We start from the raw sequence: 114868 nt of genomic DNA, 5'->3' as shown, positions 1-114868 counted from the left end.
AGCAGCCTCGACGTACCCGTCACCCCCTCGGACGGACTGCCGCTGCGGGACCGGCTCGTCGACCTGGTCGACCAGATCCGCCACCGCGGCCAGGACACCAACCTGCACCGCCTGCTCGCCGGGCTCCTCGGCGAGGCGGTGTACCGCCCGCAGCTGGTGGAGGCGTACGAGAACACCGCGGTCGCCGCACGGAGGGACGCCATGCGGCAGGTGCTCCGGGACGGGCTCGACAGCGGCGAGCTGCGCCCCGGCCTCGACGTCGACCAGGCCATCGAGCTGCTGACGGGGCCGATGCTCGCGCGGCTGATCCTGCGGCAGCGGCCGGTGGAGTCCGCCGCGTTCGCGGAAGCGATCGTGGACACCTTCCTCGACGGCACCCGGACCACCCCCGCACCCCGGTAGGCGGACCGCGCCCACCGGACCCGGAACCAGCGCCTCGGCGCACGTACTGGTCGGCCGCGCATCCGCGCAGCGCCATCCGCCCGTCCCCGCGGACGGGTCCCGAACCGCCTCCCCACCCAGGAGCCGCAACCATGAAGTTCCTCTTCGACGACCCCGCCTTCGACTACCAGGCCTTACGGGCCGCCGGCTACGCCGACTTCGGCGGGGCCCAGCTCGGCGAGATCATCGCCGTCGCCTCGCGTATCCCCGGCGGCGACACGGACGCCTGGCGGCGTGAGTGGACCGCGCTGGCCGAGCGCGTCCATTCGCTCGCCACGGCCGCGCTCGCCCAGCACCGCACCGTCGACGCCCGCGCGGCCCTGCTGCGCGCCCACACGTACTACCGCACCGCCGAGTTCTTCCTGCGCGACGACCCGCTGCACGACCCCGAAGCGGCGCGGCTGATGCGGCTCTCCAAGGAGACCTTCGCCGAGGCGGCCGCACTCATGGAGAGCCCACCGGAGTTCGTCCGCATCCCGTACGGGGACGGCTCGTTGCCCGGGTACTTCTACCGCGCCGACGACTCCGCGGGACCGCGCCCGACCCTGATCCACCACGGCGGCATCGACTCCACGCTCGAAGAGGGCTACTTCTTCATCGCGGCCGCAGCCCAGGCGCGCGGCTACCACGTCCTCTGCTTCGAGGGGCCCGGGCAGGGCTCGGTGCTGCGCGAGCAGGGGCTCACCTTCCGGCCGGACTGGGAGGAGGTGGTCACTCCCGTGGTGGACTTCGCGCTGGCGCAGCCGGGGGTGGACCCCGAGCGCGTCACGCTGATGGGGACCAGCCTCGGGGGGCTGCTCGCCGTCCGGGCCGCCGCGTTCGAGCACCGGCTCGCCGGGTGTGTCGCCCATGACGCGGTCTGGCAGCTCGGGGACGTCGTGTGGCTGCCGCCGTTCGTCCACGAGTGGGTGGAGCAGGGCTGCGACGACTTCGCCAACCCCGTGATGTACGGGATCGCCGTCCAGCAGACTTTCACGCGCTGGCTGCTGCGGCAGGCGATGTGGACGTTCGGGGCGGAGAGTCCGTCCCAACTGCTGCGCCGGATGCCCGCGTTCGGCCTCGCGGACGTGGTCGGACAGGTGCGCTGTCCGGTCCTCGTGCTCGACGCCGAGGAGGACATGTTCTTCGCCGGTCTGGAACACGCGAAGAAGGTGTACACGGGCCTCAACGGTCCCAAGACCCTGCACGTCTTCACCGCCGACGAGGGCGGGGGAGCGCACTGCCACTCCGGCTCCATGACCCTCTTCCACGACCGCGTCTTCTCCTGGCTGGCCGAGACCTCGCAGCCCGTGGCCCCGGAGCCCGAACCCGCGCCGTCCGTCTGACCGTTCACATCCGCACGCCCGAGGCGGGCGGCCCGGGGGAGACCCGGGCCGCCCGCCTCGGGCGCTCTGTATACGTCGCCCGGAATTAATAATCGAATTCCCGCTGATTGGTGGCCGAAATGGTTCCTGGGTGCTGCGCTCCAGGTGTTAGCGCCCCTTTAATGGTTACGTAACGACTGCTCGACTACGATGTTTATCGGCAATCGCGTGCATCTTGGGCGCGAGAGCCTGGGGTGAACGGGGAGATCCGAACTAGTTGAATGCCCGGCATGCATTCAAGGGGGTTGCGTCACGTGTCCCTGTCCTATGCACGATCGAGTCATCCGCTGCGCTACGAGGTACTGGGGCGGCTCCGGGTGACCTGCGGCGACGTCGATCTGACGCCGGCGCCACCGAAGATCGCCAAGCTGCTCGCTCTGCTGACGATCCGGGCAGGGGAGACGGTACCGGGCGACAAACTCGTCGCGGAGCTGTGGGAACAGCATCCGCCGCGGTGTGCGGCGGCGAGCCTGCGGGTCTATGTGTCCCAGCTGCGCAAGCTGCTCGGCACGCCCGGCCGGGCCTCGCCCATCGTCACTGTTTCCCCGGGTTACATTCTCGACGTCAGCCAGAACCAACTCGATGTCCGGACCTTCGAGAGGCTGTATGAAAGCGGCCGGGCCCGATACCTGGCCGCCGACTACCTGGCCGCGTCCGAATGTCTGAGAAATGCCCTCGCGATGTGGCGGGGGCCGGTTCTGGACGGCATGTCGGGGTCGTCGGAGATCAGCTCTTTCGCCGCCGTGGCGGACGAAAAACGGCTGAATTGCATCGAGCTGAATATTGAATCCGCCCTGGCGCTCGGCCGCCATCACGCCGTGATAGAGGAGCTCAAGGGACTCGTCGTCCAGCACCCGCTGCGCGAGCCCTTCTACCGCCAGCTGATGGCCGCCCTCTACCGGGTGGGCCGGCAGGGCGACGCCCTGGGCGTCTACCGCAGCGCCCGGCAGGTCATCCGGGAGGAGCTGGGCGTCGAGCCGGGCCCTCCGCTGCGGCTGACCCAGGAAGCCATCCTGCGCGCCGATCCGGCCAGGCTGGAAGCGGTCGGCGTGACAGCGTCGGCACGCTGACGCACTCCGCACTCCGCACTCCGCACCCCGCACCCCGGGCCCTGGGCCCCGGGCCCTGGCCCCGGCGGGCCCCGGCGAGCCGGCTCAGGCCGTTCCCTGAGCCGGCACACGGCCGGCGCGAGCCGTCACCCGAGTCACACGAGCACGAGTCACACGAGCACAAGTCACACGAACGTGAGCCTCGACCGCCCGGTCCCGGCCCACAACGCCTCTTTACGGGCTCCGTAAGTGGCATGGTGGAGAGTGGCAATCCAAGGACCCGGGCCCCGGGGAGACATCATGATCGGCCGTTTCCAGCCCGACCGGCAGCTGACCGCCCGCATGCTGGTCACCCTCTTCCTGCTCGGCCTGCTGTACGTGGGGTTCGTGGCCGCGCTGCTCGTCCTGCTGAAGTCGGCGGTGCTGGTCGTGGTCATCGCCGCGGCCCTGCTGCTCGGGCAGTACTGGTTCTCCGACCGCATCGCCCTCTACGCCATGCGCGGCCGCCTCGTCACCCGCGAGGAGCAGCCCCAACTGCACGGCGTCATCGACCGGTTGTGCGCCACGGCGGACATGCCCGTGCCCCGGATCGCGCTCGCCGACACCGATCTGCCCAACGCCTTCGCCACCGGGCGCAACGCCGACCACGCCATCGTCTGTGTCACCACCGGACTGCTCAGGCGCCTGGAGCCGGAGGAGCTGGAGGGGGTGCTGGCGCACGAGCTCTCGCACGTCGCCCACCGCGACGTCGCAGTGATCACCGTCGCCTCGTTCCTGGGCGTGATCGCCGGGCTCATCGTCCGCTTCGCCTTCTACTCCCAGATGTTCGGCGGCCGCCGCCGCGCCGACCAGAACACCTTCGCCATCCTGGTGGCCGTCATGGCGGTCTCGGCCGCGGTGTACGCGCTGAGCTTCCTGCTGATCCGGGCCCTGTCCCGGTACCGGGAGCTGGCCGCCGACCGCGCGGCCGCCCTGCTCACCGGCCGCCCCTCCGCGCTCGCCTCGGCGCTGACCAAGCTGGACGGCGACATCGCCCGCATCCCCAGCAAGGACCTGCGCACGGCCAGCGCCTTCAACGCCTTCTACTTCGTGCCCGCCCTCGGAGCCGGCGCCTCGCTCTCCCGGCTCCTGTCCACCCACCCCACCCTGGAACAGCGGCTCGACGGGCTGGCGAAGATCTCCGCGGAGCTGGGCCGCCCGGCATGAGCGGCACCGCGCGCCCGGACCGTACGACCGTACGACCAGAGCCGGCACGACCGTACGACCAGCGCCGGCACAGGACGGAGTGACTGATCCGCATGGGCTTCCTGGACATCCTGCTCGGGCGGACCAAGCCCGTCGCCCCCGACCTCGACCGGCTCTTCGCGGTGCCCTCGGCGGCCGTCACCCTGGAGGCGGCGGCCGGATTCACCCCGACCGGACGGGGCTCGGTCTGCTTCACCACGGTCGAGGGCGGGGCCTTCACCCGCATCCGTGAGGACGTCGGGGAACTGCTCGACGCCGACACCGAACGGGCCGGCAGCCCCGTGGAGTTCAGCCGCGACGAGTACGGCTACACCTGGCTCCTGTCGCGGCGCGGGCCGGCCGATCTGACCGCGCTCGTCGGCGATCTGCACGCGGTGAACACCGCCCTCCAGGGCAGCGGCTTCGGCTCCCAACTGCTGTGCTCGCTGGTCGGTTTCCAGGACGGCGAGGGGCAGGCACTGGCGCTGGTGTACCTCTACAAGCGCGGCACGTTCTACCCCTTCGCCCCGCGGCACGGCGAGAAGCGCGACAGTGCGCTGGAGCTGCGGGTCAAGGCGGTGCTCGCGGACGACCTGCACATCGAGCAGGACCTCGCCCGCTGGTTCCCGGTGTGGGGCGCGCCCGGGCTGTGAGTGGGGGTCCGTTCAGGCGGACCGGTAGCCGCGTTCGCGCACGACCTCCGGGGCGAGCCGGGCGAAGGCGCGGGCGGCGGCGCTCTGATACGCGCTCTCGCGCCGCAGCAGCGTGACGGTACGGGCGGGCAGCGCGGGCGAGAGCGGCACCGGCCGCAGGGACGGATGGTCGTCGGTGACCGCGTCGGGCAGCACGGTGGCCAGCCGGGTGCCCCGGACGATCTCCGTGAGGGCCTGGACGGAGTTCGCCTCCACCGCGATGCGGGGCCGCACGTCGTGGGCGGCGAAGTAGGCGTCGATATGGCCCCGGGTGGCGAAGTCGGCGCTCAGGAGGGCGAGTTGATGGTGGGCGAGCTCACGGGCGGGCAGCGGCCGCTCCCCGGGGGCCGACTCCGCGGCCACCACCAGGCTCAGCGTCTCCGTGAACAGCGGTGACCCGGTGACCCCGGGCGCGTGCGTGCCCTGGAAGGCGATGGCGAGATCGATCTCGTCGGCGAGGAGCCCGGACTCGATGCGGTCCTGGGTCAGCTCCCTGACCTCCAGGGTGATGCCCGGGTGGCGGGTGTGGAAGTGGGCCACCAGCGGGCCGGTGAGATACGCGGTGAACGTCGGCGTCACGGCGAGGCGCAGGCTTCCGTGGGAGAGGTCGGCCACGTCGTGCACGGCCCGCTCGGCGGCGGCCAGGTCCCGCAGGGCGCGCCGGGCGTGATGGGCATACGTCTCGCCCGCGTCGGTGAGCCGTACGGTCCGCCCCGTGCGGTCCAACAGCTGTGCCCCCACCGTGCGTTCGAGCTGCTTGACCTGCTGGGAGAGCGTGGGCTGCGAGATGCGCAGCTCCTCGGCGGCGCGGGTGAAGTTGCCGTGCTCGGCGACGGCGAGCAGATAGCGCAGATGACGCAGTTCCGGAGCCATGGGCAAACTATAGATGAGACCAATAGCAGACATGGATAGCACGTCTTGGACACTATAGAAGCAGGTCATGCATGGTGGATCTCGTCAGCCCCACGGGGCCGACAGCCACCGAAGGGAGTGACATGCAAGACCTCACCGAGGGCGTCGCGCGGTTCCGCCGGGACGTCTTCCCGGCCAAGGCGGAGCTCTTCGCCGCCCTGGTCGGCACCCACCGGCCCACCACGCTGTTCATCAGCTGCTCCGACGCCCGCGTCGTGCCCGAGCTGATCACCCAGAGCGAGCCGGGCGAGCTGTTCGTCATCCGCACGGCGGGCAACCTCGTCCCCGCGTACGCCCCCGGCCCCGACGGGATCGCGGCGAGCATCGAGTACGCGGTCGCCGTCCTCGGCGTCACCGACGTCGTGGTGTGCGGGCACTCCGCCTGCGGAGCGATGACCGCGCTCGCCGAGGACCACGACCTGGAGGGCCTGGCGGCCGTCGCCGACTGGCTGCGCCACGCCGACGCCTCCCGGGCGCGCACCACCGCCACCGGCGCGGAGAAGGTCACCGCCCTGGTGCGCGAGAACGTCCGCGCCCAGCTCGCCAACCTCGCGACCCACCCCTCGGTGGCCCGCGCGCTCGCCCGGCACACGCTCACCCTGCACGGCTGGGTCTACGACATCCCGTCCGGAGCCGTCGAGGAGCTCGACACCGCCGGCAGCCGCGCCCGCGCCGCGGCCTGACTCCCTTCACTCACCCTGTTCGAAAGGAACCACATCACCATGCCGCACGCCCAGTTCGACCCCGCCGCCCGTCAGGCCCTTGCCGTCGCCGCCGTCGAGGCCAAGGTGCGCAAGGACCTCTCCTGGCAGCAGATAGCCGACGTCACCGGTCTGTCGGTCGCCTTCGTCACCGCCGCGGTGCTCGGTCAGCACGCCCTCCCGGCCGACGCCGCGAAGGCGGTCACCGAGCTCCTGGGCCTGGACGACGACGCCGCGATGCTGCTCGCGACCATCCCGACGCGCGGCTCCATCCCCGGCTCCGTCCCGACCGACCCGACGATCTACCGCTTCTACGAGATGCTCCAGGTGTACGGCACCACGCTCAAGGCGCTGGTCCACGAGCAGTTCGGGGACGGCATCATCAGCGCGATCAACTTCAAGCTGGACGTGAAGAAGGTCGCCGACCCCGAGGGCGGCGAGCGCGCGGTGATCACTCTGGACGGCAAGTACCTGCCGACCAAGCCGTTCTGACCGGACCCCCACCGGATACCGCCATGGGCGGCGGATCGTTCCCCACGACGACCCGCCGCCCCTCTCTCTCCTGCCCTACGCCGCGTGCAGAGCCAGCGTGGGGAGAGCCGTGCCGCCCGTACCGCCGGATACAGGCCCGGGGGAGGGGGGAGGACTGACGGTGCGGGTGACCTTTTCCCGGGCTGCCGAGCCCCTGCGGCATAGGTGAGCGTGGAGCCGCGTGCGGTCCCGGGTGCCCTCCAGGGGCGCGGGCGGTGTCGTTGTGCGGCTCCGCCGCGTGGGCGCGAGCAACCCATCGCCGGCCCGCAGTCGACCGATCACAGAAGCAGCAAGCGCTCAGTCGCCGTCTATCAGCCGCTGCAAGCCCGGCGCATACAGATCCGCAACCCGCTCGGCCGGGGCAAGGTTGCCCGCACCGGGGCGGTGCAGGCTCAACGTCGCGCCGAGGCCGAGCAACTGCCCCGCGATCAGCTCGGCCCGCAACTCCCGGTCGCGCCCCGCGAGGATCGCGGCCAGGCGCGCGGTGACCTGCTCGCGGAAGCGGTCGCGCAGCAGCGTGCGCTCGTCGTCCCGGCCGAGTGAGAAGACGACGCGCAGCAGCGGGTCGCCGCGGAACTCGTCGCGCAGCCGCAGCATGGTGAGCACCAGGTGCCGTCCCAGCTCGGCGGGCGGCGCCGCGAACAGCTCGTCGGCCACGGGCTGGAAGTCCGCGACCGTGTGGAACAACTGCTCCTTGCTGCCGAACCGCTTCACGATCAGGGACGGGCTGACCCCGGCGTCGGCGGCGATGCCCCGCAGGGTCACCTCGGCGTAGGCGCGCAGGGCGAAGGCGCGGCGCGCGGCCCGCAGGATGGCGTCGCGGCCGGTGCCCTGCTCCGGGGCCGTACTCTCCACAGGGGCGGTGGTCATCTGCCCTCCTGGGTCGCGGGCACCGATGTCGTCCCTCCGACCGTACCGGGCGCGGCCGCCCCGGCGCGCTCCGGCCGCCGCGCGGGCAGGAACGCCGCCGCCACCAGGGCCGCGAGCGCCGCGCCCGCCGCGATGAGGAAGATCAGCAGGTACGCGTGGAGGGTGGGGGCGGTGCGCCCCGCCGCCACGAACGTGACGTTGGCCAGGACCGCCGTGACCACCGCGCTGCAGCACGCCTGTCCCACCGAGCGCATCAGGGTGTTGAGCCCGTTCGCGGCGCCGGTCTCGCTCACCGGGACGCCCTGCATGACGAGGGCCGGGAGCGCCGAGTACGCGATGGCGGTGCCGGCCGAGACCACGGTGGCGCCGGCCACGATCAGCCAGAGGCTGTGGCTGGTGAAGAAGCGTACGACGTAACCGACCGCCATGACGCAGGCGGCCAGGGCGAGGGCCGTCCTGGGGCCGTACTTCGCGGATATCTTCGCCGACACCGGCGACAGCGCGACCATCGAGAGGCCGCCCGGCAGCAGGCACAGACCGCTGACCACGATGGAGGCGCCCAGGCCGTACCCGGTCGCCTTCGGCTCCTGCACCATCTGCGCGGTCACCAACGAGTTGGCGTAGAAGCTGAATCCGATGAAGAGTGCGGCGATGTTGGTGAGCAGCACGGCCGGCCGTGCCGAGACCCGCAGGTCGACCATCGGGGATTCGGTACGCAGCTCGTAGCGCCCCCAGACGAGGGCCACCACCAGCGACCCGGCGAGCAGGCCGAGTGTGGGCACCGAGGTCCAGCCCCAGTCGGCGCCCTGGGTGATCGCGAGCAGCAGGCCGACCAGGGCGGCGGTGAGGCCGAGGGTGCCGGGCACGTCGAAGCGGCCGGGGGTGCGCACCGGCGACTCCGGGACGAGCCGGAGCACGAGGAGCAGATCGAGGACGCCCAGGGCCGCGGACGCCCAGAACATGGTGTGCCAGTCGAAGTTCTCCACGACCAGGGCCGCCACCGGGAGCCCCACCGCGGCGCCGATGCCGAGCGTGGAGCTCATCAGGGCTATGGACGGCAGCACCCGGGCCGGCGGCAGCTCGTCGCGGATGATGCTGATGCCGAGCGGGATGACGGCGAGGGCGGCGCCCTGGAGTGCCCGGCCCGCGATCAGTACGCCGATGTCGGAGGTGGCGGCGCACAGCACGGACCCGGCGGTCAGCACGCCGAGCGAGGCGAGCAGGACGCGCCGTTTGCCGTACATGTCACCGACCCGGCCGAGGACCGGGGTGAAGACCGCGCCGGTCAGCAGCGTGATGGTGACGAGCCAGCCCGCGGCGCCCGGGGTGCTGCCGGTGAGGGCCGGGATGTGCGGCAGCAGCGGCACGACCAGCGTCTGCATCACGGCGACGACCACACCGCAGAAGGCGAGCACGGGCACGACGAAGCGGGTGCGGGGGTCGTGGGCGGGGGTGGCTGTCGCCGCGGTCATGCTGCTCCAGAGGCCGGTCGAGGAAAGGGGTGCACAAGCGTTCACCCCCGCCTAGGGTAAACGCTTGTGCACCCCCGTGTCCCGGCCTTCGCCTCCCCGGCCCGAACCCACCGGACAGGCCCTAGGCGCGTGGCGGCGTCGCCAGTCGGCCCAGGGTGTCGATCACCGCTCGGGACGCCGGCGAGCCCGGCTCGATGAGGGTGTAGTGGCCGGTGTCCGGCAGCACGACATGCTCGGCATCCGTATGCACCGCGACGTAGTCCGTGAACTGCCCCAGCGGCACCTCCTCGTCCACCGCCCCGTGCAGCACCACCGTGCGCACCCCCGTGGTGCCCTTGCCGCGCAGCAGTGTCAGCGGGTCGACCAGCGGGAGCCTCGCCTCGGCCTGGTCGGCGCCGCCGAGGAGTTGCAGGGCCGCGCCGTCGCTGAGGTCGTCGCGGATCGTGGCCGCCAGGTCGGTGAGCGGGGCGAGGCCCAGGATCGCGGCGGGCAGCCGGGTGGTGTACCAGGGCGAGCTCTCGGGCAGCAGCCCGCGCGCCCCGGCCCACAGGGCGAGGTGGCCGCCGGAGCAGTGGCCGGCCAGGACGAACGGCCGCCCCTGCGGGATCGTGTCCACGGCCAGCGCGATGTCGTCGAAGGTGGCGGGGTAGCCGCCCGCCCCGCCCGACCTGCGAAAACCCGGCAGGACCGTGGTGAACCCGTGCTGCGCCAGATGCGCAGCGAACGGGGTCAGATGCATCCGGTCATAGCGCCAGTAGCCGCCGTGCAGCAGCATCACCATCGGCGCGTCGGGATCCTCGGCCGGCCACAGGTCGTACACCTGGTGCGGGTGCGAGCCGTACTTGCGGTGTACGGGGGCCAGCACCGGGCGGATGCTGAGCACCCGGCGCTCCTCCTCGGCCGCGAACGCGGAAGGGGTCCTAGACATGGCTGCGCGCCGTCCAGAGCTCGGGGAACACGGACCTGTGGGCGCGCTTCTCCAGCCACGCCACACCCGGGGAGCCGCCGCTGCCCGCCTTGGCGCCCATCGCCCGGCGGGTCGCCAGCAGATGGTCGCTGCGCCAGCGCAGCACCAGCTCGGCCACCTCGGTGAGCTCCTCGCCCAGGCGCACCAGCGGGTCGTCCTGCGGCCCGGCGTAGATCTGCCGCCAGACCTCCTCGACCCAGGCGTCCGGCTGGTACGGCTCGGTGACATCCCGCTCCACCATGTGCTCCGGAACGGGCAGCCCGCGGCGGTACAGGAAGCGCAGCACCTCGTCGTAGAGCGAGGGTTCGGCCAGCGCCTCCTCCAGCTCGGCGTGGACGGCCGGGTGCCCCCGGTGCGCCTGCACCATGGAGCGGGACTTGTCGGCGAGCAGGAACTCCATGTGGCGGTACTGCGCCGACTGGAACCCGGAGGCCTCGCCGAACGCCGCGCGGAACCCGTTGAACTGGGCCGGGGTCAGCGCGGCCAGCGGTGCCCAGGAGTCGTTGAGCGCCCGGTGCGAGCGGCGGCTGCGGCGCAGCGCGTCCATGGCCTGCTCCAGGTCGTCCTTGCGTAACGCGTCCCGAGCCGTGCGCCACTCGTACACGACGAGGGTGAACCACAGCTCCATCACCTGGGTGGTGACGATGAACGCCATCTCACCGGGGTCGTTGGAGAGCGGCCGCTGGAGGGTGGACAGCAGCGAGGCGTGGATGTAGTCCTCGTACGGCGTCGTCCCCTCGAACCGCGTCTGGGGCGCCTCCTCGTCGGCCGGGGGCGTGGCGAGGGCGCTGGTCTGCTCGGTCATGGGTCTCCGTAGGTGGTGGGGCGGGCGGGGGGGGTCAGACCGGCATTCCGATGTGCGCGCCCCCGGTCGCGTCCAGCCACTGGCCGGTGACCCAGCGCGCGTCGTCGCTCGCCACGAACGCGACCACGTCGGCGATGTCCGACGGGCGGCCGATCCGGTTGAAGACGGAGGTGGCCGCGTACGCGTCCAGCACCTCCGGCACCTTCAGGGTCGGGTTGATCTCCGTGTACGTGAAGCCGGGCGCCACCGCGTTCACGGTGATCCCCCGCGCGCCCAGTTCGGGAGCGAGGGCGAGGGTGAGGGCGTCCAGGGCGCCCTTGGTCATCGAGTACGCGGAGATGTTCGGCATGGCGATCCGGGTGACGCCGGAGGAGATGTTGATGACGCGGCCGCCGTCGCGCAGCCGGCCGAGGCCTTGCTGGATGACGAAGAAGGGGGCCTTGACGTTGATCGCGAAGAGCCGGTCGTACTCCTCCTCGCTGACGTCACCGATCCGCTTCGGCAGGGTGATCCCGGCGTTGTTGACGAGGACGTCCAGGCCGGGCCGGGCGCCGTACGCGGACAGGCCCTTGTCGAAGGCGGTCCACAGCGCCTCGGCGTCGCCGGACACGCCGAGCTCGGCGCGGAGCGCGAACGCCCGGCCGCCCGCCCCCTCGATCTCGGCGACGGCCTCCTCGGCGGCCTCGGTGCGGTGTCCGTAGTGGACGGCCACCAGGGCGCCCTCGGCGGCCAGCCGGAGCGAGATCGCTCGGCCGATTCCCCGGCTGCCACCGGTCACCAGGGCCGTCCGGTCGCTCAGCCTGCCCGTACTGGTCATGCTCCACACTCCTGTGATCTCGGGGACCGCGCGGTGGTCGGCGCGATCCGGCTGCTGCGTAAGGCCGTTCGGGGTGGCGGAGCGGATGCTCACGCGTCGAAGTCGAGCGCTATCTCGTCCGACTCCGGGCGGGCCCGGCACGGCAGCGTGTAGCCCGCCGCCAGCTCCGCCGCGCCCAGGGCGTACTGACGGTCCATCACCGCGCTGCCCCGGACCACCTTGGCGCGACAGCTGCCGCACAGGCCGTCGCGACAGGAGTACGGGGTCTCGGGCCGGGCGCGCAGCACCGCGTCGAGCACCACGCGGTCCTCGGGCCGCATCACCGTCTCGGTGGTGCGGCCGTCCAGGCGGGCGGAGATGAGACCGGTGCGGCCCAGCGGCTCCGGGGGCGGGGCGGGCGGAAGCCCGCCGCCGGTGGAGAAGAGCTCGAAGCGCACCCGGGCCTCGTCCGCGCCCCACCGCGTGAGCGCCTCCCGGACGGTCTCCACCAGCCCCCACGGCCCGCAGAGGTAGAAGTGGGTGCGCTCGTCGGGCTCGGCGCCCAGCAGCGCCAGCAGCTTGGGCAGCCGGGCCGCGTCGATCCGGCCGGAGAGCAGCTCGCTCTCGCGCTGCTCGCGGGAGAGCACGTGCAGGACGAAGAACCGGCCGATGTGGGCGTCCTTCAGGTCGGTCAGCTCGTCCGCCAGGAGCACCGACTGGGCGCTGCGGTTGGCGTAGACGAGCGAGACCCGGCACCGGGGGTCCTCCCGCAGTGCGGCCGCCGCCATGCTCAGCAGCGGAGTGATGCCGCTGCCGCCCGCCACCAGGACGTGATGCGCGCCGGGTACCTCCGCCAGGCGGAAGTCACCGGTGGGCGGCCCGAGTTCGAGGGTGTCGCCGGGGGCGAGCTCCGTGGTGGCGTACTCGGCGAAGCCGTCCGCGCCCAGCCGCTTGACCACCAGACGCAGGCCCGCCGGGTCCCGGGGCGGCAGACAGACCGAGTAGCTGCGGCGCAGCTCGCGCCCCTTCGGCCGGTGCCGTACGACCACGTGCTGGCCCGCCCGGTGTGCGAAGGTCTCCGCGAGCGGGCCGGGCACGGCGAGGCTGATCGCCACCGACTCGTCGCCCACCTCCTCCACGGCGGTGACCGGCAGCCGGTACCAGCCGGTCGCCCGGCGGGCCGGCGCTGCCGGGGGAGCGGCGCTGGTCGTCGCTGTCGTCATGATGGTGCGTCACATCGCCTTCAGATGCGCGAAGGTCTCCTGGCACGCGGTGCACACCAGGACGGCTTGGCAGCGGGTCGCCCCGAACGGGCTCTGCGGCCGGGTCGCCACCGAGCCGCAGTGCGGACAGGGCACCCCCAGACCGACCCGGACCGACAGCGGAGCCCTGGCGGGGCCCGGCGGCACGATGCCGTGTTCGGAGAGCTTGCGGCGGCCCTCGTCGGTGATCCAGTCGGTGGTCCAGGCGGGCGAAAGCACCTGCCGCACCCGCGCGTCCGGGTGGCCGCTCTCGGTGAGCACGGCCCGGATCCCGGCCTCGATCGCGGGCATGGCCGGGCAGCCCAGGTAGGTCGGGGTGATGACGACCTCCAGGGCGCCGTCGTCGGCCGCCTCCACCGCGCGGATCACTCCCAGATCGGCCAGCGAGATCATGGGGAGCTCGGGGTCGGGCACGGTGTTCACCCGGGCCCGCACCTGGTCGGCGTCCAGCCGGGGGGCGCTCACCAAGTGCCTCCCGGGTACTGGAGGCGTACGGACTGGAGCTCGGCGAGCAGCGGCGCGAACGCCTCGGTGTGCAGGCCGTCCCGGCCGCCCGTCGCCTGCCACGCCGGCCTGGGCAGCGTGAGACGCGCGTCGTCGAGGACGGCGGCGATCTCCCGCTCCCACTCCTCGCGCAGCCGCGCCGGTGCGACGGCGGTCCCCTCCGCGTCCAGCCGGTCCACCAGGGCGTCCGGCTCGAAGAGTTCGGCCGCGTACGGCCACACCAGGTCGAGCCCGGCCTGCATCCGGCGGCGGCTCTCGGCGGTGCCCCGGCCCAGGCGCACGGTCCACTGGTCGGCGTGCATCTGGTGGTACTCGACCTCCCTGGCCGCCCGGGCGCCGAAGGCGGCGAGGGTGTCGTCGGAGGTCTTCTCCAGGGCGCTCCACAGCAGCCTGCTGTAGTGCGCGTACACCAGCTGGCGGGCGATCGTCACCGCGAAGTCACCGGACGGCAGCTCCATCAGGAGCGCGCTGCGGAACTGGCGCTCGGTGCGGTGGTAGGCCAGGTCGTCCTCGCTGCGGCCGGTTCCGTCGAGCTCGCCGCTGTAAGCGAGCAGGGTGCGGGCGTGGCCGAGCAGGTCCAGCGCGATGTTGGCGAGCGCCAGGTCCTCCTCGATGGTGGGCGCCCGGGTCACCAGGGCGCACAGCCGCTGGCACAGCACCAGCGCGTCGTCGCCGAGCCGCAGCGCGTAGGCGGCGAGGCCGGGGTCGGATGCTCCGGCCGCGCCGGACGCGTGGTCGTCCGGCCGCGCGCTGTCCGTGGCCGGTCGTGCGGTCTCCGGCGCCCCCGGTGGTGTGCGTTCAGCCGTCATGGCCGCTTTCCTCGTTCAACGGGATGTAGTGCTCGGGGTACCGGTACGGCTTGTGGGCGGCGTTGCTGAAGAACGGGTCCTTCTCGCTCGGCGAGGCGGCGTGCACCGCGTCCGAGCGCACCACCCACACCGAGACGGTCTCGCCCCGACGGGTGTACAGATCCCGGGCGTTGGCCAGCGCCATGTCGGCGTCGGCCCCGTGGACCGAGCCCACGTGCTGGTGGGCCAGGCCCCGGCGCGGCCGGATGAACACCTCCCACGGCGTCAGCACCCGTGCGGACCGCTCGCTCATGACACGCGCCTTTCCTCGTCGTCCCGTTCCGCGTACTCCCCGTCCCCGTCGGCCAGTTGAGCCGCGTAGGCGTCGACCGCCTCGCGCACCCAGGCGCCGTCCTCGTGCGCCGCCACCCGGTGGGCGAGCCGCTGGCGGCTGCACTGCGAACCGTCGCCGAGCGCGCCCCGGAACAGCTGCCAGTCGATCGGGCTGAAGTCGTAGTGCCCGCGCTCCTCGTTCCAGCGGATCGCCGGGTCGGGCAGGGTCACCCCCATCCGTTCCGCCTGCGGCACACAGTTGTCGACGAACCGCTGGCGCAGCTCGTCGTTGGTGTGCCGCTTGATGCCCCAGGCCATCGAGCGCTGCGAGACGGCGGCGCCCATCGCCGCGGTGCGGTCGTCAGCGCCGCCTGCCACGGTGTCCGGCGGCCCGAACATCAGCGCCACCGCGGGCAGCCACCAGCGGTTGACGGCGTCCTGCGCCATCTCCTTCTGCGCGGGCGTCCCCCGGCACAGCGACCACAGCACGTCGTAGCCCTGGCGGACGTGGAACGCCTCCTCCTGGCACACCCGGCGCATCGCCCGGGCGTACGGACCGTACGAGGTGTGGCACAGCGGTGCCTGGTTGACGACGGCCGCGCCGTCCGTGAGCCAGGCGATGGCCCCGGTGTCGGCCCAGGTCAGGGCCGGATGGTTGAAGGTGGCGGCGTAGCGCTGGTGCCCGCTGTGCAGCGCGTCCAGGAGCTCGGCGCGCGACACCCCGAGGGTCTCCGCCGCCGAGTAGAGGTAGAGCCCGTGGCCCGCCTCGTCCTGAACCTTGGCCAGCAGACTCGCCTTGCGGTGGAGCGAGGGGGCCCGGGTGAGCCAGGAGCCCTCGGGCTGCATGCCGATGATCTCGGAGTGCGCGTGCTGGGAGATCTGCCGGATCAGCATCCGCCGGTAGCCGTCGGGCATCCAGTCCCGGGGTTCGATCTGCTCCCCGGCCGCGAGCAGCGCCTCGAAGTGCGCGTTGAGCTGCTCCACGCCGTCGACCACCCCTTCGTCCAGGACCGCCGCGGTGGCGGTGCCTTCACAGATGAAGAGGTCTGACCTGGGGCGTTCAATCCCTTCGTCCGCTCCGTTGGCCCGTGACGAAGGTCACGCGCACCCCGGGGAGTGTGCGGCGGCGGCGGCGCCTCTCTCTTCGGTAGTCAGTGCAACGAGAGGGGTACGCCATGAGCACCATCAGGACGATGCTGGTCGAGCTGACCGGGACACCGGAGTACGCCGAGGTCATCGGCGACGACGAGGACCTCAGCGCCAGCGGAATCGACTCCGGGGACCTCGTCCGCCTCATCCTGCTCATCGAGCAGCGCACCGGCATCGAGGTGACGGCCGAGGACATGGAGGGCCTGTCCACCATCGCGGACTATGAGCGGTTCATCGCGGACCGCGACGCCGCCACCCCGCAGCCGGGCGCCGCCTGATGTGGCTGACCCAGTTGGCGGAGCGCAACCGCCAGTGCTTCCCGGACCGGACGGCCCTGGTGGACGAGCGCCGCTCCGTCACCTGGGCCCAGTTCCACGACCGGAGTGTCAGCCTCGCCCACGGGCTCGCCGGGCTCGGCATCCGGCGCGGTGACCGCGTCGCCGTGCTCTCCCTGGACCGCATCGAGGTCCTGGAGACGTACTTCGCGCTGGCCCGCATCGGGGCGCTCTTCGTCCCGCTCAACCACAGCCTGACCCCGGCCGAGGTGACCGGGATCGTCGAACGCACCGGCGCCGTCGCCGTGATCGGCGAGAGTGCGCTGCTGGCCCGCCACCCCGACCTGCCGGTGCGCACGCGCGTCCGCCTGGACGACGAGGCGTTCACCGCGCTCGGCGCCGAGGGCGGACCGGCGCTGGATGACATCCCGGACGACGCCCCAGCGGCGATCCTGCACACCTCGGCGACCACCGGCCAGGCCAAGGGCGTCACCGTCGACCACGCCTCCTTCCGGGCCATCGCGCTCGGCTGGCTCGCCGTGGCCCGGCCCGCCGACGAGGTGGTGCTGGTCAACTGCTGCCCGCTCTACCACGGCAGCATGGTCGTCTCGCTGACCTACATGGCCGCGGGCGCGACCGTGGTCCTGATGCCCGGCTTCAAGCCGCAGACCGCGCTGGCCGCCATCGAGACCCACCGCGCCACGCACGTCTGGCTCGTCCCGCAGATGCTGCGCTTCGTGCTGCGCGCCAAGTCCGCCGACACCACCGACCTTTCGACCCTGCGCGAGATCCTGTACGGGGCCGCGCCCATGCCGGCGGACATCTACGCCGAGGCGGTCGAACGGCTCGGCTGCGGATTCCGGCAGGTGTACGGGATGACCGAGGTCGGCGGCCCGTTCGTCACCCTCGGCCCCGACGAACACCCGGCGCCCGGCGCGGTACCCGACGTGATCCCGGCCGGCCGGGTCATCCCCGGTATGTCCGCGCGCGCCCTGGACGCGCAGGGGCACGAGGTCGAGCCCGGCGCCATCGGGGAGATCTGCGTCCGCGGTCCCGGCCTGATGCGCGGCTACTGGGGCGACGAGGCCGCCACCGCCGAGATCACCGTCGACGGCTGGATCCGCACCGGCGACCTCGGGTTCATCGACCGGGCCGGGCTGATTCGGCTGATCGACCGCAGCAAGGACCTGATCATCCGGGCCGGCCAGAACGTCTACCCCTCGGAGATCGAACGCGCCCTCCAGGCTCACCCGGCGGTGCGCGACGCGGCGGTCGTCGGGGTGCCGGACGAGGACTTCGGCGAGGTCCCGCTGGCGTACGTCGTGGCCGAAGAGGGCACCGGCACGGTCGAGTTGCAGGCGCATCTGGCGCAGCGGCTGGCCTCGTACAAGCGTCCCCGGCGTATCGAGTTCATCGACCAGGTGCCCCGCAACCCGGCCGGGAAGATCATCAAAAAGCTGCTGCGGGCCTGAACCGGCGCCGCGCACAGGGGGCCGGTCGGCGACGCCGACCGGCCCCGACTGCTCTGCTACGCCTTCGCGTTGACCAGGACGGCCATGTTCCCGGCCGGGTGCTGGTTGTCGTGGATCAGCTGGTGCGCCTTGCCGATCTCCTCGAAGCCGAGGGTGAGCGACAGACACGGGTCGAGCAGTCCCTGGTCGATCATGGTGGTCACCTCACGGGCCTCGCGGGCGTTGGAGACGTGCGAGCCCTGCAGCCGCTTCTGGCGCATCCACAGGAAGCGCAGGTCCACATCGCCGTTGTAGCCGGTGGTGCCGCCGCAGATGACGACCATGCCCGCGTTGTCGCACAGGTACATGGAGGTCGGGATGGTGTCGGCGCCGGAGTGCTCCAGGACGATCCTGGGGGCCCGGCGCTCGCCGAGGACCTCCCAGAAGCGGCGGCCGAAGGCACGGGCCCCGGTGAGCCAGCGGGCCATCGCCTCGTCGTCGGAGGTGTCCGGCAGCCGCCCCCAGTGGTCGAAGTCGCGGCGGTTGATGTAGCCCTTGGCGCCCAGCCGCACGCAGTACTCGCCGCGTTCGTCGCTGGAGACCACCGCGATGGGGATGCCTCCGCGCTGCCGCACCAGCTGGATCGCCATACACCCCAGGCCGCCCGCCCCGCCCCAGATCAGCACCACGTCGCCGGGGCGCACGGTGTGCGGCTCCCAGCCGAAGAGCTGCCGGTAGGCGGTGGCGGCTGTCGCCATGTAGCAGGCCGCCTCCGCCCAGGAGAGCCGCTTCGGCTTGGGGTGGCACTGGTACTCGTCGACGACGGCGAACTGCGCGAACGACCCGTAGTTCTCCTCGTACCCCCACACGCTCTGCGAGGACGAGGTGCAGGGGTCGGCGCCGAGCCGGATGTCCTCGGCGCTCTCGTCCCACACACTCGCGAGCAGCACGATCTCGTCGCCCGGCTTGAGGCGCACGCCCTCCCCGACCGCCCAGACGACGCCGGACGCGTCGGAGCCGCCGATGTGGAAGTCCTCGACGGCGCCACGCTTGCGCCGGGCGGCTATGACGTCCACGGGGTCGCCGAGCGAGGCCCACACGTTGTTGTAGTTGACGCCCGCCGCCATCACCTTGATGAGGACCTGGCCGGGCCCGACCGGGGGCACGTCCACCACCTCGGTACGGAAGGCGTCGATGGGCTGCCCGTAGCGCTCGGGCCGGATGAGCGAGGCGTACATGCGCTTGGGCGCCTCGCCCAGCGGCGGCGCGTCTCCGAGTTCGTACAGGTCCTGGGTCATGGGGTGGCTCCTGAGGGTGCGGGGGCGGACGGGGCGAGTCGGCTGAGGCAGGTGTGGTGGTCGGCGGCGGCTCCGACCGCGTCCCACCCGGCGGGCACGGGGGCGAACGCGGGCCACAGGGAGTGCTCTCCCGTCGCGTTGACGAGCACCAGGTGCGAGGGCTCGCCCTCGCCGTGGGACTCGAACGGACTGGGCACGGGGGTTCCTTCCTTCGCGGTCAGCCGGTGGGCCGCAGGGCGGCGGCCAGGGCCGCGCCGATGCGGGCCATCGGCTCCGGCTCGGTCATCTCGTAGTGGCCGCAGGGCATGGCGTGGTCGGTGAGGACGCCGCCGACGTACGGGCGCCAGCTGTCGGCCTTCCCGGTCGCCAGCGACAGGTCGGCCGGGTCGGCGGGGACGCCGGCGTCCTCGGTGGCGCTGAAGAAGAGCACGTCGCCGCGGAACAGCTCGGGGGCGAACCCGGGGGCGATGGCGAGGTTGTTGCGCATCACCCGGGCGATCGCGAGCGCCTCCTCGCGGGTCACCGGTGAGGGTCCCCGCTCCGCGCCGTCCTCGCCGATCCGCCGGATCACCTCGTCGACGTCGTGTGCCCCGCCGTCGGGCATCTCCAGGCCCGCGACGCGCACCAGCAGGGACGCCACCTGACGCTCGGTCGCGGCGGGGTCGGCGGGCTCGTCCTGGGTCAGCGGGGCGTCCAGCATGGCCAGCAACTCGACCTCCTCGCCCTGCCGTTGCAGGGCGGTGGCCATGGCGTGGGCGACGAACCCGCCGTAGGACCAGCCCATCAGCCGGTACGGGCCCTCCGACTGCACCTCGCGCACCTGGGCGAGGTAGGAGTCGACCATGTCCTTGGCGTCGGCGGCCGGTTCACGGGCGCCGTCGAGGCCGTGGGCCTGGAGGCCGTAGACCGGCTGGCGGGCCCCGAGGTGGGGCAGCAGACCGGTGTAGCGCCAGGCGATGCCCGCGCCGGGGTGCACACAGAACAGCGGGCGCTGGTCGCCGTCGGCGCGCAGCGGCAGCAGCGGGGCGAACGCGTCCCGCCCGGCCGCCCCGCCGCGCCCGGCGAGCGCCACCAGACCGGCGATCGTGGGCGCCGAGAGGAACGCGGCGGCCGGCACGTCCAGGACGCCCCCGGTGCGCATCCGGCCCGCCAGGATCACGGCGCGCATCGAGTCGCCGCCCAGGTCGAAGTAGTTGTCGTGGACGCCGATGCCCTCGATGCCCAGGGTTTCCTCCCAGTGCCCGGCCACGGCGCGCTCTCGAGGGGTCCGGGGCGCCGCGTACTCGGTCGCCAGGTAGGGCCGGGGAGCCCGGCCGGAGCCGCTCCCGGGCGCCGCGTCGTCGTCCGCGGTGGCGAGCGGCCGGGCGCCGGGCGCCTCGATCCAGTGGCGGCGCCGCTCGAAGGCGTACCCCGGCAGCGGCACCCGGCGCGGCTCGCGCGCTCCGTCCGGTCCGGTGATGTCGGCGGGCACGCCCGCGCTCCACAGCCGGCCGAGGGCCTCCGCGAAGACCTGTCCGTCGGGGCTCGCGGCCTTGGCGTGGCGCATGGTGGCGACCGTGGTCACCGGCGCGTCGCCGAGCCGGGCCCCGGCGAGTTTGGCGAGGCTGTCGCCGGGGCCGATCTCGACGAACAGCGGGTTGCCGCGCTCCCACAGGGAGGCGACGCCGTCCGCGAAGCGAACCGTACGCCGGGTGTGGTCCAGCCAGTGGCCGACACTCGTCGCCTGCTCGTCGGTGACCCAGGTGCCGGTGACGTTGGTGACGTACGGAATGGTCGGCGCCCGCAGTGTCACGGTCCGCAGGACGTCCGCGAAGGCGGGCAGGATCGGGTCCAGGACGTGGGAGTGCGCGGCCGCCGGCATCCGCAGCCGACGGAAGGCGACCTCGTCCGCGAGCAGCCGCGCCTCCAGGGCCGCCACCGCGTCTTCGCGCCCCGCGACCGTACAGGCCGCCGGGCCGTTGACGGCCGCCAGTGACAGACCGTCGGCGAGGTAGCCGCGCAGGGCCTCCTCGCCGAGAGCCACGCCCACGGTGGCGCCCCCGGCCGAGGCGATCAGCCGGATCCGCTCCGCGACCAGCGGCAGCATCTCCTCCGGCGTCATCACCCCGGCCAGCGTGGCCGCCGTGTACTCGCCCAGCGAGTGCCCGATGAACGCGGCGGGCCGCACGCCGTGCTCCATCAGCGCGGTGGCCAGGGCGTATTCGGTGACCACCAGGGCCAGGAAGGCGTCGAAGCCGCCGGGTTCGGTGTGCTCGTACAGCGCGGTGCGCAGATCGCGGCCGGTCATGGGCCGCAGGATGGCCGCGCAGCGGTCGACGGCGTCCCGGTAGACCGGCAGCTCGTCGTAGAGCCCGGCGCCCATGCCGATGTACTGGGTGCCGCCGCCGGGCAGCAGGAACGCGACCGGCGGCGGCTCCTCGCCGCGCACCTCGGCGGGGGACTGGAGCGGGTGCAGCAGGATCCGTGCGGCTTCCTCGGTGCTCCGCGCCGCCACTGCCGCCCGGTGGGGCATGGCGGGGCGGTCGGTGCGCAGGGTGTGGGCGACGTCCGCGAGGTCCAGGTCCGGGTGCTCGGCGAGGTGGCGGCCGAGGTTCTCGGCCTGTCCGCGCAGGGCGCCGGGGGTGCGCGCGGAGAGCGGCAGCACGTGCCGGCGCGGGTTCTCCTCGCGGCGGGGAGCCGGTGCGGGCGCGGGCGGGGCCTCCTCCACGATCACATGGGCGTTGGTGCCGCCGACCCCGAACGCGCTGACGGCGGCCCGGCGCGGCGCGGAGCCGGAGTCCCACTCCTCAAGGGTGGTCGGCACCCGGAACGGGCTCGCCGCGAAGTCGATCAGCGGGTTGGGCTGCTCGAAGTGGAGGGTCGGCGGTATCTGCCGGTGCTCCAGGGCCAGCACGATCTTGATGAAGCCCGCGATCCCGGCGGCGGCGCCCAGGTGCCCGATGTTGCTCTTGACCGACCCCAGGGCGCAGAACTGCTCGCGGCCGCTGCTCTCCCTGAACGCCCGGGTCAGGGCGGCCACTTCGATGGGGTCACCGATGCGGGTGGCGGTGCCGTGGGCCTCCACATAGCCGATGGATTCCGCGTCGACGCCCGCGGCCACCTGGGCGGCGAGAATCGCCTCCGTCTGGCCCTCGGTGCTGGGGGCGGTGAAACCCACCTTGCGGCGGCGGCCGTCGTTGTTGATGGCCGAGCCCCGGATCACCGCGCGGATGCGGTCGCCGTCCGCGAGCGCGTCCTCCAGGCGCTTGAGGACGACCATGCCGACGCCGTCGCCCGAGGAGGTGCCCGCCGCGTCGGCGGCGAACGCCCGGCAGCGGCCGTCCGGCGAGAACGGCCCGTCGGGCACGTACCGGTAGCCGAGCAGCGCCGACGGGTTGAGCGAGGCGGCCCCGGCGAGCGCGACGTCGCACCGGTAGTCGATCAGGTCCTGGCACGCGGTGTGGATCCCGACGAGCGCGGTGGAACACGCCGTCTGGAGCGAGAGACTGGGCCCGGTCAGCCCCAGTTCGTACGAGATACGGGTCGCCAGGGTGCCCAGCGAGTTGCTGGTGGCGGCGTGGACCAGGGCGACCGAGGCGCTCTGTCCGGCGAAGCGGGGGTGGACGTGCCCCGGGTAGTAGCGGCTGTCGCCCGCTCCCGCGTACACACCGACCTGGAGGTCGCCGTGCCCGTTCGCGTAGCCGGCCTCCTCCAGTGCGTGGTAGGCGCACTCCAGGAGCAGGCGCTGCTGCGGGTCGACGACCTCGGCCTCGGCCGGACTGTAGCCGAAGAAGGCGGAGTCGAACCGGTCGATGCCCTCCACCACCGAGGCCATCCGCACCAGGTCCGGGTCGGCCAGGCCCGCCGGGTCGCCGCCCGCCGCCAGGAACTCCTCGTCGGTGATGGGCCGGATCGACTCCCGCCCGGCCGCGAGGTTCTCCCAGAACTCCTCGACCGTGTCGGCGTCGGGGAAGCGCGCCGCCATGCCGACGACCGCGACCGCTGTTTCGGGCCCGTACTCCGGCCGGTCTGCCTCATCCATCGTTACGGGGCCCATCGCTGCGGGATCCATCGTTACGGGGTCCTTCGTGCTCGGTGTGCGGGGTCTTCGGGGCGGGGCGGCGGGAGGCCCGCGCGGCGCGCTGGCGCTCGGCCCGCTGCCGTACGCGGTCGAGTCCGGTGGCCGGTGCGCTGTCCGGGGCCGGGGCCTGCGGGGCGCCGCCGACGCCGATGTCGGTGAGATGGCGGGCCAGCGCCCGGACGCTGGGATGGCTGAACAGGTCCACCACGCTCAGCTCGCAGCCGAGCTCTTCGTTGACCGCGCCCTGGGCGCGGACCAGGAGGAGTGAATGGCCGCCGAGGTCGAAGAAGTTGTCCTCGACGCCGACCCGGTCGCGCTCCAGGACACGGCACCAGATGGCGCTGAGGACCTTCTCCAGGCGGCGCAGCCCCTCGGCGGAGTCGTCGGCGGCCCCGGCCGTCTCGGCCGTCGACGAACCGGCCGCGCGCAGCACCCAGTTGCCGGTTGCCCCGGCCGCGTCGGCACTCTTCCCGGCCGCCGTGTACAGGGCGCCGATGTCGGCGTCGTCCTCCAGGACCACCCGGCCCGCCAGGCGGTGCACCGGGCGTGGCGGTGCCTGGACGTGGCCGCGCACCCAGGGCATGGCCCGGTCGGTGCCGATCAGCACGTGCGGCTCGTCCAGGGTGCGGGCCAGGTCGAAGGAGCGCAGTGCGGCGGATGCGTCGAGGACGCGGTAACCGCGCGCCTCCGTCAGCGACTTGAGCCCGTACCCCTCGCTCATGCCGAGCTCGTCCCACATGCTCCAGGCCAGGCTCCGCGCGTCCAGGCCGGCGCCCCGCTGATGGGCAGCGAGCGCGTCGAGGAAGGCGTTGGCGGCGGCGTACGAGCTGCTCATCGAGCCGCCGAAATAGCCGTTGACCGAGGAGAACGAGAGGAACGAGCGGACCTTGTGCTCCTGGGCGAGCCGGTGCAGCGCCCAGCCGCCGGTGACCTTCGCGGCAAGGGCCGCACGCCACTCCTCCAGGCCCAGATCGGCCACCGCCCGCTGTTCGAAGTGCCCCGCGAGGTGCACCACCCCGGCCAGCGGGGCGGACCAGGCGGCGGACGCCTCGTCGACCACGGCGCGCAGCCCGTCCAGGTCGGTGATGTCGGCGCTCGCGTACCGCACGTCGCCCAGCTCGCGCAGACCGCGGTACGTCTCGATCCGGCGGGCGAGCGCCCCGCCCTCGGCGAGGTGCTTGTCCCAGCTGTCCTCGTCGGGCAGTTGGGCGCGCCCGACCAGGAGCAGCCGGGTGCCCGGCGTCCTGAGCAGGTGCTCCGCGAGCCGTCCGGCCACTCCTCCCAGACCGCCGCTGACGAGGCGGAACCCCTCGGCGGCGGGAACAGCGGTGCGCGGCAGCGGGTCGGGCAGCGGGGCCAGGCGGCGGATCCAGCGCTGCCCGGCGCGGAAGGCCACCTCGGCGTCGGCCACCGGTACGGCGGCCTCCGCGAGCAGCAGCTCCGCGGTCTCGTCCGGGCTGGCCCCGGCCTCCAGGTCGACCTGGACGGTGCTCAGCCAGGGCAGCTCCTCGCGCAGGCTCTTGAGGAGTCCGCCGACGGCGCCGTGCGCGTAGCGGGGGCGCTCGCCCGCACGCACCGCCTGGCCTTCCTCGCCGACGAAGTGGACGGCGACCCGGCGGCCCGAGATGTGACGGGCCGTCAGGACCTGGGCGAGACAGAGCAGGGAGTCGGCGCCGTCGCGCTGGGCCTCAAGCAGCGCGCCCACGCTCTCCGGCTCTCCGCTTCCCGCGCCGAGCGTCCCCAGGTGCAGGACGGTGTCCACGGGCCGGTCGTCGGCCGCGAGCCTGTCAAGGAGCCGCCCGTAGTCCTCGTACGCGTCGACGCGCACCCGGTAGGTGGCGGCGTCGAGCCGGGCGAACGCCTCTCCGGCGGTGACGACCGTGCAGCGGGCGCCCCCTGCGCGCAGCCGCTCCGTGACGGCGTCGGCCACCTCGGCGGCCGCCGCGTGGCGCCCGGCCAACACCAGGGTGTGCCCGCCGGGCGCGGCCGGGGCGTGGACGCGCTCGGCGCGCTGCCACACCGGGCGCAGGAACCAGTCCGGCACGGTCGCGGTGCTGCCGAGCAGGATCTCCGAGGCCTGGGCGGCCGCGTCGAACTCGCCCGCCTCGAACCGCTTGCGCAGCTGGGTGCGCTGGATCTTCCCGATCTCCGTCTTGGGGATCACGGCCGCCTCGACCGGCATCAGGTGTGCCGGGCTGATGCCTATCTCCCGGGTGACCTTGCCGCGGATGGCGCGCAGCGCCTGGGTGACGTCGGTGCCCTCCTCCAGGTGGAAGAAGAGCGCGAGCTCGTCGGTGCCCGCCGTGGGGTCGGTGCGCACCGCGCAGGCCGCGGTGAAGCTCCGTACGACGAAGGGGAGTTCCTCGACGCAGGACTCGATCTCATGGCTGTAGTGGTTGACGCCGTTGACGATGATGACGTCCTTGGCGCGGCCCGTGATGTACAGCTCGCCGGAGCGCAGGAAGGCCAGGTCGCCGGTCTCGAACCAGCCCTCGGGGGTGAACGATTCCGCGTTCGCCTTGGGGTTGTCGTGGTAGCCGTGGGTCACCGTGGTGCCGCGCACCTGGAGGCGGCCGGCGGTGCCCTCGGCGACGATACGCTCCTGGTCGTCCACGATGCGCATGGCGAACCCCGGGTAGGGCAGCCCGCAGCTGACGAACGTCTCCTCACCGGGCTGCGGCTCGGCCGCGAGTACGGTGTCGGTGACCACCGACGAGGTCTCGGACATGCCCCAGCACGGGTGCATCACGTCCTGCGGCAGCCCGAAGGGTTTGAGCACCTCCAGGAAGCGCCGCGCGGTCGCGGCGACGACCACCTCGCCCGCGTTCATCACCAGCCGTACCGGCGACAGGTCCCAGGGCCGTCCGGCCATCCGGTGCGCCTGCTCGCTGACCAAGCCGAAGGCGAAGTTGGGCGCCCAGGTGACGGTGGCCCGGTGCCGGTGCGCCAGCTCCATCCAGCGCAGCGGGTCCTCCAGGATCCAGGAGGTCGGCGCGTGCACCTGCCGGCAGCCCAGGTAGACGTCCCGCAGGTGGAACATGACCACACCGGTGACGTGGTCGAGCGGGATCCAGTTGACCGAGACGTCTTGCTCGGTCAGCGAGTTGAGGGAGGCGGTGGCCGCCGCCCGGGTCAGGACGTTGCGGTGGCTGAGCCGGACCGCCTTGGGCAGCCCGGTGCTTCCCGAGGTCAGCAGCATCAGCACCACGTCGTCGGGCTGGGCGGGGTGCCACTCCTCGTCCTTGGGTCCCGCGCGCAGGGCGTCGGTCGTGGTCAGCCGCAGCCCCTGCCACTCCCGCCGCCGCGCGAGGTCGCGCAGACCCTCCTCGCCGGACGCGGAGGTGACGATCCAGGGGCGGTGCAGCATCTCCCACACGCCCTCCAGCTTGGCCACGGGCGCCGAGGTCGTCGCGTACGAGACGGGGACGGTCAGCGGCACGGTGACGAAGCCGCCCAGGACACAGCCCCACAGCGTGGCGAGGAAGTCCTCGGTGTCCTCGCACTGGAGGATCACCTGGTCACCGGGGCGCAGCCCGAGCTCGCGCAGACCGCCCAGGACGCGGGAGGCCTCCTCGATCAGCGAGGCGTAGCCGCGCCGCGTCTCGGTGCCGTCGGCGCGCACATGGACGACCTCGGCGTGCGGGCCGCCCTCGGCCGCCCGCCGCAGCGCCTCGGCCCAGCTGCCCACCGTCGGCTCGGGCAGCTCCGGCCCTTCACTGAGCGAGGGCGCGGCCGTGGCGGCGTCGGGGCCGGAGGCGTGTGCGGGGGCGTCCGTACGGGACGAGGACGCGCCGATGTACAACCGGCCGGGTTGCTCTGCCGTTTCCTCCAGGGTCACGGTCGCCGAGCGGACGCCCGGCAGCCCGGCCAGGCCGCGCTCCCACTGCCCGGCGGCCTCGGTGTCGATGACGGGCAGTTGGCCGAGCGCCTCGGTGTCCAGGGTGCCGTCGGGGTTCCTCGGCAGGTCGCTGACGGCGGCGATCCGGAGAGCGGGCTCGGGGTCGGTGCCGCGCAGGGCGCGGGCCGCCTGCTCGGCCGCGGCGGCCCGAGTGGGCACCGCGAACACGGTCGGCCTCCCGTCCGCGCCCGCCACGGCCACGGCGTCGCGCAGATCGCCCCGGGCGAGGAGGTCGCGCTCCAGGCCCACCGGGTCGAACCCCGTGTCCGCCGCTGCCTCGGCCCGGACGGCGGCCTCGGGGGCGGGCAGGGCGCCGAGGCGCAGGCCCGGGTCGTCGGCCACGGCGGCCAGCAGGGCGTGCAGGGCTCGCGCCACACCTTCCACGGTGGCGTGGTCGAACAGGTCGGCGGCGTACTCGATGTGGCAGGTGAGACCGGACCCGGCGCCGTCCCGCGCGCGGCGCTCCACCACGTCCACGAAGAGGTCGAACTTGGCGGTGCCGGTGGCGCTGGGCCGCAGCGGCGCCTCGTTGGCGCCGAGCCGCAGCACGGCCTCGGTGTTGTTCTGCAGGGCCAGCATGACCTGGAAGAGCGGGTGGCGGGCGGGGGTGCGGGCCGGGTTGAGCTCCTCCACCAGCCGGTCGAAGGGCAGGTCCTGGTGGTCGTAGGCGGCCAGGTCGAAGTCCCGTACGCGGGCGAGCAGTTCGCGGAACCCGGGGTCGCCCGAGGTGTCGGTGCGCAGGACCAGCGAGTTGGCCATCAGGCCGATCAGGTCGTCGAGCGCCTCGTCGGCGCGCCCGGCCACCGGGGTGCCGATGGGGATGTCGGTGCCGGCGCCCCAGCGGGTGAGCAGGGCGGCGAGGGCGCTCTGCAACACCATGAACAGGCTGGCGCCGCTCTCGTCGCCGAGGCGCAGCAGGGCGCGGTGCAGCTCGGGGGCGACGTCGAGAGTCAGATGTCCGCCCCGGCGGCCCGGGGCCTGGGGGCGGGGCCGGTCGGCGGGCAGCGGGATCTCCACCGGAAGGCCGCGGAGCGCCTCCTTCCAGAAGTCAATCTGACGATCCATCAGGCCAACTGACCCTGCGGCCAGTTCGCGCTGCCACAGCGTGTAGTCGGCGTACTGGACCGGCAGTTCGTCCCAGCTCGGGTCGCGGCCCTCGGCGCGGGCCGCGTACGCGGTGGAGAGGTCCTCGGCCAGCGGGCGCAGCGACCAGCCGTCGGCCGCGCTGTGGTGCAGGACGATCACCAGGGTGCGCGCCGCCCCCGTCCCGTACAGACCGGCCCACAGCGGCTGGTCGCGGGTGAGGTCGAAGCGGTGCCCGCGCGCCCGGGAGACATACGCCCCGACCTCCTGCGCGGGGCAGTCGACGACGTGCAGCACGGGCCGCAGGGAGCCGGGCGGGTGGATCTCCTGGCGGGGTGTGCCGCCGGTCTGCGGAAGGAGGGTGCGCAGGCTCTCGTGCCGGTCGGCGACATCGGCCAGCGCCGCCCGCAGCGCGTCCACGTCGATCTCCCGCCCCAGCGGGACCACCAGCGGAATGTTGTACGTGGCGGCCGCCCCGTCCAGCTGGTTGAGGAACCACATGCTCTGCTGGGTGGCGGAGAGCGGCACCGGGTCCGGCCGCTCGGCGCGTACCAGCGGCGGCCGGGCCGCTCGTTCGCCGTCGGAGGTGACGCGGGCGGCGAGCGCCGCCGGGGTGGGCAGCGCGAAGAAGGCGGCCATGGAGACCTCGGCGCCGGTGGCCGCGCGCAGCCGCGTCATCAGCCGGGTGGCGAGGAGCGAATGCCCGCCGAGGTCGAAGAAGTTGTCGTCGACGCCGACGGTCCCGCCGGGCAGCCGCAGCAGCTCCTCGTAGAGGCGGCACACCAGCGTCTGGGACTCGGTGGCCGGGGTCCGGCCGGTGGCCGCGGCGGCGAAGTCGGGGGCGGGCAGGGCCTTGGTGTCCAGCTTGCCGTTGGCCGTCAGCGGCAGTTCGTCCAGGACCACGCACGCGCTGGGCACCATGTGCTCGGGCAGCGACTCGGCCAGGTGGGCGCGCAGTTCCGCCGGCTGCGGGCGCGATCCCGGGGCGGGCACCGCGTAGGCCACGAGGATCCGGTCGGCCGCCCCCTCCGTCTCCCGGGTCACCACGGCGGCCCGGGCCACGCCCGGGTGGCCCAGGAGCGTGGCCTCGATCTCGCCGGGCTCGATGCGGAAGCCGCGGATCTTCACCTGCTGGTCGGAGCGGCCCGCGTACTCCAGCGTGCCGTCCAGGGCCCGGCGGGCCAGGTCGCCGGTGCGGTACATGCGCTCGCCCGGCGGGCCGAAGGGGTCGGCGACGAACCGCTCGGCGGTCAGCTCCGGGCGGTTCAGATAGCCGAGGGCGAGACCGGGGCCCGCCACGTACATCTCACCGACCCGGCCCGGCACCACGGGCTGGAGGCAGTGGTCGAGGACGTACACCCGCAGGTCCGGGAGAGCGGTACCGATGACGCTGCGGGCGCGTGGGTCCTCGATCAGCTCGCGGGTGACGCGCTGGTGGGTGACGTGGACGGTGGTCTCGGTGATGCCGTACATGTTGACGAGGGCGGGCGACTGATCGCCGTGCCGCTCCAGCCAGGGGCGCAGATGCGCGGGCTCCAGGGCCTCGCCGCCGAACACCACGTACCGCAGGGCGAGCGGCCCGGACTCGTCACCGGCCTCCTGGTCGGCCTGGACGAGCTGCTGGAAGGCGGAGGGCGTCTGGTTGAGGACGGTGACGCCTTCGCGGTGCAGCAGCCGCAGGAAGTCGCGCGGCGCGCGGCTGGTCTCGTACGGGACGACGACGAGCCGGCCGCCGTGCAGCAGCGGCCCCCAGATCTCCCAGACGGAGAAGTCGAAGGCGTACGAGTGGAAGAGCGTCCACACGTCGTCCGGGCCGAAGGTGAAGTGGGCGGCGGACGTCTCGAAGAGCCGCACGACGTTGGAGTGCGGGATCACCACGCCCTTGGGACGGCCGGTGGAGCCCGAGGTGTGGATGATGTACGCCGGGTCGCTCGGGGTGAGCGGCGCCGTGCGGTCGGCCTCGGTGAGGTCGGTGTCCGGGTGCGCGGCCAGGTCGCGCTCGACGGCCGCGTCCCCGATGACGAGGGCGGCCGCGCCGGTCCGCGGCAGCGTCGGCGCGGTGAGCGCGTCGGTGACGAGCAGCGCGGGTGCGGCGTCCTCGGCCACCGCGCGGATGCGCTCGGCGGGGTAGCCGGGGTCCAGCGGCAGATACGCGGCCCCGGACTTGACCACGGCGAGCAGAGCGACGACGAGCTCCAGCGAGCGGGGCAGCGCCAGGGCCACCACCTCGCCCGGTCCGGCGCCGCGCTCGACCAGCAGGCGGGCGATCCGGTTGGCGCGGGCGTTGAGCTCCGCGTACGTCAGCGAGGCGCCCTCGTACGTCACGGCGACGGCCTGCGGGGTGCGGGCGGCCTGCGCCTCGAAGCGGGTGGGCAGGACGGCGTCCGGCGCGGTGTGTGCGGCTTCGGCGGTGGCGTACTCCGGTGATTCACCGGGGAGCAGCAGGCTCGTGCGGGCGAGCGGCAGGGCGGCGTCGGCCTCGGCGAGCTGGTCGAGCAGGAGCAGCAACCGCTGCTGGTGGTGCTCCAGTTCGGCCTCGGTGTACAGGGCCGGGTTGGCGTCGAAGGCGATCCACAGGCCTTCGCCGCCCGCGCCGGGCCGCACGTTGATCTGGAGGTCCTCGACGGCGCCGCCGGACAGGTGGTGCGAGGTGGTGCGGTGGCCGCCGAAGGGCGGCTCCTCGTCGAACGGGACGAGGTTGACGACCGGCCCGTACAACCGCCGCGCCCCGCCGATGAGTTTGAGGTCGCGGCGCAGGTCCTCGGCCCGGTACTGCTGGTGCTTGCGCACGTCGCGTAACTCGGCGGCGACGGCCTCGACCAGCTCACCGGCCGTGGTGGCGGGGGTGACGGCGAGGCGCAGCGGCAGGATGTTGGACGCCGTGCCGGGCGTGCGCAGCGCGGTGGAGCCGAGCCGGCTCATGGTGGGCAGACCGAGCACGACGTCCTGCTGTCCGGTGACCCGGTGCAGGTAGGCGGCGACGGCCGCGACGACGAGGTCGTTGCGCGCCCCGCCCAGGCGGGCGGCCGCGGTGGACAGCCGCTCGGTGTCGGCGGCGGAGAGCAGCGAGGTACGGCGCAGGAAGGAGGGGGCGGGCGGTGCGACGGCTTCGGTGAGGCCGGTGGCGCCGGGGAAGTCGGCGAACCGGGCGGTCCAGTAGGCGCGGTCGCGTACGAAGCGGTCCGAGGCCCGGTAGGCCGTCTCCTCGTCGAGCAGCCGGTTCACCGGGGCGAACGGGTTCGCGGGCACCTCGCGGCCGTCCGCGAGCGCCGCGTAGACCTCGGAAAGGCGCCGGGCGACCAGCTTGTAGCTGTAGCCGTCGAGGAGGATGTGGTGGGCCCGCAGGAACCAGAAGAAGCGGTCGGGGGCCACGGTGAAGAGGGCGTGGGTGAACAGCGGCCCCTCGGAGAGGTCGGCCGCCGCCGCCATGTCGGCGCGTATCCATGCCTCGGCCGCCGCGCGCGGGTCCGCCTCACCGCTGACGTCCACCAGCCGCAGTGGCCAGTCGTCACCCGCGGCCGACGCGGAGCGGGGGCCCTCGGGGGTGTCGGTGAACCGCAGGGCGAAGGTCTGCGCCTCGCCGACGGTGCGGCGCAGCGCGGTCTCGAACAGCGCGGTGTCCACCGGCCCGTGGATCTCCACGTACTCGGCGGTGTTGTAGGCGGCGTTCGCGGGGTCGAGCCGCTGGGCGAACCAGAGTCCCTGCTGGGCTCCGGTCAGCGGGCTACTGGTGTCCTCCTGGACAGACATGGCACCAACCCTCATTAGGCGTCTGGGAAATTCTCGGCGCGCGGAAAGAACCCGCGGGCCCTCGCTGGGAAGCCGTTGGGCAGGCGTGTGTGATCCGCCCACTGGTTGTGCGGAATGGGGCACGCGAACGGACGCGAGGAATGCGTCGCTGGAACATCAACCCTGCATGAGGGGAAGTCGGCGGGTCAAGGGGATCACCCGCCGGGCGTGTCACCCGACGGACCGTCAAAAAGCTCTGGATTACGGGGTCATTCTGTCATGTGTCATGTGCACGGCCGCATGAATTCGGCCAGCTTGTGAAGTTCAGTCGGCGTCAACGAATCAGCCATGACCTGTTAAAGAATCGTGCTGTTGGCAAGTGCCCACTTGGTGAAACCGCTGTATACGAGCGTCCGGCAGGGCGAGTCGAGCGCCGATGTTGAGCCAAAACGCCGGTGCGCGGCGAGGGAGGTGCGCACGTTCCGGTTAGCGTTCGGGCCAGCTTGGGTATTCCCCCCACTGCCGAAGCGGGCCGGGTGCGGAGGGGCTGAGGGATAGGTCACTCCGCAGGCCTCCTTGAAGCCCTTGCGGGACAATGGAATTGCCGCTTCACTGAAACGCGATTCCGGATCCGTGCATCGGCCAATACGCCGAACCGCGTGAGCGGCCCTTTTCCGGGGTGGGGCAGGACGCGGCCGGACCCGGCGTTCCGCGACGGAAAGCAAATGGAAAGGTCATGGGGATGCAGCGCAAGTTATGCCCGGTCGAGACGATCTACGTGGCGCAGCGGAGCCGTGCCGTGCTCTCCTGCACCGTGCGCGGCGACCTCGACGAGGAGCTGCTCGCCGCGGCGTTCGCCGCCAAGGTCGCCGAACACCCCTCGCTGCGCTGCCGGATCGCCGTCGAGGACGGAGTCCATGTGCTCCAGCCGTTGGCGGCGGACGAACTGCCGAGGCTGCTGGTGCGCGAGGGTGGCCCCGACTCCTTCACCGAGGAGTTCAACACCCCGCTGCCGGTCGGCGGCCCGCTGGTGCGGGCCGTGCTCTTACGGGGCGCCGACGAGCACACCGTGATGCTCAGCGTCGACCACACCATCACCGACGGCCACAGCGCCATCGCGCTTCAGAACGCCCTGTGGGACACCTATACCGCGCATACCGCGAAGGCCGGTGAACTCCGCGACGGAGCGGGGCAGTTCGCAGGGCAGTTCAGCGAGCAGTGGCCGAGCCCCGTCTCCGAACTGCTGCCGCCCGTCTCCGCGCAGGAGGCCGAGGAGTATCTCGCACGCCGCGTCGAGCGGACCCGCCAGGCCCCCGTCATGTGTCTTCCGTACGAGGCCGTGGGCACCGAGCGCGCCCCCGGCGAGCCCGAACGCACCGTACAGCGCGTGCTGTTGGAGCCGGACGAGACCGCGCGGCTGCTGCGCTTCGCCAAGGCCCAGGACGTGTCCGTGCACGGCCTGATCGCCGCGGCGGCCCTGACCGCCGTCCGCCACCGCCTCGGCGGCGGGCCCGGGGCGCGCACCCTCGGCTGCCTCTCCCCGGTGGACCTGCGCTCCCGGCTCACCCCGCCGCTGGACCGCGAAGTGATGGTGCCCGCGGTCACCTCCTGTCTGGACGTGCTCGAAGTGGAGCACGACGCCGACCCGCTGACCCTGGCCCGCCGGGTCACCGAGAATCTGCACGCGGCCATCGGGCGGGGCGACTTTCTTCAGGAGCTGCACCTCCTGCCCCAGGTCCCGCGGCACCCCGCGCTCCTCGCCACCAGCGTGATCGTGACCAACATGGGCCGGGTCCCCGGCCCGGTGACCCCGGACGGCCTGGAGGTCACCGACGTACGCCTCGCCCCGGCCCGCGAGCACTACTTCCCCGAGGCCGGGCGCGGCCCCGTGATGGCCTGCGTGGTCTCCTTCGACGACCGGCTCGGCATCGAACTGCCGTACAGCGCGGGGTGCTTCACCCACCAGCAGATGGACGAGCTGCGCGCCGCCCTGCACACCACCCTGCTCGCCTTCGCCGCCCACCGCGACGACGCCGAGGGCGCGGTGGCGGTGCCCGCCTGAGGGACGCGCCGGCGCCCGCCCGGCGCTGCGCGCACCCCTCCACGCATCTCTTCGAGCAGACCGAGTCCAGGAGTACTCCCGCGGTGACCACGACGAACGATTCGCAGGCCCCCGTCACCACGGCCCTGCTGCCGCGCGCACAGGCCGGGGACGACCGGGCCATGAACGACATCCTCCTGCACATCGCCCCCTTCGTCGGCCGGCTCTGTCTGCCGATCGCCCAGAGCCACAGCTCCGACGCCGCCCAGGAGGCCATGCTCGCCATATTCCGTGGCATCCGGGGCCTGCGCGAACCCGAGGCCTTCTACGGCTGGGTGCGCGCGGTCACCGTACGGGAGGCGGTCCGCACCTCGAAACGGCTGAGCCAGGGGCCCACGGACGACCTGACCGACCGCGCACAGGACGGCAACCCCCTCGACACCGTCCACATCTCCGACGCCATGGACCGGTTGCCCGACCAGCACCGCCAAGTCCTCGTGCTGCGCGCCGTCTACGGCCTGAACGAGGAGGAGATGGCCGCGACCCTGGCCCTCCCCGTCGGCACCGTCCGCTCCCGGCTGCACCGCGCCCGGCGCAACTTCCAGGACGCCTGGCACCAGCAGTCGGCGTGAGCGCGCGGGGGTGTGCCTGTCAGCCCACCGGGCGGCGGTCGACCGGGGTGACGGGGGTGCGGACGGCGACCGTGGTGCGGCGCGGTCCCGACCACGGAGCGGGCACGGCGTCGATGTCCCTGGCCAGCCAGTAGGCCAACTGCTCGTAGTTGATCCGCCAGCCCCGGAAGTGCGGCCACGCCTCCTCGGGTGTGCGCTCCATCGGATAGCCCTGGTCGGCCATCCGCGCCACGCCGTGGCGGAAGTCCTCGTAGGTGAGCTGGAGCGGATCGTCGGGGTGGGGGTCGCGGTCGTACGGGATGGCCCGCAGATCCGCGATGTCGCGCAGGCAGACGAACCCGGCCCGCAGGGCGAGCCGGACCTCGGCCGCGGGCTGGGAGGGGTTGAAGGCCAGGCGCAGCGCGGCCGCGTCCATCACGGCCAGCAGCGCGATCAGCCAGTTACGGTTGGCCTTGGGGGAGCGGAAGTGGATCAGCACCGGGTAGGTGGTGTGACTCTCGCTCACCTCGGCGCTCCACCGCTCCCAGTTGCCGAACAGCTCGGTGAGGCTGTGCAGCAGCTCCACCTGGGCGTAACGGGCCAGGATCTCCGGACCCCACGGCGGGCTGCCCGCGCGTGACTGGAGGAGCGTCACCTCCGTCTCGCGGCGCTGGTAGGCACCGTAGAGGGTGGGCAGATAGCCGATCTGGAGGCCGATCACGATGGGGCCGGTGGCGGCGGCGCAGAAGTCGATGACGTTGAGCGTGACCCGGGTGCCGCCGGCGAAGCCGAGGGTGAAGAGCGAGGAGCCGGACTCGACCATCGCGTCCTGGAACGGCAGCCGGCTGACGGCCGCCTCAAGCAGCGCGTATCCGACCATGAAGCAGGCAAGCCAGCCCATCAGCGTCACCACGATGGCCAGCGGCGCCACCGGGGCGAGCACCCGGTCCTTCGCCTCCGCCCCCGGCAGCCGGTCGGCCACCAGCTGGAAAGGGCGCCGCACCAGGCGGTGGACGACCTGGGTGAAGCCGGAGCGCGTCGGCCGGGGGATCACCAGGGTGCGCAGCACCGAGGAGAAGATCCCGAGGACGATGACGGCACCCGTGATGCCCTGTAGTACACGCACCGCAGCTCTGTTCCTTCCCGGGTCGTGGGGAACATTCAAGCGCACGGTGGGTGCGGGCATCGCGCGTCCCCCTCGCGCCGGTCCGGCGGCCGCCTCAGTCGGCCAGCGGGTTCGCGGGGGAGACGCCGGGGCCGGGGAAGTCGGGATCGTCCTCGGCGCGCGGCAGCGGCCGGTGCCCCTCGGACCAGTCGTTGGTCCACCCGCAGACGCCACAGGCGTACCGGCCGTCGAGCCCGGCCACGCGTGTGCCGCACTTGCGGCACTCGGCGTGGGTGATCTCCGGGGTGAACACCGTGGCGGGCGCCGGAAGCGGGGTGTCCGGACGCGCGGTGCCGTAATCTTCACCCGGGGCGCCGCCGGATGGTGAAGTGATCAACTACCTCTCCAGGTCTGCTAAATTCTCGGTTCGCCGCCATCTGAGACGCGGCTCAGTTCAGCACCATTTCCGGGGAGCAACACTCTTGTGAAGCGTACTTTGGCATGCCTCGGTGCCTTCGCCGTCATCACCGTTGGCATGATCACGACCGGCCCGGCAGCCCAGGCCGCGTCCGGCTGCATCGGCCTCAAGCTGAGCCAGGCCCCCGGCCCGCTCAGCGACCAGTAACCCCGGCCGGTCGTCCCGACCGGCAGCCCTCGCGGCCGGTCCTCCCCGCCGCTCCAGGGCGTACGCCCCTCGGTCCGCCACCCTCAAGTGGGGTGGGCCGAGGGGTTTTCCGTGAGGGGCTGTTCTCGGTCATCGCGTCGAGCCTGCCCGTGGGCCGCCGCGCCGCTCGCTAGGCTGCCGATGCGGTGTGGGTCTCAGGAGATGAGGCGTGATGGGGTGGCCACCAGTCTGGGCGCGAATGGCGATGACAGGGATCGCCGCGGTGGGGATGGTCGTCGGTGAGGCTTCGCTCGCCCCGGGCGCCGCGCAGAGCGCGCCGGCCGTCGGGTACGGGCGTACGGTCTCCGTCGCGCCCGGCGTCTTCTACCGGAGCTTCACCGTCACCGCGTCCCATGGGTTGACGCATGGTCATCTCGTGGTGGCGGACCTGAACAACCCGCACGTCAAGGTGGACCTCCTCACACCGGGCGAGGTGGCCGCCCGGGCGAGGGTGACCGCGATGGCCGACGCCCAGGACGCGATCGCCGCCGTCAATGGGGACTTCTTCGACATAAGCGAGACCCAGCACCCCGGCGTCGAAGCCACCGGCGCCTCCTCGGGCCCGGCCATCGGGCACGGCCGCCCGCTGAAGGCCGCCGTGCCCGACGGCCAGCGGTTCGGCCCCACCCTGCCGCCGGGCACCAGCGCCCGTGACGTGATCGGCGTCAACTCCGCGCGCACCGGCGGCCTCGACCGCCTCACCCTGGAGGGAATCGTCGACACCCCCGGGGGTGTACTGCGCCTCGACGGGTTCAACCAGTACGCCGTGCCGGTCGACGGGGTGGGCGTCTTCACCACGAAGTGGGGGTCCGCCTCCCGGGCGCGGGCAGCGTGCGGCACCGACGCGGTGCGCGGCGCGCCGTGTACCGACGACACGTACGAAGTGACGGTACGGCGAGGCCGCGTCGTCGGGACGTCGCCCGTCCTGGGCAAGGGGCCGGTGCCCGTCGGCACGTTCGTCCTGGTGGGACGTGAGAAGGGGGCCCGTGCCCTGCGCGCGCTGAGGCCGGGCGACCGCGCCGGGCTCGCCTACCGGCTCCGCGGCCGCCGGGGCCCGCTGGCGTTCGCGGTCGGCGGTATGCCGGTGCTGCGGGCGGGCACACCGCTGAACGGGCTCGACGACGCCACGGCCGCGACCCGCACCAGCGCGGGCATCGGGAGCCACGGCCACCGTCTCTACCTCATCGCCCTGAACGGTGCGGCCGAGACCGACGCGGGCCTCACCCTCGGTGAACTCGCCCGGCTGATGCGGAACATGGGCGCCGACGACGCGGTCAACCTCGACGGCGGCGGCTCCTCCACGCTGGCCACGCGCGGTCCGGGCGACCACGGCGTCGTCGTGCGCAACCGGCCGCCGGGAAGCTTCGAACGCGCGGTTGCCAACGGCATCGGGGTCTTCGTCCGGCCCTGAAGGCACGGGTTTCCCTTGAACGGTCCGTCCGCGGCTGAACGGTCCGTCAGCGGCCGACGTAACAACGCGCAAGACACCTACGGGAGTCGATCGCGTCACTCGTTGCCGAGGAGGGAGTCTTCTTGTGAACTGGCGAAAGCGTGCGGCGTGCCGTACGGAGGACCCGGAGCTGTTCTTCCCGACGTACAGCAGGCGTTTCGCGGACCAGCAGCTGGCGGAGGCCAAGGCGGTGTGCCGCAGATGCCCGGTGACCACCGCGTGCCTGCAGTGGGCGCTGTCGAACAACGAGAAGCGCGGAGTGTGGGGCGGGCTCAGCGAAAGCGAACTGCGCCGGGTGAAGCGGCGGGTGGCGGGGGCGGAGGTCGCCTGACGGAGGTCGCGTGACGGAGGTCGCGTGACGGGGGTGGGCTCGCGCGGTCATGACGGCGGTCGTGACCGCGTGCGTGGCCGCGTGTGTGGCCGGGTGCGTGACCGCGTGTGTGGCCGGGTGCGGGTCCGGGTGGCTGAACGCCCGGGGGCGCGGCCCCGTATCAACCGGGCAGTAGCGTGTCGTGCCCGAGGAGGAGCCCGTGCCTTTTCGCCGTCTTCGCCGTCGCCTCCGGGGGACGGCCGCATGGTTGCTCGTCGCCGTGGTGGCCGGTGGGCTTGCCTACACCGTCACCAAGAACTCCACGGGGCCGCAGGGCGGTTCCGGCGCGATCGGTTCCGCCGGTCCGGCCGGAGCCGCCCGGCGCGCCGACCCGGGCAGGACACCGGGCGGGAGCCAGGACTGGAACGTGCGGCGCTGGCTGCGGGGCGCGGCGGACTTCGTCAATCCCGTGGTCGACGGGCTGTGGGGGCCGGAGCGGATGGCCGGAGCCGCCGAGGACGAGCGGTCCTTCGACGGCACCGCCATGCCCCGGGGTGTCTCCGACCCCGAGCCGGACGCCGTGGGCGCGCGGCCCGTCGCCCGCCCGTACGGCGAGCACGCGCCCACGGCCGGCAGGCTCTTCTTCGACACCCCCAAGGGGCCGGCCGCCTGCTCCGGCACGGTGGTGCGCGACCCCGCCCACCCGGGCCGGTCCAACCTGGTGTGGACCGCCGGGCACTGCGTCCACGCGGGCAAGGAGGGCGGATGGCTGAGGAACATCGTCTTCGTGCCCGGGTTCGACAAGAGCGGACCGGGGGGCGCGGGTGGGAGCAACAGCGCGGCGCCCCTGGGGATCTGGTGGGCCGACTGGGCGCAGACCTCCCAGCAGTGGATCGACCACGGCACGTCCAGCGCCAGTGCGGGGGCGGCCTTCGACTTCGCCGTACTGCACGTACGGCAGGCGGCCGGTGCGACGCGGTCGCTGGAGGAGACGGCCGGGGCGGCGGCGGACGTCGGCTTCGACGCCGAACTCTCCGGCTCGCGGAGCCCGGTCGACATCGTGGGGTATCCGGCGGGCCGCCCCTTCGACGGCTCGTCCCTCTTCCACTGCGCCGACCGGCCAGGCTCGTTCTCCGTCGCGGCCGACCAGCCCGACATGTACCGCATGGGCTGCACCATGACCGAAGGCTCGTCCGGCGGTGGCTGGCTGGTACGCCGGGGTGACGGCGCGCTGGTCCTCGTGTCCAACACCTCGCTCGGCTCCCGCCCGGCCGCCTGGCTCGCGGGGCCGCATCTGGGCGCGGACGCGCGGCGCCTGCTGACGGCCGTGAGCCGCCGGTTCGCGGGCGGTTGACGGAAGGCCGTTGGGGCGTGGGCCTCAGTGGTTCTCACGTTTGCTGACCTGCCCTCAGAAATGTTCTTTCGCAATCACGGTGAACACCACACCCGCCTCATCCGTACCTAGGACTGCACACCTTCCGCCGATCGCGATCGGCTACGGAACACAGCCCAGGAGGCGGCGAGTTGACTCACAGGCGCATACCCAAACGGCGGGCCGTCATGGCAGGAGCCGGGGCCGCGGGCCTCATCGCGGCAGCAGTGCTGCTCCCACATGCGAACGCGTCACAGGCGCAGCCCGAACCCCCGTCCGGGGCCGCGGCCGGAAAGGCGAACGCCGCCACGGCCGCCGCCGCGGTGCGGGGCCTGGCCCAGCAGCTCGGCGACGCGTTCGCGGGCGCGTACTACGACGCCGCCAAGCAGCAGGTCGTCGTGAACGTCGCCGGTAACGACAGCAATGCGAACGCGCGCGTGAAGAAGGCCGGTGCGGTGCCGCGCGTGGTCCGCAACAGCGCGGCCGAACTGCGTTCGGCGGCGCACACCCTCGCCCGTACCGCGACGATCCCCGGGACCGCCTGGGCCGTCGACCCCCGGACCAACCGCATCGTCGTCTCGGCGGACCGGACGGTGAAGGGGGCGCAGTGGACCAGACTGGAGAAGGCCGTACGGTCCCTCGGCGCGGACACCGCGCGGATCCAGAAGTCCACCGGACAGTTCAAGCCGTTCAGCGAGGGCGGTGACGCCATCTTCGGCGGCGGCGCACGCTGCTCGCTCGGCTTCAACGTCACGACCCAGGACGGCAAACCGGGGTTTCTCACCGCGGGCCACTGCGGTGTCGCGGCCAAGCAGTGGTCCCTGAGCGCCAACGGCGCGCCCGCCGCCACCGTCCAGAAGGCGACCTTCCCCGGCAACGGCGACTTCTCCCTGCTCACGTACGACGACGCCGCCACGGAAGCGCCCAGCGCGGTCGACACGGGGTCGGGCAAGCTGGTCCAGATCACCGGGGCGGCGGATGCGTCCGTGGGGCAGCGCGTCCTGCGCATGGGCAGTACGACCGGGTTGCACGACGGTACGGTCACCGGTCTCGACGCCACGGTCAACTACCCCGAGGGCACGGTCACCGGGCTGATCCAGACCGACGTCTGTGCCGAGCCGGGCGACAGCGGCGGCTCCTTGTTCACCGCCGACGGCAGCGCGGTGGGACTCACCTCAGGCGGCAGTGGGAACTGCACCGCGGGCGGCGAGACGTTCTTCCAGCCCGTCACGAAGGCCTTGGCGGCCACGGGGGCGACGATCGGTGCGGGAGGACAGGGGACTGGTGGTGCAGGCGGTACAGGCGGGGGAGGAGGTGCGGGTGGCGCAGGTGGCTCGGGCGACGCAGGTGGCTCGGGCGGTTCCGATGACGCGGGTGTCTCTGGTGGCGGTGGCGCGGACGGTTCGGGACAGCCGGGGGACGGAGTGAGTTCCATGGTTCCCGCACCCGGCTACGGCCGCCAGTGAGAAAGGTCGGCTGAGAGCAACCCTGCCGGTTGTCGCGGCGGACGACGACCGGGTTCTCCCACGGACGTGGCCACCCCGCTTCAGGTGCCTGAGCACCGGGGTGGCCACGGCGCGGGTGGGGGCGCGGTCCCGTCAGGCGGTCGCGGGAGCGGGCTCCGGAGCCGTGGCGGGGGCGTCCACGGCTTCGGCGGCGGGTGTATCGGTCTTCTCGACGGCGGCCGGGTCGCGGTGTGCCGTGTAGAAGACGGAACCCTGCTTGCGCTCCCGCTCCAACTCGCCCTTGGCGACGAGCGCTTCGAGGGTGTTGCGCACCACCTGAGGGCTGGTCTTGCGGTCCGGATGAGTGTTCGTCAGTTCGGTGAGGATGTCCGCGACCGTACGCGGCTCCTCGTGTCCGGCGAAGAGACCGAGCACCACCTCACGCAGGGTGGGCCCACTGCTCTCCGCGCTCGTACGGGCCGGCTTCTTGGCCTGGGTGGCAGCCTTCTTGGGGCTCTTGGCCACCTTGGCCGCCTTGGTCGCCTTCGTGGTCTTGGCCGCCTTGGCCTCCGGCTTCTGGGCCGCGGCCTTACGGGGCTTGGGCACCGACGCGACGGTGGGTGTGGTCGCGGGGGCGGGTGCTGCGGCGGGATTTGATGCCTTGGCCGCGGGCTTTGCTTTGGTGGTGCGCTTGCGTGTCGCCGTCGCCGTCGCCGTGGACGCCTGCGCTGCCGCGGCGGCGGTGCCGCCGAGGGTGTGCTGCATGGTTTGCAGCAGACCGTGGTCCCGCTCCAGGGCTTCGAGTTGGCTCTTCAGTGTGTCGAGTTCCGCGCGGATGCGTGCCTGGTCCTGCTGGTTGGCGTCCAGATCGGCGGTGACTCGCGCCGCGTACTGGTCCTTGAGTGTGGTGAAGTCCGGCTCGTCCGCCATGAGAATTCGCTTTCCTCGTGCTGGATGTTGCCGCCGGATGCTACCCATCTCTGCGGCAACAGCACAGGTGAGTGTGCACAAGTTTCACACGTTGGAGACACCACGAGCCACAAACCGTGGCTTCGCGGACGGGGTTTGGCGGTGGTTGCCGGCCCAGGGGGCGTGCGGCGCGTGCCCGTTTCCGCCTTGCGCTCCCGTGCGCCGTACCCCCGGGGGAAACGAAGAGGTGGGGCTGGGGCGTCAAACAAGTGCACCCGAACGGGGACGGTCCGGGGAGGCCGTGCGGTTACGAGGGGGACACTGTGGGACGCAGGGGGAAGACGCGCGGGAAGACGCGCGGGGAGACACGTGGATTGCCGGTGGCGGTGCTGGCGGTGGTGCTGGCGGCCCTGGTGTTCGCGGGCTTGCGGACACCGAGTTACGCGGACAGCGCGGCCCGCGCGCCGGGCCGTGAGCAGGGGACGACCGCAGCGGCCGAGCCGACGGCACGGCCGCCAACGCCCGGTCTGTCGGCCTCCGCCTCGGACCCCGCACCTTCCAAGTCCAAGGTGGAACAGGCCCCTTCGAAGTCAGCGCCGCCGCCCGAGGAGGGTGCCACCCCGTCGAAGTCCACCCCGTCGGCGCCCAAGCCGTCCAAGTCGACGGTGGAACCGTCCAAGCCCGCGCCGTCTCCTACCCCGACCCGCCCGCCGACCCACCCACCCGTGGCTCCCGTCCTGTCGGTGGCTCCCAAGACGGTGGAGCAGGGCAAGACCCTGGCCGTGTCCGGCAGCCACTTCGACTGCGGGGCGGGCGAGGGCACAGCGGCGGGCCCGCTCACACTCACCGGCGACCTACCGGCACCGATCGCGCTGCGGACCGACGCGTCCGGCACGTTCTCGCAGCAGGTCAAGCTCCCTCAGAAGGCGCCGCTGGGCCGGCACGCGGTGGTCGCGACCTGTGACGCGCACCCTTCCGTGACCCAAGAGGCCTCCTTTGAAGTGGTGGCGGCCGCAGTGGCTCCACCCACGCTTCCGACCCCCGCCCTCGCCCTCTCGCCCACCTCGGGGACGCCCGAGACCAAGGTGGCCGTCTCCGGCGAGGGGTTCCTGTGCCGAGGTCCCGCCCGCCTCCTCTGGGACGGCGCGGAGCTCCCAGGGACCGCCGCGACTCCCACGGCGGAGGGCAAACTCACCGCCTCCTTCTCCGTACCGCAGGGCGCCGGTGCCGGTACGTACAGGGTGACGGCGACCTGCGACGCGGCGCCCGTGAGTGCCACGGCCGTGGGGGCTCGGCCGGTGGCCGCGGCGGGGATCGCGGTGTCCCGGACCTTCACGGTGACCCCGCCGCCCTTCACCCCGCCGCCGGTGGGGACGTACGAGATCACCATCCACCTGACCGACTACCCCGCCGCCTGCACCTGGGGCAGGATCCTCGTCGACGGCAAGGGCGTGCTGGACCCCTGGCTGGACGCCGACTCGTACAAGGGCGACGCAGAGCCCGGCCACTGGAGGTTCATCGATCTCCATGGCTACGTTCCCCCGGACATGACGGGCCGCGGCCGCCCCGTCGACCTCGACTGTCCCGGCCGTGCGGTGGAACGGGCGGGAACCATCGATCTGCCCCCCGAGCCGTTCACGGCGTTCTTCCTGCCCAAGGGCTCGCCGGTCGCGCACCACTCCGAGGACAGGACCGGCGTCCTGCCCCAACCTGATCTGCCGGGACTCACACCGCCCTCTCCTCCGCCCCCCTCCGCCTCCGGCACACCGAGCCCCGGTCCCACCGCCTCGGCCGCCGGGAGTGGCGAGCCCACTCCCGAGCCCACCCCGAGCCTCCATCGGGACCCGGAGGAGCCTGACCCGGGGAATCCGGACCCGGGTGCATGGCACGACCGTCCGGCCGGGCTGGTGGGGAGTATGCGCACCCCGGCGGACGTGTCCTGGGCGCTTGAGGACATAGCGGGGTCGGTGGGTATGGCCGCCTGGTTCCTGCTCCTCGTGCTCCTGCTGGAGAAGGCGTTCCCCTCGCAGTTGGCGGAGAACGCGCTGAGCCGTTGGTGGCACCGGCGCCGCGAGGAACGGTCGGCGCGGGCGAGCGCGGCCCGGCTGCCGGGCTGGGTACGGATGGGCTCCTTCGCCCTGCTCGGCGGCGTCCTCGTGGTCTGGGCCGACGCCACCGCCCACTGGGGCATGCCCACCGCGGCGAAGGTGCTGGGAGCGGCCGTCGGCACCCTACTGATCCTGGTGACGTACGAGAAGACGAAGGACTCCCTGCTGCGCCCCGGGCGGGGCGGCGCCCGGGCCGAGCTGCGGGTGGTTCCGGCGGGCCTGGTCCTGGCGGCTCTGATGGCGGCGCTCTCGCGCGGCCTGGCCTTCCCCGTCCCGTACGTCTACGGCCTGGTGGCGGTCTACGTGGTGCTCGGCACCGAGCCTCCCGGCTCGCGCGACCCACGGCACACCATGCCGAAGGGGCAGGCGGTGATGATCGGCGGTATCTGCGTGCTGAGCGTCGCCCTGCTGGTGTGGGTCCTCGGCACACCGCTGATCGAGGCGGGCCGTACAGCCCGGCCCGGCAGCCTGCACCATGTGCTGGCGTACACCGTCGGTCTGATGGTCGTCGGCGGTATCGAGGTCGTGGTGTTCGGGATGCTGCCGCTCTCCGGCATGGACGGCCATGTCCTGAAGAGCTGGAGCAAACCCGCCTGGTACGGCCTGTACCTGCTCGCCCTGACCCTGTTGTTCCACGTCCTGCTGAACTCCGTACACCCCGGCTTCGGCCCGGGGTTCGTGGTCTCGAAGGATCTGCGCTGGTGCACCCTGGCCATCGCGACCGCCCTGTTCCTGGCGGCGTGGGTGTTCTCGCTGGGCCTGCGCGGGCACGTGGCGAGGCTGGAACGGAGGGCGGCGCCGGTGGGCTGAGGCGTCGTGTCCGGCGGAACCACGCCACCCTTCGCCGGACACCCCTCCCGGACACCCCTCCCGGACACCCCTCGCCGGTGCGCACCGTGACCGCCCGGCGGCGGCGTGCGCGGTGCGGGGGTGGCGCCGATGATGGGATTCCTGTGCCGTGTACGTATACGAGAGACGGGACCCAGCGATGCCGCAGGATCGAGCGGGCGGGCCGGCCGAGCCGTCGTCATCCGGAGCGGGGCGCGCCTGGTCCGGTCACGAGGGGGCGGAGGCATTCGCGGCGGTGGAGGCGGCGACCGACTGGCTGCTCGGCTATCCCTTCGTGTTCAGGGCCCTGGCCGGCGCGGGCCGGGAGGACGGGGTGCTGCTGGACTTCGGCTGCGGGCCGGGCCGTGTCGCCGGTCGCGCGGCCCGGGTGCTCGGGATGCGGATCATCGGTGTGGACGCGTCCCCGGAGATGCTCGCGCTGGCCCGGGAGGAGGGCACGCCCGGCGCCGAGTACCACCTTGTCGCGGACGGCCGGGTGGGCGGGCTGCCGGATGCCTGCGCGGACGCGGCGATGTGCAACCACGTGCTGGCGTCGCTGCCCGACGAGCGGACGGTGCTTGAGGTGTTCACCGAGATCCACCGCCTGCTGCGGCCCGGGGCGCCGTTCGCGCTGCTGACCACGGACCCGGCCTGCGCCGGCATCGAGTACGCGTCGCTGCGGGTGGGTGAGCCGGGTGTCACCTACGGCCCCGGCGACCCCATGCCCGTACGACTGCGGCGTACCGACGGGACGTGGCAGGCCGTGCGGAACCACGCGTGGCCGGTCGAGACGTTCCCGGGGTTGCTGGAGCGGGTCGGCTTCACCGGGGTCGCCCAGCACCATCCCACGCCGGACGAGGCGGTGGGGGTGGCCGACCCGGATCATGCGCGCGGCCGTGACTGGGCCGCCGAGCGGCTGCGTCCCCCGCTGGTGGTCACCACCGCGGTCAAGGGTTGACGCGGGGCGGGGTGCTCCGCGTCGCCCGTCCGGGCGGGGCGGTCCGGCTGCGCGCGGTGGGTGTCGCTGTTACGAAGGAGGGGCGCGTCGGAGCGGAAGGCCTGCGAGCGCTGGGAAGTTGACATAAGCGATAGTTACGGAAATGTCCGGAATTCGTAAAGATCGTCGGGTCGGCGGGTTCTGATCGCTTCGGCGGGCCAGAGTGTGGCTCCTCGGCACCAGCCGAGAACCTGGCCCGCCCCGTCACCGGCCCTCTCAGGGTCCAGCCCGGGGCTTGTCCTTGAGAGAGCACGCACATGTCTGCTTCGCGCACCAGCCGCCGTATCTTCGCCACCGTCCTCGCCGCCGGCACCCTGATCGGAGCCGCCGCCCTGCCCGCCGCGGCGGACAGCCACCACCGAGGCCACGCTCCGCGCTCCACCGTGGTCATCGGGGAGGTGCAGTACAACAGCCCCGGCCGCGACGACCGCTCGAACCGCAGCCTCAACGAGGAGTGGGTGGAGGTCATGAACACCGGGCGCCACGCGGTGAACCTGCGCGGGTTCACGCTGACCGCCGGCGACGGCGCCCGCTACCGCTTCCGCACCATGCGCCTGGAGGGCCACTCGGCGGTCAAGGTCCACACGGGCTTCGGCCGTGACAGCAGCCGCGACGTCTACCAGGACCGCAACCACTACGTCTGGGACAACCACCGCGACACCGCGACCCTGCGCAACGACAACGGCCGGATCCTCGACACCGCCATGTGGGGGCGTGCCCAGCAGGGCGGGCACCGGCACCACCGCTGACACCCGTCGGTGACCGGCCCCGGTGCAGGGGCCGGTCACCGCTCCACGCACCGCACATCACGTACCGCACACCGCGCGGCGCGCCCCGCGGCCACACCGGCCGCCGGGCGCGCCGCGCTTCGTCTGTCCCCATGAGCACGGGCGGCCCGGCGTCACGGATCCCGCGCACCGGCACAACTCCACGCAGAAGGGCAGGCGTTGGAGAGTCGAGAGGAGGCCGGAGCGCCGTTCGTCATCGTCTTCCAGTAGGAGGCGCGTACACGTCAATCGTACTAGTCTCGCTCGTTCAAGACATACATCTTGTGGGAGGGAGAGCACATGAACGGCAGGACGAAGAAGCTGGGCGGCATGGCTTCGGCGGTGGGTCTGCTGGCAGCCGGTGTGATGCTGGGGGTCGCTCCGACGGCGAACGCCGCGGGCGGCCCGTCGGGCTGCAGCGCGTATGTGTCGCAGACCAACGACCATGTGGCCGTGGGTTGGTGTGCGCACGGCAACGGAACCTGGTACGTGCAGGCCAAGTGCGGCGGCCCCGGCAGGGTGAACGGTCCGTACAAGGGGGACCAGGGGTACCGCAAGCTCAGCAGGGAGAAGGCGTCGACGCTGAACTGCGGCTCGTCCGGCTACCCGCTGGAGTTGAAGGTCGTCGACGTCAGGTCGTGACGCCGCATCCCGGGCCCCGGCCCGGAAGCCCCGCGTGTGCCGCTGGATCGCGGCACACGCGGGTTTTTCTCTTCCATGTTCAGGAGGTCTGGGGGCTCCCGGCTCCGGGCGGGGCGGCCGGGCGGAGGGTCCCCGCCACCGGCGTGGCGAGTTTGGTCCAGCCCTCGTCCCAGACGAACGTCGTGCCATTGGTGTCGCCGTGGGTCTGGTAGACGGTGCCGTCCGTGGTGACCACCTTGATCCACGTGTCGTTGCCCTGCGACGAGATGGAGATGCCGCAGGCGTTGTGGGGGTAGTGGGGGTTGTCGGAGTTGGTCAGGTCCTGCCAGACGATGGCGCCGCCCGGGGTGGACTGCCGGCCGGCGAACGCCTTCCCGTCGATGAGTGCCGCGCTGAAGTCCTCGGTGTTCGAGGGGGCGTGACTGGCGATGTCGTAGCACGGCCCCGCGGGGCCTCGCCGGCCCGTGTCGCCCTTCGGGCCCTGGGGGCCGGGTGGCCCCTTCGGGCCCTGGGGGCCGGGGGGACCCTGCCGACAGTCGTCGCCGCCTGCGGCCACGCCTGGAGCGGCGGCCTTCTTGTCGGGTCCGTCCGACGACCGGCAGTGGTCGTCTCCGCCGCCCCCGGGAGATGTCGCCCGGGTTCCGGCTTCCGGGGGCTCGGCGGCCATCGCTGGGCCGGCCGCACCGGCCAGCATCAGGACGAGGGACGCGAGGGCGCTTCCGGCCAGCCGTCTGCCGCGGCGGGGCAGCGGACCGAGCGGGGACACCGACCTGTGATCAGAGCTCATATCGTTTGCTTCCTCTTCAAGGAGGTCCGGTGCGTTCTGTGAACGCCCCGCAGACATCCCCGTTTCCGGCGGGTTTTTTGCGCTCTGACCGGCAAACACGCTCGACAGTCGCCGGTTCGGGCTAGCCACACCACCCTGATGGGTCAGTGCCGACTCACCCCAGCCGCTCGATCGCCACCATCGCGGCGTCGTCCCCGAGGCAGTGTCCCGCCGCATGGGCGAGCAGGTCGTCGCAGAGGTGGCGGAGCAGGGCGCGGGGGCCCGTACCGGACCAGGCGGCCAGGCGTTCCGCCAGCGGGTAGAACGTTCCCGTCCCGTCGCGCGCCTCGATGACGCCGTCCGTGTAGAGCAGCATGATGTCGCCCGTCTCGAAGGCGAAGGTGTCGGAGGCGAAGGTCTCGGCGGCGAAGGTGTCGGCGGTGGAGCTCCCGGCGCCGAACGGCTTCGCCGCGTATCCGGGCCCCACGAGCTCCGAGAGGCCGAGCGGCGGGGCCGGACGGGCCACGTCGAGCGGTACGACCCGGCCGCCGCGCAGGAGCAGGGGCGGCGGGTGCCCGCAGTTGACGAGGCGGACCGTCTGACGGTCGTCGGGTACGTCCAGCACCGCCGCGGTGATGAACGCTTCGCCCCGGTCCTCGACGTCGTCGGCCTCCCCGGCGGACACGCCGTCCCCCGCGGACACGTCGTCCAGGTCCGGGGCGACGGCGCCCTCCAGATAGGCCACGAGCCCGGACAGTTCGGCCTCCTGGTGGGCCGAGGCCCGGAAGGCGCCCAGAAGGACGGCCGCGTCCCCCACGGCCTCCAGGCCCTTGCCGCGTACGTCGCCGATGAGCAGCCGGGTCCCGTGGGCGGTGCGGGCGGCGGCGTAGAGGTCGCCGCCGATCTGCGCCTCGGCCGCCGCGGCCAGGTACACCGACGCCACGCGCAACGGTCCGATCCGCTCCCGCAGCGGTCGCAGCACCACCTGCTGAGCGGCCTCGGCCACCGAACGCAGCTGGACGAGCTCCTTCTCGCGCACCTCGCGCAGATGGGCGAAGAGCGTCACGAACACCGAGATCAGGATCAGCGAGATGATCTGGAACGAGTGGTTGAGGTCGGTGGCGCTGCCGCGCACCATCGCCACCACGATCTGTGCGAGAACGGCGACGGCACCGACGAAACCCGTGGTCCGGGGCCCGGCGAAGGACGCGGTGAGGGCGGGCGCGGCCACCAGGAACGGCCCGAGATGGACGTCGCGCGGAGCCACCACGTCGCCCACCGTGACGAGCGCGATGAGCGCGAACGGCGCCGCGAGCAGTGCGTGGCGCAGTCGGTGGTACGGCAGCCGCCGTGCGCTCAGTGCCCGGAGATCCATGCCACCTGCTTACACCGCACCGCGGCCCGGATCCCCCAGGCCCGGCCGACACGACCGTGAAGTCGCCGTGCCGGGCTCCGGGCGCTCACGGCGTACGAACCGCGCGTCACCAGCGCGTGGTCTCCCCGATGAAGTCGGGGATCTCGACGGCGCTGCCCCGGCGCCGGGCCTCGTCGAGGAGGTGGTGGCCGACCGCCAGGTCGAGGATGCCGAGGCCGAAGGGGGAGAAGACGGTGGGCTTGGCCGGGTCGAGCCGCACCTTGCCCTGGAGCAGCGCGCCGAGTGTTCCCGTGATGAAGTCGCGCCCGCCGGTGAGTTGTTCGGTCAGGTGCGGCGACGTCTGCGCCTTGAGGCAGTGGTCGACGTCGTCCACCACGTTGTTGCTCTTCAGCAGCAGTTCGGGTGCCAGGTCGCGCAGTGACACGTTGAGCAGGACCTGGCCGGGGCGCAGCGGGGTGTCACCGCTCACATAGGGCGTGGCGGCCGTGGTGGCGAAGACGACGAGGTCCCGCCCGAGGGCTTCCTCCAGGCTGCCTGTGCCGACCGGCACGCCGAGGCGCTCGGCGGCGTGCGCGGTGAGGTGGCCCGCGCTGGTGGCGTCCAGGTCGTGGACGAGGACGTCCGCGACGGCGACGCCGTTGGCGTGGAGGTAGTCGAGGATGGTGCGGGCGATGACTCCGGCCCCGACGAAGGAGACCCGTACGGGCTCGTCGGCTGCGAGCAGTTCGGCGGCGGCGACCGCGGCGGACGCGGCGGTGCGGGCGGCGCTGATGCTGGCGGCTTCGAGGCAGGCCAGCGGATACCCAGTGGCATAGTCGTTGAGCAGCAGGGTGGCCGAGGCGCGCGGCAGCCCCTGCTGGATGTTGTCGGGGAAACTGGCGATCCACTTGATGCCGATGGTGTCCACGTTGCCGCCGAGGTAGGAAGGCAGCGCGATGACACGGGCGTTGGGCTTGTCGGGGAAGCGCAGGAAGTAGCTGTCCGGGTTGACCGACTGGCCCCGCTCATGGGCGATGTACGTCTCGGTGACGATGCGCAGGACGTCTTTGTGCGAGTCGGCGAGGATCGCGGACACGGCGGCGCCCGGTACGACGGTGAAGTTGGCCATGGGGGTGCTTCCTGTTCTGGCTGAGGGTGCGACTGCGGTGGGTGGCTGGGGTGTTGGCGGCGCCGGGTGTGTCACATGGTCGTGATCCGTCCGAGCGCGGCCAGGTCGGGGTTCTCGGTGTAGCGCTCGGCGACCCAGGTGTCGGAGTAGACGGTGTCCACGTACTTGTCACCCATGTCCGGCGAGATGGCGGCGATGCGGGAGCCGGGCGGCAGGGTGGGTCCGAGCCGCTGGACGGCGGCCAGCACGGTGCCGGTGGATCCGCCCGCGAGCAGCCCGTACCGGGAGGCGACGAGCCGGCACATCGCGATGGTGTCGACCTCGCTGATGAGTATCTTCTCGAAGTCGCCGCTGTCGGTGTAGATTTCGGGCCGCCTGCTGGTGCCCAGGCCCGGGATGAAGCGCGGCGCCGCCCGCCCGAAGGTGACCGAGCCGACCGAGTCCACGGCGATGACGCGGGTGCCCGGGCTGTAGCGGGTGAAGTACTCGACGCAGCCCATCAGGGTCCCGGTGGTGCCCGCCCCGACGAAGAGCGCGTCGACCACCCCCAGGCCCTGGTGCACGGCCTTGGCGGTGCGCTCGCGGTGGACGCGGGCGTTGGCGGGGTTGGCGTACTGGTTGAGCCAGACCAGCTCCGGGTGGTCGGCGAGCCGCTGGTGGATGTGGTCGATCCGGGTCTGCAGATATCCGCCCTGGGCGTCGCGGGTGGTGACCTCGACCACCTCGGCTCCCAGGCTCTGCATCATGCGGATGGACTGCCGGGTGGCGTTGGGGTCGGTCACCACGGTCAGCGGGTAGCCCTTGGCGGCGGAGACCACGGACAGCGCGATGCCGAGGTTGCCCGACGACGACTCGATGAGGGCGGCTCCCGGGCGCAGCACGCCGGTCTCCTCCGCGGCCTCGATCAGCCCGAGAGCCGTCTTGAGCTTGACCGACCCGGCCGGGTTGAGCCCTTCGAGCTTGAGGAACACCCGGGCGTCGGCGACGAATTCGGGCAGGTGGAGAAAGACGTCGTCGAGGACGACGTCGGATGCTCGTTCGAAGATCATGTCGGTTGTCCTTCTGCCGTGCCGCGGGATCGCCGCAGCGCGCGGCGGCGGCTCGGCCGCCGCGGGGTGGGGAGCGTGGCGAGCCGGGGGCCCGGTGGTGGCGGGCCCCCGGCACGGCTCAGGCGCCTGACTCGGACGTGCTCCGCTCCGCGCGGCCCGCGCCGGTGGTGCCCAGGTGCTTCTCGACGACGGCCGCGATCTCGGAGAGCGGCTCCTCGTCCGCCATGTCCAGATGGGCGCAGGCGATCTCGTGGTTCTCGACCCGGCCCTCGATGAACGGCCGCCACAGACCGGCGAGCGAGTCGGCCCCGGCCTCCAGGCCCGCGGTGAAGAACAGCAGGTCGCCGTCGTAGCTCTCGGCGGGCGGCTCGGCGCCGATCGCGGCCTCGTTGCGGTACACGTCGTACAGCGCCCGCAGGGTGGGCTCGTCGAGACCGGAGAGCGCGGACCCGCTCTCCGCGAGGAGTTCGGCCAGCGGCGAGCTGCTGTCCGCGAGGACGTCCCGCAGCCGGGCGAAGGTCAGCGGCTGTCCCTCGCCGAGGACGCTCTGGTCGAGTCCGACCTCGTAGAGGATGTACGAGACGAACTCCGCCTCGCCCGCGGACGCCCCGTCCGAGGCGTGCGGGTGCGCGTCGAGCATCGCGAGCAGCGCGACTTCCTGGCCCGCCCGCCGCAGCTGGACGGCGACCTCGTGGGCGATGCGGCCGCCCCAGGACCAGCCGAGCAGGCTGTAGGGGCCCTCCGGCTGCACGGTGCGGATCTGCTCGACGTAGTCCCTGGCCATCTCCGGGGTGCTGCTCGGGGCCAGGTCGGGGCGGGTGATGCCGCGGGCCTGGAGACCGTAGATCGGCCGGTCCGCGTCGAGCATGCCGACGAGCCGCGCGTACGGCCAGGCCAGGCCGCCCGCGGGGTGGACGCAGAACAGCGGCGGACGGCTGCCCGTGCGGCGCAGCGGCAGCAGCACACCGAGCCCGGCCTCCCGGTCCTCGATCCCCAGGCGGGGGCTCAGCGCCGCCACGGTCGGGGACTCGAAGACCACGCGGACCGGCAGCTCCAGTTCCAGCACCGCCCGCACCCGGGACGCCAGCCGGATCGCGAGCAGCGAATTGCCGCCGAGGTCGAAGAAGCTGTCGTCGATGCGGACCCGCTCGATGCCCAGCACCTCGGCGAACAGCGCGCACAGCGTCACCTCGCGCTCGGTGCGCGGCTCCCTGCTCGACACGTGTCCCGCGAGGTCGGGGGCGGGCAGCGCCTTGCGGTCCAGCTTGCCGTTGGGGGTGAGCGGCAGGCGGTCCATGACGACGACGGCGCTGGGCACCATGTAGTCGGGCAGGACCTCGCCGACGTGGCGGCGCAGCGAGACCGCGAGCTCGCCGGTGCGCCGGCCGCCGGCCGGGTCGTTGACGGCCGACTGCCAGGGCCGGGCGGCCGTCGGCGGGATGTACACATCGGTGAGGCTGAGCACCGGAGCCGGGGCACCCTCGGCCGCGGACAGCACGACGGCGTCGAAGGTGTCCGCCTCCGAACGCGACCAAGTGGTGTGTACGGTACGGCCGTTGAGCCGAGCCCAGGCGTGCAGCGCCTCCGGGTCCACCGCGTGCCCCGGAGTGCCCGAGAGCAGGGCCCGTACCTCGTCGAGGGGCGCGCCCTTGGCCAGGGCGTCGGCTGCCGCGACCTCCGCGACGAGCCGGGCGTTGGGGATCCCGGTGACCCGGACCGGCCCGTCGTGCCGCGCGAGCAGCGCCGTCAGGCCGTCCAGGCCCGTGCCCCCGGTGCCGCCCCACTCCAGTTCCGGCACTCGGGCGTACGAGACGGGGCTCACCGGCGCCTTGTGCAGCACCACTTCGTAGCGGTGCCGGGTCAGCTCGTTGTGGGGCTCACCCTGCTTGAGCCGGATGTCGACGCCGCCAACGCGCCCCTCGCTCTCGGCCGCCAGAGAGGTGAAGAAGTCGGGGTCGATGACCAGTTCGCGCTCAAGCAGCGTGGCGCGCTCCACGGCCGCCGCCAGCGCGCCCGTGTCCCGGGTGCCGTCCTCGGCGCGGCCCGTGAGGATCGCGGCGTGGAAGGTGCGCAGGGTCCGGGCGCGGCGCACGTCCCCGATGAAGATCCGGCCGCCCGGCGCGAGCAGGTCGAGGGCCTGCTCGATCACCTGGCGCAGATAGGCGCCGTTGGGGAAGTACTGCACGACGGAGTTGATGACCACAGTGTCGAAGTGGCCCGCGGGCAGTCCGTCGGTCACATGCGCGGGCTGGCTGCGCAGCTTCACCTTGTCGGTCAGGGCCTCGCGGCGGACGTGCGCGTCGAGCAGGGCGATCGCGGTGGGGGAGAGGTCGATGCCCCAGTACTCCCCGACGTGGTCGACCAGCTTGGCCAGGAGCAGGCCGGAGCCGACACCGATCTCCAGGATGCGGGAGGGGCCGGTCTCCAGAATGCGGCGGACCACCTCGCCCCGCCACTGGCGCATCTCGTCGAGCGGGATCGGGCCGCCGGTGTAGCTGGAGTCCCAGCCGCCGAAGTCCTCGCCGAAGGCGACTTTCGCCGACCCCTCGGTGTCGATGGCCTCGTGGACCTCCAGCCACTCCTCCAGCTGACGCTCCGTCATGGAGGCGTCGTCCGTGGCCTGTTCGGCGTCGGGCGCGGCCGGACTCGTCTCGGCGGTGGGGACGACATAGGCCACCACCTGGGCGCCGCCGAGCCGGTCCGCACGGGTGACCACGGCGCTCTGGGCGACATCGGGGTGGCGCTGGACCACGGCCTCGATCTCCCCCAGCTCGACCCGGAACCCGCGGACCTTCACCTGCTCGTCGGCCCGTCCGACGTACTCCAAAGTGCCGTCGGCCAGTCGGCGCACCAGGTCGCCGGTGCGGTACATCCGCTCCCCGGGTGCGCCGAACGGGCACGGCAGGAAGCGCTCCGCGGTCAGCCCGGGCCGCCCCAGATACCCCCGGGCCACCCCCTCGCCCGCGACGAACAGCTCACCCACGACTCCCACCGGCGCGGGCGACAGCGCCCGGTCCAGGACGTAGGCGCGGGTGTTCCACACCGGGCGCCCGATGATCTGCCGGGCGTCGCCGTCGAGGCGGTGCGAGGTCGCGTCGACGGTGCACTCGGTGGGCCCGTAGAAGTTGTACGTGGCCATCTCGGGGACCGCGACGAGCTCGGCGAGCAGCGACTCGCGCGTCGCCTCGCCGCCCACCACCAGCACCGCCGGGCGCGGTCCGTCCAGCAGCCCGGCCTCGACCAGCTGCTCGGCGAACGAAGGCGTCACGTCGACCACGTCGATGTGCCGGCTCGCCACGAAGTCCACGAAGGCGACCGGGTCGTAGCGGCTCTCGTCGTCCGCGAGGTGCAGCTCGTGCCCGTCGAGCATCCACAGCAGGCCCGCCACCGAGGCGTCGAACGAGATCGAGGCGGCCAGCGCCACCCGGAACCGCTCGCGCCCCGCCCGCGCCGTCTCGGGCCGGTAGAACTCGGCGCGGTGGTCGTGGAAGAGGTTGACCGCGTTCTGGTGCTGGACGGCGACGCCCTTGGGCAGGCCGGTCGACCCGGAGGTGTAGATGACGTACGCCAGGTTCAGCGGGTCGAGCGGGGCGCCGCGCTCCTCGTCGCGCAGGTCGTCGCCGGAGTGCGCGGCGAGCGCTCCGAGGGTGGCGGGCGTGTCGAGGACGAGGGTGGGGGTGCCGTCGGGCAGGACGGCGACGAAGTCGGCGGTGGTGACGACGAGGACCGGGGCGGAGTCCTTGACCAGGTGGGCGATGCGCGCGGCCGGATAGTCCGGGTCGATGGGCACATAGGCCGCGCCGGACTTGAGGATCGCCAGCACCGAGACGAGCAGCTCGGGCGTCCGCGGCAGGGCGAGGCCCACCAGCCGCTCGGGACCGGCTCCCCGGGCGACCAGGGCGCGCGCGAGACGGTTGGCCCGCGCGTTGAGGTCCGCGAACGTCAGCTTCGTACCGGAGGCGACCGCCGCCACCGCGTCGGGCGTTTGGGCCGCCTGGGCCTGGAACAGCTCGGCCAGCGTGGTGCGCGGCACGTCGTGGGCGGTGTCGTTGAACTCCACCAGGACGCGCTCGCGCTCGTCGGCACCCAGCACGTCGACGGCGGACAGCGGCTGCGACGGGTCGTCGGCGACCGCCTCGATCAGCCGCACCAGCCAGCCGAGCAGCCGCTCGGCGGTGTCCCGGTCGATCACATCGCTCTGGTGGTCGAGCCGCAGGCGCAGGGACGGGCCGGGGAAGACGGTCAGGCCGAGCGGGTAGTGCGTGGCGTCGATGCTGAACGCGTCGACGACCCGCAGCCGCCGGTCCGAGCCGTGCTCCGCCTCGGGCTCCGTGGGGTAGTTCTGGAACACCATCAGGGTGTCGAACAGCGTGCCCACACCGGCCTGTTGCTGGATCTCGGTCAGCCCCAGGTTCTGGTGCGGCAGCAACCGCCCCTGCTCCTGCTGGAGGCCGCCGAGCAGCTCGGCGAGCGACGCCTCGGAGCGGACCCGCAGACGCGCGGGGAGCGTGTTGATCAGGAGGCCGATCATCCGCTCGACGCCCTGGATCTCGGCCGGGCGGCCCGACACCGTCACGCCGAACACGATGTCGTCGCGCCCGGTGAGCCGGGCCAGCGCCATCGCCCAGGTGCCCTGGACCACGCTGTTCAAGGTGAGCCCGTGGCTGCGGATCCGCGTGGTCAGCCGCTCGGTGAGCGCCTGCCCGAGCTCGGCCTCCACCGTGGCGGGCAGGCTGGGCAGCCGGCTCGCGCTCGGCGGCACCACGAGCGTCGGCTCGTCGAGAGCGGCCAGCGACTGCCGCCAGGCCTCGCGGGCCGCCTCCCGGTCGTGCCTCGCCAGCCAGGCCAGATAACTCTTGTACGGGGCCACCGGAGCCAGCCCGGAGCCGTCGCCGTGCCGCCGGTACAGCTCGATCAGCTCACCGATCAGGACGGGGATCGACCAGCCGTCGAGCAGGATGTGGTGATGGGTCATCACCAGCCGCCAGCCGCGCTCGGACCGGCGGATCAGCATGAAGCGCAGCAGCGGCGGGCGGGCCAGGTCGAAGCGGTCCACCTGGTCCTCGGCCATCAGCCGGGCGAGCTCCGCCTCGCGCTCCGCCTCGTCGAGGGTGAGCAGGTCGAACTCGCGCAGCAGCACCTCGACGCGCGCCGGTATCAGCTGGACCGGTGCGCCCTTGCGGGTACGGGTGCGGAAGCAGGCGCGGAGGTTGTCGTGCCGCTCGAAGAGCGCCCCGATGGCGGCGCGCAGGACGGCCGCGTCGACCTCGCCTTCGAGCTCGATCACCATCTGGGGCATGTAGACGTCGACGGCGTGCCTGTCGTACAGGGAGTGGAAGAGCATTCCCTCCTGCAGCGGCGACAGGGGCAGGATGTCGGTCAGGGCGGCGTTGTCAGAAGTCATTGGCCCACTCACTCGCGAGGTCGTCGATTTCGTCCTGGCTCAGGGAGAGCAGGGTCAGATCGGACGGGGTGTGGCCGCCCGTCGCCGGTCGTCCGGCGTGGGTGGCGATGCCTTCGAGCGCCTCCCGCCACAGCCGGGCGAGCTCCTCCACGGAGGAGTCGTCGATCCAGTCGGGCACCCAGCTCCACACGGCGGTCAGCCGGGGTGCCTCCGCCGGCCCCACGGCGAGCACGGTGATCTCCAGGCCGTGCGTCGCCGGGACGGCGGGGCCGTGCGTGGCCACCCGGGCGCCCGCGACCTCCCATGGCTCGTCCGCGACCCGGCCCCGGTGCGCGAAGCCGATCTGCGGCACGGCCGGGACGGCGCGCGAATCGGGGCCGCGCATCGCGCCGTGGCCCGCACCGCCGTGCGGTACGGCCCGCAGCTGCTCCTTGACCTGCTTGATCGCCTCGCCGACGGCCGCACCGCCCGAGCACACCTCGTCCCATGACGGCAGCCCGGGATCGACGGCGACCGGGAAGATGGCGGCGAACGGGCCGACCGTGCGCGAGAGGTCGGCGCCGGGCAGGAACTCCTGCCGCCCGTCGTCCTCGACGTCCAGCAGTACGGCTCCGCGCGCAGCCCGACCGCGCCGCGCGCGCCACTGTCCGACCGCGAGGGCCAGACCGGTGAGCAGCACGTCCTCGGCCCGCCCGTGGAAGGCCTCGGGCGCCTTCGTCAGCAGGGCAGAGGCCACCTCGGCGGGCAGCGTCACGGTCAGCTCGCGGGCGGTGGCGGTGGTGTCGGTCGCCGGGTCGAGCGGCCGCTTGCCCAGCGGTGGGTCCGCGGTGGCCAGGGTGCTGGTCCACCACTCGGTCTCGGCGGCGGAGGCCGGACCCGCGGCGGTGTCGGCCATGTGGCGCGCCCAGCGGCGCAACGAGGTGCCGACCGGTTCGAGGACGACCGGGGTGCCGGCCTCCAGTGCGGTCCATGCCGTACGGAGGTCGTGGAGCAGGATGCGCCAGGACGCCGGGTCCATCGCCGCCCGGTGCGCCACGAGCGCGATCCGTCCCGACCCGTCGGCCGTCTCGCCCCACAGCGCGAGCAGCAACTGCCCGTCAGCAGGCGCCAGTTCGGCATCGGCGGCCGCCCGGGCGAGTTCGGCGTCGGCGCTCTCCTGGCTCGTCAGGGACACACGGCGCACACACGCGGCGGCGTCCACCGAGCCCGGCGGCAGCACGTGCGGGCGCGGGCCGCCGGACCCGTCCTCCCACCGGGTCCGCAGCGCGTCGTGGTGGTCGAGGACCGCCTGGAGCGCCGGGGCGAGCAGCTCCGCACGGAGACCGGCCACGGCGGTGACGACGACGGACTGGCGGCTCGCGTCCAGGCCCGGTCCGAGGCGGCCCCGAGCGGGCACGAGCGGAACGGGACCGAGGTTCGCACCGGCTTCCTCACCCGCCGACGCCGCCGTGGGAACGGGCGTCAGCAGAGGAGCCAGCGCCTCCACCCGCTGGTGCGCGAAGACGTCGGCGGGTTCGAGCACCCAGCCGGCCCGGTGGGTCTTGGCCGCGAGCTGGATCGCCATGATGCTGTCGCCGCCCAGGTCGAAGAACCCGTCGTCGACGCCGACCCGGTCCAGGCCCAGGACCTCGGCGAACAGGCCGCACAGCAGCTCCTCGTGCGCGGTGCGCGGGGCCCGGCCGGACGACAGCGCGGAGAGGTCGGGCACCGGCAGCGCCCGGCGGTCCAGCTTGCCGTTCGGGTTGAGCGGGAAGGCGTCGAGGACGACGACCGCGGCCGGGACGAAGTAGTCGGGCAGGTCGGCCCCCACCCGGCGGCGCAGTTCGGCCGGGTCCGGCGCGGTGCCCTCGCGGGCCACCACATAGGCGACGAGCCGCTTGTTGCCCGGCCGGTCCTCGCGGGCGGTCACGACGCTCGCCGTGACATCGGGGTGGCGGTTGAGGACCGCCTCGATCTCGCCCGGCTCGATGCGGAAGCCGCGGATCTTCACCTGCTCGTCGACCCGCCCCAGGAACTCCAGGTTCCCGTCCGGCCGCCACCGCGCGATGTCGCCGGTGCGGTACATGCGCTCGCCCGGCTCACCGAACGGGCAGGGCACGAACCGCTCGGCGGTGAGCCCGGGCTGACGCAGATATCCACGGGCGAGCCCCGCACCCGCGATGAACAGCTCGCCCTCGGTGCCGACGGGCACCGGCCGCATGTCGTCGTCCAGTACGTACACCCGGGTGTTGACGACGGGCCGCCCGATCGGCGGGGCGCCGGAACCGGCCTCGACCTCGGTGGCCAGCGAGTCCACGGTGGTCTCGGTCGGGCCGTACGCGTTGAACATCCGCCGCCCCGGCGCCCATTGGCCGACCAGCTCGGCGGTGAGCACGTCACCGGCCGTCGCGACCGACTTCAAGGTGGGGTACGCCGCCGGCGGCAGCGCGGCGAGGACCTGCGGCGGGATCGTCACATGGGTGGCGGACGTGCGCTCGATCAACTCGCCCAGCTGGTGGCCGGAGAGACAGTCCTGCGGCCGGACGATCAGCGCCGACCCCGAGGCGAGCGCCATGACCAGGTCGCCGACCGAGCAGTCGAAGTTGAACGAGGCGAACTGGAGTACCCCGTCGCCCTCGGAGATCCCGAACCGCTCCATGTGGTCTGCGGCCAGGCTGGCGAGCCCGCGATGGGTCATCACCACACCCTTGGGCCTGCCGGTCGAGCCGGAGGTGTAGATGACGTACGCGGGGTGGTCGGCGGTCAGCTCGCCCGCCCGCTCGGCGTCGCTCACGTCGTGCGGCGGCTGAGCGCCGAGCAGGCCCGAGGTGGCGGCGTCGTCCAGTTCAAGTCTGTCGGTGCCGTCGGGGATCACCGGGGCGCAGCCGCCGGTGGTCACCACGAGCAGGGGGCGGGCCGACGCCAGGAGCCCGGCGATCCGGGCCGCCGGGTACTCCGGGTCGACCGGGATCCAGGCGGCGCCCGCCTTGACCACGGCCAGCAGCGCCACCACCGTCTCGGCCGAGCGCGGCAGCACGAGGGCCACCAGCCGCTCGGGGCCCGCGCCCCGGGCGATCAGGGCGCGCGCCAGCCGGTTGGCGCGCTCATTGAGCTCGCGGTAGCTCAGCGACGTGGTGTCGTATACGACCGCCGTGTTGTCCGGTGTGCGAACCGCCTGCGCCTCGAACAACTGGGGCAGAGTTTTGATGAGGCCCTGACGGGCCGTGTTGTTCCATTCCGCCGGGACTTCTTCCAGCCCGGGGTCCAACGGTGACGTCACGTGCTACTTCCCCCGTGTTCATCTCACTGGGCGCCCACGCCTCGTCAGGGCCCCATCGAGGTAAAGGAATTAATAAGCGAACCTTGCAGGAACCGTGCGCGGGCATGCCAAATGGAGGGAATGCCGCCGAGACCGAGAATTCCCGGCGGGATCCCTGGAACCGCGCTCCGGAGAGCTGTGGAAGGTGGTGAAAGGGGGAGGCGGTCAGCGCCGCCCGGCGCACCACTCCAGCACGGCCATCGCCGCGTACATCTTGTTCTCCGCCTGGTCGAACGCGAGGCTGTGCGGCCCGTCGAGCACCTCGGCCGTGACGTCCTCGCCGCGGTGCGCGGGGAGGTCGTGCAGGAACACGGCGTCCGGGCTGCTGTCCCACAGGGTGGTGGTGACCTGGAAGGGCGCGAAGATCCGGCGCCAGTCGGGGTCAGGCTTGCTGGTGCCGGTCGTCTGCCACCGCGTTGTGTAGATGACGTCGAAGCCCTGCGGGCGGCTGTCCATGGAGTGCAGCTCCACCACGCTCGCCCCGCTTGCCGCGGCGTTGGCGGCCGCGCGCTTGAGGGCGGCGGGGTCCAGACCGTAACCCGGGGGCGTCCGCAGCTCCAGGTGGACGCCCTTGAAGCGGCTCAGCGTCAGCGCCAGCGCGGCCGCGGTGTTGTTGCCCTCGCCGACGTAGCAGATCCGCAGGTCCTCGATCCGGCCGAAGCGGCACAGGATCGTGGTGAGGTCGGCGATCGCCTGGGTGGGGTGCTCGTCGGCGGTCATCGCGTTGACCACCGCCATCCGCGGCTGGGCGGCGAAGGCGCGCAGGTCGGCCGGGTCCCCGGCGGAGCGCACCACCAGGATGTCGAGCATCCGGGAGAGGACCTCGGCGGTGTCCTCCAGCGTCTCGCCGGTGTTGGTCTGGAGGTCGTCGGGACCGAACGAGATGATTTTCGCGCCGAGCCGCAGGGCGGCGGCGGAGAACGACGTACGGGTCCGTGTGGAGGTCTTGAGGAAGTGGATGCCGGCGACCAGGCCGGTCAGCTGCTCACCGGAGCGGACCGATCCGTGGGAGAACTCCGCGCCCCGCTCGACGAGGGCTCTCAGCTCGGCGTCGGTCAGGTCGTTCGTGGAAATCAGATGCCGTAAGGCACCCGTGCCGGTCCCGGCCGTCGCGGTCGGGCGCGGTTCGCGGCTGGCTTCGGTACTCAACGTGAACTCTCCTCGCTGATGGATCAGGCAGGCGGTCGCGGCCGCTCCCGGCGGCCCGGCGTCCGTCAGCCGACGGCGGCGTCCATGCGGCGGCGAAGCCCGGCCGGGCGCATGTCGGTCCACACCTCGTCGACCCGCGCCGCACACTCCTGCCGGGTGCCTTCGAAGCCTTCGGCGAGCCAGCCCGCGGGGAGTTCCAGATCGAGGGGCCACATCGAGTACTGGTCCTCGTCATTGACCACGACGCGATAACGCCGCTCGTCGTTCATGCGCTCTCCAGAACTGGGGTTACCAATTATCGAAAGGTGGATGAATTCCACGGCCCGCGCGCTCGGCTGAGCGCGGACGGAAATCCGTGACCGGCACGAAGGCTCTCATGCGCCCCTTCGGAACGGTAGGTTCAATAAAAGGTCGGCCGACCGGTAACTGCCGTTGCACAGTGGCCACTTGACGCTGGGTGCCGACGATCTTGGACACGAAGGTGTGTTACGGACATGAATTCTCGACGCAACGTGATCGCAATGTGGCGTAGATCACGCCAGCGTGAGACTCATCCCAAACCCCCTTCTGTCAGCGCGAATTGCCGCAGCCCGCGCCTCAACACCCACGGTGGAGGCGGTAGTTGGAATCAAGCCGCCGTGGCTCAACTCGGCTGCTGTGCCTCCATGTTGTCGAGGGGCGCGGTCGGGGTGGCAGCGCGGGTGGCGGCCTCCGCCTCCCGTACGCGAGCGCCCCACCGCACCACCGGCCGCAGCGCCGAGGCCGCCGCGACGAACAGGACGCCCAGCAGGATCCAGCCCGGCGCCCCCCAGTAGACGATCAGCCCGGTCAGGGCGAGCGGCCCGACCATCTCGGCGACCGTCGTGCCGTTGCCGAAGAACGCCTGGTACTGGCCGTGCTTGCCCTCCGGGGCCAGGCCGAAGCTGAGCTCCCAGGCCCCGGCCGCCTGCATCATCTCGCCCACCGCCTGCACGGCCACCGCGACCAGCAGGAGGACCCCCGCCACCCAGGCGGAGCCGCCCGACCCCGAGAAGGCGAACACGACGCAGCCCGCGGCCAGCAGCACGCTGCCCAGGAAGACGTAGCGGGACGCGCTCTCCAGCCCCGTGACGCCGTTGGAGACCCTGACCTGGAAGAGCACGACCGCGACCGTGTTCAGCATGAACATCACCGACAGCAGCCAGGTGGGCGCGGCGGTGTGCTCGCTGATCCACAGCGGCAGCGCGATGTCCACCAGCGGGATGTGCAGCAGCAGAAGGGTGTTGAGCACGCTCAGAACGATGTACGGCCGGTCCTTGAAGACCGACGTGCCCGCCGCCTCGGGCGTGGCCGGCGCCGAGGGGGCCACCGCGGGCAGACGGCTGAGCACGAACGACGCGGCGAAGAAGGCCAGGGCGTTGAGCGCGAACACCGCGTAGTACGCCTCACGCCGGTCGAAGATCAGGGCGAGGCCGCCGAGCCCGGCGCCCACCGCCAGGCCCGCGTTGTAGCTCGACTGCACATGGGCGCGGACCTGTGTCACCCGCTCCTTGGGGATCAGCCCGGCGAGCAGCGCCTGCTGGGCCGCCGAACCGCCGCGCTGGCACACCGCGTACACACAGGCCCCCACGGCGAACAGGGCGAAGGAGGAGATGAACAGATAGGAGGCGACGGCGAGTCCCGCGCCGACGAAGAGCGCGGCCGCCGTGCCGCGCGGACCCTTGCGGTCGGCCAGATGCCCCAGCGGTACGCTCAGCACCAGCGCGACCGACCAGGCGACCGTGAGCCCGAGCCCCATCTGCACCGGCGACAGCCCCACCACTCTGGTGAAGAACAGCGCCGCGCAGATGTAGTACGCGCCGTCGCCGGTGCGGCACACCAGCTGGGCGAGGGCCAGCACACGAGGCGGTCCGGGCGGGGGGACCAGGCTCTTGATCACGTTTCTCCTTGCGGTCCGCACGCGCGGGCCGCGGTAGCGAGGGAGTCGGGGAGCCGCGAGAGGGAGGGCGCGGGCCGTCCATGGCGGGTGGGTTCGGACGCCGGAGGGTGGGTTCCCACGTCGGCGGCGGGGGAGTGGGGCGCCAGGGGCCGCCGGATCCGGCCGTCGGCGCCGGTGCGGCGCGAACCGGGCGCGTCCGCCGTGGCGGCCTGCCGTGCCATGGGCGCCACGAGACCATATGTGATCACCCGGACGAGCAACAAGGCGTTCTCGGCCCCGCCTTGGCGCGATACCCCCTTGTCCTCGCGTCCCGGCGCCGGAAGTGGCGTACGTACCTTGACAGTTGATATTGCTACGGAAAAGATCACCGAGGAGAGGGGTTGCCGTGACGGAGCACGTGTTGGTGTTCGGCGTCGGGTACGACATACCGGCCCGCATGCGCGCGTTCGGCGAGACCGCCGGGCAGAAGGTCACCACGTCCGTCCTGTGCTGGCCCGAACACCTCGCCAAGACGGACGACATCGAGGAGCACAGCCGGATCGTCGTCCTGAGCCCCGACGCCGGTGACGAGGAGTGGATCGCGATGGCCCGAGCCATCGACGCCGTCGAGCCGGTGACCCGGATCGGCTCCTTCTACGACGACTGCCGGCCGCAGGCAGCCCTCGTCGCCCAGGCCCTCGGTCTCGACACGCACACTCCCGAGATCGTCGAACTCGTCATGAACAAGCACGCGATGAGACAGCGGCTCGCCGACACCGGTGTCGAAGCCACGGCCTCCGCCGTCGTCGAGACACCCGCCCAACTGCGCTCCTTCGCCGAGGAACACGGCTACCCCTGTGTGGTCAAACCGCTCACCGGCGCGGCCAGCAAGGGCGTCTCCATCGTCGCCGACGCCGCCGAGGTGGAGCCGGCCCTGGAACGCGCCAGCGGTACGGGCCCCGATCCGCGGGCCACCGTCGAGGAGTTCCTGGTGGGCGCCCAGTACAGCGTGGAGGCCTTCTCGGAGCGGGGCGAGCACGTGGTCGTCACCATCACGCGCAAGTACTCCGACCCCCTCAGCCTGGTCGAGCTGGGCCATGTGATGCCCGCGCCGCTGGAGCCCGGCCAGAGTGAGGCCGTCACCCGGCACGTCATCGCCACGCTGGACGCGCTGGGCGTCGAGTTCGGGCCCACCCACACCGAGGTCATCCTCACCGAGCGCGGGCCGCGCGTCATCGAGACGCACCTGCGCACCGGCGGCGACGAACTCTGGAACATGGTGACCGACGCGACCGGTGTCGACCTGATCGAGGCTCAGCTCCAGCAGATCCTCGGCGAGAAGGTGCTCCCCGGCATCCGCGCCACGCTCGACGACCCGGACCGGACCGGCCGCAGCGAGGCCATCTGGTTCGCGGGCGCGCCCGACCGGGGAACCCTGGTCGAGGTGTCCGGAGCCGACGCCGAACGCCCCGACGCGGTGACGCTCAACGTCCTGGGGTCACCGGGCGCCGAACTGAACGGTCTCCAGAACAGTTTCTCCCGGCTGGCCTGGGCCCGCGCCCACGCCACCACCGCCGAGGAAGCGCTCGCCCTGGCCAGGGGGGCGATCGGCGAGCTCGCGTTCCTCACGCGCGTGCCCGCCGCGCACGGCGAACTGCTATAGGGCATAAGGGGCGGTCGGCAGGGGCGGATTCGAGCCATGGCACAACCGGGTTCCGTGGACAATTCGATTGCGGCGCGTCATACCCGGTGATATCCCACCGGGTATGGAATGTCTCGTAACAGCACGGCTCGAACTCCACCCGATGAGCGTCCGGGAAGCCCGGGCGTTGACCGGGGACGAGCCGGGCGGGAAGGCGCGTTGGGCGCCCGGATACCCCACCGAAGCCGACACCGCAGGGGCCCTGCGCTACCTCGAGACGTGCGAGAGCGCCGGTGACCCGCAGCCGTTCGGGGCCTACGAGATCCGCCGCCGCGAGGACGGCCGCACCATCGGCGGCCTCGGCTTCCACGGCGCCCCCGACCTGGACGGCACCGTCACGATCGGCTACGGCCTGGTCCCGGCGGTCCAGGGCCACGGTTACGCCACCGAAGCCCTGCGCGCCCTGCTGCTGTTCGCCCGCGCCCAGGGCATCACCCGCGTCAAGGGCGACACTTCCCACGACAACATCGCTTCCCAGCGGGTGATGACCGCGGCGGGTATGAGGCTGGTCGCGCAGGACGAGCGACTGAAGTACTACGCGGTGGAGTGGACGGAGGACTGGACGATGGAGGAGTGCCCGGACTGTCTGTGACGCGCCGCCGATGGTGCTAGGGCCTGTCGTCAAATTCCCGTCTGTCCTGCGACGCCTGGCACGCACTCTCGCCGCACCGGGCGAAAGCCCACGTACGTCCAGTACGAGGGCTCGCCCGGCGCGCCGAGAGGGCAGGGTGCCGGAGGCGGGCCGACCCGCATGCCCCGTCAAACGCCGAGGCGCCACTCCGGATTCGGAGTAGGACCCCGGTCAATGACGTCTCGAGTCGTCACAGCATTCCCAAGTCACGCCACGCCCAGTCCACGCGCGAGGGCCAGGACTTGAGGCGTGATGCCGGCCACTGCGCCAATGATGATGCCGATCACATCTGCGCTGATGGCGGTGGGAACGGTGGTCTCGCGTGCCACCGGACTGATACGACAGGTGCTGCAGGCTGCCGCGCTGGGGACCGGGCTGTTGGCCACCACCTACAACCAGGCCAACACGGTGCCGACCAGTTTGTACTTCCTGCTGATTGGCGGCGCACTGAACTCTGTCCTGGTCCCCCAACTCGTACGGGCCCGCGCAGAGGACGCCGACGGCGGCGCCGCCTGTGAACAACGCCTGGTCACCCTGGTGCTGTGCGTCCTCGGCGCGGGGCCGCGCTGGCCACGTGGGCGGCGCCTGAGATCATCAGCGTCCACCAGCGCGATACACCCGCCACGCACGACGCGTTCGAGCTGACCGTGACCTTCGCCCGCTTCCTGCTCCCGCATATCTTCTTTTACGGCGTGTTCAGCATCTTCGGCCAAGTCCTCAATGCCCGGAACCGGTTCGGCGCGATGATGTGGACCCCGGTCCTCAACAACCTGGTCCTGGTCTCCATGTTCGGTCTCTACCTGGGCCTGATGACCGCCCCCGAACAGGTCTCGGACGTTACCGACGACCAGGTCAGGCTGCTCGGGATCGGGACCACACTGGCGCTCGCCCTGCAGGCACTCGCCTTGGTCCCCTACGCTCGCGCGGCCGGCTTCCGGTTCCGGCCGCGCTTCGACTGGCGCGGCACCGGGCTGCGCAAGAGCGTGAACGCGGCTCGCTGGACCCTGCTGTTCGTGGGATGGCCGCCGCCTACGCCCTGTCCTACGCGATCGGCCTGCTGCTAACCGCCTTGCGCCTGCGGCGGCGCACGGAGGGGCTCCTCGACGGCCGGCGGATCTGTCGCACCTACACCAAACTGACCGCAGCCGCCACCGTCGCCGGGGCTGCCGGGTGGCTCATCGCCCGCTCCTGTCAGCCAGAGCCTGACAACGGTTTCTTTGGCGCCCGCGCTCTCGCTCGCTGCGGGCGGCATCGCGATGGTCCTGCTGTTCCTGCTTCTTGCGCGACTCCTGCGGATCGTGGAGCTGCGCAGCCTGCCGGGGCTGGGGTGACCTGGCAGCCACAAAGGCGACGTCGATGGGGCTCAGGGAGGGGTCCGCACAGTCCAGCGCGGGATGAGTCCCTCGCGGTCGCATTCAGTCATATTTAGGCGTGGAATCCGCCTGAGACTGGTCGGTTGGTTGCACAGATTGTGGGCAGGTCGTTGAAGTACGCCTTGGGCTCCTTCTCGTGATGCTGTGCTGGTGGCGTGGCTACGCGGGCCGTGGTGCAGTCGGACAGGTGCGGGCTGGATCAGCTGACCTCCCCGTACTCCATCGCTGACGCCGTACGCGAGCGGCTGGTGCAGGGCGAGGGCGGGCGGCGGCGGTGGTCGTCGACGTGGCGGTTCGCCGACGCCGAGGTGGTCTGGCCGGTACGCGATCTGGCGTCGGTTCCGGTGCTGGAGTCGGAGCCGGTTCGGCGCTCTACATGGAGGGCTCGCCAGCGTCACCGTCCGGGGCTGCAGTTCATGGTGTCCACGGGGCGTCTTCACGGGTTCGAGTCGCTGGAGGAACAGCGGCTGCTGCTCGCGCTGGACTTTCTGCAGGTGGCGCAGGTGCTGTCGCAGCCGTTCCGGCTGGATTTCGAGCACACCGGAGGGCGCGCTGCGCATACGCCTGACGTCCTTGCGATCTGGCCGGACGGCGGCCGGTGGCTGTTCGACGTCCGTCCACGGCGCCTGGTCGGGGAGGACGACGCGCTGAAGTTCGCGGCTGCCGGGGAGGTGGCTGCCGTCTGCGGCTGGCGCTACACGGTGGTGACTGGGTGGCGGCTCCATACAGTCGGGGTGCTGGACGCCCTCTCGTCCCAGCGCCGACCGCTGGAGGACCAACTGGCAGTGCAGGGCCAGTTGCTCCGGACCGTCGAGACCAAGCCCTTGCCCTTCGGCGAGTTGACTACGGCTACCTCGTGGCCGGTGGTGGACCGCGCGCATGCCCTGCACCTGCTCTGGCATCGGCGCCTTGCCCTCGATCTGGGTGCGCCGCTGGGCGACACCTCGCTGGTCTGGTCCGGCACCGAGGGCCGGGAGCGGTGAGTATGCGAGCCTGGCTGCTGGAACTGGCACCGGGGACAGAAGTACGACTCAACGGCGTCGACTGGACGATCGAAGCTGTTCAACCGCACCTCGGACAGATCGTGCTGCGTGATGAGGAGGGCGCACTCGAGCACCGGCCCATCCGGTGGCTCATGCACCACCCGGACTGTCAGCCCGTGCGGTCGAGCCCTGCCTCGCGAAACAGGCCGCAGCAGCCGGTGACGCAGCGGGACCTGGCCGAGGCTCAGTTGCAACAGGCCCGGCTGCGGGCCGCGCACCTGCTGGAGGCGGAGACCGGCTACCGAAACGGCTCACCCTCCCGGGCCCTGCCCGGTGAACCGCGGCGGGCCCACGACCCGGAACGCGCCACGCTGACCCAGCGGCGCCGGGCGAAGGCCGCCGAGCTGAAGGATCTCGGCCCGGACGAGGCCGCCATGCTGGGACTGGACCGCATGAGCGAGCGCACCCTGCGCCGGCTGGGCGCCGGCAGCGTCGACGACATTGTGGCGGGCTGCGCGGACGGCCGCTGGGCCAGGAGGAGCAGCGGACACCCGAGCATCACCGAGGAGATCCGGGAAGCAATCTTCGCGGTGAGAAGGGAGTGCCTGCAGCGTTCCCGGGTCAGTATGCAGGCCAGGCACCGCCTGCTCCACCAGTACGTCCGCGAGACCTTCCCCAACTTCCCGCCTGAGAAGGTGCCTTGCTACAACACCCTGCGGACGGTCTGGAAGGAGTGGTTCGGACCGGGCGGGAGCCGACAGCGGTGTGCCCGTTCCGCGGACGCAGCCCAGGACGCTTCCCAACGGGTGGTGGTACACCGTCCCGGCCAGGTGGTTGCCCTGAACACCACGCCGTTGCCGGTGAAGGTGCGCGAAGCGGTCTTCGGCGATCCGGTGTCCGTGATGCTCACGCTCGCCCTGGACCTGTTCACACACTCCATCGTGGCCTTCCGGCTGACGCTGGTGTCGGACACGTCGGTGGACATCGCGATGCTGCTGCGGGACATGATGCTGCCGATGCGCGAGGGCTGGGACGCGGACATGGAATGGCCCTACCGGCATCCCGGCCGCGCTGGTCGCCCAGTTCGCCGGGCACCGGGTTGCGGCCCTGCCGTTCTTCGCCCCGGAGACGGTGACCACCGATCACGGCAGCCCCTACAAGAACCACCACATCGTGGAAGCGGAACGGACTCTGGGCTGCAACATCCTTCCCGCCCGCACCCTGCGGCCCACGGACAAGTTCGCCGTCGAGCGGGTATTTTCCGCGATCAACAGCTTGCTGTTGGAGCACCTGCCGGGCTTCACCGGGGCGGACGTCGCCGACCGCGGCGCCGACCCGCAGGCCGACGCGGTGTTGTCGATGTCCCAGATGGAACACCTGATCGCGACCTGGGTGTTATGACTTGCACCGCACCGCGACCCACATCCACCTGCCACTGCAGGAGACGCCCATGTCGTTGAAGGTGTCCCGCCTGGTCAACCGCCGCCTGCGCAACAACGCGCTCAAGACGCGGCCGTCGACCCGGGCCGGAGTGATGGTCACGGGCTGGGGTTACCAGGGCAAGACGGAGACGGTCTGCGAGGTCGCCGCCGCCTTCGAGGACGCCTGGCTGGCCCTGCCGATCACCTCAACCCGAACACCGTGGACGGCGCCCGGGACCTGCATGCTCCCGTCGCCTATGTCCAAACGCCCGTTACCGCCAAGCCGAAGGGCGCCTGCCCGGCGATCCTCAACTTCTTCGGTGCCGAGAACCGACGGCTGACCCTGCCGCAGCTGATCCGGCAGGTCGCCGACTCGTTGGACGATCACGGCACCCAGGCACTGATCCTCGACGACATCACCCGCCTGCGCATGCACCGGGCCGACGACCAGGACACGGTGGACCTGATCCGGGCCCTGATGAGTATGAACGTCACGCTCGTCCTGGTGGGCGTCGACATCCTCGGCTCGGGGCTCCTGCGGCATGGGCACTGGGACGCCACGACGCGCCAGTGGGTGATGCCGCCTTCCTCGCACGGGCGCGTCCATGGCCTGGAGGCCACGCAGACCGAACGCCGCTTCGACCTGGTCGAACTCGACCGCTTCCGCTACACCGCTCCCGATCAGATCGCCGCCTTCCACGATCACCTGGCCGGCCTGGAAGACAGCCTGCGGTTACTCAAGGCAGAGCCGGGTGCCCTCACCTCCGGCACCATGCCCGAATACCTCTTACGCCGCACCGACGGCGTCGTGGGACTCCTCGAACGCCTCATCGAGGACGGCTGCCAAGAAGCCATGGACAGCGGCAAGGAGACCCTCGACGAGGATCTGCTCGACGAGATCATCCTCAGCCTCGACGACCCCGACCGCGACCCACAAGCCGGGGAGATCCCTTCCATCCCCGGATCCTCCACCCCGAGAACGCGACGCAAAGCCGCCCGGAACACCGCCCTCGACGACCGCGGCCCCGCAGCCGCCGCGGACCGGTGACCAGCCGTGTCACGGCTTCCCGAACCGCTGCCGCGAGCCCTGGCTCCGCTTCCCGGGGAAGGACTGCCCGGCCTCATCCTGAGGCTGGCCCACCGCCTGGACCTCTCGCCCACCATGCTGTTCGCACGAACCGGCCTCCAGACGCCCGCATCCTCCTACACCTCGGGCCGGCTCCTGCTGGGCCTGGGCGAACGCCTCACGGCGTTCGCCCAGACCACACAGCTCACGCCCGTCGAAGCCGCGCGTCTCACCCTAGCGCCCGATACCGAGCGATACCCACCGATCGCCACGTCCCTGCACCCCCGACCCAACCGGTTCTTCCCCTACGACCTTTGGGTGTTCACCAGTTTCACGCGGTACTGCCCACACTGCCTCGCCGGAGACGGCTCAGTGATCCAGCAACGACACGGCGGTCCCTGGAAGATCCGATGGCGCCTGCCAGTGATCTTCATCTGTCATGAGCATCAGACCTTCCTTCGGGACGGCTGCCCGCGCTGCCAACGATCAGCACACGCTTTCGACCAGGCCAGCAGCAGACTCCTGCCGCCGTCCCCCCACGGCGGTCTGCACCCGGCTCAATGCCGCAACCGAGAAACAGGGCTCACTCCGGCCCGTCTGTTCTGCGGAGCCCGCCTCGACTCCACGGCCGCGCAGCCCCCTCAGCCCGAGATCACCCCCTCGCAATGGCGTCTGCAGAACCGGATCACCGACCTACTTGAGCAAGCCGCCGACCCCCTCCAAGCCACCCGCCACTTCACCGGGCTACGCGTCATGTCGGCCTTCCTCCAGGCCACCTGGCCACAAGGCAGGCGCTTCACGCCCACAGGGCTGTCGGACGCACTCGAACAGCACATCGACCAGCTGAAACGACGGGCCGGCGAGAGAGGAGACCACGTGGAAAGACTGAGGTGGGACGCCCCACCCCGCTCTGCCGTCGCTACCGTCATCCTCCTGGAAGGAACCGCCGGGCTGCTCGCTCTGGAACGACCGGCATTCCAGGACGCTCTGCGCACCATGCTGCCCTCCGCACCAGCAAAGTCGTCCAAGCAGTGGGGTCGCACCTGGATCCACCTCAAGAAGCACGCCTCCACGCAGTTCCGAGACGACGTCGCGGCCGCAGTGGCCAACGATCTCTGAGTGGGCGTTCTGCGGGGTTTCGCCGAGTTTCAGGCTGAGCCGGTGTCTGGGGTGGCCGGTGACTGCTGGACGAGGGTGAACAGGCCGGGTTCGGGCTCGGCGAGGATGTCGCGGTCGACCAGGCGTTTCAGCTTGGCGCGGATGCTCTCGGTGTGCCGAGGGTCTGTGCCGATGCCCAGAATCTCGCAGATCTCCTTCGCGCGGAGCCCGTGCCCGGCCTTCACGAAGGCAGCGAGGACCTCGCGGTACCCGGGTGGCAGCGGCTCGGGCGGCTCGGCGTTGTCCTCAGCGGCCAGTTCCAGCAAGGTCTCGCGGGTGGTCTGCAGGCGTTCCAGGGTCAGTTCGGCGGTGGCGAGCTGCTCGCTGAGCTCGGCGACCTGCTCACGCAGGTGCCCGGCGGTCTCGCGGACCAGTTTCTGCCGGGTCTCGATCTTGTCCAAGAAGTGCTGCACCGGTGCTCCGGCGTGGTGGGGGCGGCGGGTCGCGCCAGGTCGGGGTGGCGGTGCGAGTGAGACGGCGGAGCATGACGTCGATCATGGACCAGTGGAGCCATGCGACCGAGCTGGCCGGGCGCGTCTCGTAGTCACGCACGAGGCGCCGGTGGAGCATGAGGGTGCCGAGAGTCTGCTCGACCACCCAGCGTTTCGGTTGCGGGGTGAATCCGCGTGCCCCGGGCTCGCGTTGGACGATCTCCACGTCGATGCCGAGGCGAGTGCCGTGCTCCACGACTGCCTCCTTGAAGCCCGCGTCCACCCACGCCTTCGTCACCGTCGGCGCGCTCGCGGCGACCTTGTCCAGCAGGGCGATGCCGATCGCGTTGTCGTGCACGCCGGCGGCGACCACGAGCACGGCGATGACCAGGCCGATCACGTCGGTGGCGATCCCTCTTTTGCGGCCCGGACTCTTCTTGCCCGGATCCAGCCCGGTCGCTCCTTCGGCGCGTTCACCGAGGCCCGCACGGTCTGCGAGTCCAGCACCACGGCCGTGGGATCCGCGTCCCGTTTGCGCATCTCCCGGGCCTGCCAGCGCAACAGGTCGTGGATCGTCTCGGCGGTCCCGTCGTCGCGCCACGTGCCGAAGTAGTAGTACACCGCGCTCTTCGGCGGTAGATCATGGGGCAGGTAGCGCCACTGGCAGCCGGTCCGGGCCTGGTACAGCAGCGCGTTGACGATCTCCCGCATCGCGTACTGGCCCTCGTGCCCGCTGACCGAGGCATGCCTCGCCTTCCAGACGGTAATGACCGGCCGGATCAGCTCCCACGCTTCATCCGACAGGTCACTCGGGTACGGCTCACGTACCTTCACGCCCACCAGCGCACCGCGTTCCCGGTCGACGGAAAAGCCCCCGAACCGGACAACCAACCTTCAAGCACTACGAGAACCACTGAACCTCGCAGAACATCCACTGAGCAAAATGGCCATCTGTCTTTGAGCGCAGCCCGGTCACCAGCGGTCTTGCCACCGCCTTTGGCCAACTATCGCTGCGAGTCACAACTCGCTTCACGGCGACCGCAAAGGGCGCGGCGGCCTTGAATCGGCGGTCACGTGACGCATCCGTGTGACGTGCGTCTCACGTCGCGATTCCGTCCCGCAGGACGCCCCGCTCCTCGGCGGAAGAGGCGGGGTCAGTCGACTGTGGCCTCGACAGAGCAAGGCACCGCCCGTCACCTACGTCGCTCAGGGTCGTTATTGATCACGTTGACTGGCGCCAGCCGATCGGAGAAGTGGCTTAGGTGGAGCTCGCTGCGTTTTCGTGGCGTGGATGGCTGATCGCTGGCCGTGAGCGTTGCATCTGGTCGGCCAGGTCGGGACGTCGAATCGGCCGGTGCTTTGTGTCCGGGACGTGCACAAGCGCTATCGAAGAGGTCCGGTCCTGCGTGGGGTTTCGCTGGATCTGTACTCGGGGCAGCTGGTGGGCATCGTGGGCCAGAACGGCGCGGGCAAAAGCGCCTTGCTTCGCATTCTGGCGGGTGACTTGGCCCCGGATGCAGGGACGGTGGAGCGTCGGGGCGTCATGGGGACCTGCCCGCAAGACACGGTGCTGCACAGCGCGTCCTCGGTCGAGCAGCATCTGCAGTCCTTCCGGGCGGCTTATGGGCTTGAGAGTCCGCATCGGGCAGTCACCACCCGCGAGGGTCCGATGCCCGCGGGGAGTCGCGTTCCTGCAGCAGCAACTGGAGTGCGGCCTGGACTACTACGGGCGAAGCGCCGACTGCTGGGGCTCCCTCGACCAGATCACACAGCGGCTGCAAGGCAAGGAGCACGACAAGCGTGACGACACAGCGTGACCCAGTTGGATACGCCGCCGTGACGGGGAACTCGGCCCTGATTCCGAAAGCGGGCGGAGGCTTGCCACTGGCAGGTCACGTTCTGCGGATGCTGCGCGACCCCCACGGCTTCCTCGAGGAGCTCACCGCCCGTGGAGACCTGGTCGAGATCCGTCTCGGCCGGCAGAAGGTCATCGTGGTGTGCGACCCGGAGCTGACCCGTCAGGTTCTGCTCGATGACCGCACCTTCGACAAGGCCGGGCCTATCCACGACCGGGCCACCGAGGTCTTCGGCATCAGCATCGGCACCTGCCGGCACGACCAGCACCGCGCGCAGCGCCGCATGATGCAACCCGCCTTCCACCGCAGCCGGTTCACCGACTACGCCAGGATCATGTCCGGGCCGATCTCCGCGACCGTGAACTCCTGGGAGGCCGGGCAGGTCATCGACGTGACAGAGGAGAGCCTTCGTTTCGGCGTCATGATCTCCATCGAGACCATGTTCGGCAGTGTGCTCTCGCCCCCCGAACTGCAGCGGACCGTGGCCGACCTCGCCACCATCGTGGACGGACTGTACCGGTGCATGCTCAGCCCCCCGCTGCTCTCCCGGGCACCCCTTCCTTTCAACCGCCGCTACAGCGAGGCCCTCGCGCGGTTCCGCAATACCGTCAAAGTCATCACCGACAGGCCGCGCACCACAAGGACCGGTCAGGAAGATCTGCTCACCGTGCTGCTGGCGGCCTACGAGTCGGCCGACGAGACCCTCCTGCGGCAGGTGGAGAAGGCCGGGATCCCCAACCAGGTCGTCGCCTTCATCGTGGCCGGAGCAGAGGCCGTTGGAAGCACCCTGGCATGGTCCCTTTACATGCTGGACCGCCACCCCGAGCTCAAAGAACGTCTTCACGCGGAGATCGACGAAGTCCTGGCCCCCGGAGTTCGCCCCGGCATGGAGCACATTCCCCAACTGGCATTCACCAGCTCGGTCGTCTCCGAAGTCCTGCGGCTCTACCCAGCAGGCTGGATGTTCACCCGGGCCGCGACCCGCGACACCGAACTCGGCGGCTACGCCATTCCGGCCGGCACGGTCATCCTCTACAGCCCCTACCTCATCCACCGCCGCAGCGACCTGTATCCAGACCCCAACTGCTTCAACCCCGACCGATGGGCCCCCACAGCGGCAAAAAGCACAGCACGCCACGCCTTCATCCCCTTCGGCGCAGGCGCCCGCAAATGCATCGGCGACGAACTCGGCACGGTCGAAGCAATCCTCGCCCTCGCCTCCATCACCAGACAGTGGGACCTTCAGCTGCTCCCCGGCAGCACCGTCCGGCCCGTCGCCGCCACGTCCTTTCGACCCCACGGACTTCGCATGCGCGCCAGCGCACGGCGACCAGCAGAGGCAGACCTCTAGCGTCCTCCCTCACCACTCCCGGTTCGCATACCACGCTGCTTGTCTGCGGCGAGCTTCTCGCGCTTCGACTGTGGGGCGCGGCCCGAGGCGGCAGACAGGCTGATGGGGCCGTGGCTGTACGGAGCGGGTGTGAGTGGGGGTGGGAGGGTGAGACTCGGCAAGGCAGGGGTTGGGGAGGCAGTCTCTCGGGCTCTTCGCCGTCGGCTGGTCGGTGAGGGGCCCCTCCCGCATCGCATGTGATCTTCGCGCCGTGCTGAGGGAGTCTTGCTGTTCGGGTTGGGGGCAGGCGTACGGGAAAGCCCGCCCCCATATGGAGCCCCCGGCATGACGACCTTCCGCGAGCAGCGGACCGCGCCTGACGGAACGCATGACGCCACGGTGGCCCGTCTCGAGCAGGAGAACGCCCAGCTGCGGCATGCGGTCGACTCCCACGCGACGGTCGACCAGGCCATCGGCGTCCTTGTTGCGACCCGCTGATTACCGCTGGCGGCCGGGTTCGAAGTACTGCGCGAGGTCTCCCAGCACACCAACATCAAACTGCACACGGTCGCAGAAACCGTGATCGCCTGGGACTGGGGCAGCCACTGCCGGAGCCGATGACGGTCCAGACAATGACCTGAACCCGGAGGATCGTTCTCTTCGACGTGGGGGTACCCGCGGAATTCGCTGACCTGCAGGTTTGCGGTGTTCCCAGAGTGAGGACCCCGTTGCCGTGGCGAGGGGAATCCCGGGTTGCAGCGTGCGGACTGAGAAGTGCGCGGGAGCTGAGTCCTCGCGGGCTCAGTCCCCGCGCTTGGCGGTCACATCCGTCAGCTGGAATACTCGCCGAATCAGTTCCGGGTCGGCTTCGCGGGCCTCGCGATGCTCCGGTGCGACTGCCGGGGCTCCTGTCACATCTCCTGATCTGCGGAGTTCGCGAGTTGTGTCGTGACGAATTCGTCGATCCAGACAGCCAGCCGGTCAGGGCACCCGAGAGGCACCCAGTGCTTCGCCGGCAGCCAGCGCTGTGTCAGTCGAGGCACCCACTGGTCGAGTTCGTCGTACAGCCGTTGCGACAGATACACATCGAAAGTCGGGATGATCAATTGCACGGCCGCCGACACGCGTGCGTCTGTACGGGGCCTGGCCAGGCGTGCCCGCACATTGTCCCGGTAGAGCCAGATGCCGTGGATCGCGCCCCTGGTCGCGATGGCCAACGGATACGTGTCGTCATGTGTCTTTTCCAGGCTGCGCAGGACTTGGGGCCAGCGCTTACCCAACGGCCCGCGCCACGCTAGCTCCGGCAGCCGTGGGACGTGCAATCCAAACATGTACCAGGACCGGGCGGCCTGGCCGAGCAGTTGGCCGACTGCCCGTGGGGTCGGTCTGTACACCCGCTGCTTGATCCAGTGGCCCACGTGATCCAGTGAAGGGCCGGCGATCGAGGTGAACGAGGCGATCCTGCCCCGTGTCCGGGCCACGGTCACGAACTCCCACGACTGCACGGATCCCCAGTCATGTCCGACCAGGTGCACGGGCCGATCAGGGCTGACCGCGTCCACCACCGCCAGGAAGTCCTCAGTCAGCTTCGACAGTGTGAAGCCGCCGCGCAACGGTGCCGGAGCGGTGGACCGGCCATGTCCCCGAACGTCGTAGAGCACCACGTGAAAGCGTTCCGCGAGTCGAGTTGCTACTGCCGACCAGACTTCCTTGGTGTCCGGATAGCCGTGCAGGAGCAGCACGGTCGGCCGGGTCGGGTCTCCGAGTTCGGCGACGCACAGCTCGACCCCGCCCGTGCGCACCCAGCGCTTGGTGATCCTGCTCAAGAGTTTCCACGTTGCGCGATGGCCAGCACGGCGGTGCGGGTGAGTTTCGGTTCCCCGCGCAGCAGGGCGTCCAGTGTCGCGTGGGCGAGATCGAGCGGGATCTCACAGGAGTCGCGGACGGCGCCTGCGGGGAGGGCACCGACGTAGAGCGCGCCCATGGGCAGGTTGCGGCGCGCATACTGGTCCAGGTCGGCAGTGCCCCACCCGGTGGGCAGGAAGTCGACGCCCCGCGCGAGGTCTTCGGCTCGGTTGCGTAGGAGGTTGACGGCCTGCAGACCACGACCAAAGCCGACGGCGTGCTCGCGATGTGTCGTGGTGCCGTCGAACCATCCGTACAGATCGGAGCAGAGCAGGCCCACGGCGCCTGCGACGCTGAACGTGTACCGGTCCAGATCAGTCTCGGTCAGGATCTCCCACCGCGTTGCAGCCCAGTGCGCCATCCGTGCGGCCATGGTGGCGGTGGTCTCGCAGACGCGGGGCGCGATGTCATGTGGCGCGAGGGCGCCCCACTCGTGGAGGCGCAGGGTCACTTCCTCCAGCGCGTGGGCGTGGTCGGCAAAGAGCCCCCGGACATCCGCTGAGGTGAACGGGCCTTGCAGGAGCAGGCTGATGCCGTGCAACAGCTCTACTTTCTCCTGCGGGCTCAGGGCCTGGTGATCCTCGATCTGGTCGATCGCGCGCATGCTGAGGTACGCGGCCGAGATGGCTTCGCGCGGCCCGTCGGGGAGTCGGCTGATCGGAGGGAAGAAGGTATGGCTGGTGTCCGCCAGAATCTGCCCGGCGTTGGTGATCACCGGTCTCCTCGCGCTGTCAGGTACCGCCCGAGGGCAGTGATCGGGTAGTTCAGTCGGTACAGGTGGTAGTTCATGTAGAAGTCTCCAGGGAAGCCCGTGCCGGTGAACTGCGGCTCGTCCCAGGTGCCGTCCGGTCGCTGCCGCTCGACCAGCCAGCGAACGCCGCGGTCCACGGCCGGTGAATCGGGTGCCGCCGCGAGCATGCCCATGAGCGCCCACGCTGTCTGCGAGGCGGTGGAGGTACCCCGCCCCACCCAGCTCGGGTCCACGTAGGAGCGGGGATCCTCGCCCCATCCGCCGTCCTCAGCCTGGTGGGCCTCGAACCACTCAACCGCTCGCCGAACAGGTGGCGCATCGGGGGTGAACCCCGCGGCTACGAGGGCTACCACCGCGGCACATGTGCCGTAGAGGTGGTTAACACCCCAGATTCCAGACCACGACCCGTCCGGTTTCTGTTCGTTCAGCAGCCAGGACACACCACGGCGCACTGAGGGCGTCTCTGCGTGACCTACACAGCAGAGCGCTTCAAGGACATGTGCAGTGACGTCGGCGGACGGCGGGTCGATCACCGAGCCGAAGTCGAAAGCGGGGATTCGGTAGCAGAGCTCCTGGGTGTTGTCGGCGTCGAACGCCCCCCAGCCTCCGTTGCGCGACTGCATGCCGGTCAACCAGCTGATCGCCGATCCGATCGCCTGCTCGACTCGCTGCTGACTCTCCGGGCGTTGGTGCACTCTGTGCAGCGCGATCACGGCGGTGGCGGTGTCGTCCATGTCCGGATACGGATCGTTGTCGAACTCAAACGCCCACCCGCCCGGCTCGACGTGGGGCCTCCTCACTTGCCAGTCACCGGGGCCCAGGATCTGTTTGCCGAGCACCCAGTCGGCCGCCTTCAGCAGGGCCGGATGATCAGGAGCCAGGCCAGCGTCGGCCAGCGCCACGGTGGCCAGCACGGTGTCCCAGACTGGCGACTGACATGCCTCCACTCGACGTACCGGGCCGTCCGGGGTGCTCTCCCAGATCGTGAAGGCGTTCAGCCCCCGCACCCCCGATTGGATCGCGGGGTGGTCGAGCCCCTGTCCCAGCAGCCGCAGGGCGATCATCGAGTAGAACGTCGGCGGCTGAAGCCCTGCCCAGGACCCGTCCCGGTTCTGCCGGGCCAGAATCCAGTCGATGCACCGTGCCACCGAGGCCTTGCGCAGGCGGGCGAGCGGACGGCGGTCATATCGACGCAACGCCCGGTCCAGTGCCTCGAAGAACCCAACCCAGCTGAACACGGAACGGGGACGGTGCTGCCGTGTACCGCGATGAAGTTCCGCGAGGTCGAACGGCAGCCGATGGCAGGGGCGTCGTGATCCGACTACCGTCAGGGGCACGATGGTCGACCGTGCCCAGCTGGCCCAGTCGTAGATGTTGAGCGGGAACCACGCGGGCAGCCAGATGAGCTCCGGCGGCAGCACGGGCAGGTCGTCCCAGGACCCCAGTCCGAACAACGTCAGCAGGAATCTGGTGAAGAAGCGGGATTCCTCGACCCCCCCGGCATCCCGCACGTAACCGGCGGCCGCGGTCATGTGCGGCGCGCCGGCGGGATCTCCTGCTAGCCGCAACGCGAGGTATGCCTCCACCGTGGTGGACAGGTCGGGTGGTCCCTCGTGGAAGGTCGACCACGTCCCGTCGGGCCGTTGCTGGGAGCGGATCCACCGTGCCGACGCCTCTGTCTCCTCGGGGGTTCTGATGCCAAGGAACTCGCGTAACAGCAAGTCCTCGGCGTCCATGGTCACGTTGGTTTGGAACTCGCCCTTCCACCAGCCTTCTGGTGACTGTAGCCCGAGCAGATGATCGCACGCTCGGGTGAGCGTGGCCCGAGCTACGACACGTGTCGGTGACACGGTCTCGAACAGCTTCTCCATCACGCCTCCTCCATGGCATCGAAAGGATCAGGACGTTGCGAAAGTGGTCAGGACCTTGCGTGCAGGATGCGGAGTTCCGCGTTGGAGAACGGCGCGTCCTCCAACGCGGGCCGCACCGGACCGCGGGCCACCGCGAACAGCACCCGAGGCGCACACAGGACAGCGAACGAACGTGAAAGCGAGTACGCGTCCAACAGCGCGTTCAACACGACCGGGTCACCACTGGCCACGTGGGTAAGCCGGTCGAAGAACCACACCCACGCCTTGGCCGTCCGGGGACGCCGGGCACCGACCACGTTCGGGTAAAGCACGTCTTGCGCCGTCGCCACCAGCCAGGGCTGCTCGAACGCCCGCCCGATCGCCCGTTGCGCCTTGCGCGCACCGTTCCAGTCGAGGCCGTGGCGCCGCAGGCAGGTGCCCAGGATGGCGACCGAGCGGATCGCCGCCGACATACCGTGTCCGTAGACCGGGTTGAACCGGGCCACCGCGTCACCCACCGCCACGAAACCCGCGGGCCAACGCCGCGCCCGGTCGAACCGGTGCCGCACGTTGGCCGTCGCCCGAAATCCCCGTGGTGCCGTCAGCGCCTCGCCCGCGTCGATGAGACGGGTGACAGCAGGATCGGGCAATGCCCGCGCGAAGGCCGCGAACCCCTCTGGATCGGTGGGAGGCTCGGCACCCCGTGTCCCGCTCAAGGTGACCATCCACCGGCCGCCCTCCACCGGCAGCACGAGCGCTCCCATGCCCGGCCTCCCCGATCGAGGCTGCCCCTGGATGGTGACCATCGGGAACTCCTCGGCACCCTCCGGCGCCTGGTACACCCGAGTGCTGTACACCGTGCCGGAGTCGACGGTCTGGGTCTGGATCGGACCGAACCCCAGCTCTTTCAGGAAATCCGTGGTGTGCGAACCACGACCGGTGGCGTCCACGACCGCGTCGGCCTCGATCACGGCGTCACGACCGCTCGTCCGGATCCGGACCCGGACACCGCGAACACCGCTCTGGTCACCGATCAAGCCGACCACCTCGTGGCCGTTGTGCACCTGTACCTTTCCCGCTGCCATCACCCGTGACAGGACCGTCCAGTCGAGCAGCGGTCGTGACGACGCGACCATGGACAGGTGGTGCGGAAATCGGCGCATCCAGCCGGCGCTGGTGTGGCAGACCAGTCTGTCGGGCAACCCGAGCCGGTGCGCGCCTGCCTCGACCAGATCATCAACAACGCCCGGTAGAAGCGTGTCGAGCACGCGTGCGCCTCCAGCGTTCAGCACGTGTGCGTGCCGCCCTTGGGGAATGCCTTTGCGGTTGACCGGCCCCACCGCCGGTGTGTCGCGCTCGATGACCAGCACCTCGCTGAAGTGGTCTGCCAGCAGGTGTGCTGCGAGCACGCCTGCCAGCCCGCCTCCCAGCACCAACGCACGGCTCGTGTTCATGATTCGTCAAACGCAGTCAGACGTAATCGCAAATGACGATGTCCTGGCCGATCTGCTGGGGACGGGTGCCGGGTCCGCAGTCCCGGTAGACGTATCGGCCTTGGGTACAGGTATAGAACCCCTGCCCTCCGGTGATCATCGACCCCTCCCGGCACGGATCGACTGACGGGCTGGTTGCTGCGGCGCTGGGGCTGGACAAGGGAATGACGGTTGCGCTGGCTAGGAGCAGGGCGGTGACGATCGAGCGGACCCGCATCGGATTCTCCCGTTCTTGTGGGATGAGGTGCTCGGCCTAACGCGCGGTGATCGCCGGTGTACCGCGAGGTCCAGTGATCCCACTCAAAAGGGGGGCGGGCTAGCGAAGCGTTTCGGGTAGCCCACCCTTCTCACCATGAACACAACCGCTCGTCGGGACGCCCTCCGCACCATGCTGCCCTCGGCTCCGGCAAAGGGATCAAAGCAATGGGGACGGACCTGGACGCACCTCAGGCAGCACGCCTCGCCCACCTCCGCGACGAACTCGAGACCGCAGTGGCCAACTATCTCTGAGGAAAATGGCCAACCACCGTTGAGCACCAACCGCTCACCAGCGGACTTCCTGACACCTCTGGCCACCTATGGCTGAAGGTCACAGTTCGGCGATCGCAGCCAGGGCCGTGTGCAGCCGCGGGGATGCGAGCGGCGGTGTGCAACAGTCGGTAGCGCAGTCGCTTGGGCTCGGCCTTGGCCAGTTCGCCGTCAAGGAGCAGGATCTGGGTCCAGGCGATGAGGTCGATGCCGGCCAGGGCGAGTTCCAGCCAGGCGGCGTCGATGTTCACCTGGCGCGACGGGAAGCGGCCGAACCCCGTGTCCTTGCTGCACCGGATGCGGTCCGCGACGCGGGCGTGGGCGCGGTGGCGGGCGTCGATGTCCACCGCCAGCCCCGGTATCACCCGACCAGCGGCTTTGGCCTGCGGGAACTTCTCACGGGTGTCGGCATGCTGCGCCCAGGCGATCGCGGGGCCGCAGCTCTGGCCGCCCGCATCCGGCCCAGGGCCGCCTCGTCGATTCGGTTCAGCACCCGCCATGCCGTGGCCGGGGGGCCGCCGGCCCGAACAGCTCGGCCTGGTCCCGCAGCACGGCGAGATCCGAGATGGTCTCGCCGCCATCGGCGAGCATCACCGCCATGTCCGTGATCACCTGTCCCGGATCGTGGCCGCCGGTGCGCTGTCGTCCTCCGGCCAGCGCGTCACCGAAGGCACTGCTCAGCGCGGTCACCTCCGCCAGATCGGCCAGCAGCCGGGCCCCGGCATGCGAGACGACACCTCGCCCGTCGGACGTTACGGACAGTCTCGAACGAGACGTTGTAGGGGGCTCACGTGAAACTGCTCCCGGCTGCGGCGCTTTGATCCTCGACAAGTCGGATCATCGCAGCTCAGGGCACACTTCTGCGTTCCGGCATCAACATCCGGACTTGCTCGGTGAGACTGGTCGAGATCGAGCACGCTCACGCCTGACCCACGCCGCTGATCCGCCCGGCCTTGCTGCGCGATCGGCAAGGTGTTGAAAACCGGATGATGCGAAAGGAGCAGGGGCGCTAGCGTGCGCGCATGGATCTTGAACCTGGAAAGACCGTGCCCGCCGTTCCCGTTCCTCTCGATGCCGAACTTCAGGTCGCTTATGACGCCTACCTGGCGGAGGAACCGGACTTGGCGCCGATGAGCCTCGAGAAGCTGTCGGTGATCCGCGCGGAGGCCGACGCCGCAGTGGCGGCGCTCGAGGACCTCAGCCATGGCGGGCGCTTCACCGTCTTCCAGCCTTCGGTGCCCGGCCTGGACGGCGCCCCCGAGATCCCGCTGCTGGTGTGCACGCCCTCCGGCGCGCCCGCATCGCGGCCGGCGCTCTACTCCATACACGGCGGCGGCTTCTACGGTGGCGATCACCGCACCGGGCTCGACCAGATACTCGAGACGGCCGAGCGGTTCGGGGCCACGCTGATCTCGGTCGGCTACCGGCTCGCGCCCGAGCACCCCTACCCCGCCCAGATCAACGACGCTTACGCCGGTCTACTGTGGGTCGCCGACCACGCGGACGAGCTCGGCATCGACTCGGAGCGCATCGTCGTCACGGGCTTCAGCGCCGGCGGCGCCCTCAGCGCCGCGCTCGCTTTGACCGTGCGCGACAAGGGCGGTCCCCGCCTGCTCGGCCAGCTGCTGATTGCCCCGCTGCTCGACGACAGCAACGACAGCGCCTCGGCCCTGCAGATGGACGACGTCGAACTCTTCGACCGCAGCCGCAACGGGTTCGCCTGGAGCTCGCTGCTCGGCGACGTCCAGGGCGGAGCTGACGCGCCGCAGTACGCTGCGCCTGCCCGCGCCACCGACCTGGCCGGCCTGCCGCCCACATTCCTCGACGTCGGCTCCGCCGAGTGCCTGCGCGATGAGATCCTCGCTTACGCCGACCGGATCTGGCAGGCCGGCGGCGAAGCCGAGCTGCACGTGTGGCCCGGCGGAATCCACGGTTTCGACCGGAAAGCCCCCGAGGCGCGGATCAGCAAGGCCGCTGTCGCGGCACGCCGCAACTGGCTGGAGCACCTTCTCGCCACCAACTGACGGTCTCCTCCGGCGGTAGTCGGTCGCGGGATGGACAACGTGCCGGCCAGGCGTCCCGTAGCAACGAGGTCGAGGAACCTCGTGACGGAACTCAGGCGGATAGCTGCGTGGCACGGAGCCCTCCAAGGTTCTGGACCAACAAGTGCCCAGCGTCCCGGCCCCGTCAAACCCCGAGCGCATGAGACAGCCTCGAACGAGGCGTTGTGGAGTTCACGTGGCAAGTGCTCCCGGCTGCGGTGCTTTGATCTTCGACAAGTCGGATCATCACAGCTCAGGGAGCACTTCTGCGCTCCGACATCAAGATCCGGACTTGCCCGGTGAACGCGTCGGGCCAAGACCCACCCGCTTCGAGGAACGCCGACACCGTCCGCGTGAAACCGAGCGGGTCGTCGAGCCAGGGGTAGTGGCCCGAGCCCGGCTGAACGGTGAGTTCCGCCTTCGGGAAGAGGTCGGCGATCCCGGCCGCGACACGGGGCAGCGGACCGCTGTCGAGCTCCCCCGCGAGCAGCAGGACCGGCGCGTCCAGTGTCTCCATCACGGCGCGGGCGGCGGTGGGTGAGAACGCGCCGGACGACGCGTACACCTCCGCCGCCTCGGCGTTGGTCTGCTCCACGTCGGTCGCGGAGTGCGCCCGCGCCGCCGCGTCCCAGCGGCCGTAGAAGAACGGGGCGACGGCGTCCCAGTCGGCGTCGGCGTCGGATCCGGCCCAGATCCGTTCGTACGCGGCGTACGCGTCTGTGAACCACGGCTCGGCCGCGCGCAGGGCCGCCGCCTCCCGGCGGTGCTCCTCGGTGAAGTCGACACCGAGGGCACGCGCGCGGGCGGTGACCAGGGTGAGCGTGCGGACGCGCCGGGGATGCCGGGACGCGTACAGCAGGGCGAGGTCGCCGCCCGCCGAGTGCGCGAGCAGGTCGACGCGCTCCAGCCCCAGTTGGTCGCGGAGGGCTTCGACGTCCGCCACCTGCCGGTCGCAGCGGTACGTGGCCGGGTCGACGGGGACGCCCGAGGCGCCGGTCCCGCGCAGATCGAGCAGGATCAGCCGGCGCCGGGCCGCAAGGCCGCCGAGATCCCCGAGGTAGGCGGAGGCACGCATCGGCCCACCCGGCACACACAGCAGCGGCTCGCCCTCGCCGCGCACGTGGTAGGTGAGTTGGGTCCCGTCGGGAGCCGTGAACATGGGCATGACCCCATCCTCACGGCCCGGCGACGAGCACGGCAAGGCAGTTCCCTCAGTCCGCAACCGCCAGCTGCACCCGGGCGTGCCCCGGCTCGTCGATCTCGTCGAGCACGGCGAGCGCCAGGTCGGGGTGCGAGATGTGCCCCGGACCGTCGAGGACCGTGCCGACCGCCGTGCGGTACCGGCCGGTGCGCGGGCCCTCGGCGTCCAGGTCGAGCGGCGGCACCACCATCAGCCAGTCGAGCTCGGGCCCCGCCGCGCTCAGCGTCGCGAACTCGGCCACGTGCCCCTGCGAGAACACCCGGTACTGCTCCGGGAACTCCGGTGCGTCCATGACGCGTACACCCGGAGCCGTCTCCAGCGTGGTGGCGATGCCCAGCACCACGAGCCGGCCCACCCCGGCCTTCGCGAGACCGCCGGCCATGGCCTGGGCGGCGGCGACGAAATACTCCTCGGACGGCACGTCGAGGCGCACCGAGGCGTTGACGGCCGCGTCGTGACCGGCCGCGGCGGCGGCGACCGAGGCGGCGTCGGTGGCGTCGCCGCGTACGACGGTCACGGCGTCGGAGCCGAGGTCGGGGTACTTCGCGGGGTCGCGCACGACCGCCGTCACGGCGTGGCCACGTGCCACCGCCTCGGCCACCACGGCCCGGCCCACCTTGCCGCCCGCGCCGAACACGGCGATGCGCTTGGGGGAGTTGGCTGAGCCGGCGGGATTCACGGAGTGCGCGGGATTCGCGTTCGTCGTTGTCATGAGGGGAACGCTAGGACGGACACCCCTGGTTACCGCAAAGGTACTGGGCTAACGTCGGCCCCATGATCGACCGTCCCACCTCCGCGCCCCTGCCCGCCGACCTCTTCGACCGTCCCGACTGCGCCGGTGGCCTGGTGCCCTTCCGCGTCGGCGACAAGTGGACCGGTGTGGTCCTGCGCTGCCTGGAGGACGGCCCGCGCAGGTTCTCCGAACTGCGGGTGCCGCTGCACTGGATCACTCCGAAGGTGCTCACCGAGACCCTGCGCGCGATGCAGCGCGACGGCTTCCTCACCCGTACCGCGTACGACGAGAACCCGCCCCGCGTCGAGTACGAACTCACCCCGCTCGGCCGCTCGTTGATCGAGCCCCTCAACGCCACCTGCGAATGGTCCCGGACCCACTTGGGTGAGGTGACGCAGGCCCGGGAGCACTACACGAGCCGGTGACGGGGCTCACCGGGGCACCTCGCAGGGTCAGCCTCGTCGCCCCGGCGGCGGGGTTTCACTCTCCGGCGTAGAGCAGGTCCACGTTCCGCTCCGCCCAGTCGCGCATGTGCGCCAGCGGCTCGGCGGCGCTGTGGCCCAGGTCGGTGAGGGCGTACTCGACGTGCGGGGGGACGGCGGGGTAGACCGTGCGGGAGACAAGTCCGGCCTCCTCCAGACGGCGCAGGGTCTGGGTGAGGACCTTGGGGCTGACACCCTGGAGTACGCGCTGCAGCGCTCCGAACCGTACGGGACCGTCCTCCATGGCGCCTATCGCGAGCGCGCTCCACTTGTTGGCCAGGAGTTCCAGCACGTTCCGGCAGGGGCACAGGGCCGCGTAGACGTCGTGCTTGTCGTGACTGCCGGTGTCGCAGGTCCTGCTCATGGGGGTTTCCTCCGCGCGGGAGCGCGATCGAGTCGGTACGATCCAAAGTCGACACTATCCAAAAGATAGTAGGTGCCCTTGCAGGTTACTACTACCCCTCCCATAGCTTTGGCGCATCGTTCACCGCGCGGGCGCAGCCGCCCCGCCTCCGAGGAGTCACGCATGTCACACACCACCCCCACGATGCGCGCCGTCACCCAGTCCGCCTTCGGCGGCCCCGAAGTCCTCCGGGTGACCGAGCTGCCGCGCCCCGCGCCACTGCCGACGGAGGTCCTGGTGCGGGTCGTCTCCGCCGGAGTCAACCCGGTCGACGTGAAGACGCGCGACGGCCACGGCATGGCAGGCGTCCTCGGGGAGCCGCCGTTCGTCCTCGGCTGGGACGTCGCCGGCGTGGTCGAAGAGGTCGGCTTCGGTGTCCACACCCTGGAGGTGGGCGACGAGGTGTACGGCATGCCCTGGTTCCCCCGCGCGGCCGGCGGCTACGCCGAATACGTCACCGCTCCCGCCCGGCAGTTCGCCCGCAAGCCCGCCTCCCTGAACCTCGACGAGGCCGCGGCCGTCCCGCTCGCCGCGCTCACCGCCTGGCAGATCCTGGTGGACACCGCCGACGTGCGCCCCGGTCAGCGCGTGCTCATCCACGCCGCGGCGGGTGGCGTCGGCCACTTCGCCGTTCAGATCGCCAAGCACCTCGGGGCCCACGTCATCGCCACCGCCAGCGCAGGCAAGCACGCCTGGCTGCGGGAGCTCGGCGCCGACGAGGTCGTCGACTACACCGCCACCCGCTTCGAGGACGAGCTGTCCGGCGTCGACGTGGTCGTCGACCTCGTCGGTGACGAGATCGACAGCACCAGCACGCGCTCACTCACCGTGCTGCGCCCCGGAGGCCTGCTCATCGCCGTCCCCTCCGGCGTGTCGGGCGAGCTCGCCGAGAAGGCCGCGGCGGCCGGTGTGCGGGCCCGGCCGTACCTGGTGGAGCCGGACGGTGCGGCCCTGACCGCCCTGGCCGGTCTGATCGACGCCGGAGCGATCAAGGTCGAGGTGGCGGCGGTGCTGCCGCTGGAGCAGGCCGCGGAGGCCCACAAGCAGCAGGCCTCGGGCCGTACCCGGGGCAAGATCGTCCTGCGGGTGGCCGAGTGACGCCGAGGCACTGAGCGGCGGCCCGGCTCCGGGCGGGCCGCCCGGGCGGCAGCGTCAGTGCGCCCCGCCCCCGGTCGCGGCCGGGGGCGGGGCGTCCAGCGTGAACAGCCGGCCGTACCCGGTGATCGCGGCGGTGTCGCTCCGGGCGGCACGGAGCACCGCCCACAGCAGCACCTGATTGGCCGTCAGTACGGGCCGCCCCAGGGTGACTTCGAGGTTCTCCACCATCCCCACGGCCCGGAAACCGTTGCCTCCCACGACGACGGCCTCCGCCTCGTCGGGGACGTGAGCGGCCACCCAGTCGTGCAGCTCGTCCGGCCGGATGAGGGCCTGCCCGCTGGGGAGGTCGCAGGGTGCGGAGAAACGTACCTCGAATCCGGCGGCCTCGTAGTAGGCCCGGCCGAGGTCGTTGAGCGCGGTGTCGAACCACGGCGGATCGACCAGGCAGATCCGGGTGGCGCCCACGGTGTGCAGGGCCTCCACCGTCGAGGCGCACGTGGCGACCACCGGCAGACCGTGGGCGCGGCCCGTCAGACGGGCGAGCATCGCCGCCTCGCCGTCCGCGCCGATGACGTACGCGGAGCTGGTGAACGCGTAGGCGATGGCCGCCAGGGGCGCGGTGGCCAGCTCGGCCGCGGCCTCGTCGACGTACGGCGGCTCGGCGAAGGCCCGCACGGGCGCGAGCGGGATCGTGGGGTCCATGGCGCCGCCGTGGCGCATACCGCCGAAGGGTACCCGGGCGGCGTGCACGCCCACGTCGGGCGGCGCCATGGCGCGGAACTCCGACTCGGGCCCCACATCGGCGTGAGGGGTGAGCACGCCGACGCGCACCCGTACGTCCCAGCCATCAGGTCGCCACATCGCTCTCGCACCTCCACGCGGACCGCCGGTGTGCGGACTGTCTGACTCCGCTTGTCCATCGTGCGGGCTCGCGGTCGCCCGCGCGACATGCCGACGCCATCCGGGTGCGCCGACACGACCCCTGTGACCTGCGGGTCCTCCCTCTCCGGCGAGTTGAGCGGCGCGCGACCAACGCCTGTGCACCATGCCGCAGTTGACCGGTCTCTCTTGCTTCGAAAGACCTCACCATGGCTATCGTCCCGCTGTGAGGAACGGCAATCGGCGGCGAACCACCTGGTTCCACCGGAAGTCGATCCTTACCGCCCCCCGGTCCGGAAGAAGGAGAGTGTGGGTATGAGGAGTGGCGTTTCCAGGACGCTGTGCATCGTCGGCGCCGGACCGCGCGGTCTCTCGGTGCTGGAGCGACTGTGCGCCAACGAGCGGGCGCAGCCGACGCACTCCGCGGTGACCGTCCACGTGGTCGAGCCGAACGAGCCCGGTGCCGGTGCGGTGTGGCGCACCGACCAGTCCCGGCTGCTGCTGATGAACACGGTGGCGTCCCAGATCACGGTGCACACCGACGCCGGCTCGCGCATCGAGGGGCCCATCGAGCCGGGCCCCACCCTGGAGGAGTGGGCCAGGGAGCTCGCCGCGTCCGACGGGCACACCGCTCACGACGGGCACACCGCTCACGACGAGCAGACGCTCGCCGAGGCCCGCGACCTGGGGCCGAACACCTACCCCACCCGCGCCTTCTACGGCAGCTACCTCTCCGCGATGTTCCAGCAGGTGGTCCGGCGCGCCCCCGCGCACCTCACGATCGAGGTGCACCGCTCGCGCGCCGTCGCCCTCACCGACAGCCACGGCGAGGCCGACGGCGAGCAGGCCGTCGGCCTTGCCGACGGCACCTGGCTCAGCGGACTGGACGCCGTCGTCCTCGCCCAGGGCCACGTCCCGGTGCGGCCGACCGCCCACGAGGAGCGGACCGCCAGCCTCGCCCGGGTCCACGGCCTGCGCTACCTCCAGCCCGCCAACCCCGCGGACCTCGACCTGAGCGTCGTCGAGGCGGGCGAGCCGGTCCTGCTGCGCGGCCTGGGCCTCAACTTCTTCGACCACATGACCCTGCTCACCCAGGGACGCGGCGGCTCCTTCGCGCGCGTCGACGGCCGTCTGGAGTACCGGCCGTCGGGGCAGGAGCCGGTCATGTACGCCACGTCCCGGCGCGGCATCCCGTACCACGCGCGCGGCGAGAACGAGAAGGGCGCCTCGGAGCGCTACTACCCACGCCTGCTCACCCCCGAGCACGTCGAAACCCTGCGCAAACGGGCCGACGACGGCGAACGGATCGGCCTGCGCGACGAGTTGTGGCCACTGATCACCCGCGAGGTGGAGAGCGTCTACTACGGCACGTGGCTCACCGCGCACGGCCGCGACGCCGAACGCACGGGCCTGGTCGACGGCTTCTTGGCGTGCGAGAGCGCCGAGGAGCAGAGAGCGCTGCTCGACGCGGCCGAGATACCCCGGGCGGAGCGCTGGAGCTGGGAGCGGCTGTCGCGTCCGTACGCGGACCAGGAGTTCGGCGACCGGACCGCCTTCCGCGACTGGCTGCTCGCGTACCTGCGCGACGACGTGCGCGAGGCCAGGTACGGCAACCTCAGCGGCCCGCTCAAGTCCGCCCTCGACGTCCTGCGCGACCTGCGCAACGAGATCCGGCTCGCGGTCGACCACAGCGGTCTGCACGGCGACTCGCACCGCGACGAACTCGACCGCTGGTACACGCCGTTGAACGCCTTCCTCTCCATCGGCCCGCCCGCCTCCCGCATCGAGGAGATGATCGCGCTCATCGAGGCGGGCGTCCTCGAACTCACCGGCCCACGGACCGAGATCCGCATCGACACGGTCAACCCCGCGTTCGTCGCCCAGTCCCGGGCCGTGCCCGGGCGGCCGCTGCGCGCCCACGTACTGATCGAGGCGCGGCTGCCCGAGGCGGATCTGCGGCGCGCCGCCGACCCGCTGCTCCAGCACCTTGTCGCCACCGGCCAGGCGGTGAACCACCGTGTGCCCGTCGCGGGCGGCGCCGGGTACGAGACCGGCGGCCTCGCCGTCGCCGAGCGCCCCTACCGCGTCCGCGACGCCAGGGGCCGGGCGCACCCGCGCCGGTTCGCCTACGGTGTGCCCACGGAGGCCGTGCACTGGGTGACCGCGGCCGGGATCCGCCCGGGGGTGGACTCGGTGACCCTGGCCGACTCCGACGCCATCGCCCGCGCCGTGCTGGCCCTCGCGCCCCGCCCCACGGCGCCGGTCGCCGCCTTTGACCGTCTGCAAGGAGCACTGGTATGACCGGCCCCGACAGCCTGCTCGACTCCGGCCTGCTCTCGCCGGTGCGCGCCGGCACGCCCGTCGAGGAGGCCGTCGGAGACCTGGCGTGGCTCCAGGGGATGCTCGACGCCGAGGCCGCCCTCGCCCGGGCGCAGGCCCGGCTCGGCACCCTGCCGCGGCGGGTCGCCGACCTCATCGGCGCTCAGGCCCGCGCCGAGCACCTCGACCTGAGGGAGCTGGCGCTGGCCGCGCGGGAGACCGCCAACCCGGTCGTGGGCCTGGTGCGGGCGCTCAGCCGACGCGTCGCCGCCGTGGACCCGGCGGCCGCCGACTTCGTGCATCGCGGCTCCACCAGCCAGGACATCTTCGACACCGGCGCGATGCTCGTCGCCCAGCGCGCGCTGCGCCTGATGCGCGCCGACCTCGCCAGGTCCGCCGACGCCCTGGCCGCTCTCGCCCGGCGGCACCGCGACACCGCCATGGCGGGCCGCACCCTGGCCCTGCATGCCGTCCCCACCACGTTCGGGCTGAAGGCGGCGGGCTGGCGCAGACTGCTGCTCGACGCCGACGTGCGCCTGGAGCGCGTCCTGGACGGCGGGCTGCCCGTCTCCCTGGGCGGGGCGGCGGGAACGCTCGCCGGATATCTGGAGTACGCGCGGCTCGACGGCGAGGGCACACCGGACCCGGGCGAGTACGTGGCACGGCTCACCGACGCGTTCGCCCAGGAGACCGGGCTCGCCACGGCCGAACTGCCCTGGCACACCCTGCGTACGCCCATCGCGGACCTCGCGGCCGCCCTCGCCTTCACGGCCGCCGCCCTCGGCAAGATCGCGGTGGACGTGCAGTCGCTGACCCGCACCGAGGTCGGGGAGGTCGCGGAACCCGCGGTCACCGGGCGCGGCAGCTCCTCGGCCATGCCGCACAAGCGCAACCCCGTCCTGGCGACGCTGCTGCGCAGCGCGGCGCTCCAGGTGCCCGTCCTGGCCGCGGGTGTCACCCAGTGCATGCTCTCCGAGGACGAGCGGTCCGCCGGGGCCTGGCACGCCGAGTGGCAGCTGCTGCGCGAGTGCCTGCGGCTGACCGGCGGCGCCACCCACACCCTGGTCGAACTGGCCGAGGGGCTCGACGTGCGGCCGGAGCGGATGGCCGGGAACCTGGCGCTGACCGGCGGGCAGATTGTCTCCGAGCGCATCGCCGCCGTCCTGGCCCCGCGGCTCGGCAAGGCCGAGGCCAAGCAGGCGCTCACCCGGGCCTCGCACGCCGCGCAGCGCTCCGGCCGCCCGCTCGCAGACGTGCTCGCCGAGTCCGCGGAACTGCGCGGCCACTTCACCGCCGGGGAGCTGGCCGAGCTGTGCGACCCGGCCCGGTACACCGGCGGGGCGGCGGCCCTGGTCGACCGGGCGCTGCGCGAACCGCGCTGAGCGCGCGGGCCGCCGTCTCGTCCCGGGGCACCCGCATGTTTCGTGATACCCCGATCGGACCTGCCGTCTGCGTGGCTGACGCCCCATCAGCTTGGAAGGTGCTGCCCTGTGTCGGGGGGGCACGCGACGACAGGAGATTCATGCGTACCGCACTGCTGCGCAACGGAGCCAGGGCGGCGGCCGCCGCCCTCGCCCTCGCCACCGCTTTCGGAGGCGTGGCCACCGCCGCCGCCCCGGGCCACGGCGACCGCGGGGAGCACGGCCGCCAGGCCGTACCGATCGAGATCGGCGCCTTTGGCATCCACGCCCCGGACAAGGCGGCGGCCGGACTGGTCGCCTTCCACGTCAGGACCAACGACGCGAAGGGCCGCTTCGTCCAGGCGTTCCGCCCGCACAAGGGCGTCACGGTCAAGAAGGTGATCGCCGACCTCACCAAGGCCGTCAGCAGGACCCCGGCCGGCGCCCAGGGCATCTCGGCGGCCCGCGACGACGCGGAGTGGTTCGGCGGCGCCCAAGTCACCCCGGCCGTCTCGGAGACCTTCACCACGCGGATCACCCCGGGCCAGGTCGTCCTCATCGACTTCGGCGCCTTCCTGGAGGACCAGAAGCACCCGGTCCTGCGCACCCTCACGCTGCACGGCGCGTACAGCGGGCACGAGGCGAAGTCCGACGACCTCGCGGACTTCCCGGACGGCATCGTGATCACGCGCGAGACCCCGGGCGGCCCCCGCTTCGACGTCCACGGCGTACGCAAGGCCAAGGACAGCATCCTGGTCCACAACGCGTCGGACGAGCTCCACGAGATGCAGGTCCAGCCCGTCAAGCCGCACACCAGGGACGCCGAGATCCAGTCGTTCTTCAACGGCCCCATGAACGGCCCGCCGCCGTTCGTCACCGGGCCCGCCCTGGGCCTCGGCCTGATCTCTCCCGGACGCACCACGCTCCTGGAGAACCACGGCATGCCCGCGGGTACGTACGCGCTGCTCTGCTTCGTACCGGACGACAAGACCGGGCGTCCGCACGTCGCCGAGGGCATGCACAAGGTCCTCCGGCTGACCTGAGCCCAACTCCCGGCGCCCGGACGGCGGTTCACCGACCGTCGTCCGGCGCCGGGCGCCGGCTCGGGCACGTGACCAAGTGCGGCGGAAAGACGGCGAAGTGATCTTCGTTCGCGGGGGACTGTGGCAGGGTGTCGGAGGTTGCGCACACCACACGTGAACGAGATGGAGAGACGGTCATGACCACCGTGCTCGGAACTTCCCTGGACCTCCCCACGCAGGACGGCACCGCCGACGCCTATCTGGTCCACCCCGACGACAACAGCCCGCACCCCGGGGTCCTTCTCTACATGGACGCCTTCGGCCTCCGCCCCCATCTGCGAGCGATGGCCGACCGCATAGCCGCGGCCGGTTACACCGTCCTCGTGCCCAACGTCTTCTACCGCAATGGGCGGGCGCCGATCATGGAGCTGCCCGACTTCATCGACCCGTCCCAGCGCCCGGACATCTTCGAGACGCTCGGCCCGCTCATCTTCGCCCTCACCCCCGAGCTGGTGGTGCGCGACGCGGAGGCCTACCTCGGCTGGCTGGCCGACTCCCCGCTGGTCACGGACGGGCCGGTGGGCGTCACCGGCTATTGCATGGGCGCGGGCCTCGCCCTGCGTACCGCGGGAACCTTCCCCCAGCGGGTCGCGGCAGCGGCGGGCTTCCACGGCGGCCGGATGGCGACCGACGCCCCCGACAGCCCCCACCTGCTCGCCGAGAACATCACCGCGGAGCTGTACTTCGGCCACGCCGACCAGGACCCGGGCATGCCCGCCGAGCAGATCGAGCGCCTGAACAAGGCCCTCACGGCGGCCGGGGTCCGCCACGAGGCCGAGGTCTACGCGGGCGCCCAGCACGGCTTCACCCAGGCCGACACCGCCGCCTACCACGCCGACGCGGACGCCCGTCACTGGGAGGCCGTGCTGTCCTTGCTGAACCGCACGCTCTGAGGTGTGCGCGCGTACGCACACGTAGACAGCACAGGTAGACAAAGGAAGAGGCCCGCATCCCAGGGGATGCGGGCCTCTTCGTACAGTAGCGGGGACAGGATTTGAACCTGCGACCTCTGGGTTATGAGCCCAGCGAGCTACCGAGCTGCTCCACCCCGCGTCGGTGAACCCAACTGTACGGCACTTCGCGCGCCCCCATGACCAGTCGCCCCCGCCACCCCACCCACGCCGGTTCTTGAGGGAGCCGGCGGGGCGGCCACCGGAACGACCGCCCGGTGGCCGCCCGTGCGGGGCTCAGCCCGCGTACAGCTGTGACGCCGGGACCACCTGCTGGTCCTGGCCCGGACTGGACCACAGCAGTTTCATGTGGGCCTCGCCGGTCTGCTCCGCGTAGTCGATCCTGATCGTGTGACGCCTGCCCGCGGTGAGGGCGACCTCGCCCTTGTCGACGCGCGGCCCGTGCGGCGACCAGGAGTCGATCACCAGCTTGCCGTCGATCCAGACGCGCGCCATGTCGTCCGAGACGGTCGTGAGCGTGTACGTCTCGGAGCGGCGCGGTTCGATCGTTCCGGTCCACCGGATGCTGAACCGGTCCGCCGGGACCGACTGGTCGGGCGAACCGGCGAACCTCCAGGCGTGGTTCACGGTGGGATCGGTGCGGGTGACCTTCGGGGCGCCGCCGAGATCGCCGTTGTCGAAGATCTCCTCCTTGAGGCCGTGGCCGGTCCCGGCGGGGGAGGTGGGGCCGGGGTCCACGGTCAGCTCGATGACCGTCGCGATGCCGTTGGTCGCGGCGCCCGACGGCCTGACGTCGAACCCGTCACCGGCCTTGGTGACCCGCACCCGCTGCCCGCTGCCCAGCACCCGCGCCGCCTTCACGTCGAAGGCCGTACGCGCCTTCAGATGCAGGGCCGCGCCGCCGGACGGCCACTGGGTGACCGCCGCGTACAGCTTGTCGCCCTTGCGGCTGACCGACCCCCAGGCCGGCTCGTCGACCAGGCCGCCGTAGCGGGCGCCGTGGACGGCCTCGCCCTGACCGGAGGCGCGCAGCCAGTCGCCCATCTGCCGCAGGCGGTCGACGGAGGGCTGCGGGATGCGGCCGTGTGCGTCGGGGCCGACGTTCAGGAGGTAGTTGCCACTGCGGGAGGTGGTGGCGAGGAGGTTGCGCACCAGCGTCGTACTGGACTTCCAGTTCTGGTCGTAACGGGCGTACCCCCAGTGGTCGTTGAGCGTCATGCAGGACTCCCAGAGCTGGCCGTCGACGGGCGCGGCCGGGATCTCCTGCTCGGGGGTGCCGTAGTCACCGTCGACGACGCGGCGCTTGCCGACCCGGTTGTTGACGACGAGGTCCGGGCTCAGGCCGTGCAGATAGGACTGCAGACGTTCGCCGTCCCGCTCGGTCCACGGGTTGTGGGGGTTCTCGGTCGACCACTCGCCGTCGAACCACAGCAGATCGGGGTGGTAGCCGTCGACGAGCTCCTTGAGCTGCGCGTACATGCGCTGCTCGTACTGGGGGAAGGTCGCGGGGTCGGCGAAGTCCGGGTCGTGCCAGTCCCAGATCGAGTAGTAGAAACCGAGCTTGATACCGGCCTCGGTGGTGGCTTGCTTGAGCTCCGCGAGGATGTCGCGGTTCTTGTCGAAGGCCGAATGGTCGCGCAGGTTCCAGGAGTTGACCTTGGTGGGCCACATGGCGTAGCCCTCGTGGTGCTTGGACGTGATCACTATGTAGCGCATTCCGGCGTCCTTGGCCGCCTTGACGACGGCCCTGGCGTCGAAGTCGGCGGGGTTGAAGGTCGCGGCCTGTTTCTCGTACGCGTCCATGGGGATGCCGCACTCCCGCTTGATCCACTCGGCGTTGCGGCAGACGGTGCCGTCGGGGCGGCGGTACTCGCCCTCCCAGTTCGAGTACGACCCGAAGTGGATGAACATGCCGAAGCGGTCCTGGCGGAACCAGTTGGTGCGGGCGGAGGCGAACGGGTCGTCGGTGGCGTAGTCCGTGCCGGGGCCCGCGGCCCGGGCGGGGGCGCCCGCGATGGCGGGCGGATCCGCCGCGCCGGAGGCGGCGGCGGGAGCGACCGAGGCTCCCAGGGCGGAGACGAGGAACACGGCGAGCCCGGCGACTGTGCGCCCGGTGCGACGGAGCAAGGCGCGACGGAGCGGGGTGCGACGGAGCGACGTGTGCATGGGGCGACTCCCTGGTGTGAGGGTTCGCCCGGGAACGTAGAGACGAATACATCGGATGTCAATGCGTGGAGCGCTCCCGGAGTAGCGTCAACTCGCCTCCAGGCCTCGCCCAATTGGCGGCAAGTGGTCCGATGACTAGGGGTTTGATTGACTGAGCGCATGAGTGATGATCTCTTCGTCAAGATCTGCGGTCTGCGGACCGGGCACGATGTGGACGCGGCCGTGGAGGCCGGGGCCGACGCGGTGGGTTTTGTCTTCGCGGCGAGCCCGCGCACGGTGGACACCGAAACCGCCCGGCGGCTGGCCGGGCGGGTGCCGCACCACGTCCTCACGGTCGGCGTCTTCCGGGGCCAGTCGGTGGACGAGGTCCGGCGGCTGACGGAGGAGAGCGGCGTCCGTGCCATCCAGCTCCACGGCGGCGAGGGACCCGAGTACTACCAGGCCCTGCGCGCGCCGGGCCGCACTCTGATCCGGGCCACCGCCGCCACCGAGGTCCAGGCCCGCTGCGGAGAGCTGGACGAGGACATGCTGCTGCTGGACGCCCCCGACCCGGGCTCGGGCAAGCCGTGGAACTGGGCCTCGCCTGCTTTCACCGCCCCCGTGGGCCGCTGGCTGCTCGCGGGAGGTCTGCACCCGGGCAACGTCCGGCAGGCGGTCGAGGCCACCGGCGCGTGGGGTGTTGACGTCTCCAGTGGTGTGGAGGTCGAACGCGGAGTGAAGTCGGATCGGCTGATCCGCGCGTTCGTGGCGGCGGCGCGGGGCCGGTCCGCCTGATCGGCGCTACTGGCCTTGAGGGAACCCTGCGGCCCGTCCGGATGCGGAGTGGCGGGGGAAGGGGTGATCCTGAGGTGCGGGGGCCTGTTCTAGGAGGACGAGACATGTCCGTGATGGACAAGCTGAAGCAAATGCTCAAGGGCCACGAGGACCAGACGGGCAAGGGCGTCGACAAGGCCGGTGACTTCGTCGACGAGAGGACCCAGAGCAAGTACAGCAGCCAGGTCGACACGGCCCAGGACAAGCTCAAGGACCAGCTGGGACGGGACCAGGACCAACCGCCGATGGCGTGAACCCCTCAGCGTACGGGCGTCGGCCCCGGCACTGCCGGGGCCGACGGCCCGCGCTCACGCTCCCACGACCGCCGCCTGGCGGCACACGGGGCAGCGGTCCTTGCCGTCCCACCGGCCCCACCCGAAGGCCGCGGGCGAGAGGGGCTGGCCTTCCAACTCCTCGCGCACGGCGACCCGGTAGGCCCACACCGCCGCGATGTAGGGGTGGTACGCGTCGTGGAAGACGGGTGACGAGGGCCCCGCGCCGGTCGCGACCGCCTTGCGCAGCGCGCGCAGGTGCTCGAACATGCCCTGCCCGGCGCCGGCGACCTTCGTGCTGGCCTCGATGAACAGCCGCTCGCGCACCTCCTGGATCCCGCTCTCGCGGACGGCCGCGCGGGTGGCCGCGTCCAAGTCGGGCTGCTCGCCGGGCGATTGCGCGAGATGCCGCAGCCGCGCGAAGCACGCCTCGGCCGCGGTGATGAACTCCAGATACACCGCACGCCGCCGCGCCCCGACCCCGCGCTCGTCCTCACGGCGATGGCGCAGGAAGTCGGCCAGCACCGTGCCGGAAATCGCGATCGACCCACCGCTGAGCGTCGCGACCAGCGTGCCCCAGTCCACCTCTGCCTCCCGCGGCGATCATGCCGTCCGGTCTGGAATCTACGCGGGGCCGCCCGCGAAGAACAGGGCGGGCACACCCCCCGGGTGCCCGCCTGCCCACCTGCCCCGGGGAAGCCTCACCCCGGCTTCCCGGCGGCGTCCAACCGCTCCGCGAGCGCGATGAGCTCCGGCAGCCGCAGCACCTGATCGCCGAACCCCGGCAGGGGAACGTGGAGGGGACCGGTCCAGCGGGCCGGGATCGCGTCCAGCCCGTAGAGGCAGCCGGCGAGTGCGCCGGTGACCGCGGCGACGGTGTCGGTGTCGCCGCCGCAGTCGACCGCCGCGCGGACCGCTTCCTCGTAACCGCTGGTGGCACGCAGGGCCCAGACGGCCGTGCCGAGACAGGGCCAGACGGCGCCGTTGAACTCGGTGGCCCGGTCGGGGTGCCAGTCGGGGGCGAGGACCGTGGCGTACCGGCGGCGGTGTTCGGGGTGGACGAGGTCCAGGACGTCGGGGAGCGCCGCCAGTGGGTCGACTCCCTCGAGGACGAGGCGGATCAGTTCGTGGAAGAGCGCCGTGCCCTCCCAGGCCGCACGGTCGCCGTGGGTGAGGGCGGCGATGCGGCGCGCGGCGTCCATGGTGGCCGCCCGGCCGGCGCGGGCGAAGTGGACGGCGGACGTCGACGCCCGCATCAAGGAGCCGTTGCCCGCGGCGCGTTGGCTGACCTGGAAGTGGACGGCGGAGGCCAGGTCCCAGGGCATGCCGTTGGTCAGGACGTCCTCGGTCTGCAGCCCGATGTCCTTGGGTTCGGCCGCCGCCCACCGCTGGAAGCGGGCGAACACGTCCGGCAGGTCGAGTCCCTCGCGCTCCAGCAGCGACTGCGCGACCAGCACCGCCATCTGCGTGTCGTCCGTGGCCTCACCGGGATCCCAGCCGCCGCCCCCGGCCATCTCGCCACCCGCGCCGGGCACGGGGAACCGGGCCCCGAACGTGCCCGGCAGACTGAACTCGAACGGGCCGCCCAGCGCGTCACCCACCGCCGCGCCGACGATTGTCCCCGCGGTCCGCTGTATGCGTTTCACTTCCGCAGGCTAGCCGCAGGGGAAGCGCCCACGCGCCGCCGGGTCCCCCGACCCGTTCACGCCCCGGTGGCCGCCTGGTACTGGTCTGCCGTGAGCAGGTCGTCCGTCGGCTCGCCCTGGGCCGGGGTCAGTTTGAAGAGCCAGACGCCGTACGGGTCGGTGTTGACCGATTGCGGGGTGGCGACGGCGTCCGCGTTGGTGGCGACGATCTCACCGGCGAGCGGCGCGTAGATGTCGTTCGCCGCCTTCACCGACTCGACCGTGCCGACGGCCTCCTTGCGGGACACCGTCCTTCCCGCGTCGGGCAGTTCCAGGAACTCGATGTCGCCCAGGGCCTGTCGCGCGTAGTCGGTGAGGCCCACCGCGAGCACGCCGTCCCCCTCGTCTCGGACCCACTGGTGGAACAGGGTGTAACGCAGGTCGGCGGGAATGTTCGACATGCTCGGGCTCCATTCGGCACACGCGGCACACGGGCGTACCGTCCACGGCGGACGATCACTGGAGAAGCTTGCCCGCCCGGCGGCCGGTGGGAGACGGTTTTGAGACACCGCTGGGCGGCGCCCCGGCGTGGGGTGTGTTGGCCCAGGGCCCCAGGCCCCACGCGGTGGTGTCCGGCGCGGAGGGGAACGCCGTGCCGGACACCGACCCGTCACGCGCGCTGTGCTCAGCAGGCCCCGAGGTCCTGCCAGACGCCCCACTGGCCGGTGGTGCCGGGCTCCTCGCCCTGCGTCCACCACTTGGCCTTCCAGTTGTGGCCCTTGTGCGACACCTGCATCCCGCCGGTGTAGACGGACGTGGCGTTCCACGGGGTGGCGGTGCACTGGTGGCCGCTGCCGCCGGTGATGGTCAGGGTGTACGTGGCCGAGTGACTGGCAGAGGCGTTGGAGCCGGTCACGGTGAGGGTGTACGTGCCCGAGACGGCCGCCGACGTCGTCGACACCGTCAGCGTGGACGAGCCGCCCGCCGTCACCGAGGTGGGGCTGAGAGAAGCCGTCACGCCGGCCGGGGCGCCGCTGACACCGAGGTTCACGGACTGCGCCTGGCCCGCCGTGACCGCCGTCTTCACCGTGGTGGTGGCCGAACTGCCCGCCGCCACCGAGCCGGTGGCGGGCGTGGCCGTCACCGAGAAGTCGTTGGCGGGAGTGGTGGTACCCGAGGTGAACGGCTCGAAGGTGTGGCTGAAGTCCCAGGTGTTCTGCTGGATGCCGGAGCAGTTGTCCGCCGCCGCACCGCCCGGGCAGCTGCCGTTGTCGCGCTGGAGCGCCCAGAACGAGAGGGTGTTGATGCCCTTGGAGACCGCCCAGTTGTAGACCTGGGTGGCGTTGGCCAGGCTGAACGTCTCGGCGGGCCCGAAGTCGTCGACGCCCGGCATCTCAGTGACCCCGATCATGCCCCACAGCTGGGCAGGGGACTTGCCCGGGTACAGCTGGGCGAGCTGGTTGTACAGCCCCTGGGCCGCCGTCTGGGTGTCGTCGGCCATGTTGTGGGCGGCGTTGTCGTAGTAGTCGAACGTCATGATGTTGGCGACGTCGACGCGCGCCCCGTTGCTCACCGCGTTGCGCAGCACGGCGAGTCCGCTGGAGGCGAGACCGGAGGTGGTGGTGGGGAGGGTGTACGAGATCTCGACCTTGCGGCCGTTGGCCGCGGCCCACTCCTGGACCTGCTTGATCGCCTTGTTGCGCCGGTCGATCCCCGCGCTGTTGTCCAGCGAGTCGACCTCGATGTCCATGTCGAGCCGGGAGAGGTCGTACGTCGTGATGACGTTCTCGTACGCGGCGGCGATCTGGCCGACGTCGGTGCAGCTGTCGGCGATCTCGGTGCCGGTGGTGTCCGCGGTGTAGCCGCCGAAGGAGGGGATGACGTCCCCGCCGCGCGACTGGATGGTCTTGATGTCGCTGCCGAACGTGGACGAGGCGATCGGCATGCCGCTGTTGCCGTTCCAGTACGGCGTGCAGGAGCCCTTGGACGCCGTCTGGATGAACGCCATCGTCAGGTGCTTCGCACCGGACTGCGCGGCCAGCGCGGCGGGGCTCTCGCCGGTCCAGGCCTCGAAGTAGGGGGCGAAGACATGGGCCGGCAGGGGGGTAGCCGCCTGGGCGGAGCCGCCGCCGAGCACGGCGAGACCCGCCGTGGCCACGGCGGTGACGGTCGCGGTGAGCACCGCGCGGAGGGTACGCATGCGTCTCATGTCCGTCCAAGGTGTGAGGGGGTGTCCGCCAATTCCCGCGGGGCGCGGCGGTGTTGGGTATGGGATATCGCCGTGATCAGAGACATGTCAATGGACTGGACCAAAACAGGACTAGACCAATTTCGGCGGAGGGGCGGCTGCGGACGGCTGCGGCGTTGGTCACCCGGGATGCGGCGCACTGGACCACTGGCCGGGGAAATGTCAGGGGGCGGAGGCGGCCCGGGCCCGGCGCCGCACCCCCGGGGGGCGTCACCCGTACGCCCCACACCGTTCGCCACCCCCCACCGCCGTGGGTACGTTCGGACCGTCGATCATTCACCCCCACCCGCCGCCCAAGGAGAAGCGCTCATGGCCGGTCTCGTACGGAAGAGTTTCGAAGCGCCCGAGGAGGTCCGTCCGTTCGAGGACGGCAAGGGGCGCCTGGAACTGGTCAACGTCGGCGGGGGGCAGGTGGGCAGGGCGACCTTCGAACCGGGCTGGCGATGGTCCGACCACGTCAAGCCGATCGCCCAGACCGACAGTTGTCTGGTCGCCCACGCGGGCTATGTCGTCGCCGGACGCATGAAGATCGTTATGAACGACGGCCAGGAAGAGGACTTCGGCGCCGGCGACTACATGAACGTCGCCCCCGGGCACGACGCGTGGGTCCTCGGCGACGACCCGTGCGTGGTCGTCGACTGGATGGGGTTCACGGACTACGCGAAGCGGTAGCCGGCCCCTACGTACCTGCGCGGCGCGCCCCCTCCACCAGGAATCCGGAGGGGGCGCGGTGCGTCGTGGCCGCCGGGCGAACGGCCGGTTTCCGCCTGTCCGTGGTGCCTTGCCGGTCGTTACGAGTCGGTCCCGCGGCGGAACAGCGCGGTCCACAGGAAGGGCTCGCCGAAGCGCGGGGAGTCCGGCGGCTCGTTGCGCATGCGGCGCAGCTCGACCTCCGTCAGGTCGGAGAAGATCCAGCGCAGCGACTCCGGGGTGTAGGCGAGGCCGCCGTGGAGGCCCTTCTGGCGGTAGAAGTCGCCGTCGGGGAGCTCGGAGCCCATCTCGCCGGACGCGAAACAGGTGAGGGAGAGATGGCCGCCGGGCGCGAGCACCCGGTCGAGCAGGTCGAGATAGCTGACGCGGCGGTGCGGCGGCAGATGGTGGAAGCAGCCGGAGTCATGGACGAGGTCGTACGGGCCGGCCAGCACCGTGTCGGCGAGCGCGAACGCGTCCCCGCGGTGGAACCGGATGTCGGCCCCCGCCTCCTTGGCGCGCTCCTCGGCCCAGTCGATGGCTCCTGGTGAGAGGTCGACGGCGTCCACCTCGAAGCCCAGCGAGGCGAGGTGGAGGGCGTTGCGGCCCGGCCCGCAGCCCAGATCGAGCGCCCGGCCCGGGGTGATCAGCCCGCGGTCGAGATACGTGACGAGGTTCTCGTCCGGCTTCGCCACGAAGAACGGCACCGGCTTGGTGTGGTCCGCGTAGAACTCGTCCCACCAGGACGCCGCACCGATCGTCCAGCGGTCGGCCTCGGGTGCGAACAGGCCGTCCATGAGCTTGAGTACGTCGTCGATGGTGCGGATGTTCCGGTCCATCCGGTCCCCCTTTCCCTGTCCCGTGATCGTAGGTTTGACGAGGACGAAAGACCAGATCAGACAGGGTGTGGGGGAAGGTGTGAGCCGTCGCGTGGGGGGCTTGGGCGATCATGGGAAGGGCCCCACCCGCGTACGGGGGTGCGGCGCCGCTCCAGCCCCCGTACGAGGTCAGTACGGGGGCAGTGCGGAGGAAGTCGGCCGGGGTTTCTCGACAACCGGTCGGCTCCGGTGCGCGTGTTCCTACTTGGTCAACGCGTCAGCGGCCGGGTCTGCTGTCCCGCCGCCTCGTCTATCTCGATGTGCGCCTTCTGCAACAGCTGGGACGCGAGGTCCATCAGGACCCGCGAGCCCGCGATCTCCTCACCGACCCGCAGCTGCTCGGGGTCCGAGGGGTGGCGCATGGCGTAGCCGTGCCCCTTCACCTCGGTGCCGTCACCGAGTCTGACCAGGCCCACCGCGCTGGTGCGGTCCCCGTCCTCGGAGAACTCCAGCTCCACATGCCACCCGACGAGTGTGGTCATGACGGATCACCTCCAGGGCTCGCCCTTCGTACTTCCAGGGTCCCCCCGCGGCGCCCCGGTCGCGAGGCGGGGACGGAGTGCGGCAGCCGCCAGGCGTCCCTACGCTGGAGGACGGACGAGGCGCACCGGAGGACGCGATGACCACCCAGCCCGACCCGCATCTGTCCATGGTCCGTGACGTGGAGCCCCGGACCCCGCAAGGTTGCGAGGACTGTATGCGGCTGGGCTCCCCCTGGGTCCACCTGCGGCTCTGCCTCACCTGCGGCCACGTCGGCTGCTGTGACTCCTCGCCGCTTCAGCACGCCCGTACGCATGCCACGAGCGCGGAACACCCCGTCGTGCGGTCCTTCGAACCCGGCGAGGACTGGCGCTGGTGCTTCGTCCACGACGCCCTGGTCTGACGCCGCGAGAGCGTCGCGAGCGTGCCGCGAGGACGGGCCGTCGACCGTCCCAGGAGCCGGCGCGGCCCGGACCGTGCTTCCATTCCACGGTGAACAGCGAGAACACCGACCCGCCCCGCGCCCGTCCCCCCGTCGCCCGCCCGACCCCGTACATCCGTCCCCGAACGGATAGCGACGTGGGCGCGTGCGTTGACGTGCTCGCCGCCGTCCATGAGCGTGACGGGTACCCCGTGAACTGGCCCGGCCGTCCCCGCGACTGGCTCGCGCAGCCGTCGCTCCTCGCGGCCTGGGTGGCGGAGCTGGACGGCCGTGTCGCCGGTCATGTCGGTCTGTCGCTCAGCGGTACGGGAGATGTGGCCCCCGGTCTGTGGAGTGCCCGCGCGGGGGTGAGCCCCGATGCCACCGCCGTGGTCAGCCGGCTGTTCGTCGCGCCGGAGGCGCGCGGCCACGGGATCGGGCGGCTGCTACTGGCCCGGGCGGTCGGCGAGGCCCAGGCCCGCGGTCTGCATCCGGTGCTCGACGTGGTGGCCTCCGACACCGCGGCGACGGCGCTGTACGAACGGCTCGGCTGGGAACTGCTGGCCGAGGTCGAGCAGGAGTGGGGGCCCCGGCAGACCGTGGCCGTCCGCTGTTACGCGGCGGGCGTCTGACGGCGCCGGGGCAGCCTCAAGGACAGCACCGGGGACGCACCGGGGACGGCACCGGGGCCCCACCCGGTCAGCCGGCCGTGTGCGTCTCGCGCAGGAAGTCCACGAGTACGGGGTTCACCTTGTCCGGGCGCTCCAGGCTGGGCAGGTGGCCCGCCCAGGGGAGTTCGAGGTGGCGGGCGTCGGTGAGCACACCGCTGAGGTGGACGGCTATGTGCCGGAAGTCCGCGAAGTCGTGGTCGCCGGAGACGAGCAGGGTGGGGGCGGTGATCGCGGCGAGGTCGGCCTCAACCCTGATCTGGCCGAACTCCTCCTCGGCGGCCAGCTGGACGTCGAAGGCGTGGCGTTGCATCAGGCGCACCTTCTCCCGGGCGGCCCCGTCGGCCTCCGGGCCCACCCAGGCCTCCACGTTGAGGTCGGTCGCCCCGGCGATGTCACCGGCCTCGATCAGCGCGTCCTCGCGGTCACCGAACGCCCGGAGTTCGGCGCCGGGTTCGTGTCCGACGAGCGCGGTGCAGAGCAGCGCCAGTGCGGTGATCCGCCCCGGGCGCCGCGCCGCGATCTCCAGGGCGACCCGGCCGCCGCCGGACGATCCGATCAGCGCCGTACGCTCGATGCCGAGCTCGTCGAGCAGGGCGATCACGTCGTCCGCGTTGCTGTACGGCCGGTCGGGCACGGGCGTCTCGCCGAAGCCGCGCAGGTCGCAGCGGACCACCTGGTAGCCGGCGCCGACGAGGGCGGGCACTTGCGGGTCCCACATCCGCCGGTCGCAGACCGTGGAGTGAAGGAGGAGCACAGCCGGGCCGCTTCCGGCCACATCATGGGAAAGAGTCACCGCGCCACACTAGAAGATCAAACTCTCGCCGCACACCCGAATTTCCCGGCCGCCAGGGAGTCGGGCGGAATCTGCGCATCTGTACCGTCGGCGGCCGTCGGCAACGTGGCGACGGGCCACCAGAAGTCGTCCAGGACGCCGTCCTCGGTGGATGCGTCGGTCGTCGGCTGTTCGCCGTGCGGGCGTCGAGTCATACGGGCAAGTGTGGTGCGTCAGAGGCCTTCTGACGAGGCGATTTCTAGAACAGTTTTCTACAGATCGCTGCGCTAGGGTTGCCGTCATGGCAGACATCATCCCGATCGGTGCCCCCTGGGGCGCCCGAAGCGCCCGAGGTCGACGGGGCGGGCCCGGTTCGCACCGAGCGGGGTACGGTCATGTCGCCTAGGCAGCAGCGCGGCGAGGCCACCGTCGACCGGCTGCTGACCGCCGCGCTGCGGGTGTTCGCGGAGTCCGGCCAGCAGGGATTCACCGTCAGCGCCGTCACGCGCGCCAGCGGCGTCAGTCTCGGCAGCCTCTACCACCACTTCGGCAGCTTCGACGGTCTCGCCGCCGCCCTCTACACCCGGTGCATGGAGCAGCTGTTCGACGAGATGACGGCCGTGCTCACCCGGGCCCGCACCGCCCGCACCGGCATCCGCGCGCTCGTGCAGTGCTATCTGCGCTTCACCGAGGAACACCCCGACGTCGCCCTGTTCCTGCACGCCTCCGCCTACTCCGGCTATCTCGCCGCCCACGCGGACGAGATCCGCCGGGTCAAGGCGGTCAAGCTGGCCGTCATCGCCGCCTGGCTGGGGCCCCGCATCGAGGCCGGCGAGATCGCGCCGCTCCCCTCGCCGCTGATCGACGTCCTCATCCTCGGGCCCCCGGCCGAAACCGCACGCCGCTGGCTGTCCAGTACGTACGACATCGATCTCGCCCAGGCCTACCGGATCCTGCCCGACCGGGTCTGGCGCTCGCTTCAGCCGGACTGACCGGAGGGGACCGGCGTGGCCGCCGGGGCCGGGACGGCGGGCGCCGTCCGGCGCGCGCCCCTGAGCGCCGCGGGCCCCATCGCGTACGAGGCCAGAAGGATCATCCCGCCGAGCACCAGCCATCCCGGGCTGCCCCAGTCCACCAGGAGCGCGGTCAGCAGGAGCGGGCCCAGGGTGCGGGCGACGGTGACGCCGGTGCCGAACAAGCCCTGGTACTCGCCGATCCGGTCGGCCGGTGCCAGGTCGAAGCCGATCTGCCAGGAGCCCGCCGAGTGCAGCATCTCCGCGGCCACCAGGAGCACCGATCCGGCGACGAGCGCCGCGGCTGCCACCCACGGTCGGCTGCCCACGGCCGAGAGGGCGAAGACCGCGCAGGCCGCCAGCATCACCGCGCCGGAGCGGCGCACCGCCCGTACGGCACTCTCAAGTCCCCTGACGCTGCGGGCCGTTCGGACCTGAAAGAGCATCACCGCACCGGTGTTGAGCACGAACAGCGCCGAGACCAGCCAGGCCGGGGCGGCCGTGCGCTGGGTGATCCAGAGCGGAATCCCCAGGCTCAGCAGCGGCATCCGCAGGAGCAGTACGGTGTTGAGGAGCGCGACGACGACGTACGGGCGGTCCTTGAGGACCGACGGGCCGCCGCGCTCGCCGGTGGTCGAGGGGGCGGGCGCCACCCGGGGGAGCCGTGCAAGCAGCAGCGCGCACACCAGGAAGCTCGCCGCGTCCACGGCGAAGACCATGAGGTACGCGCCGGTCGTGCCGGAGCGCAGGGCCACGCCGCCGAGCGCGGCGCCCACGGCGAGCCCCGCGTTGAGCGTGGCCTGGAGGCGGGCCAGCGTCGCCGTCCGCTCCGCCTCGTCCACCAGCCCGGCGAGGAGCGACTGCCGGGCCGCCGCCAGCCCCGACTGGGCCGTGGCGTAGAGGCAGGCGGCCAGGAGGAACGGTACGAAGGAGCGTACGACCAGGAACGACGCGACCGCCGCGCCGGTCGTCAGGGCCAGCAGCACCGCCGTCCCCCGGGGCCCGCGCCGGTCCGCCAGCCGTCCGAGCGGTACGCCCGCCACCGACCCGATCGCCCAGGCGAGCGTCAGCCCCAGGCCGATGCGGGCGGGGGCCAGGCCGACGACGCGTGTGAAGTACAGGGCGGAGGTGACGAGGTAGGCGCCGTCGCCGACGGAGTTGGTGAGTTGGGCCAGCGCGAGAAGGCGGCGGGGGCCTGCGGGGGACACCGGTCTGGTCGTCGTCATGTACTGGACACTATGGCCCCGGTGGCCCCTCCTCCTGGTCCATTCGGGGCGGGTCTGAGTGGGCCATTCGCAACCCGCCGGGGCGCCGGTGACTCATGGTCGCTCATGCCGGCTCACGGTGGCTCATGCTCACAGTGGCTCATGCCGGTTCATGCCGCGAACCGGGACTTGCGGCGGTGCCGGGCGGCCGGTGCGCGCTCGGGATCGGACGTTGGCCGTGGCTGCGGGCTCGGGGCCGCGTCCTTCGGTACCGCGTGCAGATGGCGGCCGCGCTTTCTCGCCGTCCGGCGGTCCACCCCCGAGTCGCCGAACATGCGTTCCTCATAGCGCGCCAGGACGAGCAGCGCACCCAGCATCAGGGGCGGGATGAGCACGGCCACGATGACCACGACGACTCCTCAAGGGCGGACGGGTCTGTGGGACCGCGTAGCCAGAGAAACGCGTCGAAAACATCGCGTTGCTTCAGGAGGGTGGGCGACGAGAGGGATGTTTTCGATTCGAGCAGCCAGGTAAACGTGGAATATGGTGCAAATCGGCTACACGATGATGACCGAGCAGACGGGCCCCCGCGCCCTCGTCTCCGACCTGGTCGCCGCGGAGCGCGCGGGCTTCGACTTCTCCGTCACCTCAGACCACTACTTCCCCTGGCTGGAGTCCCAAGGACACGCCTCCTACGCGTGGAGCGTGCTGGGCGCGGCCGCGCAGGCCACCACGCGGATTCCGCTGATGACATACGTGACCTGCCCGACGGTCCGCTACCACCCCGTCGTCGTCGCGCAGAAGGCGGCGACGATGCAGCTGCTGTCCCAGGGCCGGTTCCGGCTGGGCCTGGGCTCCGGCGAGAACCTCAACGAGCACGTGGTGGGCGCCGGATGGCCCTCCCCGCAGATCCGCCTGGAGATGCTGGACGAGGCCGTCGACATCATCCGCGCCCTCTTCGAAGGCGGCAACGTCAACCATCAGGGTGCCCACTTCGACGTGGCGAACGCACGGCTGTGGGACCTGCCGGACGAGCTGCCGCCCATCGGGATCGCCGTCTCCGGCGAGCGCTCCTGCGCGCTGGCGGGCCGCTCCGCCGACCTCGTCATCGCCACCGAGCCCAAGGCGGAGCTGATCGAGTCCTTCGACCGGCACGGCGGCGGCGGAAAGCCCCGCGTGGGTCAGTTGCCGGTCTGCTACGACACCGACCGGGACGCGGCGATCGCCCGCGCCCACGACCAGTTCCGCTGGTTCGGCGGCGGCTGGCCGGTGAACTCGGAGCTGCCCGGGCCCTCCGGCTTCGAAGGCGCCACCCAGTTCGTCACGCCGCAGGACGTGGCCGAGGCCATCCCGTGCGGCGACGACGTCTCCGCCTTCGTCGACGCCGTACGGCCGTTCGTCGAGGCGGGCTTCGCCGAGGTCGCCCTCGTCCAGATCGGCGGCGAGCACCAACTCCCCTTCATCCAGTGGGCCGAGACGAAGCTCCTGCCCGCCCTGCGCGAGCTGTGACGCCACCTCGGCGTCGAGCCGGGCCCGCGTGTTTCCACATCATGGGAAGATCGGGCGCGGTGACGACCGCTGCCGGTGGCAGCCCGTACCCCTCGGGCTCGTCGAGCAGCAGGAAGAACGCGCTGTCTCCGCCGGCCCCGTCGTCCCGTGGTCAGCCGGTGAGGATGCCGGGCAGTGCGAGGGCGCCGAGCAGGGCGGTGCCCGCCAGCAGCCAGGCGACGTAGTCGCCGATGTGGCCGGAGTGGAGCCGCCGCAGCGGCTGCGTCCAGCCGTACGGTTCCCGGCGCGCCGGGCCGCGTACGGCCGCCGCGGCGAGGCCCACCGCCAGCACCGCCGCGGCGAGGCCGAGCAGCACCCCCGGCGGGGTCCAGTGCGGCGCGTGGTGCGCATCCACGCCGAACGCCCGGCCCGTCGCCTCCGCCAGACCCGGCACCAGACCCGTCGCCAGCGACCCGGCGAGCAGCACCGCGGGCACTCCGATCATGGTGGCGGGCACCCGGCCGAGCCGGCCCTCGGTCTCCGGCTCCTCGCTCTCGCCGCTCGCCTCGTGCGCCGGGTCGCTCAGGGGCCGGGGCCCGAGGCCGAGGAACACCCGGGCAGCCACCCGGAGCACGGCGCCCGCGGTGATGGCCGACACGGCGACGAACAGCACGGTGAAGCCGCCGCCCGCCGCCTCCTCAGCGACCGACTTGCCCAGTCCCGTACCGAACGGCGGCAGCCCCGCCAGGGCCAGCGCCCCCACCGTGAACAGGGCCGCCACGACCGGCACCTGCCGGGCGCGGCCGTGCAGTTCGTGTTCGTCGACACTGCCGTAGCGGTCCAGCAGGATCCCGGTGCAGGCGAACAGGGCCGCCTTCGCGCCCGCGTGGCCCAGGACGTACAGCGCCACACCGCCGCTCGCCTCCGGCCGCAGCAGACCGATGCCGATGAGGAAGAGCCCGGTGTGGGCGACGGTCGAGTAGGCGAGCAGGCGCTTGATGTGGCGCTGCTGCCAGCACATCAGGGCGCCGACCAGCGCGGTCAGCGTGCCGAGCACCACCAGGGCGCGCTCGGCGTCCGGGGCGGGCAGCCCGCCCGGCCCCGCGAAGACGGTGGTGTACACCCGCCAGGTGCCGTACACCCCCAGCTCCACCATGACGCCGGACAGCAGCATGCACACCGGCGTCGGCGCGACCGCGTGCGCGTCGGGCAGCCAGAAGTGGAAGGGCGCCGCGGCCGCCTTCACCAGCAGGCCGGTCAGGACGAGGGCGAAGGCGCCCAGGGTCAGTGCGTCCGGCCCGCCGTGCGCGTCCAGCCGCGCCCCGATCTGGCGCATGCCGAGCTCGCCGGTGCGGGCGTAGAGCAGCACGATGCCGGTCAGCGTGGCGTACGCGCCCAGCGAGTTGACCACGCCGAAGGTGAGCGCGCCCTGGACGGCCCTCGCCTCCTCGACGCGGTAGCCGGTCAGCGCGTACGCCACCACGCTCATCAGCTCGAAGAAGACGAAGGCGTTGAAGAGGTCGCCGGTGAGCGCGAAGCCGCACATGCCCGCCTGGAAGAGCAGGACCAGCGCGGGGAAGGAGCCCGCGTGGCGCCGCGGTGGCTCGTCGAAGTAGTGCCAGGAGTAGACGAGCACGGCGACGACGAGGACGGAGACCAGGGCGGCGAGCCCGGTTCCGGGGCCGTCCCCGACCAGGACGATGCCGACGCTCGCCCCGTCCTTCGGGCGCCAGCCGCCGACCCACTCCTCGGCGTCCGGCGAGGAGTGGACGAGGAGGACGACGGCGAGGACGGCCGTGGCCGTCGCGGTGCAGGCGCCGATCGTCTCGGCGGCGATCCGCGGCAGCCTGCGCCCGGCGGCCACCAGGGTGGCGGCACCGAGCAGCGGCAGGGCCACGACCAGCGGCAGCAGGTGGTTCATCCGCGCAGCTCGGAGAGCTCGTCGGGATCCACCGTGCCGTGCCGCTTGGCCACCTGCATCACCAGCGCGAGCAGCAGCGCGGTCACCGTCGCCCCGACCACGACGTCGGTGAGGGCCAGGGCCTGCACGACGGGGTCGACGACCGGCCGCGAGCCCGGGGCCAGGTCGGAGTGGACCGGGGCCGTCGCGCCGTCCCGGTAGCCCACGGCGAGCAGCAGGACGTAGGTGGAGGACTGGCAGACCGCCAGACAGCCCACCGCGTGGACCAGATGGCGGCTGGTGGCGAGGCCGTAGCAGCCCGCCAGGAAGATCCAGCCGGCGACCAGATACGGCAGTACGGACATCACCGCGCGCTCGCGCCCCCGTTCATGCGTCTCGGTCCTTCCCGGTTCCCGTGTTCTTCTCGATCTCCACGGCCTGGTCGAGGAAGCGGGCGAGCAGCACCACCACCGCACAGCCCACCTCCATGCCGACCGCCGCGTTCAGCAGCGGTACGGTCCCGCCCGACGCCAGGGTGTTGAACGTGCCGTACGGCAGCAGGGTGTTGGCGAGGAACGCCGACCCGCCGACGAGTCCCGCGACACCGAGGATCAGATACGCCGCCTCGCCCGCCGCGTCCCCGACCTCGTACAGGCCGACCGGCCGGATCCGCTCCAGGGCGCGGTAGTCCGCCCCGATGTAGAGCAGGTGCAGTGCGGTCGCCACGACCACGCCGCCCTGGAAGCCGCCGCCGGGGCTGAGCTGCCCGTGCGCGATGACGTACAGACCGGTCAGCAGCGCGACCGGCAGCATGATCAGCGCATAGCGCCGGACGGGGGTGGCGACCTTCTCGGGGGCGGGGCGCACCTGGCGCTCGTCACGCGTCTGGCGCAGCAGGACGACGGTGCCGAGCACCGCGGCGAACAGGATGGTCTCCTCGCCCAGGGTGTCGAAGGCCCGCTGGTCGAAGTTGACGGAGGCGATGGCGTTGGAGGTGTGGCGGGCGAGGGACGCCTTGACCGCCCGGTCTCCGTACGGGTGGACGTCGCCGCCGAAGCCGGGCAGCCGCAGACAGGCGGCCGCGAGCAGCGCGGCCACGCCGAGGCCGCCCACAGCCAGCACCCACAACCGCAGCCGTCGGCTCACCGGCCGCCGTCCCTGTGCTGCCCCCGGCGCCGGACCTTGCGTACGGAGAGCAGGATCAGCAGCGGGGTGAGGGCCGAGCCCACCGCGAGCTGCGAGAGGGCCACGTCGGGTGCCTGGAAGACCGTGAACAGGACGGCCAGCGCGAGCCCGAGCACCGCGAGCACCAGCGCCTGGCGGGCCGGGTCGCGGACCGCCACCGCCGCGGTCGCCGCCACGGCGACGAGGAGCAGGGCGAGGACGGTGAGCACATCAGCCATGGGAGGTCGCCTCCGTGTCCTGGTAGCCGCCCGACACCGCCCGGGACGCGATGACGTTCCCGGCGACCAGCAGCGCCCCGGTCACCAGCAGTTTCACCAGGGCCCGGCCCGGTCCCGCGGCCGCGCACACCGCCACGACCACCGCCGTGGTGGCGAGGGCGGCCGCCGCGGTCAGCGCGTTGGTGTGCGGGGGAGTGGGGGAGAGGTCGTCCGCGAGCAGCCGTGCGTAGACCAGCGTGCCGACCGGGCCGAGCACGGCGAGCACCAGGGCGAGATCGGTGTACGAGGGCCGCTGGTAGCCCTGGGCGAGCAGCAGCATGACCAGACAGACGGCTGACGTACCGAAGTTCTGGGCGACCACCCGGCGCCCCACCGGCCCGGTCGCGACGCCCCACACGACCGGCCCGAAACCCGCCGCGAGCAGTACGGTCGCGGTCCACAGCCACCCGTTCACCGGTCGCTCATCGCCCGCCGGGCCGCGCAGGCGGCACACGCCCCCACAAGAGCGCACACCGCCCCGACGAACCCCTCCAGGGCGTCGACCGTACTGATGAACACCAGCCATGCGGCCATCAGCAGGAACCACCACGCGAGGAGTTCGGCGGTCACGGCCGCCGCTCGACCCATCCGTACATCACCTCGACCGCTGTCAGGAATCGATGGGCGCGCCCGGATCGGGCGTGCCCGCGTCGCATGGAGTGCGCTCATGAAAGCACCCGGGCCAGGCGGGCCGCCGACGGCGCGCGCACGGCCGTCCGGGGCTCCTCCCGGCCTCCTCCCGGGCTCCTCCCGGGCTCCTCCGGGCGAGCGGGTACCCGGCGGCCCGCCGGACAATCCCCCGGACGGCGGGGCCACTGTTTCGCGAGGACCGGGAGGGGCACCCGCCTGCACGACATATCCGGGGCCGGGGCGGGCAGCGCCGCGGCCCGTGCGCCGTGCGGTCCATGTGGCCGGATGCCCGGCGGTCGGAGATGCTCGGTCAAGAGACGGCAGACGGCCGGGGCCGCATCCGCACGCGGTGCGATGGGAAGGGAGCGCACGCCATGCAGGTGGCATTTCTCGTGGCGCCGGAGGGCGTCGAACAGGTGGAGCTGACCGAGCCGTGGGAGGCGGTCACCGGGGCCGGCCACACCGCCAAACTGGTGTCCACCGACTCCGGAAGCATCCAGGCCTTCGATCACCTGGACAAGGCCGACACGTTTCCCGTCGACCTGACGACCGGCTCCGCCCAGCCGGACGACTTCGCCGCACTGGTCCTGCCCGGCGGCGTCGCCAACCCCGACGCGCTGCGCATGGACGAGGACGCCGTGGCCTTCGTGAAGGCCTTCTTCACCCAGGGCAAACCGGTGGCGGCCATCTGCCACGCGCCCTGGACGCTGGTGGAGGCCGGCGTGCTGAGCGGGCGCACCCTGACCTCGTGGCCGAGCCTGCGGACCGACATCACCAACGCGGGCGGCACATGGGTGGACGAGCCGGTGCAGGTCTGCACCGACGGCCCCAACACCCTCGTCACCAGCCGCAAGCCGGACGACCTCAAGGCCTTCTGTGACACGGTCCTGCGGACGCTGCGAGAAGGCACCGACTGAGCCCGCGGGTGCGTGATGACATCCGTGGGAGCTGACGGCGAGGGCCGCGAGCCGGAGCGGGCGGCCGCCGAGCCCGGGCCGTCGGGCGGGCGCGTCCGGGGCATGCCGGGCGTGAACCGGAAGGCCGCCGGCGGCCGGTCCTGGTTCGCCGTCGGCTTCTCGCTCGGCCTGGGCGCGACGCTGGCGTGGCTGACGGTGCAGACCGTGCTGGAGGTCGGCAGCCTGCTCACGCTGCTGCTGCTCGCCGTGTTCCTCGCGCTCGCCCTCGAACCCGTCGTCGTCTGGCTCACCGGCCATCGGATGCGCCGCGGCTGGGCCGTCGCGGTGGTCCTGGTCCTGCTGCTCGCACTGTTCGCGGGGTTCCTCGCGCTGGTCGTGCCGCCGGCCGCCGACGAGATCAACGCGCTGGTGAAGGCCGTTCCCGGCTGGCTGCGGGACCTGCACGACCACAACTCCACGCTGGGCCGGTTCGAGGACCGCTACCACCTGGTGGAGAAGGCAAAGCAGCAGTTCTCCTCCGGCGGGGCCGCCGGGCTCGCCGGAGGCCTGCTCGGCGCCGGGAAGTTCGTGGTGGGCGCGGTCACCTCGGCCGCCATCGTCATCGTCGTGACGGTGTACGTGATGGCCTTCCTGCCCGGGCTCAAACGGTTCTGTCTGCGCTTCGTGGCGGCCAGCAAACGCCCGCACACCCAGGAGGTCACCGAAGAGGTCCTCAACCGGGTGGGGCGCTACATGCTCGGCAACATCGCCACCTCGGTGATCGCCGGTGCGGCCACCTTCGTCTGGTGCGCGGTCCTCGGCGTCCCGTACCCCGCTGCCCTCGGCGTCTTCATCGCCCTGATGGACCTCATTCCGATCGTCGGCAGCACGATCGGCGGCCTCGTCGTCAGCCTGGTGGCCCTGTCGGTGTCGTTCCCCGTCGCCCTGGCGACCGCGGGCTTCTACGTCGGGTTCCGGCTGGCCGAGGACTATCTGATCGTGCCCCGGGTGATGAAGTTCGCCGTCGACGTCCACCCGCTGGTCACGGTCGTGGGCGTACTGATCGGCGGGGCGCTGCTGGGCGTCATCGGGGCCCTGGTCGCCATCCCGGCCGCCGTCGCCATCGGCATCGTCCTGGACGAGCACGTCTTCTCGCGGACCGACGCGTCCTGACGTGACGCGCGACCCCTAGTGACCTGGTTTTGAGGTCGTGGGTCGCCACGTGAGGCGTCTCCTGTTTCAGGTTGCGGTGTTCGCCTGCGGCAGGTCACGCGTTCACGC

The 114868-nt window shown here is 71.8% G+C and carries 99 protein-coding genes, 1 tRNA gene and 4 pseudogenes (1 of these 104 cut by a window edge); 46 read left to right on the top strand and 58 right to left on the bottom strand.

What is annotated here, in order from left to right:
* The 5 genes from AB0G17_RS09900 to AB0G17_RS09880 form a co-directional block, all read left to right on the top strand.
* Nucleotides 1-402 carry the 3' portion of a TetR/AcrR family transcriptional regulator gene (locus AB0G17_RS09900; protein ID WP_361378364.1) on the top strand. It extends 306 nt beyond the left edge of the window, so only the last 402 of its 708 coding nucleotides appear in the window; the start codon falls outside the window, past its left edge; the stop codon is at nt 400-402.
* A gap of 131 nt (nt 403-533) precedes the next feature.
* Nucleotides 534-1766, top strand: coding sequence for an alpha/beta fold hydrolase (locus AB0G17_RS09895; protein WP_361378361.1), 1233 nt, complete (start codon nt 534-536; stop codon nt 1764-1766).
* Between the two features lie 293 nt (nt 1767-2059).
* On the top strand, nt 2060-2875 hold the full coding sequence (locus AB0G17_RS09890) for an AfsR/SARP family transcriptional regulator (protein WP_361378358.1): 816 nt from the start codon (nt 2060-2062) through the stop codon (nt 2873-2875).
* 279 nt (nt 2876-3154) lie between these two features.
* Complete coding sequence (gene htpX, locus AB0G17_RS09885) at nt 3155-4060, top strand: zinc metalloprotease HtpX (RefSeq protein ID WP_361378355.1); 906 nt, start codon at nt 3155-3157, stop codon at nt 4058-4060.
* Nucleotides 4061-4152: 92 nt separating this feature from the next.
* Nucleotides 4153-4731, top strand: a complete 579-nt coding sequence (locus tag AB0G17_RS09880; RefSeq protein WP_361378352.1) for a hypothetical protein — start codon at nt 4153-4155, stop codon at nt 4729-4731.
* A 12-nt stretch (nt 4732-4743) separates the two neighbouring features.
* Here the strand turns inward: AB0G17_RS09880 and cynR are convergent, their stop codons facing one another.
* Nucleotides 4744-5643, bottom strand: a complete 900-nt coding sequence (cynR, locus tag AB0G17_RS09875) for a transcriptional regulator CynR (RefSeq protein ID WP_361378349.1) — start codon at nt 5641-5643, stop codon at nt 4744-4746.
* A 122-nt stretch (nt 5644-5765) separates the two neighbouring features.
* On the opposite strand from cynR, the gene AB0G17_RS09870 reads away from it, so the two are divergent.
* Nucleotides 5766-6365 carry a carbonic anhydrase gene (locus AB0G17_RS09870; RefSeq protein WP_361378346.1) on the top strand — a complete coding sequence of 200 codons (600 nt, stop codon included), beginning with the start codon at nt 5766-5768 and terminating at the stop codon, nt 6363-6365.
* Nucleotides 6366-6404: 39 nt separating this feature from the next.
* Nucleotides 6405-6875 (top strand): cyanase, encoded by a 471-nt coding sequence (gene cynS, locus AB0G17_RS09865; protein ID WP_361378343.1) that lies wholly within the window; start codon nt 6405-6407, stop codon nt 6873-6875.
* Nucleotides 6876-7211: 336 nt separating this feature from the next.
* On the opposite strand, the gene AB0G17_RS09860 is transcribed toward cynS, so the two are convergent.
* From AB0G17_RS09860 to paaA, 10 genes are all read right to left on the bottom strand, one after another.
* Entirely contained in the window at nt 7212-7784 is a 573-nt protein-coding gene (locus tag AB0G17_RS09860) for a TetR family transcriptional regulator (protein ID WP_361378340.1), read from the bottom strand.
* On the bottom strand, nt 7781-9256 hold the full coding sequence (locus AB0G17_RS09855) for an MFS transporter (RefSeq protein ID WP_361378337.1): 1476 nt from the start codon (nt 9254-9256) through the stop codon (nt 7781-7783). The genes AB0G17_RS09860 and AB0G17_RS09855 overlap by 4 nt, the downstream gene beginning before the upstream one ends.
* Nucleotides 9257-9377: 121 nt before the next feature.
* Nucleotides 9378-10184, bottom strand: coding sequence for an alpha/beta hydrolase (locus tag AB0G17_RS09850; protein WP_361378334.1), 807 nt, complete (start codon nt 10182-10184; stop codon nt 9378-9380).
* Nucleotides 10177-11028 carry a tryptophan 2,3-dioxygenase family protein gene (locus AB0G17_RS09845; protein ID WP_361378331.1) on the bottom strand — a complete coding sequence of 284 codons (852 nt, stop codon included), beginning with the start codon at nt 11026-11028 and terminating at the stop codon, nt 10177-10179. Before AB0G17_RS09845 ends, AB0G17_RS09850 begins: the two co-directional genes overlap by 8 nt.
* A gap of 34 nt (nt 11029-11062) precedes the next feature.
* A complete protein-coding gene (locus AB0G17_RS09840) occupies nt 11063-11845 on the bottom strand; it encodes an SDR family oxidoreductase (protein WP_361378908.1) in 783 nt (260 codons plus the stop codon).
* Between the two features lie 89 nt (nt 11846-11934).
* A complete protein-coding gene (locus tag AB0G17_RS09835) occupies nt 11935-13047 on the bottom strand; it encodes a 2Fe-2S iron-sulfur cluster-binding protein (RefSeq protein ID WP_361378328.1) in 1113 nt (370 codons plus the stop codon).
* A gap of 9 nt (nt 13048-13056) precedes the next feature.
* A complete protein-coding gene (paaD, locus tag AB0G17_RS09830) occupies nt 13057-13551 on the bottom strand; it encodes a 1,2-phenylacetyl-CoA epoxidase subunit PaaD (RefSeq protein WP_361378325.1) in 495 nt (164 codons plus the stop codon).
* On the bottom strand, nt 13548-14399 hold the full coding sequence (gene paaC, locus AB0G17_RS09825; protein WP_361378322.1) for a 1,2-phenylacetyl-CoA epoxidase subunit PaaC: 852 nt from the start codon (nt 14397-14399) through the stop codon (nt 13548-13550). Before paaC ends, paaD begins: the two co-directional genes overlap by 4 nt.
* Nucleotides 14389-14691, bottom strand: a complete 303-nt coding sequence (gene paaB, locus AB0G17_RS09820) for a 1,2-phenylacetyl-CoA epoxidase subunit PaaB (protein ID WP_067162897.1) — start codon at nt 14689-14691, stop codon at nt 14389-14391. Before paaB ends, paaC begins: the two co-directional genes overlap by 11 nt.
* Nucleotides 14688-15695, bottom strand: coding sequence for a 1,2-phenylacetyl-CoA epoxidase subunit PaaA (gene paaA / locus AB0G17_RS09815; protein WP_361378318.1), 1008 nt, complete (start codon nt 15693-15695; stop codon nt 14688-14690). Before paaA ends, paaB begins: the two co-directional genes overlap by 4 nt.
* 191 nt (nt 15696-15886) lie before the next feature.
* Between paaA and AB0G17_RS09810 the strand changes: the two genes are divergently transcribed.
* Both AB0G17_RS09810 and AB0G17_RS09805 read left to right on the top strand, forming a co-directional pair.
* Complete coding sequence (locus tag AB0G17_RS09810; protein ID WP_361378315.1) at nt 15887-16138, top strand: acyl carrier protein; 252 nt, start codon at nt 15887-15889, stop codon at nt 16136-16138.
* Nucleotides 16138-17607, top strand: a complete 1470-nt coding sequence (locus AB0G17_RS09805) for an AMP-binding protein (RefSeq protein ID WP_361378312.1) — start codon at nt 16138-16140, stop codon at nt 17605-17607. The genes AB0G17_RS09810 and AB0G17_RS09805 overlap by 1 nt, the downstream gene beginning before the upstream one ends.
* Nucleotides 17608-17663: 56 nt before the next feature.
* Here AB0G17_RS09805 and ccrA read toward each other — a convergent pair whose 3' ends face one another.
* From ccrA to AB0G17_RS09785, 4 genes are read right to left on the bottom strand one after another with little or no spacing between them, the layout of a single operon-like run.
* Nucleotides 17664-18884, bottom strand: coding sequence for a crotonyl-CoA carboxylase/reductase (ccrA, locus tag AB0G17_RS09800; protein ID WP_361378309.1), 1221 nt, complete (start codon nt 18882-18884; stop codon nt 17664-17666).
* Entirely contained in the window at nt 18881-19081 is a 201-nt protein-coding gene (locus tag AB0G17_RS09795; RefSeq protein WP_361378306.1) for an MbtH family NRPS accessory protein, read from the bottom strand. Before AB0G17_RS09795 ends, ccrA begins: the two co-directional genes overlap by 4 nt.
* 20 nt (nt 19082-19101) lie before the next feature.
* A complete protein-coding gene (locus tag AB0G17_RS09790) occupies nt 19102-22905 on the bottom strand; it encodes a beta-ketoacyl synthase N-terminal-like domain-containing protein (protein WP_361378303.1) in 3804 nt (1267 codons plus the stop codon).
* Complete coding sequence (locus AB0G17_RS09785; RefSeq protein WP_361378300.1) at nt 22898-31675, bottom strand: amino acid adenylation domain-containing protein; 8778 nt, start codon at nt 31673-31675, stop codon at nt 22898-22900. The genes AB0G17_RS09790 and AB0G17_RS09785 overlap by 8 nt, the downstream gene beginning before the upstream one ends.
* A 715-nt stretch (nt 31676-32390) precedes the next feature.
* On the opposite strand from AB0G17_RS09785, the gene AB0G17_RS09780 reads away from it, so the two are divergent.
* Together AB0G17_RS09780 and AB0G17_RS09775 are read left to right on the top strand one after the other, a co-directional pair.
* A complete protein-coding gene (locus AB0G17_RS09780) occupies nt 32391-33716 on the top strand; it encodes a condensation domain-containing protein (protein WP_361378297.1) in 1326 nt (441 codons plus the stop codon).
* 83 nt (nt 33717-33799) lie between these two features.
* Nucleotides 33800-34327, top strand: coding sequence for an RNA polymerase sigma factor (locus AB0G17_RS09775; RefSeq protein WP_361378294.1), 528 nt, complete (start codon nt 33800-33802; stop codon nt 34325-34327).
* 19 nt (nt 34328-34346) lie between these two features.
* Here the strand turns inward: AB0G17_RS09775 and AB0G17_RS09770 are convergent, their stop codons facing one another.
* Both AB0G17_RS09770 and AB0G17_RS09765 read right to left on the bottom strand, forming a co-directional pair.
* The gene (locus AB0G17_RS09770; protein ID WP_361378291.1) at nt 34347-35432 is read right to left on the bottom strand and encodes a hypothetical protein; all 1086 of its coding nucleotides are present in this window, start codon (nt 35430-35432) and stop codon (nt 34347-34349) included.
* Nucleotides 35433-35526: 94 nt separating this feature from the next.
* Nucleotides 35527-35724, bottom strand: coding sequence for a hypothetical protein (locus AB0G17_RS09765; RefSeq protein ID WP_361378905.1), 198 nt, complete (start codon nt 35722-35724; stop codon nt 35527-35529).
* A 550-nt stretch (nt 35725-36274) separates the two neighbouring features.
* Here AB0G17_RS09765 and AB0G17_RS09760 point away from each other — a divergent pair.
* The 4 genes from AB0G17_RS09760 to AB0G17_RS09745 all read left to right on the top strand — a co-directional run bounded on the left by AB0G17_RS09760 (nt 36275) and on the right by AB0G17_RS09745 (nt 40673).
* On the top strand, nt 36275-37486 hold the full coding sequence (locus tag AB0G17_RS09760; RefSeq protein ID WP_361378288.1) for a phosphodiester glycosidase family protein: 1212 nt from the start codon (nt 36275-36277) through the stop codon (nt 37484-37486).
* Between the two features lie 124 nt (nt 37487-37610).
* A complete protein-coding gene (locus tag AB0G17_RS09755) occupies nt 37611-37856 on the top strand; it encodes a WhiB family transcriptional regulator (protein ID WP_361378285.1) in 246 nt (81 codons plus the stop codon).
* Between the two features lie 199 nt (nt 37857-38055).
* Complete coding sequence (locus AB0G17_RS09750; protein WP_361378282.1) at nt 38056-39189, top strand: hypothetical protein; 1134 nt, start codon at nt 38056-38058, stop codon at nt 39187-39189.
* A 170-nt stretch (nt 39190-39359) separates the two neighbouring features.
* Nucleotides 39360-40673, top strand: a complete 1314-nt coding sequence (locus AB0G17_RS09745; RefSeq protein WP_361378279.1) for a S1 family peptidase — start codon at nt 39360-39362, stop codon at nt 40671-40673.
* Between the two features lie 132 nt (nt 40674-40805).
* On the opposite strand, the gene AB0G17_RS09740 is transcribed toward AB0G17_RS09745, so the two are convergent.
* Entirely contained in the window at nt 40806-41582 is a 777-nt protein-coding gene (locus AB0G17_RS09740; protein WP_361378276.1) for a hypothetical protein, read from the bottom strand.
* A 359-nt stretch (nt 41583-41941) separates the two neighbouring features.
* On the opposite strand from AB0G17_RS09740, the gene AB0G17_RS09735 reads away from it, so the two are divergent.
* The 4 genes from AB0G17_RS09735 (at nt 41942) to AB0G17_RS09720 (ending at nt 46903) form a co-directional block, all read left to right on the top strand.
* Nucleotides 41942-44479 (top strand): FGLLP motif-containing membrane protein, encoded by a 2538-nt coding sequence (locus AB0G17_RS09735; RefSeq protein WP_361378273.1) that lies wholly within the window; start codon nt 41942-41944, stop codon nt 44477-44479.
* Between the two features lie 178 nt (nt 44480-44657).
* Nucleotides 44658-45455, top strand: a complete 798-nt coding sequence (locus AB0G17_RS09730) for a class I SAM-dependent methyltransferase (protein ID WP_361378270.1) — start codon at nt 44658-44660, stop codon at nt 45453-45455.
* 296 nt (nt 45456-45751) lie between these two features.
* Complete coding sequence (locus AB0G17_RS09725) at nt 45752-46243, top strand: lamin tail domain-containing protein (protein WP_361378267.1); 492 nt, start codon at nt 45752-45754, stop codon at nt 46241-46243.
* A gap of 318 nt (nt 46244-46561) precedes the next feature.
* Nucleotides 46562-46903 carry a hypothetical protein gene (locus AB0G17_RS09720; RefSeq protein WP_361378264.1) on the top strand — a complete coding sequence of 114 codons (342 nt, stop codon included), beginning with the start codon at nt 46562-46564 and terminating at the stop codon, nt 46901-46903.
* 79 nt (nt 46904-46982) lie between these two features.
* Here the strand turns inward: AB0G17_RS09720 and AB0G17_RS09715 are convergent, their stop codons facing one another.
* The 9 genes from AB0G17_RS09715 to AB0G17_RS09675 form a co-directional block, all read right to left on the bottom strand.
* Complete coding sequence (locus tag AB0G17_RS09715) at nt 46983-47690, bottom strand: hypothetical protein (protein ID WP_361378261.1); 708 nt, start codon at nt 47688-47690, stop codon at nt 46983-46985.
* A 154-nt stretch (nt 47691-47844) separates the two neighbouring features.
* A complete protein-coding gene (locus AB0G17_RS09710; protein ID WP_361378258.1) occupies nt 47845-49044 on the bottom strand; it encodes a PP2C family protein-serine/threonine phosphatase in 1200 nt (399 codons plus the stop codon).
* 106 nt (nt 49045-49150) lie between these two features.
* Complete coding sequence (gene sbnB, locus AB0G17_RS09705; protein WP_361378255.1) at nt 49151-50152, bottom strand: 2,3-diaminopropionate biosynthesis protein SbnB; 1002 nt, start codon at nt 50150-50152, stop codon at nt 49151-49153.
* 71 nt (nt 50153-50223) lie between these two features.
* Nucleotides 50224-51201, bottom strand: coding sequence for a 2,3-diaminopropionate biosynthesis protein SbnA (gene sbnA / locus AB0G17_RS09700; protein ID WP_361378252.1), 978 nt, complete (start codon nt 51199-51201; stop codon nt 50224-50226).
* A 118-nt stretch (nt 51202-51319) separates the two neighbouring features.
* Entirely contained in the window at nt 51320-56605 is a 5286-nt protein-coding gene (locus AB0G17_RS09695; RefSeq protein WP_361378249.1) for an amino acid adenylation domain-containing protein, read from the bottom strand.
* The gene (locus tag AB0G17_RS09690) at nt 56595-59864 is read right to left on the bottom strand and encodes an amino acid adenylation domain-containing protein (protein WP_361378246.1); all 3270 of its coding nucleotides are present in this window, start codon (nt 59862-59864) and stop codon (nt 56595-56597) included. Before AB0G17_RS09690 ends, AB0G17_RS09695 begins: the two co-directional genes overlap by 11 nt.
* A 204-nt stretch (nt 59865-60068) precedes the next feature.
* Complete coding sequence (locus tag AB0G17_RS09685) at nt 60069-60980, bottom strand: ornithine carbamoyltransferase (protein ID WP_361378902.1); 912 nt, start codon at nt 60978-60980, stop codon at nt 60069-60071.
* A gap of 137 nt (nt 60981-61117) precedes the next feature.
* Nucleotides 61118-61321 carry an MbtH family NRPS accessory protein gene (locus AB0G17_RS09680; RefSeq protein ID WP_361378243.1) on the bottom strand — a complete coding sequence of 68 codons (204 nt, stop codon included), beginning with the start codon at nt 61319-61321 and terminating at the stop codon, nt 61118-61120.
* A gap of 374 nt (nt 61322-61695) precedes the next feature.
* Entirely contained in the window at nt 61696-62970 is a 1275-nt protein-coding gene (locus AB0G17_RS09675; RefSeq protein ID WP_361378239.1) for an MFS transporter, read from the bottom strand.
* 385 nt (nt 62971-63355) lie between these two features.
* Here AB0G17_RS09675 and AB0G17_RS09670 point away from each other — a divergent pair, with 385 nt between their 5' ends.
* Both AB0G17_RS09670 and AB0G17_RS09665 read left to right on the top strand, forming a co-directional pair.
* The gene (locus AB0G17_RS09670) at nt 63356-64612 is read left to right on the top strand and encodes an ATP-grasp domain-containing protein (protein ID WP_361378236.1); all 1257 of its coding nucleotides are present in this window, start codon (nt 63356-63358) and stop codon (nt 64610-64612) included.
* 103 nt (nt 64613-64715) lie between these two features.
* Nucleotides 64716-65243: a GNAT family N-acetyltransferase gene (locus tag AB0G17_RS09665; protein ID WP_361378233.1), complete on the top strand. Its 528-nt coding sequence runs from the start codon at nt 64716-64718 to the stop codon at nt 65241-65243.
* 245 nt (nt 65244-65488) lie between these two features.
* Here the strand turns inward: AB0G17_RS09665 and AB0G17_RS09660 are convergent, their stop codons facing one another.
* Complete coding sequence (locus tag AB0G17_RS09660) at nt 65489-65611, bottom strand: hypothetical protein (protein ID WP_361378957.1); 123 nt, start codon at nt 65609-65611, stop codon at nt 65489-65491.
* Here AB0G17_RS09660 and AB0G17_RS09655 point away from each other — a divergent pair.
* From AB0G17_RS09655 to AB0G17_RS09630, 6 genes are all read left to right on the top strand, one after another.
* A complete protein-coding gene (locus AB0G17_RS09655; protein ID WP_361378230.1) occupies nt 65553-65927 on the top strand; it encodes a lipid II flippase MurJ in 375 nt (124 codons plus the stop codon). The genes AB0G17_RS09660 and AB0G17_RS09655 overlap by 59 nt on opposite strands.
* Nucleotides 65825-66346, top strand: a complete 522-nt coding sequence (locus tag AB0G17_RS09650; RefSeq protein WP_361378227.1) for a lipid II flippase MurJ — start codon at nt 65825-65827, stop codon at nt 66344-66346. The genes AB0G17_RS09655 and AB0G17_RS09650 overlap by 103 nt, the downstream gene beginning before the upstream one ends.
* 464 nt (nt 66347-66810) lie before the next feature.
* A complete protein-coding gene (locus AB0G17_RS09645) occupies nt 66811-67638 on the top strand; it encodes a TnsA-like heteromeric transposase endonuclease subunit (protein WP_361378224.1) in 828 nt (275 codons plus the stop codon).
* Nucleotides 67639-68769: 1131 nt separating this feature from the next.
* Nucleotides 68770-69039: a hypothetical protein gene (locus AB0G17_RS09640; protein WP_361378221.1), complete on the top strand. Its 270-nt coding sequence runs from the start codon at nt 68770-68772 to the stop codon at nt 69037-69039.
* A gap of 240 nt (nt 69040-69279) precedes the next feature.
* A complete protein-coding gene (locus AB0G17_RS09635; protein ID WP_361378218.1) occupies nt 69280-70107 on the top strand; it encodes an AAA family ATPase in 828 nt (275 codons plus the stop codon).
* Nucleotides 70108-70113: 6 nt separating this feature from the next.
* A complete protein-coding gene (locus AB0G17_RS09630; protein WP_361378215.1) occupies nt 70114-71244 on the top strand; it encodes a TniQ family protein in 1131 nt (376 codons plus the stop codon).
* A 29-nt stretch (nt 71245-71273) separates the two neighbouring features.
* Here the strand turns inward: AB0G17_RS09630 and AB0G17_RS09625 are convergent, their stop codons facing one another.
* A complete protein-coding gene (locus tag AB0G17_RS09625) occupies nt 71274-71684 on the bottom strand; it encodes a hypothetical protein (RefSeq protein WP_361378212.1) in 411 nt (136 codons plus the stop codon).
* Nucleotides 71626-72548: pseudogene (locus tag AB0G17_RS09620) on the bottom strand (IS5 family transposase). Before AB0G17_RS09620 ends, AB0G17_RS09625 begins: the two are co-directional and overlap by 59 nt.
* Before the next feature lie 520 nt (nt 72549-73068).
* Here AB0G17_RS09620 and AB0G17_RS09615 point away from each other — a divergent pair.
* The 3 genes from AB0G17_RS09615 to AB0G17_RS09605 all read left to right on the top strand — a co-directional run bounded on the left by AB0G17_RS09615 (nt 73069) and on the right by AB0G17_RS09605 (nt 75398).
* Entirely contained in the window at nt 73069-73518 is a 450-nt protein-coding gene (locus AB0G17_RS09615; RefSeq protein ID WP_361378899.1) for an ATP-binding cassette domain-containing protein, read from the top strand.
* Nucleotides 73515-74921: a cytochrome P450 gene (locus tag AB0G17_RS09610; RefSeq protein ID WP_361378209.1), complete on the top strand. Its 1407-nt coding sequence runs from the start codon at nt 73515-73517 to the stop codon at nt 74919-74921. The genes AB0G17_RS09615 and AB0G17_RS09610 overlap by 4 nt, the downstream gene beginning before the upstream one ends.
* A gap of 324 nt (nt 74922-75245) precedes the next feature.
* Nucleotides 75246-75398 carry a hypothetical protein gene (locus AB0G17_RS09605; protein ID WP_361378206.1) on the top strand — a complete coding sequence of 51 codons (153 nt, stop codon included), beginning with the start codon at nt 75246-75248 and terminating at the stop codon, nt 75396-75398.
* A gap of 446 nt (nt 75399-75844) precedes the next feature.
* Here the strand turns inward: AB0G17_RS09605 and AB0G17_RS09600 are convergent.
* The 5 genes and pseudogenes from AB0G17_RS09600 to AB0G17_RS09580 all read right to left on the bottom strand — a co-directional run.
* Nucleotides 75845-76726: pseudogene (locus tag AB0G17_RS09600) on the bottom strand (alpha/beta fold hydrolase); the annotation flags it as partial.
* Nucleotides 76723-77520: a phytoene/squalene synthase family protein gene (locus AB0G17_RS09595; RefSeq protein WP_361378203.1), complete on the bottom strand. Its 798-nt coding sequence runs from the start codon at nt 77518-77520 to the stop codon at nt 76723-76725. The pseudogene AB0G17_RS09600 and the gene AB0G17_RS09595, both read right to left, overlap by 4 nt.
* A complete protein-coding gene (gene shc, locus AB0G17_RS09590) occupies nt 77517-79427 on the bottom strand; it encodes a squalene--hopene cyclase (protein WP_361378200.1) in 1911 nt (636 codons plus the stop codon). Before shc ends, AB0G17_RS09595 begins: the two co-directional genes overlap by 4 nt.
* Before the next feature lie 47 nt (nt 79428-79474).
* Entirely contained in the window at nt 79475-80860 is a 1386-nt protein-coding gene (locus tag AB0G17_RS09585; RefSeq protein ID WP_361378197.1) for an FAD-dependent monooxygenase, read from the bottom strand.
* Nucleotides 80861-81531: 671 nt separating this feature from the next.
* Nucleotides 81532-82249 (bottom strand): annotated as a pseudogene (locus AB0G17_RS09580) (transposase); the annotation flags it as partial.
* 200 nt (nt 82250-82449) lie between these two features.
* Between AB0G17_RS09580 and AB0G17_RS09575 the strand changes: the two are divergent.
* Entirely contained in the window at nt 82450-83451 is a 1002-nt protein-coding gene (locus tag AB0G17_RS09575; protein WP_361378194.1) for an alpha/beta hydrolase, read from the top strand.
* 271 nt (nt 83452-83722) lie between these two features.
* Here AB0G17_RS09575 and AB0G17_RS09570 read toward each other — a convergent pair whose 3' ends face one another.
* Nucleotides 83723-84634, bottom strand: coding sequence for an alpha/beta hydrolase (locus AB0G17_RS09570; RefSeq protein ID WP_361378191.1), 912 nt, complete (start codon nt 84632-84634; stop codon nt 83723-83725).
* Between the two features lie 46 nt (nt 84635-84680).
* The gene (locus AB0G17_RS09565) at nt 84681-85382 is read right to left on the bottom strand and encodes an NAD(P)H-binding protein (RefSeq protein ID WP_361378188.1); all 702 of its coding nucleotides are present in this window, start codon (nt 85380-85382) and stop codon (nt 84681-84683) included.
* A 62-nt stretch (nt 85383-85444) separates the two neighbouring features.
* On the opposite strand from AB0G17_RS09565, the gene AB0G17_RS09560 reads away from it, so the two are divergent.
* A complete protein-coding gene (locus tag AB0G17_RS09560) occupies nt 85445-85828 on the top strand; it encodes a helix-turn-helix domain-containing protein (RefSeq protein WP_361378185.1) in 384 nt (127 codons plus the stop codon).
* 55 nt (nt 85829-85883) lie between these two features.
* Here AB0G17_RS09560 and AB0G17_RS09555 read toward each other — a convergent pair whose 3' ends face one another.
* Nucleotides 85884-86249, bottom strand: a complete 366-nt coding sequence (locus AB0G17_RS09555) for a helix-turn-helix domain-containing protein (protein WP_361378182.1) — start codon at nt 86247-86249, stop codon at nt 85884-85886.
* A gap of 162 nt (nt 86250-86411) precedes the next feature.
* Here AB0G17_RS09555 and AB0G17_RS09550 point away from each other — a divergent pair, with 162 nt between their 5' ends.
* Nucleotides 86412-87386, top strand: coding sequence for an NADP-dependent oxidoreductase (locus AB0G17_RS09550; RefSeq protein ID WP_361378179.1), 975 nt, complete (start codon nt 86412-86414; stop codon nt 87384-87386).
* Nucleotides 87387-87440: 54 nt separating this feature from the next.
* Here AB0G17_RS09550 and AB0G17_RS09545 read toward each other — a convergent pair whose 3' ends face one another.
* Nucleotides 87441-88247: a maleate cis-trans isomerase gene (locus tag AB0G17_RS09545; protein ID WP_361378176.1), complete on the bottom strand. Its 807-nt coding sequence runs from the start codon at nt 88245-88247 to the stop codon at nt 87441-87443.
* Nucleotides 88248-88580: 333 nt separating this feature from the next.
* On the opposite strand from AB0G17_RS09545, the gene AB0G17_RS09540 reads away from it, so the two are divergent.
* The 4 genes from AB0G17_RS09540 to AB0G17_RS09525 all read left to right on the top strand — a co-directional run bounded on the left by AB0G17_RS09540 (nt 88581) and on the right by AB0G17_RS09525 (nt 93959).
* Nucleotides 88581-90566, top strand: a complete 1986-nt coding sequence (locus AB0G17_RS09540) for an FAD/NAD(P)-binding protein (RefSeq protein ID WP_361378173.1) — start codon at nt 88581-88583, stop codon at nt 90564-90566.
* Nucleotides 90563-91966, top strand: a complete 1404-nt coding sequence (gene pcaB / locus AB0G17_RS09535; protein ID WP_361378170.1) for a 3-carboxy-cis,cis-muconate cycloisomerase — start codon at nt 90563-90565, stop codon at nt 91964-91966. The genes AB0G17_RS09540 and pcaB overlap by 4 nt, the downstream gene beginning before the upstream one ends.
* 140 nt (nt 91967-92106) lie before the next feature.
* The gene (locus AB0G17_RS09530; RefSeq protein ID WP_361378167.1) at nt 92107-93027 is read left to right on the top strand and encodes a hypothetical protein; all 921 of its coding nucleotides are present in this window, start codon (nt 92107-92109) and stop codon (nt 93025-93027) included.
* A 176-nt stretch (nt 93028-93203) separates the two neighbouring features.
* Nucleotides 93204-93959 (top strand): dienelactone hydrolase family protein, encoded by a 756-nt coding sequence (locus tag AB0G17_RS09525; protein ID WP_361378164.1) that lies wholly within the window; start codon nt 93204-93206, stop codon nt 93957-93959.
* Between the two features lie 86 nt (nt 93960-94045).
* Here AB0G17_RS09525 and AB0G17_RS09520 read toward each other — a convergent pair.
* Together AB0G17_RS09520 and AB0G17_RS09515 are read right to left on the bottom strand one after the other, a co-directional pair.
* Nucleotides 94046-94119, bottom strand: a tRNA-Met gene (locus tag AB0G17_RS09520).
* A 134-nt stretch (nt 94120-94253) separates the two neighbouring features.
* On the bottom strand, nt 94254-96143 hold the full coding sequence (locus tag AB0G17_RS09515) for an alpha-L-fucosidase (protein ID WP_361378161.1): 1890 nt from the start codon (nt 96141-96143) through the stop codon (nt 94254-94256).
* Nucleotides 96144-96302: 159 nt separating this feature from the next.
* On the opposite strand from AB0G17_RS09515, the gene AB0G17_RS09510 reads away from it, so the two are divergent.
* Entirely contained in the window at nt 96303-96917 is a 615-nt protein-coding gene (locus AB0G17_RS09510; RefSeq protein WP_361378158.1) for a phosphoribosylanthranilate isomerase, read from the top strand.
* A gap of 104 nt (nt 96918-97021) precedes the next feature.
* On the top strand, nt 97022-97210 hold the full coding sequence (locus tag AB0G17_RS09505) for an antitoxin (RefSeq protein WP_361378155.1): 189 nt from the start codon (nt 97022-97024) through the stop codon (nt 97208-97210).
* Nucleotides 97211-97264: 54 nt separating this feature from the next.
* Here AB0G17_RS09505 and AB0G17_RS09500 read toward each other — a convergent pair whose 3' ends face one another.
* From AB0G17_RS09500 to AB0G17_RS09485, 4 genes are all read right to left on the bottom strand, one after another.
* A complete protein-coding gene (locus AB0G17_RS09500) occupies nt 97265-97813 on the bottom strand; it encodes a CchlQ (RefSeq protein ID WP_361378152.1) in 549 nt (182 codons plus the stop codon).
* 116 nt (nt 97814-97929) lie between these two features.
* Nucleotides 97930-98874, bottom strand: a complete 945-nt coding sequence (locus AB0G17_RS09495) for an ADP-ribosylglycohydrolase family protein (protein WP_361378149.1) — start codon at nt 98872-98874, stop codon at nt 97930-97932.
* Nucleotides 98875-98930: 56 nt separating this feature from the next.
* Entirely contained in the window at nt 98931-99314 is a 384-nt protein-coding gene (gcvH, locus tag AB0G17_RS09490; protein WP_361378146.1) for a glycine cleavage system protein GcvH, read from the bottom strand.
* 224 nt (nt 99315-99538) lie between these two features.
* Entirely contained in the window at nt 99539-101062 is a 1524-nt protein-coding gene (locus AB0G17_RS09485) for a chitinase (RefSeq protein WP_361378143.1), read from the bottom strand.
* A gap of 348 nt (nt 101063-101410) precedes the next feature.
* Here AB0G17_RS09485 and AB0G17_RS09480 point away from each other — a divergent pair, with 348 nt between their 5' ends.
* Nucleotides 101411-101773, top strand: coding sequence for a cupin domain-containing protein (locus AB0G17_RS09480; RefSeq protein ID WP_361378140.1), 363 nt, complete (start codon nt 101411-101413; stop codon nt 101771-101773).
* A gap of 119 nt (nt 101774-101892) precedes the next feature.
* On the opposite strand, the gene AB0G17_RS09475 is transcribed toward AB0G17_RS09480, so the two are convergent.
* Both AB0G17_RS09475 and AB0G17_RS09470 read right to left on the bottom strand, forming a co-directional pair.
* Complete coding sequence (locus tag AB0G17_RS09475; protein WP_361378137.1) at nt 101893-102630, bottom strand: class I SAM-dependent methyltransferase; 738 nt, start codon at nt 102628-102630, stop codon at nt 101893-101895.
* 248 nt (nt 102631-102878) lie between these two features.
* Nucleotides 102879-103151, bottom strand: coding sequence for a DUF1876 domain-containing protein (locus tag AB0G17_RS09470; protein WP_361378134.1), 273 nt, complete (start codon nt 103149-103151; stop codon nt 102879-102881).
* A 137-nt stretch (nt 103152-103288) separates the two neighbouring features.
* Between AB0G17_RS09470 and AB0G17_RS09465 the strand changes: the two genes are divergently transcribed.
* Entirely contained in the window at nt 103289-103552 is a 264-nt protein-coding gene (locus tag AB0G17_RS09465) for a UBP-type zinc finger domain-containing protein (protein ID WP_361378131.1), read from the top strand.
* Nucleotides 103553-103728: 176 nt separating this feature from the next.
* Nucleotides 103729-104202, top strand: a complete 474-nt coding sequence (locus tag AB0G17_RS09460) for a GNAT family N-acetyltransferase (RefSeq protein WP_361378129.1) — start codon at nt 103729-103731, stop codon at nt 104200-104202.
* Nucleotides 104203-104269: 67 nt separating this feature from the next.
* Here the strand turns inward: AB0G17_RS09460 and AB0G17_RS09455 are convergent, their stop codons facing one another.
* Both AB0G17_RS09455 and AB0G17_RS09450 read right to left on the bottom strand, forming a co-directional pair.
* Complete coding sequence (locus AB0G17_RS09455; RefSeq protein ID WP_361378127.1) at nt 104270-105034, bottom strand: alpha/beta hydrolase; 765 nt, start codon at nt 105032-105034, stop codon at nt 104270-104272.
* A 17-nt stretch (nt 105035-105051) separates the two neighbouring features.
* On the bottom strand, nt 105052-105228 hold the full coding sequence (locus AB0G17_RS09450) for a hypothetical protein (protein ID WP_361378125.1): 177 nt from the start codon (nt 105226-105228) through the stop codon (nt 105052-105054).
* Nucleotides 105229-105408: 180 nt separating this feature from the next.
* Between AB0G17_RS09450 and AB0G17_RS09445 the strand changes: the two genes are divergently transcribed.
* Nucleotides 105409-106005, top strand: a complete 597-nt coding sequence (locus tag AB0G17_RS09445; protein ID WP_361378123.1) for a TetR/AcrR family transcriptional regulator — start codon at nt 105409-105411, stop codon at nt 106003-106005.
* On the opposite strand, the gene AB0G17_RS09440 is transcribed toward AB0G17_RS09445, so the two are convergent.
* Nucleotides 105993-107252: an MFS transporter gene (locus AB0G17_RS09440; RefSeq protein ID WP_361378121.1), complete on the bottom strand. Its 1260-nt coding sequence runs from the start codon at nt 107250-107252 to the stop codon at nt 105993-105995. The two genes, AB0G17_RS09445 and AB0G17_RS09440, sit on opposite strands and share 13 nt — an antisense overlap.
* 149 nt (nt 107253-107401) lie before the next feature.
* Nucleotides 107402-107641, bottom strand: coding sequence for a hypothetical protein (locus tag AB0G17_RS09435; RefSeq protein WP_361378118.1), 240 nt, complete (start codon nt 107639-107641; stop codon nt 107402-107404).
* A 133-nt stretch (nt 107642-107774) separates the two neighbouring features.
* On the opposite strand from AB0G17_RS09435, the gene AB0G17_RS09430 reads away from it, so the two are divergent.
* A complete protein-coding gene (locus tag AB0G17_RS09430; RefSeq protein WP_361378115.1) occupies nt 107775-108740 on the top strand; it encodes an LLM class F420-dependent oxidoreductase in 966 nt (321 codons plus the stop codon).
* Here AB0G17_RS09430 and AB0G17_RS09425 read toward each other — a convergent pair.
* From AB0G17_RS09425 to AB0G17_RS09395, 7 genes and pseudogenes are all read right to left on the bottom strand, one after another.
* Nucleotides 108691-108885, bottom strand: a pseudogene (locus tag AB0G17_RS09425) (ferredoxin); the annotation flags it as partial. The gene AB0G17_RS09430 and the pseudogene AB0G17_RS09425 overlap by 50 nt on opposite strands.
* A 6-nt stretch (nt 108886-108891) precedes the next feature.
* Nucleotides 108892-110640: a complex I subunit 5 family protein gene (locus tag AB0G17_RS09420; RefSeq protein WP_361378112.1), complete on the bottom strand. Its 1749-nt coding sequence runs from the start codon at nt 110638-110640 to the stop codon at nt 108892-108894.
* Nucleotides 110637-110984 (bottom strand): sodium:proton antiporter, encoded by a 348-nt coding sequence (locus AB0G17_RS09415; RefSeq protein WP_361378109.1) that lies wholly within the window; start codon nt 110982-110984, stop codon nt 110637-110639. The genes AB0G17_RS09420 and AB0G17_RS09415 overlap by 4 nt, the downstream gene beginning before the upstream one ends.
* Before the next feature lie 22 nt (nt 110985-111006).
* The gene (gene mbhE, locus AB0G17_RS09410; RefSeq protein WP_361378106.1) at nt 111007-111765 is read right to left on the bottom strand and encodes a hydrogen gas-evolving membrane-bound hydrogenase subunit E; all 759 of its coding nucleotides are present in this window, start codon (nt 111763-111765) and stop codon (nt 111007-111009) included.
* A complete protein-coding gene (locus tag AB0G17_RS09405; protein ID WP_361378103.1) occupies nt 111762-112022 on the bottom strand; it encodes a DUF4040 domain-containing protein in 261 nt (86 codons plus the stop codon). Before AB0G17_RS09405 ends, mbhE begins: the two co-directional genes overlap by 4 nt.
* Complete coding sequence (locus AB0G17_RS09400) at nt 112015-112476, bottom strand: MrpF/PhaF family protein (RefSeq protein ID WP_361378100.1); 462 nt, start codon at nt 112474-112476, stop codon at nt 112015-112017. The genes AB0G17_RS09405 and AB0G17_RS09400 overlap by 8 nt, the downstream gene beginning before the upstream one ends.
* Nucleotides 112473-112649, bottom strand: a complete 177-nt coding sequence (locus tag AB0G17_RS09395) for a hypothetical protein (RefSeq protein WP_361378097.1) — start codon at nt 112647-112649, stop codon at nt 112473-112475. Before AB0G17_RS09395 ends, AB0G17_RS09400 begins: the two co-directional genes overlap by 4 nt.
* A gap of 416 nt (nt 112650-113065) precedes the next feature.
* On the opposite strand from AB0G17_RS09395, the gene AB0G17_RS09390 reads away from it, so the two are divergent.
* Together AB0G17_RS09390 and AB0G17_RS09385 are read left to right on the top strand one after the other, a co-directional pair.
* The gene (locus AB0G17_RS09390) at nt 113066-113608 is read left to right on the top strand and encodes a type 1 glutamine amidotransferase domain-containing protein (RefSeq protein WP_361378094.1); all 543 of its coding nucleotides are present in this window, start codon (nt 113066-113068) and stop codon (nt 113606-113608) included.
* 24 nt (nt 113609-113632) lie between these two features.
* A complete protein-coding gene (locus AB0G17_RS09385) occupies nt 113633-114760 on the top strand; it encodes an AI-2E family transporter (protein WP_361378091.1) in 1128 nt (375 codons plus the stop codon).
* The last annotated feature ends 108 nt before the right edge of the window (nt 114761-114868 follow it).

It is taken from the genome of Streptomyces sp. NPDC023838 (genome assembly GCF_040639555.1).
GTDB lineage: Bacteria > Actinomycetota > Actinomycetes > Streptomycetales > Streptomycetaceae > Streptomyces.
This window is presented reverse-complemented; position numbering and strand designations above follow the sequence as displayed.

Coding starts and splice junctions, on each gene's coding strand:
- AB0G17_RS09480 (WP_361378140.1), top strand. CDS start 101,411: ATGGCCGGTCTCGTACGGAAGAGTTTCGAAGCGCCCGAGGAGGTCCGT.
- AB0G17_RS09545 (WP_361378176.1), bottom strand. CDS start 88,247: ATGTGGCGACCTGATGGCTGGGACGTACGGGTGCGCGTCGGCGTGCTC.
- AB0G17_RS09575 (WP_361378194.1), top strand. CDS start 82,450: ATGGATCTTGAACCTGGAAAGACCGTGCCCGCCGTTCCCGTTCCTCTC.
- AB0G17_RS09730 (WP_361378270.1), top strand. CDS start 44,658: ATGCCGCAGGATCGAGCGGGCGGGCCGGCCGAGCCGTCGTCATCCGGA.
- AB0G17_RS09525 (WP_361378164.1), top strand. CDS start 93,204: ATGACCACCGTGCTCGGAACTTCCCTGGACCTCCCCACGCAGGACGGC.
- AB0G17_RS09805 (WP_361378312.1), top strand. CDS start 16,138: ATGTGGCTGACCCAGTTGGCGGAGCGCAACCGCCAGTGCTTCCCGGAC.
- AB0G17_RS09785 (WP_361378300.1), bottom strand. CDS start 31,675: ATGTCTGTCCAGGAGGACACCAGTAGCCCGCTGACCGGAGCCCAGCAG.
- AB0G17_RS09715 (WP_361378261.1), bottom strand. CDS start 47,690: ATGAGCTCTGATCACAGGTCGGTGTCCCCGCTCGGTCCGCTGCCCCGC.
- AB0G17_RS09420 (WP_361378112.1), bottom strand. CDS start 110,640: ATGAACCACCTGCTGCCGCTGGTCGTGGCCCTGCCGCTGCTCGGTGCC.
- AB0G17_RS09475 (WP_361378137.1), bottom strand. CDS start 102,630: ATGGACCGGAACATCCGCACCATCGACGACGTACTCAAGCTCATGGAC.
- AB0G17_RS09510 (WP_361378158.1), top strand. CDS start 96,303: ATGAGTGATGATCTCTTCGTCAAGATCTGCGGTCTGCGGACCGGGCAC.
- gcvH (WP_361378146.1), bottom strand. CDS start 99,314: ATGTCGAACATTCCCGCCGACCTGCGTTACACCCTGTTCCACCAGTGG.
- cynR (WP_361378349.1), bottom strand. CDS start 5,643: ATGGCTCCGGAACTGCGTCATCTGCGCTATCTGCTCGCCGTCGCCGAG.
- AB0G17_RS09870 (WP_361378346.1), top strand. CDS start 5,766: ATGCAAGACCTCACCGAGGGCGTCGCGCGGTTCCGCCGGGACGTCTTC.
- AB0G17_RS09430 (WP_361378115.1), top strand. CDS start 107,775: ATGGTGCAAATCGGCTACACGATGATGACCGAGCAGACGGGCCCCCGC.
- AB0G17_RS09860 (WP_361378340.1), bottom strand. CDS start 7,784: ATGACCACCGCCCCTGTGGAGAGTACGGCCCCGGAGCAGGGCACCGGC.
- AB0G17_RS09850 (WP_361378334.1), bottom strand. CDS start 10,184: ATGTCTAGGACCCCTTCCGCGTTCGCGGCCGAGGAGGAGCGCCGGGTG.
- AB0G17_RS09655 (WP_361378230.1), top strand. CDS start 65,553: ATGATGATGCCGATCACATCTGCGCTGATGGCGGTGGGAACGGTGGTC.
- AB0G17_RS09485 (WP_361378143.1), bottom strand. CDS start 101,062: ATGAGACGCATGCGTACCCTCCGCGCGGTGCTCACCGCGACCGTCACC.
- AB0G17_RS09880 (WP_361378352.1), top strand. CDS start 4,153: ATGGGCTTCCTGGACATCCTGCTCGGGCGGACCAAGCCCGTCGCCCCC.
- AB0G17_RS09470 (WP_361378134.1), bottom strand. CDS start 103,151: ATGACCACACTCGTCGGGTGGCATGTGGAGCTGGAGTTCTCCGAGGAC.
- AB0G17_RS09895 (WP_361378361.1), top strand. CDS start 534: ATGAAGTTCCTCTTCGACGACCCCGCCTTCGACTACCAGGCCTTACGG.
- AB0G17_RS09450 (WP_361378125.1), bottom strand. CDS start 105,228: ATGACTCGACGCCCGCACGGCGAACAGCCGACGACCGACGCATCCACC.
- AB0G17_RS09790 (WP_361378303.1), bottom strand. CDS start 22,905: ATGGATGAGGCAGACCGGCCGGAGTACGGGCCCGAAACAGCGGTCGCG.
- AB0G17_RS09845 (WP_361378331.1), bottom strand. CDS start 11,028: ATGACCGAGCAGACCAGCGCCCTCGCCACGCCCCCGGCCGACGAGGAG.
- AB0G17_RS09390 (WP_361378094.1), top strand. CDS start 113,066: ATGCAGGTGGCATTTCTCGTGGCGCCGGAGGGCGTCGAACAGGTGGAG.
- cynS (WP_361378343.1), top strand. CDS start 6,405: ATGCCGCACGCCCAGTTCGACCCCGCCGCCCGTCAGGCCCTTGCCGTC.
- AB0G17_RS09465 (WP_361378131.1), top strand. CDS start 103,289: ATGACCACCCAGCCCGACCCGCATCTGTCCATGGTCCGTGACGTGGAG.
- AB0G17_RS09395 (WP_361378097.1), bottom strand. CDS start 112,649: ATGGGTCGAGCGGCGGCCGTGACCGCCGAACTCCTCGCGTGGTGGTTC.
- AB0G17_RS09445 (WP_361378123.1), top strand. CDS start 105,409: ATGTCGCCTAGGCAGCAGCGCGGCGAGGCCACCGTCGACCGGCTGCTG.
- AB0G17_RS09760 (WP_361378288.1), top strand. CDS start 36,275: ATGGCGATGACAGGGATCGCCGCGGTGGGGATGGTCGTCGGTGAGGCT.
- AB0G17_RS09810 (WP_361378315.1), top strand. CDS start 15,887: ATGAGCACCATCAGGACGATGCTGGTCGAGCTGACCGGGACACCGGAG.
- paaC (WP_361378322.1), bottom strand. CDS start 14,399: ATGACGGCTGAACGCACACCACCGGGGGCGCCGGAGACCGCACGACCG.
- AB0G17_RS09835 (WP_361378328.1), bottom strand. CDS start 13,047: ATGACGACAGCGACGACCAGCGCCGCTCCCCCGGCAGCGCCGGCCCGC.
- AB0G17_RS09585 (WP_361378197.1), bottom strand. CDS start 80,860: ATGAACACGAGCCGTGCGTTGGTGCTGGGAGGCGGGCTGGCAGGCGTG.
- AB0G17_RS09415 (WP_361378109.1), bottom strand. CDS start 110,984: ATGTCCGTACTGCCGTATCTGGTCGCCGGCTGGATCTTCCTGGCGGGC.
- ccrA (WP_361378309.1), bottom strand. CDS start 18,884: ATGACCCAGGACCTGTACGAACTCGGAGACGCGCCGCCGCTGGGCGAG.
- AB0G17_RS09725 (WP_361378267.1), top strand. CDS start 45,752: ATGTCTGCTTCGCGCACCAGCCGCCGTATCTTCGCCACCGTCCTCGCC.
- AB0G17_RS09565 (WP_361378188.1), bottom strand. CDS start 85,382: ATGACAACGACGAACGCGAATCCCGCGCACTCCGTGAATCCCGCCGGC.
- AB0G17_RS09710 (WP_361378258.1), bottom strand. CDS start 49,044: ATGGATCTCCGGGCACTGAGCGCACGGCGGCTGCCGTACCACCGACTG.
- AB0G17_RS09665 (WP_361378233.1), top strand. CDS start 64,716: ATGGAATGTCTCGTAACAGCACGGCTCGAACTCCACCCGATGAGCGTC.
- sbnA (WP_361378252.1), bottom strand. CDS start 51,201: ATGATCTTCGAACGAGCATCCGACGTCGTCCTCGACGACGTCTTTCTC.
- AB0G17_RS09560 (WP_361378185.1), top strand. CDS start 85,445: ATGATCGACCGTCCCACCTCCGCGCCCCTGCCCGCCGACCTCTTCGAC.
- pcaB (WP_361378170.1), top strand. CDS start 90,563: ATGACCGGCCCCGACAGCCTGCTCGACTCCGGCCTGCTCTCGCCGGTG.
- AB0G17_RS09840 (WP_361378908.1), bottom strand. CDS start 11,845: ATGACCAGTACGGGCAGGCTGAGCGACCGGACGGCCCTGGTGACCGGT.
- AB0G17_RS09540 (WP_361378173.1), top strand. CDS start 88,581: ATGAGGAGTGGCGTTTCCAGGACGCTGTGCATCGTCGGCGCCGGACCG.
- AB0G17_RS09555 (WP_361378182.1), bottom strand. CDS start 86,249: ATGAGCAGGACCTGCGACACCGGCAGTCACGACAAGCACGACGTCTAC.
- paaB (WP_067162897.1), bottom strand. CDS start 14,691: ATGAGCGAGCGGTCCGCACGGGTGCTGACGCCGTGGGAGGTGTTCATC.
- AB0G17_RS09440 (WP_361378121.1), bottom strand. CDS start 107,252: ATGACGACGACCAGACCGGTGTCCCCCGCAGGCCCCCGCCGCCTTCTC.
- AB0G17_RS09680 (WP_361378243.1), bottom strand. CDS start 61,321: ATGAACGACGAGCGGCGTTATCGCGTCGTGGTCAATGACGAGGACCAG.
- AB0G17_RS09780 (WP_361378297.1), top strand. CDS start 32,391: ATGGGGATGCAGCGCAAGTTATGCCCGGTCGAGACGATCTACGTGGCG.
- AB0G17_RS09550 (WP_361378179.1), top strand. CDS start 86,412: ATGTCACACACCACCCCCACGATGCGCGCCGTCACCCAGTCCGCCTTC.
- AB0G17_RS09740 (WP_361378276.1), bottom strand. CDS start 41,582: ATGGCGGACGAGCCGGACTTCACCACACTCAAGGACCAGTACGCGGCG.
- AB0G17_RS09405 (WP_361378103.1), bottom strand. CDS start 112,022: ATGGCTGATGTGCTCACCGTCCTCGCCCTGCTCCTCGTCGCCGTGGCG.
- htpX (WP_361378355.1), top strand. CDS start 3,155: ATGATCGGCCGTTTCCAGCCCGACCGGCAGCTGACCGCCCGCATGCTG.
- AB0G17_RS09695 (WP_361378249.1), bottom strand. CDS start 56,605: ATGACTTCTGACAACGCCGCCCTGACCGACATCCTGCCCCTGTCGCCG.
- AB0G17_RS09570 (WP_361378191.1), bottom strand. CDS start 84,634: ATGCCCATGTTCACGGCTCCCGACGGGACCCAACTCACCTACCACGTG.
- shc (WP_361378200.1), bottom strand. CDS start 79,427: ATGGAGAAGCTGTTCGAGACCGTGTCACCGACACGTGTCGTAGCTCGG.
- AB0G17_RS09720 (WP_361378264.1), top strand. CDS start 46,562: ATGAACGGCAGGACGAAGAAGCTGGGCGGCATGGCTTCGGCGGTGGGT.
- AB0G17_RS09515 (WP_361378161.1), bottom strand. CDS start 96,143: ATGCACACGTCGCTCCGTCGCACCCCGCTCCGTCGCGCCTTGCTCCGT.
- AB0G17_RS09505 (WP_361378155.1), top strand. CDS start 97,022: ATGTCCGTGATGGACAAGCTGAAGCAAATGCTCAAGGGCCACGAGGAC.
- AB0G17_RS09530 (WP_361378167.1), top strand. CDS start 92,107: ATGCGTACCGCACTGCTGCGCAACGGAGCCAGGGCGGCGGCCGCCGCC.
- AB0G17_RS09605 (WP_361378206.1), top strand. CDS start 75,246: ATGACGACCTTCCGCGAGCAGCGGACCGCGCCTGACGGAACGCATGAC.
- sbnB (WP_361378255.1), bottom strand. CDS start 50,152: ATGGCCAACTTCACCGTCGTACCGGGCGCCGCCGTGTCCGCGATCCTC.
- AB0G17_RS09855 (WP_361378337.1), bottom strand. CDS start 9,256: ATGACCGCGGCGACAGCCACCCCCGCCCACGACCCCCGCACCCGCTTC.